Genomic DNA, 115,343 nt, shown 5'->3' with positions numbered 1-115,343 from the left:
GGTGAAGTCGACCGCACCTATGACAAGCGAGGCAAGGCCTCAGCCCAAAAGTACCTGACTGACGAAATCCTGAACAACGAGAAGCTGAGCCTTTCGAACAGCCAGCGCGCAGCGTTCTATTCGTCCGGCCTGGCGCGGCTTCAGTATCTCGACGGGGAGACAAAGGCGCAGGTGGCCGCGCATCGGAACGTCGTAAGCACGATCGTGACCGGCCTTCAAAGCAAGGTCCAGATTCCCGATGCGCAAATCGATGATGCGCTCGACACCGCGCAGAAACTCGGCGACGCTGAATCGGTGCTGAAGCTAAACGCCGCGCGAAGCATCGCTTCTCTCCGGCGCGGAACTGGACTGACCGACGAGCAGGAGGTGAAGCTGTTTGCCGGCATCGGTGGCGTGTCGGGCACGCCGCCCGCATCCGCGCCCGCGGGTGTCGACACCATCATCACCAATGCCGCAGCCAAGCACGGGGTGAGCCCGCGCTTCATGGCGAAGGTCGCGCAGATCGAGTCGCGCTTTGATCCGAACGCCTTCAATGAGGGCTCGAAGGCGACCGGACTTTTCCAGTTCATTCCCTCGACATGGCGTCAGTATGGGCCAGGGCAGAACCCTCGTGATCCGGCGGCGAACGCCGATGCGGCGGCGCGCCTAACTGTCGCCAACCGCAACCAGTTGCGCGCCTCGATCGGACGAGAGCCCACAGAGGGCGAATTGTACCTCGCGCACCAGCAGGGTGCGGGCGGCGCGGCGTCGCTGCTGAAGGAGCCGAATGCCCGGGCAGTGGATGTCGTCGGCGAGCGCGCCGTGCTCGGGAACGGAGGCACGCTAGACATGACCGCGGGCCAATTCGCCATGAAGTGGATCCGCAAATTCGATGGCGCCTCGGCGCAGGTTCCGGCTGTTACTTCACCTGGGGCGCCTTTCACGCCCCAGCAGATTGCCGCCAATCCGTATCTTGGCTCGATCTGGATCCACACTCAGGTTGCCGACCAAAAGGAGACCATCGCTGCCGCTAGTCGCGTCGCCGATGCGATCTCGTCCGGCATCGATAAGGGGATGTTGCCTGACAGCCAGACCTTTGCAGCCTTCCTCCAGATGGCAGAACAGTTTCCCGACCAGCTCGGCCGCACGCGCGATCAGTTGGTCGCCAGGGCGCGAGGCCACGATGACGCACTGATCGCGCTCGGCGAGCCGTCCACGATCGGTGCGCAACTCGTGCAGGATGCAATGGCGAAGGCGCAGGGCGCGCCGATCCTCGTCCAGCAGCGTGCCGAAGCCATGAAGGAGGCATTCGATCGCGGCGCAAAGGCTCTGCAGGAACGCCCCTGGGAGGAGGCTGCCCGCCGTGGATGGGCGAACGGGCCACTGCCTGGCCTCGACTTCTCTTCGCCCGCAGTCCTTCAGGCGGGGCTTGCCGCGCGCAGCGATGTCGCCACTTCGATCACCGCTCGTACTGGCCAGCCACAGCCGGTCCTCTCAGGCGCCGATCTTTCCGCGGTCCTGGGCGTCTGGACGAACGGGCTTCCCGGCCAGCGCGAGATGGTCGCGAGCCAGCTTGCATCCCTGCCTCCGGAGCAGTTCGGCTTGGTCATGGCCGAGACCCAGATGCGTGACGCCCTCATCGGCATGTCGCGCTCGGGCGATCCCGCAAAGATGTCCGTCGCGTTCTCGCTTATGGACGCGGAGCAGCGTCGTGACCCGGATGGATTTGGCCAGCGCTTTGGGAAGGACGTGGAGAACCGGCTCGCGGCGTGGATGGTCCGATCGCAATACATGACCTCGGAGGATCTGGCCCGGGAGGCCGCTCGCTACAACGATCCGGCCATGCAGAAGGCCCGCGATCAGCTCCGCGATGACGCCTACACCAAGGTCAAGAGCCTCTCGCCGGCCGACGTTGTCGGATACTTCGGGACAAGCTGGATTCCGTTCACGGGCCCGAGCGTGCCCGCAGTTGGACGCCAGGCGGTGCTCTTGCAGAACGAATTCCGCGAGGAGTTCGCGGCGGCCTATGCCGAAGTCGGCGACGAGAGCAAAGCCCGCGAACTCGCCGTCAGGCGGCTTGGCCGAGTCTGGGCACCTTCGGCGCTGAATGGCGGTCAACTGACCAAGTACGCGCCTGAGCTCTCTCCGGCGTACCCCTCCATCGACCGCTCACACGCCTGGCTGGCCAAGCAGCTCGATGATGATGTGCGTGCGGCCCTCGGGCGGACATCAGACTTGGGCGCCCCTCCGGATGACAAGGGCTTCCACCCTCGCACATCACCGGACCCAGCAAGGCGTAGAGAGCGGGCCTCGGATCGCTTGGCAATGACGGAAAAGCAGCGCGCGGAGGTCGATCGGATCGACGCGATGATCGCCGCGCCCCGCATGCTCGTTGCCGACGCTCGAACCGGCGCGGAGTTCACCGCCGGCAAGCCGCCGACGTATCCCGTCGTGGTCCAGGCGCCGAGCGGCATGTACGTGCCGCTCCAAGACCAGCAGGGACGACCGCTCCGCTTCGTGGGTGATCTCGACGCAGCGATGGCCGAACATCGCCAGCCCGCCTTGCAACGGCGGGCGCTGCTGGAGAGCGCTAATGCCGATCGGGCGGTAGTGAATGCACGAAACGCGAGGCGTTGGCGCCATCAGGTGGTCACCCGATAGGATTGCTCCGAGCGGGCGCCCGTACTTAGTGCAGGCGAGGCTCCGCGCCCCGCTCGACTACGACCTTCATGCTTCGCCACTCTTGGATTGATGAGAAGCTTCTAGGGTCCACTGCCGGGTCGATAACGTAAACATGCAGTTCTGTCGGCCGGCGCGCGCGGTCCTGCAAGACCATGGCCTGCCAAGGCTTTAGGCCTAAGAAACTCAGCAATTCCGTGCCAATATGATCTCGCAAGGCCATGTTCATGTCCTGTATGCAGAGACGAGCGTCACCCCAAACTCGTTAAGAGTCTCTTCCAACGGCAGAACGATCGAAAGTCGGTTCATGCCCGCCACAATAAGTCCAATCGCAACAGATCCGTCTTCAGAAACTACAAGCGAACCGCTGTCACCAGGTTCCGAGAACGTCTCTCCGTTGTCACCCTCGATGGCAACAGCTCCGGTCACATACACCTGAGCCTTAAATCTATCCGCCGAATATGGCACCATCAGGGGAGCCGACAGCGAACCGACTACCGTGCCGTGGGTCAGTCCGGTGGTCCTGCCGACCTTCTTCACCCTAGTGCCACGGTTCGGGAATGCCAACCGGCTAGGGGTATCATAAGTCGCGATCGACGAGTCCCCTTGCTGTGAGGATACCAGATCCTGCTCAAGGATTTCGAATATTGCCGCGTCGTGCTTCTGGGGTTGAACTATTTTGGGATCGCCGCTCAAGATCGGAATTGATCGAGAGTGCCGTCCGATCGCGCGTGGAACTGGATGACGTGCGTCAGCACTTGAGTCGAAGCCGGAGGGGCACAAGATTGGCATCCCGGCTTCCATGTGATTACATCCACCGGTCACATGGTTATTGGACAAGCCGTAGAGCTTTCCTTGGCCGTCTCTGACTAGGCATCCCATCGTTCCCGCACCAATGACATGAGCAGGCGATACTGAGCTACCACACGAGAGACTGCCATTGTGCACATATGCGCGCTTAGCGCTGGGTGGTTGTGTAGGAACCGGCGGAGGATTGTTCTGGACTTGGCAGGAACCAATCCAATGAACGTTCACTCCCTCTAGCCCATGCGGCAGCAGTTTTCCCTTGGTCGACGGAACCGCCCCTTTTGTGCACACGGTGACAGAGTTCGAGGCCTCATCGTGAAAAACAGCAACGACTTGCAACCTGGCAATAAGCTGATCGGCCGCTCGCTCGACGTCCGTATCTACTGACTGAGGAAATACAGACGAGAGCGACTTTCTCGCTCCAGGACCGTCGATGCCATCGTTGGCCAAATAGCCATTCTCTTCGGCCCACGTGTGAAAACGTGCGCCAACTTCAGACGCCTTTGTCATGCTGCCCCCTGCAACCCGTGCGCGAACCTGTCACATCACGTAACGGAGCTGCAAGCTAGAACCAATCGTGCATCGATTCGCTAGCGGATAGATCCTGCTTTTATGAGAGATGCGGCGTTCTCATCGTTTGAGCCGAATGCCTGGGCCGCCGCCCATCGTTTCGCTATCGCTAGGAAGGCAATGCCGGCGGTCTCCAAGGCGCGAGCTTTCTTGTCCCCGGTGTTCTTATCGCCGGCCAGTTCGCCTGAACCGAACTCCAGCCTTTGCGATCGTGGCCTTGCGATCAATCGAGGAAGACGCGCGGCATGAAGGAGCATAGCGAAGTAGTGCACATTGCATGAGCGTTTTAGCTAAGGGCCCAAACGCCCCCGTTACTCGGTCAAAAAGAAACGCGGATCCGCAGTTCTGCAACGGATTTACACAATCGACTAGAGATCCGGATCTCCGTTGCACAGCCGCGGATTTGCGTTGCACCGATACGGGCGTCGCCGCGGCTGACGCTACTCGCCCAGTCTCTGAAGCCGGACACCGGGCCCGCCGTCCACCATCTCGCCATCGGCCAGGAACACGACGCCGCCAATTTCCAACGCCCCGCGCAGGGCCTTCATCGTGGAATGTTTGGCGTCGGCGCCGTTTTCAATCCTCGTCACAGTGTTCGCGGTGACGCCGGCTTTCTCGGCTAAATCGCGCACGCCCCAGCCCAGCGCGGCCCTGGCCATCTTCATCTGAATCGGCGTCATTTGTACCCTGTCCAAATTTGAGTTGACAAACGTGGTAAATATCACCATCTGTTTGTTCAATGTACAAACTTATCGATACAGGAGCAACCCCATGCCAAAATCCAGTGATGCGGGTCGCGTGACAGCGCATGACCGATTTGCCGCCCCCTTCGAGGTGGATCTCAGGCACTTCTCTGGGCTTGAGCCCAAAATGTGCAACGCAACTCTCGCGGCGAGTCTGCTCTCCGAGGCGGCAGAAAGCGCCCTGGAAGGGGTAGACGACGAAATCGTCCGCCTATCGGAGGAGCGCGCTCAGGCGCTTCTGTTCGGGGTGTATGACTTGCATAGGCGCCTGAAGGAACTCAGGGCTGACTATTTCGGCGCTCTCAAAAAGGCTCATGCAGCGAGCCGCGAACGCGGGTGAGTCGCTAGCTAGGCCCGCTTCCCATCGTCGCGAATTGCTTCCCAAAACCTCGATTGGGAAGCTATTGGGAAGCGGGAGGGGCTCAGAATTTTTGCTAACTTGTTGATTTTGTTGGTGAGCGGGGAGGGGATCGAACCCTCGACCACATGATTAAAAGTCACGTGCTCTACCACTGAGCTACCCGCCCTCACAGGGCGCTGACATACGGACGCCCCGCCCGCCGGTCAACATCGTTCGCACACTCCCGTCATTGTTCGATGGCTTTGAGATGTGGCAGAAGCGCTCCGGAGGATCCGCATGACCGATTTGCCCACCCTGTCCGAGATCAAGGCCGCCAAGGCTCTTGTGGACACTGTCTTCCCGGGAACGCCGCAATATGCCTGGCCGCTGCTGCAGCAGCGTCACGGCTTCGAAATCGTGGTGAAGCACGAAAATCACACGCCGATCGGGGCTTTCAAGCTGCGCGGCGGCATCGTCTATCTCGACCGACTGAAGCGCGAGCGCCCGCATGTGAAGGGCGTCGTCTCGGCGACACGCGGCAATCACGGCCAGAGCATCGCGATGGCGGCAAGCGGAGTCGGGCTGCCTTCGGTGATCGTCGTGCCGCTCGGCAATGCTGTGGAAAAGAACGCCGCCATGAAGGCGCTCGGAGCCGAGCTGATCGAAACCGGCCGGGATTTCGACGAGGCCCGGGCCGCGGCTCAGCAAATCGCCCGCGAGCGCAGCTATGAGATGGTGCCGTCCTTCCATCGCGATCTCGTCTGCGGTGTCGCAACCTATGCGCTCGAGCTTTTCACTGCGCGGCCGAATCTGACGCGCGTCTATGTCGGGATCGGACTCGGCTCCGGCATCTGCGGCCTGATTGCCGCGCGCGATGCGCTCGGCCTCAAGACCGAGATCATCGGCGTCGTCTCGGAGATCGCCGATTCCTACGCCCGCTCGGTCGAGGCGAAACAGGTGGTCGCGGTCGAGGATGCTCCGAGCTTTGCTGACGGCATTGCGGTCCGGGTGCCCGATGCCGGTGCGCTCACGATCATCCTGAAGGGCGCGGCGCGGATCGTGCGCGTCAGCGAAGATGCGATCGCCGAGGCGATCCGGAGCTATTATCTCGACACCCATAATCTCGCGGAAGGGGCCGGGGCTGCGCCGCTGGCGGCAGCAGCAGCCGAGTTCGAACTCAACCAGGGCGCCTCGGTTGGCGTCGTCCTTGGGGGCGGCAATATCGACATGCCGGTCTTCCGCAAGGTTCTTGCCGGGGAAACCCCTCGCATTGGCTAGTTCGAAAGCTGCCGACGCAGCGGGTTGGAAGTGCTGGTCGCTGGCATTTCTCAGCGCGGCGCTCGCCCTGGTCCTGCTTGTCTTCGGCTTCATCGCGGTGATGGATCCGTTCGGTTCGCGCCTTGCCACCGGACAGGCGGCGCGCCCGCTGATGGATCTCAACCAGCGCTACATGTACCCGCAGCTCGTCCGCTCGGGCGCGTTCGATTCTGCCATCTTCGGGACATCGACGATGCGGCTGCTCGACCCTGCGGTCCTGTCGCAAGGCCTCGATGTCCGCATGGCCAATCTCGCCATGAACGCTGCCACCCCTTGGGAGCAGGTCCAGATGGCGGAGTTGTTCGCGCGCAAAACGGCTACGCCCAAGGCTGTAATCTGGGGCATCGACACGACATGGTGCGATCCCGATGCGACCGAACCAGGTAAACGCCTGACGCCGCGCCCATTTCCGCCCTGGCTCTATGACGACGCCCGCTGGAATGACTGGCCGAAGCTGATCAACCTGACCACGCTGGAAATCGCGGGCCGCCTTCTGGCGCATAGGCTCGGATATCTGCCTGAGCGGATCCGCCGCGACGGCTACGAAGTGTTCACGCCACCAGAACAGACGTATGATCTGGCGCGGGCTCGCTCTCACTTGTTCCACGACTTTGGCGGCGTTGCTCCAGACCTGGCTCCGATCGTGCCGGCGACGAAGGTGGACGCGACGGAACGGGAAAGCTGGCGCTTTCCCGCGCTGGGCTGGCTCGACACGGCCCTGGCAGCACTTCCGGGGCAGACGAAAAAGCTGATCGTTCTTCCGCCGGCTCATCTCACGGCACTGCCGCGTGAGGGCTCGGCAGGCTGGCAGCGCTACGCCGCCTGCAAGGAGGCGCTCCGAACCCTCGCCGCGCGGCGCGGCGCCGTCATCGCCGATTTCGCTCATCGCTCGATGGTCACGCAGCAGGATAGCAATTACTGGGATCCGCTGCATTTCCGGCTGCCGATCGCGCGGCGTGTCGAGGCTGACCTGACTGCGATCGCGCGCGACGCCCAGGTGAGTTCGGACGGCTTCGTGCAGGTCTCCCGGCCCTGATCGTTAACCCGGCATAAACCACGCAAGGCTAGCCTGCCGGCATGGTCGTCCGCCGTGGTCTCAGATCCTTTTTCATCACGCTCGCGCTCTATCTCGTATCGAGTGGAGCGGTCGGCTACTTCATGTTCCATGCCCAGCATGGCTCGCGCGGGCTCGAGGCCCGCGGCGGCCTGCAGGAATCGCTGCGGGTCATGGAGGATGAGCTCAAGGAGCTCACCACCGAGCGCAAGAGCTGGGAGCAACGCCTCGCCCTGATGCGCGACGAAGCCGTCGATCGCGATCTGCTGGAAGAGCGTGCGCGCGCGTCGCTCGGCCGGATCCATCGGAACGATGTCATCATCATGGGGCGCTGAGGAGCGGGAAAAGCCGCAGAATAGTTCCGGTTACATCGATTAACTGAATTCCAGTTAATACATGAAATCTTAGAAATATCAGCGACATAACTCATGCTGCATTGCGAGATACCTCCCTCGCCAAGGGGTATGTGATCCTCTACAACCAAGGTCGAATGATCTTGGAGGATCGCCGATGGCCGTTGCCGCGCGCAAGACGAAAGCTCCCGCTCAAGCCAAAACCGCGACCAAGGGCGCGGCAAAGGCCAGTTCAGCCAAGACAACTGCGGAGAAGGGGGCGGCCAAAGCGTTGAGCAACATGCCCGCCTTCACAAGGGAAGAAGACCTTCACGCCTATTACGAGATGCTGCTGATCCGCCGCTTCGAGGAGAAGGCCGGGCAGATGTACGGCATGGGCCTGATCGGTGGCTTCTGCCACCTCTATATCGGCCAGGAAGCCGTCGTCATCGGCATGCAGATGGCCTCGAAGGACGGCGATCAGGTCATCACCGGCTATCGCGATCACGGTCACATGCTTGCGACCGGAATGGAATCACGCGGCGTGATGGCCGAGCTGACCGGGCGCCGCGGAGGCTACTCCAAGGGCAAGGGCGGCTCGATGCACATGTTCTCCCGCGAGAAGAACTTCTACGGCGGGCACGGCATCGTCGGCGCGCAGGTATCGCTCGGTGCAGGCCTCGGTTTCGCCAACTGGTACCGGGAGGACGGCCGGGTCTCGATGACCTATTTCGGCGACGGCGCGGCCAATCAGGGCCAGGTCTATGAAAGCTTCAACATGGCCCAGCTCTGGAAGCTGCCGGTCGTGTTCGTGATCGAGAACAACCGCTACGCCATGGGCACTTCAGTCAACCGCGCTTCGGCGCAGACCGATTTCTCCAAGCGCGGCCTGTCCTTCTCCATTCCCGGCGAGCAGGTCGACGGCATGGATGTCCGCGCCGTGCGCGCTGCCGGCGAGCGTGCCATCGCGCATGCCCGCTCGGGCAAGGGTCCCTACATTCTCGAGATGCAGACCTATCGCTATCGCGGTCACTCGATGTCTGATCCGGCAAAGTACCGCTCCAAGGACGAAGTCCAGCGGATGCGCGAGGAGCATGATCCGATCGAGCAGGTGAGGGGGCGCCTCACCCGCGATTTCAAGATCGCCGAAGACGAGCTCAAGGCGATCGACGCCAAGATCCGCGAGATCGTCAACGACGCGGCCGAATTCGCAACGCATGATCCGGAGCCCGATGTCTCGGAGCTCTTCACCGATATTACGCTGGAGCACGCCCGGGCCTGAGGCCCGGACCGCGCCTAAGTCTCTGCCGGCCTTGCCGGCATCTCCTGATCCCGCGTCCTTTCAAATTCCGGGTGTGTTCATGCCGATTGATATCCTTATGCCCGCGCTTTCGCCCACCATGGAGGAGGGCAAGCTCGCCAAATGGCTCAAGGCCGAGGGGGATGCCATCAAGGCAGGCGACATCCTGGCCGAGATCGAAACCGACAAGGCGACCATGGAAGTCGAAGCGGTCGACGAAGGCATCCTTGCCAAGATCCTGGTTGCCGACGGCACCGAGAACGTCGCGGTCAATACGCCGATCGGCGTGATCGCAGCCGATGGTGAGGATGTGAAGGCGGCAGCCTCAGGCGGCGCCAAGCCGGCGGCGGTTGCCGAGAAGCCGGCCGAGCCCGAGGCCAAGGCGGAGAAGGCCTCGGCCGAAGCGCCTGCGGCCGCCGCCACGCCGAGCGTACCTGCTCAGGCGAAGTCCTATGACGCGTCGAGCGAGTTCCCCGCGGGTGCGGAGGTCGTCACCATGACGGTCCGCGAGGCGCTGCGCGATGCCATGGCTGAGGAGATGCGTCGGGATGGCGATGTCTTCGTCATGGGCGAAGAGGTCGCCGAGTATCAGGGCGCCTACAAGGTCACGCAGGGCCTGCTCCAGGAATTCGGCCCCAAGCGCGTCATCGACACCCCGATCACCGAGCACGGCTTCGCCGGTATCGGCGTTGGTGCGGCGCTGACCGGCCTGAGGCCGATCGTCGAGTTCATGACCTTCAATTTCGCCATGCAGGCGATCGACCAGATCATCAACTCGGCGGCCAAGACGCTCTACATGTCCGGCGGCCAGATGGGCTGCCCGATCGTCTTCCGCGGACCCAACGGTGCTGCCGCCCGCGTCGCCGCCCAGCACAGCCATGACTACGCCGCCTGGTACTCGAATGTGCCCGGCCTCAAGGTGGTGATGCCTTACAGCGCCTCGGACGCGAAGGGCTTGCTGAAGAGCGCGATCCGCGATCCGAACCCGATCATCTTCCTTGAGAACGAGATTCTCTACGGGCGTACCTTCGAGGTTCCGAAGGGCGACGACTTCCTGATCCCGATCGGCAAGGCCAAGGTCGTGCGTCCGGGCACGGATGTCACCATCGTCTCCTTCGGCATCGGCATGACCTATGCGCTCGGCGCCGCCGAAGCCCTGGCCAAGGAAGGCATCGAGGCCGAAGTCATCGACCTGCGCACCATCCGGCCGATGGATATCGAGACGGTCATTGCCTCCGTGCAGAAGACCAACCGCTGCGTCGCAGTCGAGGAAGGCTTCCCGCAGTCCGGCGTCACCGCCGAAATCGGCATGCGCATCATGGAAGCGGCCTTCGATTATCTCGACGCGCCGGTCGCCCGCGTCACCGGCAAGGACGTGCCGATGCCGTATGCGCATAATCTCGAGAAGCTCGCCCTGCCGAATGTCGGCGAGGTCATCGCGGCGGCGAAGGCCGTCTGCTACAGGGCCTGATGCCGTGGCGCTGACCGTCCCTGCCATGATCGCAGCGGTCGGCCTCGCAGCTGCCGGGGCCTCTGGAGCGGTCGCGTATTTCAAACCTCGGGAGCGGCTTCGGCCGCGCCCGCTGGCTCCGCCGCATCTAGCGGGCGCCCGCCTGCGCCTGCACCGCCTCGATCTCTGCGCCTACCTGCTGGCGGCGGGCGGCGTGCTGACGCTGATCCCGGAGGCAGTCCAGACCTTCGCTCCCGAGCTGATGTTCGGGAGGACGCTGGCCGGCACCGCCCTGGAACATCTCGACTATATCGCCTTCGTTTTCGTGTCCCTCAGCTTCGGCATGGGCCTGACACGCCGCCTGCTGCTCATCCAATTGGAAAAAGCGAGCCTCCAGCCATGCCCGTAAACATCCTGATGCCCGCTCTCTCGCCGACCATGGAGAAGGGCAATCTCGCCAAGTGGCTCAAGAAGGAAGGAGACGCCATCAAGTCCGGCGACATCCTTGCCGAGATCGAGACCGACAAGGCGACGATGGAGGTCGAAGCCGTCGACGAGGGCATCCTGGCCAAGATCGTGGTGCCGGAAGGCACGGCCGATGTCGCGGTCAACGAAATCATCGGCGTGATCGCCGGCGAGGGCGAGGACGCCAAGAGCGTATCGGCCCCCAGCACCGCGCCCGCCAAGAGCGAGACTGCGCCGAAGGTCGAGGCCAAGGCAGCAGCGGCAGCTCCCGCAGCTGCCCCGGTTGTGGCTGGGCAGCCCGCTGCGCATGCTGCCGACGGCAGCCGCCCCTTCGCCTCTCCGCTGGCGCGTCGCCTCGCCAGGGATGCCGGGCTCGATCTTGCAAAGGTCCAGGGCTCGGGCCCGCACGGACGGATCGTCGAGCGCGATATCGAGACGGCGAAGGCCGGCGGCGCCGCCAAGGCCGCGCCGGCAGCCGCTCCTGCGGCAGCCACGCCCAAGCCGGCGGCTGCCCCGCTCGCGGCCGGCCCCTCCGACGAGGCGGTCAAGAAGCTGTTCGAGCCAGGCTCCTATGAGGAGATTCCGCATGACGGCATGCGCAAGACCATCGCGCGCCGCCTGACCGAAGCGAAGCAGACGATCCCGCATTTCTACGTGACGGTCGATTGTGAGCTCGACGCGCTGCTGAAGCTGCGCGCAGAACTCAATGCTGCGGCACCCGAGAAGGACGGCAAGCCGGCTTACAAGCTTTCGGTCAACGACATGGTGATCAAGGCTCTCGCCCTGGCGCTGCGCGCCGTGCCGGATGCCAATGTCAGCTGGACCGACGGTGCCATGCTCAAGCACAAGCATGCCGATGTCGGCGTCGCGGTATCGATCCCGGGCGGCCTGATTACGCCGATCATCCGCGACGCCTGCCACAAGCCGCTGAGCCAGATCTCGAACGAGATGAAGGACATGGCGGCGCGTGCCAAGACCCGCAAGCTCAAGCCCGAGGAATACCAGGGCGGCACGTCGGCGGTCTCCAATCTCGGCATGTTCGGCGTCAAGGATTTCGCCGCGGTGATCAACCCGCCGCATGCGACGATCCTTGCGGTCGGCGCCGGTGAGCAGCGCGCCGTGGTCAAGAACGGTGCGCTGGCGATTGCGACCATCATGTCGGTGACGCTCTCGACCGACCACCGCGCGGTCGATGGCGCGCTCGGGGCGGAACTGCTGCAGGCCTTCAAAGGCTATGTGGAGAAGCCGATGGCGATGCTGGTGTGATGGGCGTTTAGACGTCGCAAGAGTCGGATTGGCCTGCACGACGATCGGTTGAGGGGACAAATGGGCGCAAGCCACAGAGACAGGCGGTTGGGAAGGTATTCGCTGATCGCCTCAGTTCTTCCCCTGTTGCTTACTGCCTGTCAGACCCCTCATTCGGCAGCGACCTCGCCAGCGAAAGAGGTCAACGCGAGCCATCCGCCTGTGGTTGAGTTCGGACCAGCGGTCGCGCGCGAATATCGCAGGCCGAGGGCACTGTTCGCGGCGCGGCCCGTGCTGACCCAAGCGGACTACACCTCGCGCAACACGCAACCCAAGGCAGCCTCGGGAACGGCAGCGTTCCCCCGAGCCTATGCCGCCCCGGAGGTGATCGCGTCGTTCTTCGCCGACAGAACGATCGTTAGCCATAGCCCTCAGCACGGCACTCAGGTCGAGTATATCGCACCAAACGGCACGACCTTTCTTTGGTATCCCGGAAACGATGTGATCCTGCGCGGGACCTTCAACGTGCTTTGGGAAAACGCCTCGGCTGAGATCGACGATCCTCAGGAAGGGCGTTACCGCGGCCAGATCAACCTCAACTATGTCTGCTTCCGCTATGCTGCGAATTCCTACAATCCCGTGACGGGGCATCGCGGTAGCGGGTTTGAATGCGGCAGCTACGCGAAACAGCGTGAAGCATTGAGGGAGACCCGCAAGGGCGACGTCTTTGGCCTCGCCGCGCGCACCAAGGCCCCATTCCTGCTTGGGCGGGAGCCACAATCCATCGCTGCCTTGCAGAAGCTGGGGGCAGCGAAACAGCAATGATAGCCGATCGAGCTTGGCGTCTGCACCGCGCGGCGCGACGGGTTTCGATTTAGAACAAGGGTTAGGGACATGTCCGACTACGACGTCATCATCATCGGCTCCGGCCCCGGCGGTTACATCGCAGCGATCCGCTCGGCGCAGCTTGGCTTCAAGACGGCGATCGTCGAGCGCGAACACCTTGCCGGCATCTGCTCGAACTGGGGCTGCATCCCGACCAAGGCCTTGCTGCGCTCGGCCGAGATTCTGCATTACGGCCAGCATGCCAAGGACTATGGGCTGACGCTCGAGGGCTCCTTCAAGGCCGATCTTGCCGCCATCGTTCAACGCTCGCGCGGCATCGCCGCCCGCATGAACAATGGCGTCCAGTTCCTGATGAAGAAGAACAAGGTCGACGTCATCTGGGGCGAGGCCAAGCTGACCAAGCCCGGCACGATCGTGGTCGGCAAGACGGCGAAGCCTGCGATGCAGCCGCAGGTTCCACCGCCGAAGAATGCCAAGGGCGAGGGCAGCTACACCGCCGACCACATCATTGTCGCGACGGGCGCACGCCCGCGTGCTCTTCCCGGTCTCGAGCCGGATGGCAAGCTGATCTGGACCTATTTCGAGGCGATGGTCCCGCAGAAGATGCCGAAATCGCTGCTGGTGATGGGCTCGGGCGCGATCGGTATCGAGTTCGCCTCATTCTACCGCACCATGGGCGTCGAGGTGACGGTGGTCGAGGTGCTGCCGCATGTCGTGCCGGTCGAGGATGCCGAGATCGGCGCCTTCGCCCGCAAGGCCTTCGAGAAGCAGGGCATGAAGATCATCACCAGCGCCAAGGTGACCAAGGTCGAGAAATCGGCGGATTCGATCACGGCCCATATCGAGGACGACAAGGGCGCCAAGCAGACGATTCAAGCCGATCGCATGATCTCCGCCGTCGGCGTCGTTGCCAATGTCGAGAATCTCGGTCTGGAAACGCTCGGGGTGAAGACCGATCGCGGCTTCATCGCCATCGACGAGTTCTGCCGGACCAATGTGAAGGGCATCTACGCGATCGGCGACGTCGCGGGGCCGCCGATGCTGGCGCATAAGGCCGAGCACGAGGCAGTGATCTGCGTCGAGGCGATCAAGGGCCTTCATCCGCACCCGATGGACAAGAACATGATCCCGGGCTGCACCTATTGCCACCCGCAGATCGCCAGCGTCGGCCTGACCGAGGCCAAGGCCAAGGCGGCAGGGCACGAGCTCAAGGTCGGCCGGTTCAACTTCGTTGCCAACGGCAAGGCGGTCGCGCTCGGCGAGGATAGCGGCCTGGTCAAGACGATCTTCGATGCCAAGACCGGCAAGCTGCTCGGCGCGCATATGGTCGGGGCGGAAGTGACCGAGCTGATCCAGGGCTTCGTCGTCGCCATGAACCTCGAGACGACCGAGGAAGAGCTGATGCACACCATCTTCCCGCACCCGACGCTGTCGGAGACGATGAAGGAAAGCGTGCTCGACGCCTATGGGAAGGTGCTGAACGCGTAGAGATGCTGAACCGGGCGCCCTCCGCGCCAAGTTCCGTGATGGCAGACTGACACACGAGAGCTGGAGACCACCATGGATCTGCGTTCGATTATCGTCGCCATCATCATCGGTCTCGTCGCCGGCTGGCTCGCCAGTATCGTCGTCGGTGGTGGTGGGCTTGTCCGCTACATCATCACCGGCCTGATCGGCGCCTTCGTCGGCAGCTTTCTGCTCTCGGCGATTGGCGTGAATCTCGGCATCGGCAACCCGCTGGTCTCGCAGATCATCACGGCGACGATCGGCGCCATCGTCGTGGTGCTGCTGGCGCGTCTGATCGCCTGACATTTCCCGGTCTGGAAACTCGCGCTGTGCGAGGGCATATCCCAGCGATGACGACACGCCCGCGCACGCGCAAATCCCGTGGTCACGACCGCGTCATCCCCGATGACAAGGTCGAGGTCCTGCCTCCTGGTCGCGGCCTGCCATTGGATTGGCGGGCGCTCGCGCCGACGATCCTGCTCGGGACCGTGACGGGCTTCGTCGCCAGCCTCGTGGTGGGCGGTGGCGGGCTGATCCGTCACGCCGTTGTCGGAGTGCTCGGCATGCTGGTCGGGCAGGGGCTGGTGCGGATCACCGGCTGGCGGGTGCGGACCGGACACGCCTTTCTCGACGAGGCGGCAATGGCGGTGCTCGGCGCGATCCTCGTGGTGCTGCTGGCCAGGTTCATCGCATGACGACCGGTGCAGGCCGTCCCCGGCCTGTCCGACGGATTCATCCTGCAGGCTGACGAAAGGGACGACGGATCATGGATAGCCCCATCTACGCCGCACTCGGCACGCCCGGCTACGGCTTCTTCGCGACACTGCTGATCGGCCTGCTCGCCGGCTGGATCGCGGAGCGCATCACGTCGTCCGATCACGGCCTCTTCACCAACATGCTGGTGGGCGTGGCAGGCTCCTTCGTCGGCAGCCGCCTGGCCGAGCTGCTCGACATCCCGATCCACGGCTTCCCTCGCACCCTGGTCGCGGCCATCGCGGGCGCCTGCGTGGTGATCGTGATCTGGAACGCGTTGCGGAAACCTGCAGCCTGACGCGACCTCCGGTCAGGTTGCCGCCGGGCCTGATGCAGATTAGCTAGAGCAAATTGGCGCCTCTTGCAGGCGCCGGGTGACTGGAAACGACATGGCTCTCGTTCTCGATCTTCTGAACCGCGACCCGCGGCCCAATGTCGGCAATCCCAAGGCGGATGCCAAACCTGCGGCCGAGTTGCGCCATCCCGAGAAGCAGAAGCGCCCGGAGAATCCCGTCCTTCGCAAGCCGGACTGGATCAGGGTGAAGGCGCCCGGCTCACCGAAATGGGCAGAAACGCAGAAGATCGTGAAGGAGAACAAGCTCGTCACGGTCTGCGAAGAAGCGGGCTGCCCGAATATCGGCGAGTGCTGGGAAAAGAAGCACGCCACCTTCATGATCATGGGTGACACCTGCACGCGGGCCTGCGCCTTCTGCAACGTCAAGACAGGCGTGCCCCAGCCGCTCGACCAGGAGGAGCCGCGCAAGGTCGCCGAAGCCGTGGCCAAGCTCGGCCTCGAGCATGTCGTCATCACCTCGGTCGACCGCGATGATCTCGATGACGGTGGTGCGGAGCATTTCGCCCGCGTGATCCGCGCGATCCGCGAGGCTTCGCCCGGCACGACGATCGAAATCCTGACGCCGGATTTCCTGCGCAAGCCCGGCGCGCTCGAAGTGGTGGTCGCGGCCAAGCCGGACGTGTTCAACCACAATCTCGAAACGGTGCCCGGCAAGTACCTGAAGGTGCGCCCCGGCGCGCGCTACTTCCATTCGCTGCGCCTGCTGCAGCGTGTGAAGGAACTCGACCCCACCATCTTCACCAAGTCCGGCATCATGGTCGGTCTCGGCGAGGAGCGGAACGAGATCCTTCAGCTGATGGACGACCTGCGCTCGGCCGACGTCGATTTCATGACCATCGGCCAATACCTCGCGCCCTCGCGCAAACATCACGCGGTGATCCGCTTCGTCACGCCCGACGAATTCAAGGGTTTCGAGGCGATCGCCTATGTGAAGGGCTTCCTGATGGTGTCCTCGACGCCGCTGACGCGGTCCTCGCATCACGCGGGTGAGGATTTCGCGCGGTTGAGGGACGCCCGCGCAGCCAAGCTCGGCGGTTGAGCGCGTAGCATCTCATGCCGATGTTCAACAGCACCCGCCGGGTGAAGCACTCGCCGGAGCGGATGTTCGCGCTCGTGGCGGATGTCGAGAAATACCCCCAGTTCCTGCCGCTTTGCGAAGGCTTGGTGGTACGACGCCGGACGCCGCGCGAAGGCGGCGGCGAGGTGCTGATGGCCGACATGACGGTCGGCTACAAGGCGATCCGCGAGACCTTCACCAGTCGCGTCACGCTTGATCCTGCCAACCTGAAGATCCTTGTCGAGTATGTCGACGGCCCGTTCCGACATCTCGAGAACCGCTGGAGCTTCAAGGCGATGGACGGAGGCTGCGAGATCGCCTTCTTCATCTCCTATGAGTTCGCCAGCCGCATGCTCGGCCTGCTGATGGGTACGATGTTCGACAAGGCCTTTCGCAAGTTCGCCGAGGCTTTCGAGAGGCGGGCCGACCTGGTCTATGGCCGTGCCCGGACCACGGTCACCGATGGCTCAGCGCCGCCTGCTTGAGCATCTCGAGCGCCTCGATGACCGAGAGGCGGCGGATTTCGTCTCTCCCCTGATCGCCGAAGCGCTTTTCCCGATGCGTGGTCAACGCGGTTGACGCGCAGCCGAAATGGACGAGCCCGACGGGTTTGGCGGCGCTGCCTCCGCCCGGCCCGGCAACGCCGGTGACCGCGACGGAGAGATCGGCCTTGAGCACCGCGCGGCCGCCCTCCGCCATGGCGCGGGCAACCGGCTCGCTGACCGCACCGTAGCTGTCGATCAGCGTCGCACTCACGCCTGCCAATGCAGTCTTGGCGGCGTTCGAATAGGTCACCAGCCCGCCATTGACGACGTCCGACGAGCCCGGGATTGCGGTCAGTGCGCCCGAGACGAGCCCACCTGTGCAGGACTCGACCGTCGCGACGCTCAGTCCACGATCACGGCAGATCGTCAGAACGTCGATGGCCAGTGCGGTGATCTCGGAATCGAACATGGTGGTTGCCCCTACTCGTCGTTGGGCAGGCGCAGCGTGGCTGTTGCCAAGGCCGCCAGCCCTTCGCCGCGACCGGTAAAGCCCATGCGTTCCGATGTCGTCGCCTTGAGCCCAACCTGGTCAAGCCGCACACCCGTGACTTCGGCGATCCGCGCCCGAATCTGCTCGCGATAGGGGCCGACCTTCGGTGCCTCGCAAACGATGCTGAGATCGAGATGGTCGATCACGCCGCCGCGCCCGCTGACGCGCTCGGCGGCAAATGCGAGAAAGCGGTCGGATGAGGCCCCGCGCCATTGCGGATCGCTCGGCGGGAAATGCGTGCCGATATCGCCATCCGCCAGCGCCCCGAGAATGGCATCGGTCAAGGCGTGCAACGCAACGTCGCCGTCGGAATGGGCTCGCACACCGCGCGAGTGCGGAATGCGGACACCACCGAGCCAGACATGATCGCCATCGGTGAAGGCGTGGACATCATAGCCGGTACCGACCCGGGTGGTCAGCTGCCTGCGGAGCCTCTCTTCCGCCAGCACAAAATCCTCGGGATGCGTCAGCTTCACGTTCATGGCCTCTCCAGGGAAGGTCGTGACCGCATGGCCCGCCCATTCGATCAGGGCGGCATCGTCGGTGAGACCGGTGACAGCTGCGGCAGCTGCCGCCTCATGGGCTGCCAGCAACGAGCGGAAGGCAAAGGCCTGGGGCGTCTGCACGCTGACGAGCTGGTCGCGCGGCGGTGTCTCGATGATCTGTCCCTTGCCGTCCACACGCTTGATCGTGTCGGTGACCGGCAGGGCAGGGATAGAAGCCGAACCGCTCTGCGCGGCTTCGATTGCGCGCTCGATCAAGTTTCGGGACGCGAACGGTCTGGCTGCATCATGGACCAGCACGGTTCCCTCGAATCCTGATGCTGCCAATGCCCGCAGGCCAAGTCGCACCGAGTCCTGCCGGATCGCGCCCCCCGTGACCGGGCCGAGCAGCTTGCCGGACGAGAAGCCTGCGACAGCATCGGCATAGCAGGCCTCATCACCGGTCCCGATGACGACCACGACATGGGATATTGCCCGCTCAGCCAGCAATGGAAGCAGGGTTCGCCGCAGGACTGGCAGGCCGGCGAGAAGGCGATATTGCTTTGGCAAGTCTCCGCCGGCACGCAGGCCGCGCCCCGCCGCAACGACGAGGGCCGCCACCGACGGAAGACTTGTCACTGTTTCGGACGACACGGCAAGGCTCCAGCTAGAGCCCGGTTGATAGTCGCCGGTTATGCAATCGCCAAGTGCGGCGCGAAGCGCTGCGACCATCCGTTCCGGGCTGCGTCGATATTGCATTGCAGCATTGGTTCGAAATCCCTTGCGCTGATGCAGCAATGTCCAATAAATAGCCACAATGGATATTGCCTCAAAATCGGGCGACGAACTCTCCGGCATTGCCGGGGTTGCGATCGCCTCCCGAGCCTTTCTGGCGCCGATGTCGGGCGTCACCGACGTCGTGATGCGTCGCATCGCTGCGCGATTCGGTGCGGGGCTCGTCGTCTCAGAAATGGTCGCATCCGACGAATTCGTGCGCGGCAGCGAAGAGGCCCGGTTGCGCGCCGAGGGGGCAGGGGTCTTCCCGCATGTCGTCCAGCTTGCCGGCTGCGATCCGCACTGGCTCGGAGAGGCTGCCCGGCTGGCCGAAGCAACCGGGGCGCAGATCGTCGACATCAATATGGGCTGCCCCGCCAAGCGCGTGACGGGCGGCTGGGCCGGTTCGGCGCTGATGCGCGATCTCGACCATGCGCTTTCGCTTGTCGAGGCGGCGGTCAGTTCCGTGAACATTCCGGTGACGGTGAAAATGCGGCTCGGCTGGGATGACGCGTCCCGCAACGCGCCCGAGCTGGCGCACCGCGCCATATCCGCCGGCGCCGCGATGATCACGGTCCATGGCCGCACGCGGCAGCAATTCTACAAGGGTGTCGCCGACTGGCGCGCGATTCAGGCCGTGCGCGAAACCGGTGATTTCCCGCTCGTTGCCAATGGCGACATTCATGGCGTCGCCGATGCCGAGGCATGCCTTGAGCGCTCGGGCGCGAATTTCGTCATGGTCGGACGCGCGGCTCTGGGGCGGCCCTGGCTTGTCGGCGCGGTGGGCGACGCACTCGCCGGACGCCAGGTGACGGAGTTGAGCGCAGCACAGAAGCATGCGGTCGCGCAGGAACACTACGAGGGCCTGCTGGCCCTGCTCGGCCGCGAGCAGGGCGTGCGTCATGCCCGTAAGCATCTGGCCGCCTATGCCGATGAGGCGGTCGCAACCGGCTGCGCCCCCGACCCCGAACAACGTCGCGCGCTCTTGACCACGGATGATCCTCATCAGGCCCTGCGCGCGCTGGCTGCCTTGTTTTCCACTGAATGCAGCCGCGAGGCAGCCTGAGCGAGGACGATTGCGTATGGCGATGGCGTTTGCCGACGAGGTTGGCGATGAGCGGGATCTGACCTTGCTCGATATGGTGGAAATGCAGGCGCTGAATGTCCTGCCCATGCCGGTGCTCGTCATCGGCGAAGGGCACGGCATTCTTTACGCCAACACGGCGGCTGAAGACTTCTTCCAGTCGAGCGTGGTCGTGCTCAAGCGCCAGCGTCTCGACGATGTGATCGCCTTTGGCTCCCCCGTGCTGTCCCTGGTGGAGGATGTGCAGCGGCGCGGCGCCAGCGTCACCGAGTACCGGCTGGATCTGGGCTCGCCCCGGATCGGCATCGAGCGCATCGTCGATGTTTTTGCCTCGCCCTTGCCCAATCAGAGCGAAGCCGTCGTGCTGATGCTGCAAGAACGAACAATTGCCGAAAAAATGGACAGACAGCTGACGCATCGAGGAGCAGCCCGCTCCATCACCGCGCTCGGCGCGATGCTCGCACACGAGATCAAGAACCCGCTCTCCGGCATTCGTGGTGCGGCGCAGCTTCTTGAAGCCTCGGTGCCTGACAGCGATCGGATGCTGACCCAGCTGATCTGCGACGAGGCCGACCGGATCGTGAAGCTTGTCGAGCGTGTCGAGCTGTTTGGCGATGAACGCCCGAGTGAGCGCGGGCCGGTCAATGTCCATGACGTGCTGGACCATGTGAAACGGCTGGCCCAATCGGGCTTTGCCAGGCACATCCGCTTCAACGAGGTTTACGACCCTTCACTGCCGCCGGTCGCCGGCAACCGAGATCAGCTGGTCCAGGTTCTGCTGAACCTGATGAAGAATGCGGCGGAAGCCATTGGTGAACATGCGATTGATGGCGAGATCACACTGACCACGGCCTATCGCCCCGGCATCCGCATGCAGCATGCCGGCTCGGCAAGCCGGATCGCACTACCGCTGGAGATCGGCATCCGCGACAACGGCCCCGGCGTGCCTCACGACCTGCTGCCGCATCTGTTCGATCCCTTCGTCACCACCAAGGCTCAGGGCAGTGGCCTTGGACTTGCACTCGTAGCGAAGGTGATCGGCGACCACGGCGGAATCGTCGAATGCGAGTCTGTGCCGCGGCGCACGACATTCCGGATTCTTCTGCCCCTGCATGAAGCGCGTCCCACACGGAGCGCTTGAGGTTCACAGGATAATTGAATGCCCACCGGTAACATTCTTATCGCCGACGACGACGCCGCGATCCGCACGGTGCTCAACCAGGCCCTCGCGCGGGCCGGGTACGAGGTCCGGACGACAGGACAGGCGGCGACACTCTGGACCTGGGCAGCGCAAGGGCTGGGCGATCTCATCATCACCGACGTGGTGATGCCCGACGGGAACGCCTTCGATCTGCTGCCGCGCATCAAGCGGGTGAGACCCGACCTGCCGATCATCGTGATGAGCGCGCAGAACACCTTCATGACCGCGATCAAGGCGTCCGAGCGCGGCGCTTATGAATATCTGCCGAAGCCCTTCGATCTGAAGGAACTCGTCGCGATCGTCGGGAGAGCCCTCTCGCGGCCGCGCGGCGATGGCGGACGTGCCAATGCCGCGGCCGAACCCGATGACATTCCGCTGATCGGCCGTTCGCCCGCCATGCAGGACGTCTACCGGGCGCTCGCGAGGCTGATGCCGATCGATCTCACCGTGATGATCAACGGCGAGTCCGGCACAGGCAAGGAGTTGGTTGCCCGCGCGCTCCACGATTACGGCAAGCGCCGCAACGGTCCCTTCGTCGCCATCAACATGGCCGCCATTCCGAAGGACCTGATCGAATCCGAACTGTTCGGCCATGAGAAGGGCGCCTTCACCGGCGCACTCACCCGCTCTTCCGGCCGCTTCGAGCAAGCCGAGGGCGGCACGCTCTTCCTCGACGAAATCGGTGACATGCCGATGGAGGCCCAGACGCGGCTCCTGCGAGTGCTGCAGCAGGGCGAATACACGACGGTCGGTGGACGCACGCCGATCAGGACGAATGTCCGGATCGTGGCGGCGACCAACAAGGATTTGCGTATCTCGATCGCGCAGGGACTGTTCCGCGAGGATCTGTTCTTCCGGCTCAACGTCGTGCCGATCAGGCTGCCGCCGCTGCGCGAGCGGGTCGAAGACATTCCGGATCTCGTTCGGCACTTCTTCTCGCTGGTCGAGAAGGAAGGGTTGCCGCGCAAGCAGATCGATTCGGAAGCGATGGACGTGATGCGGCGCTATCGCTGGCCGGGCAATGTCCGCGAACTGGAAAATCTCGTCCGGCGCCTCGCTGCCCTCTATCCACAGGAGACGATCACCGCACCGATCGTAGAGGCCGAACTGCAGCCGGCCTCCGCAACCTCGAGCTTCGCCCATAGCTCGGGGCCGGAGCGGGCGGAGACCTTGTCCGGTTCGGTCGAGCGTCATCTCGGTCAGTATTTCGGAGGGTTCGGCGACAATATCCCGCCACCCGGCCTCTATCACCGTATCTTGCGCGAGGTCGAACCGCCATTGATCGCCGCTGCGCTTGCCGCAACCCGCGGCAACCAGATCCGCGCAGCCGAGCTGCTCGGGCTCAATCGCAACACCCTGCGCAAGAAGATTCGGGAACTCGACATGCAGGTGGTCCGCTCGCCACGCTGAGCCTTTGTAAGGCGGGGCAGCGGTTTCCTGCCTTTCATATGTCATATTTTGACAACACCGTTGCGGCGGCGCATCAGTGCGCCGAGCCGGGCACCCTTGCGTCCGGCTTTCGCGGAGTTGTTGAGACAGAGTGACCGCCTCCATCAGCGATATCAGGATCACGCCGCGTGGCGAGGATACGCCGCGACGCGTCTCGGGCTGGCTCGGGGCCCTCGTCGTCGTGTTCGCGCTCGTCTCGGCACTGGTGACGTTCCTCGTCCTGTCCGGCGCGACTCCCATCGTGCCGGTGCACGAGGTCGTCATCGGCGTCTTCGTGCTCAACGGCTTCCTGATCCTGCTGCTGCTGATCATCGTCGCATTCGAGACGGCGGTGCTGATCCGGGCAAGGCGTGCCGGGGCTGCGGCCGCCGGGTTGCATGTCCGCATCGTCGGCCTGTTCAGCATCATTGCCGCCTTGCCGGCGGTGCTCGTGGCGGTGATCGCGACCGTTACCATCGAACGCGGCCTCGAGCCCTGGTTCTCGGATCGGATGCGCGATGCCATCTTCAAATCGGTAGAGGTCGCCGACGCCTATGCGGCGGGCCAGTGCCAGTCGCTCGGCCGCGAAATCCGTGTGCTGGCGGACGATCTGACGCGGGCGAAACCTGCCTTCGATGCCGACCGCAAATGGTTCGAGAACTTCCTGACAGCCCGTGCCACGGCGCTCGGCGTGCCGGTCGCCACGATCATGCGCCCGCCGGCGACGGTGCTTGTCAGGGCGAATATCGATGTGCTGCGCGATGCGCCAAAACCCGATGAAGCCGCGTTCGAGGATGCGCAATCCTCGCCCGAGCCGATCTGTGTGCTGCCCTCGACCGGGCGCATCTTCGGCGCGCTGGTCAAGCTGCCGACCTACGACAACGCTTTCCTCTATGTCGCCCGTGAGGTGAACCCGCTCGCCGTCGAGTTTCCGGCCGTCGCCCGTGGCGCCGCCGTCGAGTATCTCTCGATCGATGCACGCCGGAAGGGCGTGCAGATCGCCTTTGCCTCGATGTATGCCCTGATCGCCGTCATCCTGCTGCTTTCGGCGATCTGGATCGGACTCAGTTTCGCCAACGGGCTCGTGGCGCCGATCCGACGCATGATCCACGCGACCGACCAGGTCTCCAGCGGCAATTTCTATGTCCAGGTCCCGATACGACGATCGGAGGGCGACCTTGCCCATCTCGGTGAAACCTTCAACAAGATGACGGCGGAGCTGCGCCGGCAGCGCGACGGGCTGGTCACGGCCAGCGAAGTTATCGATCGACGACGGCGCTTCACCGAAACGGTCCTGTCGGGTGTATCCTCCGGCGTGCTCGGCCTCGATGCCGACGGCCACATCACCATCATGAACCGCTCTGCGGAGATCCTGCTTGGCGCCGGCGGCCGTTTGCTGGGCGAGCCGATCGGTCAGGTCGCCCCCGAAATCGCAGGATTCGTTGCCGAAGCGCTGCATAATCGGCAGAGACAAAGCTCCGGTCAGATTGCGATCACGCGTGCCGGCCATGACCGCATGGTCAATGTCCGCGCCGTGCGTGAAGGCGAGGGAGCTGGCGCAGGTCTTGTCGTGACGCTGGATGACATAACCGATCTGGTCTCGGCGCAGCGCACGGCGGCTTGGGCCGACGTCGCACGGCGCATTGCCCATGAAATCAAGAATCCGCTGACACCAATCCAGCTCTCGGCCGAGCGCATCCGGCGCAAGTTCGGGCGCGTGATCGTCGACGACAAGGAGATCTTCGAGCAATGCACGGCGACGATCGTGCGCCAAGTCGAGGATATCCGGCGCATGGTCGACGAGTTCTCCTCCTTTGCGCGCATGCCGAAGCCCTCGTTGGAGCGTGAGGACATCGTCGAGACGGTGCGCCAGATCGTCTTCCTGATGCGTGTCGGCAATCCGGAGCTGACGCTGTCGGAGGATCTGCCGGCGGAGCCTGTTCTGGCGCAGTTCGACCGCCGGCTGATGTCCCAGGCGCTCACGAATGTCATCAAGAACGCCACCGAAGCGATCGAAGCCTTGCCGATGGACCAACGCGGCCCCGGCAGGATCGATGTCTCTTTCCAGCGTCGCGACGATGGCTTGATCATCATCGACGTCATCGATAACGGCAAAGGCCTGCCCATCGATCAGCGCCAGAAGCTGCTAGAACCCTATATGACGACACGCGAGGGCGGCACCGGGCTCGGTCTCGCGATCGTCGGCAAGATCCTCGAGGACCATGGCGGGGGCATCGAACTGCTCGACCGACCGGACGTCCATGAAGGCGGACGCGGCGCGCGCGTCAGGCTCTGGTTCCCCCAAGCCGGGCCGGAGCAGCAACCCGATGATGCCGAAGCCGGTGGCAAGCCCGCCGATATCGCCATGAACAAGCAGAACGGAACTCAGGAATGAGCGCTGACATTCTGGTCGTAGACGACGAAGTCGACATCCGGGAACTGGTTTCCGGCCTGCTCGAGGACGAGGGCTACCGCACGCGCAAGGCGGGATCGGCGGACGAGGCTCTGGCGGCGATCGCGGCCCGCCGGCCGAACCTGGTCTTTCTCGACATCTGGCTGCAGGGCAGCCGGCTCGACGGCTTGCAGGTGCTCGACCTGATCAAGGAGAGTCATCCGGACCTTGCGGTGGTGATGATCTCCGGTCACGGCAACATCGAGACCGCGGTGTCCGCCATCAAGAGCGGTGCCTATGACTTCATCGAGAAGCCGTTCAAGGCCGACCGGCTGATCCTGGTCGCCGAGCGCGCGCTCGAAGCGTCGCGACTGCGGCGCGAAGTGCGCGAACTGAAGACGCGCTCGGTGCAGGCAAGCCGGATCGTCGGCAAGTCGACCGTCGTCAACCAGTTGCGCCAGACCATCGACCGCGTCGCGCCCACCAATGCGCGCGTGTTGATCACCGGCGAGCCCGGATGCGGCAAGGAGCTGGCCGCCCGGACCCTGCACGAGGCCTCCAGCCGGTCGACCGGCCCCTTCATCGTCATCAACGCAGCGACGATCACGCCGGAAACGATGGAGGAGGAGCTCTTTGGCGTCGAGGGCGGGGAGGGCCGTTCCCGCCGGGTCGGGGCGCTCGAGGAAGCTCACGGCGGTTCGCTCTATATCGACGAAATCGGCGACATGCCGCGAGAGACGCAGAACCGTATCCTGCGCGTTCTCGTCGATCAGAATTTTCAGCGCGTCGGCGGCGCGACGCGCGTCCATGTCGATGTCCGCATCATTTCATCGACCAGCCGCGATCTCGCCCAGTTGATCGCCGACGGGCGCTTCCGCGAGGATCTCTATCATCGGCTGAGCGTGGTGCCGGTGCGCGTGCCGTCACTCTCCGAGCGGCGCGAGGACGTGCCAGAACTGATCGAGTTCTTCATGGACCAGATCTCGGTCGCGACCGGCCTGCCGAAGCGCAGAATCGGCGGCGACGCGATGGCGGTTCTGCAGTCGCATGAATGGCCTGGTAACGTCCGCGAACTGCGCAACAATGTCGAACGGCTGATGATTCTGACCAAGGGGGATCCGAGCGCCGACATCACCATCGAGATGCTGCCCGCCGAGGTGGGCGCCATGGTCCCGACGACGCCGTCGGGGTCTGGCGGCGAACGCTTGATGAGCCTGCCACTGCGCGATGCGCGCGAGATTTTCGAGCGCGAGTATCTGATCGCACAGATCGCTCGCTTCTCCGGAAATATCTCACGCACGGCCGAATTTATCGGCATGGAGCGCTCAGCCCTGCACCGCAAGCTGAAGTCGCTCGGGGTCGGCTGACGGAGAGGCAGGCGCGATCTGCATGTGCGCCTGCGTCGAACGCAGGACTATCTGCTGCGCATGCCTGTCGAACCACTTGCATTGCAGCATATGCACGCGGTCTAATGACCTTATCGGTGTTCCGAAATGCCCCGGCGCTCGGCCGGACGCTGAACGGAACGAATTGGATCGCCAACGCAACCCGAAGCGCGATCCCAACAACAGGGGCTGAACATGGCCGCAGAGCGGGCTCAAAACCTTCAGGACACCTTCCTCAACCACGTCCGCAAGCAGAAAATTCCGCTGACGATTTTCCTCGTCAACGGCGTGAAGCTGCAGGGCGTCGTCACCTGGTTCGACAATTTCTGCGTGCTGCTCCGTCGCGACGGACATTCGCAGCTCGTCTACAAGCATGCCATCTCGACCATTATGCCCGGCCATCCGGTTCAGCTCTTCGAGCCTGAGGAAACGGACAAGGCCTGAGGCCGTGGCAGGGCGCTCGGGCACGGACGACGTACCGGCCGGGATGAAGCCGCTCGACGAGATCGAGCGCGACATCGCGGCCAATACCCGTGCCTTCGTCATCGGCCCTTACCTGCAGCGCCGCGGCGCGGCGGCGGATGCGAATCAACGCTCCTTCGCCGCGCGGCTGGACGAGGCGGTGGGACTTGCGGCTGCGATCGATCTTTTCGTAGTGGAGCCCATCTCTGCGCTGCTGACGGCGCTGAGACCGGCGACCTATCTCGGCAAGGGCAAGGTCGAAGAGATCGCCGAGCGCATCACCAACGAGGAGATCGGCCTCGTCGTGATGGATTGCGCGCTGTCGCCGGTGCAACAGCGCAATCTTGAAAAGGCCTGGGGCTGCAAGGTCATCGACCGAACCGGCCTGATCCTTGAGATCTTCGGACGGCGCGCCCGCACCAAGGAGGGCGCGCTGCAGGTCGAACTCGCCCACCTCAATTACCAGAAGAGCCGCCTGGTGCGGTCCTGGACCCACCTGGAACGCCAGCGTGGCGGCTTCGGCTTCCTTGGCGGTCCCGGCGAGACGCAGATCGAGGCCGACCGGCGCGTCATCCAGGAGCGGATGACCAAGATCGAGCGCGATCTCGATACAGTGAAACGTACTCGCTCACTGCATCGTGCCAGCCGGAAACGCGTGCCTTACCCGGTTGTTGCGCTGGTTGGCTACACCAACGCTGGAAAGTCGACGCTGTTCAATCGACTGACCTCGGCCGACGTCCTGGCCCAGGACATGCTGTTTGCGACGCTCGACCCGACCGCGCGCGCAATCAAGCTGCCGCATGGTGCCCGCATCATGCTCTCAGACACCGTCGGGTTCATCTCGGACCTGCCGACCCAGCTCATCGCGGCCTTCCGGGCCACGCTTGAGGATGCGATCGAAGCCGATGTGCTGCTGCATGTGCGTGACCTCGCTCATGACGATACGCAGGCCCAGGCTGCCGATGTGCAGGCCATCCTGAGGGACCTCGGGATCGATCCCGATGATGGACAGCGGGTCGTCGAGGTCTGGAACAAGGCCGACCTGCTTGTCGGAGACGAGCACGACCGGCAGCTTGCGCTGGCAGAGCTCAGGCCGGTTGCGTCACGTCCCGTCCTGGTTTCAGCTTTGACGGGCGAAGGCGTTGACCGCCTGACCGACGCGATCGAAACCCGCATCGCGCGCAGCCGGCCGGTCTACCGGCTCACGCTCGAGCCCGGCGACGGCAAGTCGCTTGCCTGGCTGCACACCAATGGCGAGGTCCTCAGCCGCGAGGATGCGGAGGACGGCGCCCTCGCCTTGACCGTGCGGCTCCCGCCCGAGCGGGAAGGGGCGTTTGGGGCGCGTTTTCCCCAGGCAGAACGCCAAGGTTAGACTACCGGACCGGATATCACATCGGGTCCGGTGACCTGACCTTCCGTGTTTGCATCGGCTTTCCCGAAAACCGCAATCTACCTCTCGGGCCGACGCTCTAGCCAGCGCCGGCCTTCGCCTTTTCCATGCGCTTTACCGCCTGCCAGAGCGCTTCCAGTTCGTCGAGCGTCGCATCCTTCACGTCCCGGCCCTCGGTGGCAAGGGCGTCTTCGATCCCCCGGAACCGGCGTTCGAACTTGGTGTTGGCCGCGTTGAGGCACCCTTCGGGGTCGGCATCGACATGACGCGCCAGATTGGCGACGACGAAGAGCAGGTCTCCGATCTCCTCCCGGATGGCCTCCTTGCTGCCGCCGGCAAGGGCCTCCTCGATCTCCGCCGTTTCCTCGCGGATCTTGTCCAGAACGAGCCTGGCATCGTTCCAGTCGAATCCGACGGTCGAGGCCTTGGCCTGGAGCTTCCAGGCGCGGGTGAGAGCGGGCAATGTATGGGGAACGCCGGCGAGAACGCCCCTGTCCTCGCTGGCCTCGGGCAGCCCGGCAGCGCGGTGGGCTGCGGCCTTGTCGGCCTTCTCCTGCGCCTTGATGCGGTGCCAGAGCGCCTTGACCTCGGCCGGCGAGAGGTCTCGCGCATCGCCGAAGACATGCGGGTGGCGGCGGATCAGCTTGCTGGTGATCGCCTCGACCACATCGGGAAAGGAGAAGGAGCCCTCTTCCTCGGCCATGCGCGAATGGAAGACCACCTGCAGCAGCAGATCCCCGAGTTCGTCCTTGAGATCGATCTTGTCACCGCGCGCGATCGCGTCGGCGACCTCATAGGCCTCCTCGACCGTGTAAGGGGCGATCGAAGCAAAGCCCTGCTCCAGATCCCAGGGGCAGCCGGTGCCGGGCGCCCTTAGCGCCGCCATGATCTCGATCAGCCGGGCAATATCGCGAGAGGGCTTCAACGCTGCAATTCTCCGGAGGTTGAGCTACCGTCCTCCCATGATTCAAGTCACCCCGTCCATTACCCTCGACGAGAGCGAGCTCGAGGAAAGTTTCGTGCGCTCCTCCGGGCCAGGAGGGCAGCATGTCAACAAGGTATCGAGCGCGGTCCAGTTGAAATTCGATGCGCGCCGATCTCCGTCCCTGCCGAATGATGTGGCGATCCGGCTGATGAAGATCGCGGGCAGCAGGCTGACGCAGGACGGAGTCATCGTCATCGTCGCCCAGGCGCAGAGGAGCCAGAAGCGCAATCGTGAGGAGGCGTTGGAGCGCCTGCTGGACATGATCCGCGAGGCCGCGGTCCGCCCCGAGACACGCCGGCCGACCAAGCCGACAAAGGCATCGAAGGAGCGCCGCCTGCAAAGCAAGGACCGGCGTTCATCGATCAAGTCGGCACGATCGAAACCTGGTCTGGACTAGAATGAGCGGTGCCAATGGGGCCGGCGCCCCGCGCAGCGCCAGTCCGCGCAAACCGCCACGGCGGATCAGTGCCGATTATCTGCAGCGTGCGGCGATGCATTACCTCGAACGCTACTCGGCCCCAGCCGGGCAGTTGCACCGGGTCCTCCAGCGCAAGGTGATGATGAGCTGCCGCCACCATGGCGACGAACCCCGATCCTTCGCCGCACTCATCGATGAAACGGTAGCGCGCTGCGTTGCGGCAGGGCTGGTCGATGACAAGCGCTTTGCGGAAGGACGGGCGGCAACCTTGCGCCGAAAGGGACAGTCCGCTCGCGCCGTTGCCGCGCGACTTGCGGCCAAAGGCGTCGGACGCGAGCTGGTCGCGGAGGTGAGCCGCGCCACCGAGGATGAGGAACTGGCTGCGGCGCGGATCGCCGCCCGACGCAAGCGGCTTGGGCCCTGGAGCCGCAGGGACCGTGCCGAGAACCGCCAGAAGGATCTCGCGGCGCTCGCCCGGGCTGGCTTTACGATGACAATCGCCCGCGCCGTGATCGACGGCGCGGGCGACGAAGGCTGAACGCCATTTCCGGGAAGGCCGCCTCAGTCGAGCTTGATCTTGGCGTCGTCGACGACCTTGCCCCAGCGCGCCACTTCAGCTGTGACGAACTTGCCGAAATCGGCCCCGTAGATCGCAGGAATCGTGGAGCCGTTCTTCTTCCAGGCCTCGGTGATCATCGGAGCCTTCAGCGCCTTCTCGATCTCGCCGCGCATGCGCGTCACTATGTCGTCCGGCGTGTTCTTCGGCGCCCAGATGGCGTACCAGGTCGCGACCTCGTAACCGTCAAGGCCGGCCTCCTTGGCGGTCGGAACGTCGGGAATGGCATCCGAGCGCGCCGGGGCGGCGACCGCCAGGGCACGCAGCGCACCGCTTTGCACCTGTGCGGCCGAGGAGCCAAGCCCGTCGAACATCACATCGACCTGGCCAGCGACCAGATCCTGCATTGCCGGTCCGGCGCCGCGGTAGGGAACATGGGTCAGGTTGGTCTTGGTGACGAGCTTGAAGAGCTCACCTGCAAGATGGTGTGTCGTGCCGTTTCCGGCTGATGCGTAGTTGAGTTTGTCGGGATTTTTCCTGGCGTAGTCGATCAGCTCGGCCAGCGTCTTGGCCTGGACCTTGCCCGGATGGACGACGACGACCTGGGGCGGCTGGGCGATGACGCCGACCGGAACAAAATCGGTCTGGATATTGTAGTCGAGCTTCGGATAGAGCGCAGGCGCAATCGCATGATGCGCGGCTCCGACAAAGAAGGTGTAGCCGTCCGGAGCCATCCGCGCCGCTGCCGAAGCGCCCACGGTGCCGCCGGCGCCACCACGATTGTCGATGATGATGCGCTGCCCGAGCTGCTGCTCGAGCTGGGCGGCGATCGGCCTGGCAAAGGCATCGGTGCCGCCGCCGGCCGGGAATGGCACGATGAAGGTGATGGGTTTCTGCGGCCAGGCCTGGGCCTGCGCCGGAGCAGTGGCCGCCACGCCGAAACCCGCGGATACCGCAAGCGCGATGAGCCAGCTAGACTTGATCATGAATGCTCGTCCTCCCTGAAACGAAACCAGGCTCTTGATGGCCATTGACGCGATGCCATTGCGGCATTCTGTATGCATCTAAATGGATTAGGGCATCGGCCGCAGCAAATGACAAGCAAGCCATTTGGCCGATGCGAAGCCCGCAATTGCGATTGCGCCGATGCCGGAGACAGACGCTTTTCATGAGCCGCCTCGACAGTTTTATCCGCCGCCTCGAAGCCCAGCGCCGCATCCTCGACTGGGCGGCAGAGTCCGTCACCAACCGCAATGGGCTCGTGCTCGAGCTTGGCCTCGGCAATGGCCGCACATACGATCATCTGCGCGAAATCCTGCCGAAGCGGGAGATCTATGCCTTCGACCGTGAGGCCATGGCCAATCCGCGTTCGATGCCTGCGGAGAGCGCGCTGGTGCTCGGCGACATGGCAAAGACGCTACCGGACTTCGTGGAGCGCCATGGCCGCAGTGCCGCGCTGATCCATGTCGACGCCACAACAGGTGTGCCGGAACGCGACCGTATCCATCTGGCCTGGTTGCCGGAGCATGTTGCCGCACTCGCGCAGGACGATGCACTCATCATCAGCGGCTCCGATCTCGAGCATCCTGCGCTGGTTGCCGTTTCGCTCCCCGATGGTATCCCGGAAGGGCGCTACTTCGCCTATCGCCGCGCGGCTCCGTAAAGCGGGCGCTTGCAAGCCTGAGCTTATCTTATGGCCGAGGCGGGACCTGTCTGAGGAGACGATATGACCGGAGGCATCCACCACCTCACGCTGATCACCCGCGATGCGCAGGCCAATGTCGATTTCTATGTCGGCTTCCTCGGCCTGCGCCTCGTCAAGCAGACCGGCGGCTACGAGGATGCGGAGCAACTCCACCTGTTCTACGGCGACCGCCTGGGTTCGCCTGGCTCGCTGGTCACCTTTCTCGTCTGGCAGGACGGCTCGCCAGGTCGGGTCGGACATGGGCAGGTGAGCGAGATCGCGCTGGCCGTGCCACCGGCGAGCATCGGCTTCTGGCTGACGCGGGCACTGACGCAGCGCGTGCCCACTGAGGGACCGAAGCAGGAATTCGGCGAGCCCGTCTTGCGTTTGCGCGACCCCGACGGGGTGATCGTGAAGCTCGTGGGTACGGATATGGCGGCCGCGGCGCCATGGCAGGCGCCCGGAATCGCACCCGAGGATGCGATCCGCCGGGTTCGCGGCGCAACCATCCTGTCTGAAACGCGGGAGGAAACGGCCGCCTTCGTCGCACGCTTCGGCTACCGGCCAGCTGCGGCCACGACCGCTGTTCAGCGCATGGTGTCCGATAGTGGCGACGTCATCGATATCCGCGATGCCGGCGGGTTCTGGCCCGGAGCTCCAGGCACGGGCATCGCGGACCATGTCGCCTTCCGGGCGAGGGACGAGGCCGCAGTGAAGGCCATCGAAAGTTCTCTGGCACGCCTCAATTCCTCGGTCACCACGCTTCACGACAGAAAATACTTCACCTCTCTCTATGTCCGCGAACCCGGCGGCACCCTGATAGAACTGGCGAGCGACGGCCCGGGATTTACGGTCGACGAGCCCGAGGACAGGCTTGGAACCAGCCTGATGGTTCCTCCATCCGATGGCAGCCGGGCTTCCGAGATCCGTGTCGTGCTGCCGCAATTCTCCCTGCCGGGAGAACCGCGCATGACCTATCGCGATCTGCCCTTCGTGCACCGTTTCCATGTGCCCGCGACGACGGACGGCAGCACTCTCGTGCTGCTCCATGGCACCGGCGGCAACGAGGCGGATCTGATGCCGCTGGCGCACCGGATCGCGCCGGAAGCGACCTTGCTCGGCGTGCGTGGACGCAGCACGGAGGAGGGCACAGCACGCTGGTTTCGCCGATCGTCGCCGACCGAATTCGACCAGGCCGATATTCGTGCCGAGGCCGCCGCCTTCGCGGCCTTCGTCGCGAGTGCGACAAAGGGTTACGGGCTGGATCCGGCACGCACGACTTATCTCGGCTATTCCAACGGCGCGAACTTCCTTGCCGCGATGATGCAGATCCATCCCGGCCTGATCCGCCGGGCCATCCTGCTGCGCGCGATGAACGTGCTCGAACTGCCGCAGGAGACCGATCTTGCGGGGGCGGATATCCTGATCCTGGCCGGGGCTTCCGATCCCTTTGGTGTGCATGCAGCGGAGCTGGAAGCGCGGCTGAGGCAAGCCGGCGCCCAGGTCGAGGCGCAAGTGATCCCAGCTGGACATGAGCTATCGGAGGCCGATGCGGCCGCTGCCAAGGTCTGGCTGGCGGCACGCTGAAGATCCTCGGCAAGAGCTGAATGAATTGCAGGCAAACCCTTCCGTGGGCGCGGCCCATGGCTTAAAGGCGCGGGACCTCCCTGAAATTTGGTCCCGTAGAAGCATGATTCGTCTCGAGAACATCGGCAAGCAGAACGGCAAGCAGATTGTCTTCATCGAGGCATCCGCAGCGCTCCAGAAGGGGGAGAAGGTCGGCCTTGTCGGCCCCAACGGCGCCGGCAAGACAACGCTCTTCCGCATGATCACGGGGCAGGAGGCGCCCGACGAGGGTCTCGTGGCCGTCGATCGCGGCGTGACCATTGGCTATTTCAGCCAGGACGTCGGCGACATGTCCGGCCGCAGCGCCGTCTCCGAGGTCATGGACGGGGCGGGCCCGGTCAGCGCCGTTGCGACCGAGCTGAAGGAGCTCGAGACCGCCATGGCCGATCCCGCCCGCGCGGACGAGATGGACGAGATCATCACGCGCTATGGCGAGGTCCAGGGGCGGTTCGAGGAGCTCGACGGCTACGCCATGGATGGGCGGGCGCGCGAGGTGCTCGCCGGCCTCGGATTCAGCCAGGAGATGATGGACGGCGATGTCGGTGCTCTCTCCGGAGGCTGGAAGATGCGCGTCGCGCTGGCCAGGATCCTGCTCATGCGCCCTGACGCCATGCTGCTCGACGAGCCGAGCAACCATCTCGACCTGGAGAGCCTGATCTGGCTCGAGGACTTCCTGAAGGGCTATGATGGCGCACTGCTCATGACTTCGCATGACCGGGAGTTCATGAACCGGATCGTCGACAAGATCGTCGAGATCGATGGCGGGGCGCTGACGACGTATTCGGGCGATTACGAGTTCTACCAGCAGCAGCGCGCGCTCAGCGAGAAGCAGCAGCAGGCCCAGTTCGAGCGCCAGCAGGCGATGCTTGCCAAGGAGATCAACTTCATCGAGCGCTTCAAGGCACGCGCCTCGCATGCCGCGCAGGTTCAAAGCCGCGTGAAGAAACTGGAGAAGATCGACAGGGTCGAGCCTCCCAAGCGCCGCCAGACAGTCCAGTTCGAATTCCTGCCAGCACCGCGCTCCGGCGAGGATGTGGTCACCCTGAAGAACGTGCACAAGCGCTACGGCAGCCGCAGCATCTATGACGGGCTCGATTTCCAGGTGCGCCGCAAGGAGCGCTGGTGCGTGATGGGCATCAACGGCGCCGGCAAATCGACGCTGTTGAAGCTGGTGACAGGGGCCACCGAGCCGGACGACGGCACGGTCGCGCTGGGCGGCACCATCAAGCTGGGTTACTTCGCCCAGCACGCCATGGAGGTGCTGAACGGTGACGCCACCGTGTTCCAGTCGCTCGAAGACTCGTTTCCCCAGGCGGGGCAGGGCTCGCTGCGAGCACTGGCCGGCTGTTTCGGCTTTTCCGGCGACGATGTCGAGAAGCGGTGCAGGGTGTTGTCCGGTGGCGAGAAGGCCCGGCTGGTGATGGCGAAGATGCTCTACGATCCGCCGAACTTCCTGGTGCTGGACGAGCCCACCAACCACCTGGATATCGCGACGAAGGAGATGCTCATCACGGCCTTGGCGCAATACGAGGGGACCATGCTGTTCGTCTCGCACGACCGCCATTTCCTCGCCGCACTGTCCAACCGCGTTCTCGAACTGACCCCCGAGGGCGTTCACACCTATGGTGGCGGCTATACGGAATACGTCGCGCGCACGGGCCAGGAGGCTCCCGGCCTGCGGAGCTGAGCTGACAGCGGAGCTCCCTGGCCATCGCTCGCCGAGCATTCGGCTCGGCTCTCGTCGGGCTCACGGCGGGGCGCGATCGGGCCTACAATTCCAGGCTGCCATCGGAGCGAGGCATCGCACGATCCACGAAGCCGCTTCGAGCGCAGCCTCTATACTCCAATCAGAAACCACGCCGCCGATGCCGCCTACCATCGACACCATGCTCACGACGCGGCGCCCCTTCGTGCTGCTGGAGGATCGGCTCGCGGCGGCCGCGTCGGCCCAACTCTACTGTGATCCGGTCGAGGTCGTTCGATGCGACCATACCGAGGAGATCTCGTCTGCGCTCGGTCGAATCGAAGATGGCCTGTCCCGGGGGCTGCATGCCGCCGGCTTCCTGAGCTACGAGCTGGGATACGCCTTCGAGCCACGCCTCGTCGCGTCGATGCCACAGGCGAGGGCGCTCCCCCTGCTGTGGTTCGGGCTGTTTCCGGCGCCGTTGCAGCTTCCTGCAGCGCAGCTGGATCAGACGTTTGGAGCACTGGGGCCCCCGCCGTCGCTCGGCGCTGTTCGTCCGCAGCTCGATGCGCCTGCGCACGCGGCCAAGATCCAGCGTGTGCTGGACTATCTTCACGCCGGCGACGCCTACCAGATCAACCTGACCTTTCCGATCGACTTTCGCTACGACGGCGATCCCCTCGCGCTCTATGCCGCCTTGCGGTCGAGCCAGCCCGTGGCGCATGGCGGTATCGTCGCCATCGACGATGCGAGCATCCTGTCGGTTTCGCCGGAGCTCTTTCTTGAGGTCGAGTCGGGGCGGGCGACGACGCGCCCGATGAAGGGAACAGCACCGCGGCGCGACGGACCGGCAGCGGAGCGCGCCGCTATGGAAGAGTTGCAGGCCGACCCCAAGCAACGCGCCGAGAACCTGATGATCGTCGACCTGCTGCGCAACGATCTCGGACGGATCAGCGCCATGGGGTCGGTCGAAGTGCCAAGCCTCTTCCAGGTCGAGACCTATCCGACATTTCACACGCTGACGTCGACGGTGACATCCAGGTTGCGTCCCGGCCTCTCGCTCGAAGACCTGCTGCGGGCTGTCTTCCCCTGCGGCTCGATCACAGGCGCGCCGAAGCTGCGTGCGATGGAGATCATCCGCGAACTTGAGGACGGGGCGCGCGATCTCTATACCGGTTCGATCGGGCAGATCTCGCCCAATGGCGATCTTCGCTTCAATGTCGCGATCCGTACAGCAACGATCCTTCCGGGCGGTGCCGGCCGCTATGGCGTTGGCGGCGGCATCGTCACGGATTCGCGTGCTGCGGACGAGTATTCCGAATGCCTGCTCAAGGCCCGTGTCCTGACCGACCTGGCTGTTGATTACGGGCTTATTGAAACGATGGGCTGGTCGCATGAGACCGGTTTTGCACAGCTGCACCTGCATCTCGACCGCCTGGACCGTTCGGCAAAGGCGCTCGGCTTCCGCTTCGACCGCGACGAGGCGGAAACGCGTCTTGCTGCTCTGGTCGAGACCTTTGCGCCGCAAGGGCTGCGCCGAATCCGCCTCGAACTCCATCGCAACGGCGTGCTCGATATCGCCGCACCAGTGCTCGCTGCCGAGCCGGACCGGCCTCTCGAGGTCGTCCTCGCCGCCGCAAGGGCCGACGAAGGCGACCCATTCCTGCGGTACAAAACAACGCGCCGTCGTATCTACGAGACCGCATTTGCGGCAGCCGTCGATTGCGGGGCCGATGAAGCCGTCTTCCAGAACCGCGCAGGCTTTGTCACCGAAGCAACGCGCAGCAACATCTTCGTCGAGCGGGACGGAATCCTGCTCACACCGCCCCTGTCCGATGGTCTCTTGCCGGGCGTGCTGCGCCAGACCCTGATCGAGAGCGGACGGGCCGTTGAGCGGCAACTGCGCCCGGGAGATCTCGCTCGGGCCGGGCACTGGTTCCTGGGCAATAGCCTGCGCGGCTTGAGGCCCGCTCGATTGATGAGCTGAAGCCTGCGCGGCTAGCCAGCGAGTGAGCGGGCAGTCAGGACGAAGACGGGGACATTTCCCGGGTAGGGAGAAGCGGGGAGCAGGTGCTGCCAGCATCTGACCCCGGAGAACCCAGCTTGCGCGAGCAGGTCCTGTGCTGCGGCTTCCGTCAAGCCATCATGCAGGGGTAGGCGTGCGGCAAGCTCCTCTGGATAGGTGGAACGATATTCAGGAGCCACCGACCACAACCCGTCGGACACGAGCACGAGACCGCCCGGCCGCAGAATGCGGTGGGCCTGCAGCAACCCTTCAATGGGGCGCTCGAGCGTCCAGAGGACATTGCGGAGCGTGACGATATCGGCCGACGCATCGGTAATCTCGGCCGCTTCGATCGTGGCGTCCTGAAACGCAATGCCGAGGCCGGCTTGCCGAGCCGCCGCACGGGCGACCGCCAGCATGTTCGCAGACCCGTCGCAGGCGCGGACGCGATGCCCCAGCGACGCGGCGAGGAGGGCGCAAGCGCCCGTCCCGGTCCCGAGATCGACAACGTCCTTGGGGCCATCCGCCTGGAAGGCGGCCTCAAGCACGGCCCGCCAGAGCTCGCTCTGGGCGACATGGGAGGCAGCACCATCAAATTTGGGGGCACGGGCGTTCCAGTAGTCGGTGACGCCGGCCCCAACGCTTCGCTGCATCGTCATGGCTTTCCCGCCTCAAAAGGGTTCGATCAGATACTCGATATGCCTTCGGCCCGATGCGGCGCGGCGGATGGAGACCGCGACACCGAAGACATGCTGGATCAGCGCTTCGGTCATCACGGTTTCCGGCGTCCCGGCATCGACCAGCTTGCCCTCATGCAGCACGGCGATCTCGTCGCAGAAAAGCGATGCCAGGTTGAGATCATGCAAGGCCATGATGCAGGTGATACCCAGGCGCCTGATCAGGGTCAGGATCGAGAGTTGGTGCTGGATATCGAGATGGTTGGTCGGCTCGTCGAGGATAAGTTCACTCGGCATTTGCGCGAGTGCGCGCGCGATGTGGACGCGCTGGCGCTCTCCGCCCGATAGCGTATGCCAGAACTGGTCATGTCGATCGGCCATATCGACGCGTGCCAGCGCGGCCTCGACCGCGTCTTCGTCGGCCGCTGTCCAGGACGCGAGTGCGCCGCGATGCGGGGTCCGTCCGAGTCTGACGACGTCGCACACAGAGAGCTGGATTTCAGTCGTCGCCTGCTGCTCGACAAAGGCCAGGCGCCGGGCGAGGTCGTGCCGCGACAAGGTGCCGATCTCGCGGTCGTCCAGCGTCACCACGCCGCTTGCGACCTTGCGCAGGCGGCACAGCAGCCTCAACAGGCTCGACTTTCCCGAACCGTTGGGGCCGATGAGACCGAGGATCTTTCCCGGTTCGGCGTGCAGCGTCACGCCGTCCACGATCACGCGCCCTCCGGCGCTCCAACGGACGTCGCGCGCGGCCAGCGTCATGCCGGTCGCCTCGCGCGATAGAGTATGAAGGCGAAAGCCGGGGCGCCGAACAGCGCCGTCACGACGCCGATCGGCAGAATCTGCTGCGGCACCAGCGTCCGCGACAGGATGTCGGCAAGAATCATGAAGATTGCACCGATGATCAGGCATGCCGGGAGCAGCCGGGCATGGGCTGGGCCCGTCAGGAAGCGCGCGGCGTGGGGTATGACGAGACCGACGAACCCGATCGTGCCGACGATACTGACCATGGTCGCTGTCATCACAGCCGTCGTCACGAACAGCACGATGCGCACGCGGGTCACCGCCACGCCCAACGCGGCCGCGGCATCCGCGCCGAAGGCGAACGCATCGAGCGCCTTCGTATGAAAGATGCAGACAGCGAAGCCCGCGAAGGCCACTGGCGTAGCGAGCCAGACATCGGGCCAGCGCACCCCCCCGAAATTACCGAGAAGCCAGAACATCACGCCGCGGGCCTGTTCGGCACTGGCCAGCGTGGTGACGATCGTCGCGGTCGCCGCATTGAACAGCTGCGATCCGGCGACGCCTGCGAGGATCACGCGGTCGGTCGCGCCACCGGCCCCTGCGGCGAGCAAGGCAACGATGACGAGCGCAGCAATGGCGCCGAGGAAGGCACCGCCAGATATGCTGAGCGCAGCACCGCCGAAGCCCAGGATCATCACCGCGACCGCACCCGTCGAGGCTCCGGCCGAGATACCGAGGATATAGGGCTCTGCGAGCGGATTGCGCAGCAGCGCCTGCAGGATTGCGCCCGAAAGCGCGAGCGCTCCTCCGCAGAGGGCCGCCACCACAGCCCGGCTCAACCGGTAGTCGAAGATGACGCCCTGCTGGATCGCGCTCACGGGGTAGTCGAGATCGAACAACCCGTTGCCCAGGGCCCTGAAGACCGTGGCAAGCGGGATCGACATTTCGCCGATTGTCACGGCGAGCGCGATCGCGAGTATCATCACGACGAAGGCGAGGATCGCTACTGCGCCCCTCGCCAACCAGTTGGGCCGAACCACTCCATGGCTCACTTGGTGAGGCCGAAGCTCTTGATGCCGTTGGCCAGCGCCTCGATGCCGTCGATCGTATCAAGCCCGGCCCTGGTCGCGCCGACATCCATGATCACGATCCGCTGCTGCCGGCTGGCGTCGAGCTTGCTCGCAACCGCGTCGGTCTTGAGGAAGTCGAGCTTGAGATTGATGTCATCTGCTGGGAAACGCCGGCGATCCATCTTGACCACGACGATGACGGCAGGGTTGGCGGAAGCGACGGTCTCCCAACCAACCAGCGGCCATTCCTCGTTGGTGGTGATGACGTTCCGGGCGCCGAGCTTCGACAGGATATAGGCAGGCACGCCATTCTTGCCGGCCAGGAAGGCGTCGCCCTTGATGTCCTTGCTGGAGAACCAGACCACGACGGGGACATCCTGCGGCTTGATACCGGCCACAGAAGCGACCGCCTTGTCCTCGCGGGCCTTCAATTCGGCGACCAGCGCCTCGGCGCGATCGGAGACGTCGAAGATCTGCCCGAACTCGCGAATATTGCGGTAGACGAGATCCATCGTGAACATCTGCGTGCGGACGCCGTCGCCCGGCCCGGAATTGTCCTTTCCGACGCAGTCGGTGGGCGAGACATAGGTCGGCACCTTCAGCTTCGCAAACTGGTCGCGCTTGCCGACGATGCCGTTGGGGCCGATATGCCATTCGAACATCGCAGTCACGAGGTCGGGTTCCTGGGCGACGACGGCCTCGAAACTCGGATCGTTGTCGGCAAGCCGCTTCACCTTGGCGTTGACCGCCTCATAGGGCTTCGCGACAGGGCTGAACCACACGGCTGTGCCCACGACCTTGTCGCCGAGCCCGAGCGCGTAGAGGATCTCGGTCTGCGTCTGTCCGACCGCCACGACGCGCTTTGGCGCCTGGTTGAACGTTATCGTCTCCCGGCAATTCTCCAGCGTCAGCGGATACTGCGTCGGCGCGGCCAAGGCCGCTCCGGACATCGACATGCCGATGGCTGCGACGAACGAAAGGCAAGAAAGGCGTGCGGCGCTGCGCATTGAAGTCTCCGATAGCGTCGAGCGGCGGCATGCGTCGCGAGGCTCGGGGGCCTCGCACGGCCGATCCTGTAATGCAACAATATTACAATTTTGATAGACTGCTCGACGAGTCTGCGTCAAGCGCTCTGCCGCGGCTGCGACCGCGTGGTTCGGCATCATGGACATGGAATTCATCGCTCCCCGAGATGACGAGCCGGGAGCTTGAGCGGATCGGTTCGGGGGTGCGGGTCTACGACCTGCCGCCGACGCAAATCCCCCCGGACACCCCGCCCGAAAGACGCTTCTGCGATCAGGGCAGGTCTCCTGGCTCGCGGGTCAGCGCTGGCTTCGCCCGGCCTTCCCGGCGTGAGAGCGCCAGTGGACGTTGGGAGAAGAGCTCGCCGCTTACAGTTGCGGGGGCAGCCTCGGATTCGGCGCAGGGCGCCTCACCGAATTCCCTCTTAGCTTCGGGCCTGGACCCGAGGAACCTTGATCGCGGCCGACCATAGAGGGGCCCAAGGCGGCGTCAAGCCGCAGGCACCGACCACACCGCCTGCTGATGGAGCCCTGCAGCGAGACGGCTCCATCCTTCTCGGCTCACTCCCAGCTCAGGGCGCCGCCGTTCTGGTATTCGATGACGCGGGTCTCGAAGAAGTTCTTCTCCTTCTTCAGGTCCATCGCCTCGCTCATCCAGGGGAACGGGTTTTCCGTTTCCGCGAAGACCGGCGCGAGGCCGAGCTGCGCGCAACGGCGGTTGGCGATGAAATGCATGTACTGCTCGCAGAGCGCAGCATTCAGGCCGAGGAAGCCGCGCGGCATGGTGTCCCGGCCATAGGCGGCCTCGAGTTCGGCAGCGTCGCGGATCATGCCGCGCAGCTCGTCCTGGAAGGCCTTGGTCCAGAGATGCGGGTTCTCGATCTTGATCTGGTTGATCACGTCGATGCCGAAATTCAGGTGAATGCTCTCGTCGCGCAGGATGTACTGGTACTGCTCGGCGATGCCGACCATCTTGTTGCGTCGGCCGAGCGACAGGATCTGGGCGAAGCCGGTATAGAACCACATGCCCTCGAAGATCACGTAGAAGGCGACGAGGTCGCGCAGGAAGGCCTGATCGGCCTCGGGCGTGCCGGTCTCGAAATCGGGATCGTCGAGATGCTGGGTGTGCTTCAGGGCCCAGGCCGCTTTGTCGGTGATCGAGGGCACCTCGCGATACATGTTGAAGAGTTCGCCCTCGTCGAGGCCGAGACTCTCGACGATGTACTGGAAGGTGTGGGTGTGCACCGCCTCCTCGAAAGCCTGGCGCAGCAGGTACTGCCGGCATTCCGGATTGGTGAGATGACGGTAGATCGCGAGCACGATGTTGTTGGCGACGAGGCTTTCCGAGGCCGCGAAGAAGCCGAGATTGCGCTTGATCGTGCGGCGCTCGTCCTCGGTCAGCCCGTCCTTCGACTTCCACAGAGCGATATCGGCCTGCATCGAGACCTCTGTCGGCATCCAGTGATTGTTGCAGCCGGCGAGGTATTTCTCCCAGGCCCATTTGTACTTGAGCGGCAGGAGCTGGTTCACATCGGCGCGGCAGTTGATCATCCGCTTCTCGTCGACGCTGACGCGGCCGCCGGAGCGATCGATCTCGCCGAGGCCGGTGGCATCGGCAGAGGTTCCGCCGGGCGCGGCCGGATTGAGATCGAGGGCGGTGGCAGGCTTGCTGTCTGACCAGTCGAGCATGATGAATATCCAATCGGGTCTGAATGTCATGGCCGGGTCTGCCCCGGCCGTCCGTATCGTTCGCTATCGGGCAGGGCCGGGCATCCATCGCGAAGGCGAGCGTGGATGCCGCCGCTGCCTCACTGGCAGGCTTCGCAGGTCGGATCGTCGATCGAGCAGGCGTTCGGCACGGCCATGCCATTGTCGAGCGGGATGTCGACGAGGATCGGCTTGGACGCGACGGGGACCGTTGCCGACACCGCGTTGAGCTTGCCGTCAGTGCCCTTCAGCGTCGACTTCTCGACATGGGTCGCCGAGAGCGCGCGCAGGTAATAGGTCGTCTTCAGGCCGAGCCGCCAGGCGAGGCGATAGGCCTCGTCGAGCTTCCTGCCGGAAGGCTGCGCCATGTAGAGATTGAGCGACTGGCCCTGGTCGATCCATTTCTGACGGCGTGCGGCGGCGCGGATCAGCCAGCTTGTCTCGATCTCGAAGGAGGTTGCGTAGAGCGCCTTGAGATCGTCGGGGACGCGGTCGATCTGACTGACCTTTCCGTCGTAGTATTTCAGGTCCGAGACCATGACCTCGTCCCAGAGATCGCGCGCCTTGAGATCGCGGACGAGGTCGGCATTCACGACCGTGAAGTCGCCCGACATGTTCGCCTTGACGTAGAGCTGGCTATAGGACGGCTCGATCGACTGCGAGACACCGACGATGTTGGAGATCGTTGCGGTAGGGGCGATCGCCATGCAGTTCGAGTTGCGCATGCCGGTGGTCTTCACCCGCTCGCGCAGGCTGTCCCAGTCCAGCGTCGTCGAACGATCGAGCTCGACATCGCCGTCGCGGGCCTCCGAGAGGATGTCGAGCGAGTCGATCGGCAGGATGCCCTTCGACCAGAGCGAGCCTTCGAAGCTCGGGTAGCGACCGCGCTCGGCGGCAAGATCGACCGAGGCCGAGATCGCAAACCAGCTGATCGCCTCCATCGAGGTGTCGGCGAAGGCTACGGCACCCTCGGACGCCGCGGGCAGGCGCAAGGTCTGCAGCGCATCCTGGAAGCCCATGATGCCGAGGCCGACCGGGCGGTGGCGCAGGTTCGAGCGGCGTGCCTCGGGGATCGTGTAGAAATTGATGTCGATGACGTTGTCGAGCATCCGCATCGCGGTCGCGACCGTCTTGCCGAGCCTGGCCCGGTCGAGCCCGCCCGCCGTCACATGGGCTGCCAGGTTGATCGAGCCCAGATTGCAGACGGCGACCTCGTCGGCCGAGGTGTTCAGCGTGATCTCGGTGCACAGGTTCGAGGAATGCACCACGCCGGCATGCTGCTGCGGCGAGCGCAGGTTGCAGGCATCCTTGAAGGTCATCCAGGGATGGCCGGTTTCGAACAGCATGGTCAGCATCTTGCGCCAGAGATCGAGCGCGTTGAGGCGCTTGAACACCTTGATCTCGCCGCGCTCGGCCTTGGCTTCACAGGCCTCATAGGCCGCCTTGAACGGCTTGCCGTAGAGATCGTGAAGGTCGGGCGTCTCGTCGGGCGAGAACAGCGTCCACTGGCCTCCGGCGGCGACGCGCTGCATGAACAGGTCGGGGATCCAGTTCGCCGTGTTCATGTCATGGGTACGGCGGCGGTCGTCGCCGGTGTTCTTGCGCAGATCGAGGAACTCCTCGATGTCGACATGCCAGGTTTCGAGATAGGCGCAGACCGCGCCCTTGCGCTTGCCACCCTGGTTGACGGCGATCGCGGTGTCGTTGGCGACCTTCAGGAACGGCACGATGCCCTGGCTCTCGCCATTGGTGCCCTTGATATGAGCGCTAAGGCCACGCACAGGCGTCCAGTCATTGCCCAGCCCGCCGGAATATTTGGCCAGCAGGGCGTTGTCCTTCACCGCTTTGAAGATGCCGTCGAGATCGTCCGGCACCGTGGTCAGGAAGCAGGAGGAGAGCTGCGGCCTGAGGGTTCCTGCGTTGAACAGGGTCGGCGTCGAGGCCATGAAGTCGAAGGAGGAGAGCAGGTCGTAGAAGGCGATCGCCCGGGCCTCGCGGTCGATCTCGCGGATCGCCAAACCCATCGCGACACGCATGAAGAAGGCCTGCGGCAGCTCGAAGCGATTGCCTCGGACATGCAGGAAATAGCGGTCATAGAGCGTCTGGAAGCCGAGATAATCGAACTGGAGGTCGCGCTCCGGCTTGAGCGCAGCCGCAAGGCGGGCGAGATCGAAGCGTCCAAGCTCGGGATCGAGCAGCTCGTTGGCGATGCCGGTCTTCACATAGGCGTGGAGATAGTCGCCGTAACGTACTGACATTTCTGCCTGAGTCGCCTGTTCCGGACGACCGGAGACGAAGCTCAGCGCCTCGCGGCGGAGCTTGTCGAGCAGGAGGCGAGCCGAGACCTTGGAATAGTTCGGCTCGGTCTCGACCAGGGTGCGCGCAGCCAGGATCGGCGCCTGCGCCAGCTCATCCTGACTGATGCCGTCATAGAGGTTGCGCTGCGCTTCGCTCAGCACGGCTTCAGCCGAGACGCCGTCGAGCCCGGCGCAGGCTTCGCGAATGACCGTGGCGAGGCGAGCCCCATCGAGCGGCACGAGCGCGCCGTCGGCTGCCTTCATGCGCAGCACCGGCGCGGAGGCGACCACAGGCTTCGCTTCCGCCTTGGCGCGGGCCCGTTCCTGGGCTCGTTCCTCGCGGTAGAGCACATAGGCGCGGGCGACCTTGTGGTGTTCGCTGCGCATCAGCGCGAGTTCGACCTGATCCTGCACATCCTCGATATGGAAGGTACGGCCGGCATCGGCGCGCCGCGTCAGCCCGGCGACGATCTGCTGGGTCAACTCCGCGACGATGTCGTGGATTCGGCGCGAGGCAGCGGCGCTGCTGCCCTCGACCGCCAGAAAGGCCTTGGTCAGAGCGACGCTGATCTTGGAGGCGTCGAACGGGGTGACGCTGCCGTTGCGGCGGATCACCTGGTAGCCCGGTTCCGCGGTCGATCGCGCATCGCTGCCTTGCGATGCGATCGGGCTGAACGTCTCAGGGCGGATGGTATCGGTCGCGAGGGACATCGGCTTTCAAACCCCAATCTGTAGGGGGCAAAGGCCAGGCGGAGTCGCAACGGAGAATGTCGCAGCGACGAGCGCCCGCAGACATGACCAAGCGATCCACCGGGACACCCCGCCCGAGGACGATTCTGCTGTCGCGGCAGGTCTCCTGGCTCGCGGGTCATCGCTCTTGTCCCGTCTTCCCAAGGCCTGGCGGCCTCAGTGACTGATAGTCTGGACAAGTACTCGCCGCTGACAGTTGCGGGGGCAGCGCCGGTTTCGCACCGGCTTCCCTCTTAGCTCTCGATCTTGCGACTCGAGAGACCGTGACCACCATATCTAGTGGCTATCGCGACAATTCTGTCAACAGCTTGCCACGGCCTATTCGTTGGCCTGTGAAGAGCGGGGAGTGGTCGAACTATGCGGCGATCGGCCTCGAGGGCGTCATGGCGCAGCTGCTCGCGCTGTCGCCCCACGTGCTATGGCTGCCGAACGGTGGGCCATCTGAGCCCCGACATGGAGGCCGAATGCGCAAGATCCTGATCATCGGAATTGGTGCCGGCAATCCCGACTATGTCACGGTCCAGGCGATCAACGCCCTCAACCAGGCCGACGTCTTCTTCATTCCCGACAAGGGGACAGACAAGGCCGAGCTCGGACGGCTGCGGAAGGACATCTGCGAGCGCTTCATCGAAGGATCGGATTATCGCCTGGTTCCGGTGCCGATCCCGGAGCGTGCCCCCGCCGGAACGAATTACCGTGGCAGCGTCGACGAGTGGCATGCGCGTATTGCCCATGACTACGAGGGCCTGTTCACGGAAGAACTCGGGGACGGTGAATGCGGAGCCTTCCTCGTCTGGGGTGATCCGACGCTCTATGACAGCACGCTGCGGATCGTCGAGCATATTCGCGCCAGGGGCTTCGCTCTCGAATACGATGTGATCCCGGGCATCAGCAGCGTGCAGGCCCTTGCGGCGCGACACCGGGTCGCCCTCAACCGGATTGGCGAGCCCGTGCTGATCACCACGGGACGCAAACTCGCGGAAGGCTTTCCCAATAACCTCGATAGAGTGGTCGTCATGCTCGACGGGGACCAGGCCTTCAAGAGTGTCGCGGGTGAAGATCTCGATATCTATTGGGGCGCCTATCTCGGCACCAAGGACGAGATTCTGATCGCCGGAAAGCTCTCGGAGGTGATGGGCGATATCGAGCGCATCCGGCGCGAAGCGCGAGAGGAAAAGGGCTGGATCATGGATACCTATCTGCTTCGGAGACGCGACGAGGACTGAACGGCGCAATGCGCGCATGACGACAAAAGGGTCCTTATGTCTTCGATTGGCCCCCGTCGGGTGGATTGCTCCATCGTGTCACTGTCGCGGTTCGCCGGGTTGTTTGCCCGGAGCGAAGAAGGAGAGCCATTGCGCCGGACCACCCGATGGCCGATCTCAGCCGTCGAGAGCGCGGCGGATGGTATCGCGGCCGCGCTGGCTGCCGGATCAGCCCGAGTTGGTCCTGGCTCAGACGTCGACGAACCGCTTTCGCGGGGCTGGCGCCTTGCAATTCGCGAGGCCGCTTTGTAGGCGTTCAAGATAGCCAGAGATCGGCACTTCGCGGGGTCTTCGTCTTTGGAATCATTCTGAAATACGGCGCCTATGACCGCCGATCTGCGCTCTTTCCGCCTGGAATGGAAAGGTCGCCAATGCGGCGGACATGGACGGGATGCACTCTCGCGACAGGCTGATATCGGATTGGACGAGGCTGCTCGCGCTGCCTGTTCTGCTCTGCCTTGGCGCCTGCTCGGTCGGCCCCGACTACGTCGCGCCGACGCAGGATCTGCCCACCCAATGGAATGGCGCCGCTTCGGCTGCGCGGCCTCCCGCTCGGTCGGAGTGGTGGCGGCAATTCAAGGATCCTGTGCTGGATGGGCTCGTGACCGAAGCGGTTGCAGGCAATCTCGATGTCGCCCAGGCGAAGGCGCGGATTCGCGAAGCGCGAGCGAGCCGGGTCCAGGCGATCGCGCCGCTGTTTCCTCAGGTCAATGGTTCAGCATCGGCAACGCGTTCGCGTTACGCCACAAGCTCCGATTCAGGGGGCGGCAACGGCATGAGCAACAGCTTCCGCGCGGGCTTCGACACCTCCTGGGAGCTCGACATCTTCGGCGGGCGCGACCGCGCCGTCGAAGCCGCGACCTATGGCGTCGATGCCGCCGACGATGATCTCGACGGAGTACTGCTGACGCTCATTGGGGATGTCGCTTCGGCTGTCATCGAGGCGCGCGGCTACCAGGCGCGCATTGTGCTTGCCAAGCGGACGGTCGAAACCCAGCGGGCGACCGAGGCACTGACGCGGGTCCGCTTCCAGGCCGGCGATGTCTCGGCGGTCGATACGGCGAGGGCGGTGGCGCAGGTCGCGAGCACCGAGGCGCAGATTCCGGCCCTTGAAACCGCGCTGTCGCAGACCCAGCACCGTATCGCGGTGCTGGTTGGCCGCCCGCCATCCGCCATGGGCTCGCGCTTGACCGGCGCTGCGAAGGTGCCGGCGACGCCCGCGCCACCGCAAGCCGGCGTCCCGGCGGACGTGCTGCGCAACCGGCCGGATGTCCGGCGGGCCGAGCGCAGTCTCGCCCAGGCAACGGCACGGATCGGCCAGGCCGAGGCGGTTCGCTACCCTTCCGTGAGCCTGACCGGCAATATCTCGACCTCGGCGCTGAAGCTCGGCGACCTCGCGAAGAACAGCGCGATCGGCTGGTCGATCGGCCCATCGCTGAGCGTGCCGATCTTCAATGGGGGCGAACTCGCGGCCGCGGTCGATGTGGCGCGCGCCCGGCGCGACCAGTCGGATGCGGCGCTTCGGCTCGCTGTGCTGAGCGCCCTGCAGGATGTCGAGGACGCACTGGTTGGATTGCGGCAGGAGCGACTGCGGCTGGCCAGCCTGTCGACGGCGGCTGCGGCTTCCGGTCAGGCGGCGCAGCTGTCCCAGGCGCTCTACCAGTCGGGCGGCGCCAGCTTCCTCGACGTGCTCGATGCGCAGCGCTCGCAGTATAGCTCCGAGGATTCGCGGATTCAGAGCCAGATCGCGCTGGCGACCCGGTTCATCGCCCTCAACAAGGCGCTTGGCGGTGGCTGGCTCCGGCCAGTCGACGTGTCCCGCCCGCGCGTCGAGGATCCGCCGCAGGGGCCCCGCCTGCGTGCTGTCTCCCTGGAGGTCCCAAGCCCATGACGTCGCGCCGTGCCTTGATGCTGCTGCTTGTCCTGGGCATGCTGGGGGCGGGTGGCTATGCCCTGCGCTCGCAGCAGGCGCCGCAGCCGGCCGCGATTCAACTGCCGACGGTCGCCGCCACGATGGGCGATGTCGAAGAGGTCGTGCTGGCCAGCGGCGCGCTGGAGCCGATCCGGCAGGTGAGCGTCGGCGCGCAGGTCTCCGGCCGGCTGATCTCGCTCAAGGTGGCCCTGGGCCAGAACGTGAGCGAGGGCGACCTGATCGCCGAGATCGATGGCGTCACCCAGCAGAATGAACTGCGCTCGGCCGAGGCCGAGCTCGCCGTGCTGCAGGCGCAGCGCGAGGAGCGCCTCGCCAGCCTCGCCTATGCCGAATCCGTGCTTGCCCGTCAGAAGCAGATGCTCGGCCAGAACGCGGTCTCCCGCGACAATTACGAATCGGCCGAGATGACGGTGCGCACGACCCGCGCCCAGATTGCGGCGCTCGACGCCCAGATCATTTCCGGCGGCGTCAAGGTCGAGACCGCCCGCGCCAAGCTCGGCTATACCCGCATCACAGCTCCGGCGGCGGGCACCGCACTGGCCATCGTGACGCAGGAAGGCCAGACGGTGAACGCGGCGCAATCCGCGCCGACCATCATCGTGCTTGGCGACGTGTCGACCATGACGGTCAAGGCCAAGATCTCGGAAGCAGACGTGCTCAGGGTCAAGGCCGGCCAAGAGGCCCTGTTCAGCGTTCTCGGCGCGCCCGATCGGCGCTTCCCTGGCAGGATCGCCTTTGTCGAACCGGCGCCTGATACGCTGAAGACGCAGAATACGAGCAGCGCCTCGGCCTCTTCGGGCACGAACGCCTCCTCGACCTCCTCGGCGATCTACTACAACGCGCTGTTCGAGGTGCCCAACTCCGACGGAAGGCTGCTGACCTCGATGACGGTCCAGGTAACGGTGGTCGTCGGGCGGGTGCAGGGCGTCGTCACCGTGCCGTCCACGGCGATCAGGCGCCGGGGCGGAGAGCCCTGGCTCGATGTCGTCGGTGACGATGGCAAGCCCGCGCCGCGCAAAGTCACGGTTGGGCTCGACAACAAGATCGTCGCGGAAATCTCTTCCGGGCTGAAAGCGGGCGAGCGTGTCGTCATCGCACACACGGGCTCCCCCGCAGCGGCCCGCCGCATGCGTGGCCCGCTCGGGTTCTGACCGCATGGGCGTGCCGCTGATCAGGCTGAGCGGGGTCCGGCGCGATTTCGGCGCAGGCGAAGCGGCGATTGCGGCGCTCGACGGGGCCGAGTTGACCATCGAGGCCGGCGAGATGGTTGCGATCGTCGGACCGTCGGGCTCGGGCAAATCCACCCTGATGAACATCATCGGCTGCCTCGACCGGCCGACCGGCGGTGTCTACGAGATCGACGGCCGCCCGACGCGCGATCTCGGGCCGGACGAATTGGCACGGCTGCGGCGCGAGTATTTCGGCTTCGTCTTCCAGCGCTATCATCTGCTGTCGGAACTGACCGCACTCGCCAATGTCGAGGTGCCGGCGATCTACGCAGGGGTTGCCGCCGAGCCGCGGCGCAATCGGGCAGCCGCCTTGCTCGACCGGCTCGGCCTCGGTACCCGCAAGACCCATCGCCCGGCCGAGATGTCGGGCGGCCAGCAGCAGCGGGTTTCGATCGCGCGGGCCCTGATGAACGGGGCCCGCGTCATCCTTGCCGACGAGCCGACCGGCGCACTCGACCGCAAGAGCGGCGAGGAGATGCTGACCCTGCTCGAGGAACTCGGCCGCGAGGGCCACACGATCATTCTTGTCACTCATGACATGAACGTCGCGGCCCGAGCCGACCGCATCATCGAGCTTAGCGACGGCCGGATCATCTCCGATCGGAGGACCCGCCCGGCGCTCGTTTCCACGGCGAACCCGGTGCTGGACGTGCCGCGGGGGGGCTCGTGGCGGGCCGCGTTCGGCCGGCTGCGCGAGGCCTTCGGCATGGCCATCCTGTCGATGCGCGCCCATAAGCTGCGCTCCGCGCTGACCATGCTCGGCATCGTCATCGGCATCGCCTCTGTCGTCAGCGTGGTGGCGCTGGGGGAGGGCTCGCGCCAGCAGGTTCTCGCCAATATCGCCGGGCTCGGCACCAACACGCTCGAGATCTATCCCGGAGCCACCATCGGCGACCGCCGCTCGGGCCAGATCAAGACCCTGACGGTCGCCGATGCCCATATCCTCGCGAGCCAGCCCTATGCCGAAGGCGTCACACCGACCGTGTCGACGAATGCCACGCTGCGTTTCGGCTCCGCCGAGGCATCGGGATTGGTCATGGGCGTCGGCGAGCAGTATTTCGCGGTCACGGGCGGCGTCTTGGCCCAGGGCCGGCTCTTCGACGCGGTCGACGTCCGACGCCTCTCGCAGGATGTGGTTATCGACGAGAACACGGTCAGTGCCCTGTTCGCGCGGACCGGCCAGGACCCGATCGGCAGCGTCATCCTGATCGGCTCCGTCCCTGCCCGCGTGATCGGAGTGATGCGGCCCCAGCAGAGCGGCTTCGGCGCCAGCCTGAACCCTCAGGTCTACCTGCCCTACACCACCGTCCAGGGCCGTTTCCTCGGGGATCTCTCGCTGCGCAGCATCATCCTGCGCGTCAATGACGACACACCGATGGAGTCGGCGCAGAGCGCCGTCACCGAGCTGTTGACGCATCGCCACCGCGCCGAGGATTTCTTTATCCGGAACAATGACGCAATCCGTCAGGCGATCACCAGCAACAACGCGACCTTCGCGCTGCTGATCGCCTCGATCGCCGTGATCTCCCTGCTCGTCGGCGGCATCGGCGTGATGAATATCATGCTGGTCTCGGTGATCGAGCGCACCGGCGAGATCGGCCTGCGCATGGCCGTGGGCGCGCGCCGCGGCGACATCCTCCAGCAGTTCCTGATCGAGGCCTCTCTGGTCTGCTTCATCGGGGGCGTGCTCGGTATCGCTCTGGCGCTCTCCATCGGCTGGGGATTCGCGCTCTCCGGCTCGCCGGTTCGCTTCATCTACTCGGCCGAGGCCTTCGCCGCAGCGATTGCCTGCTCGACGCTGATCGGTGTCGGCTTCGGCTTCCTGCCGGCGCGCAATGCCGCGGGCCTGGACCCGGTCGAGGCCCTGGCCCGAGGCGCCTGAGGCTCTTACTGGAAGCCTGCGGCCTGCAACGCGAACAGCTCGGCGTAGCGCCCGTGCAGCGCGATGAGCTCCTCATGGCTGCCGCTTTCGAGGATGGCGCCGTTCTCCAGCACGAGGATGCGGTCGGCCATCCGGACGGTGGCGAAGCGATGCGAGATCAGCAATGCGGTCTTCGCCTCGCTCAGATTGCGGAAGCGTTCGAAGATCTCCGCTTCGGCGCGGGCATCCAGCGCAGCGGTCGGCTCATCGAGAACCAGGATGGTTGCGTCGCGAAAATAGGCTCTGGCAATCGCGATCTTCTGCCATTCGCCCCCGGAGAGATCGAGCCCCCGCGCAAAGACGCGGCCCAGCATCTGCTCGTAGCCCTCCGGCAGCGTCTCGATCAGCGGATGGGCGAGGCTCTTCTGCGCGGCGTCGATGACCCGCGGCCGATCGCTGAGGCAGCCGACGCGCCCAATGCCGATATTCTCTGCGGCGGTCATGTGATAGCGCACGAAATCCTGGAAAATGGCGCCGATCTGGTGCTGCAGGTCGGCGATGTCGATATCGCGGATGTCGATGCCGTCAACGAGGATGCGGCCCTCGTCCGGCTCGTAGAGTCTGGTCAGCAGTTTGACGATCGTGGTCTTGCCGGCGCCGTTTTCACCGACGAGGGCGAGTGTCTCGCCGACGGGAATGGAGAAACTGAGATCGCGCAGCGCCCAGGCATCCTTGCCGGGATAACGGAATCCGACCTTGTCGAAGACGATACCCTGCCGCATCGGCACCGGAAATGGTCGTGGGCTCGACGGGGCGACCATCGTCGAGCGGAGGTCCATGAACGAGAAGAAATCGTCGAGATACTGGGTCTGCGACGTGATCTGGGTCAGGCCGAGGATCAGCCGCTCGAACAGGCCGTTCAGCCGCAGCAACGAGCCGGCGAGAAAGGTGAGATCGCCGATGCCGAGTTCACCCTTCAGGGCGCGCCAGGCGATGACGGCATAGGCAGCGTAATAAGCCAACGAGGCGATTGCCCCAAACAGACTGCCCCAGAGCGTGCGCCGAGCCGCGAGATCGCGATTGCCACGATGGACCTTGTCGGCGAGTTCGGCAAAGCGGCCCGCCAGGTAGGCGCCGAGCCCGAACAGCTTCATCTCCTTGGCGGATTCGGCCGCTGAACCGACGATCTGGATGTAATCCATTTGCCGGCGCTCGGACGTGACCGAGACGTTCAGCCCATAACCCTTTGCATTGAAATGCGCTTCACCGGCGAGCGTCGGCAGGAGTGCGAGCAACAGCAGAATGATCAGCAGGGGCGCATAGGAGAACAGGCCGATGACAAACAGGATGAGCGTGACGAAATCCTGAGCCTGGCTCAGCAGGGAGGTCAGCAGCTGGTTACTCGTGAAGCGCTGGGTGCGGGCCCGTTGCAGCCTGTCCTGCGCAGAGCTGGTCTCGATGTCGCGCAGATCCAGGCTCGCAACCTGCTTGATGAGCGCCACGCCGAGCGCATTATCATGCCGCTCGGTCAGGACCCTCTCCACGAAGGCTCCGATGCGCGCGAGCGCGTTTGCGGTGGCGACGAGCAGGAATTCGAGCACAAGCCAGCCGGCGACCGCGCTCAGGCGCCCGCTGTCCACCCAGTCCGCCAGCGTCGGTCCAGGAGCTGGCGAGGCGGTCTGGAGCATGATCTCGTCGACGATCAGCTTGCCAATGAAGAGCACGAGCGGCGGCTGAGCCGCGCGCAGCAGGCGCAAGACGATGATCGTGGCCGACAGCGCGGGACTCGTCTGCCAGAACGAGCGCAGCAGCCGCGGCAGCAGGGCCAAGGTCCGGAAACGCTGGCGCAGCGCTGGCCCAGCCGAGAACGAGGCGGCGGTCATCTGACGATCTCTGATGGAGCCGCAACGATCGGACCGCAGCAGCAAGGATGGCAGCTTGGGGACATACTAAGCCTCTGCAAGCTCGCCGCGGCGCTCGTCAGAGGCTCCGGCACAAGAGCCGTCGCGTCTCGACAGGTGGATTGCGCGATAGTCGTCCAGGCCCAAGGGCGGCCGGTGCGCGATCAGGATGAAAGTCGCCAGCGGCAAGTCCTGGCGCAAGGTCGCGAGCAGATCGCGTTCGGCTGCCGGGTCGAGCGCACTGGTCGCCTCGTCGAGCACGATCCAGTCCGGCTTCTGGAGATGGATGCGGGCAAGAGCCAGGCGCTGGCGCTCGCCGCCGGACAGGCCGCGGCGCGCGTCGTTCCAGGTCGGCTCGTCGATTTCCCACAACTGGGCCATGCCGACGGCCCCCAGGGCTCGCTCATAGTCCTCGGCCCGATGGGTCTCAGGGGAGGCGGGATAGGCCAATGCTCCCCGCAGCCCGCCGAGGGGCAGGTAGGGCTGCTGCGGCAGGAAGACCATTTTGGCATCCGGCCGTTCGATTTGCCCCGCGCCATGCCGCCACAACCCGGCAAGGGCCTTCACCAGGGCACTCTTGCCATGCCCGGAGGGCGCTGAAATCCAATACGTCCCGCCTGCTTCAAGCCTGATCTCGGGGAGGGGCTCGAGGGCGCGGCCGTCGGGGACGCGAAGGGCGACATCCTGCAGCAGGATCCGGTTCTTCTGTCCCGTGACGAGCGCTGGCCGCGGCGCGTCCACATTGTCCTCGGCAGCCCCAAGGAAATGACTCAGGCGGCTGGCCGATGCCGCGAGTTCGGCAAGATCGCGATAGGAAAAGATGAACCAGGAAAGCGTGGTCACGACGTTCTGGAAGGCCGAGCCGATCTGCATCAAACCGCCGAAGGTGACGCGCCCGGCCAGGAAGGCCGGCAACGCCAGGAAGAGCGGGATGCGCAGGACCGTCTGCATATAGGGCCTGGTGAAGCAGCCGAGGATCAACTCGCGATTGGCGAGGCCGCGCCAATTCTGGATGATCGCGCCGAAGCGGTCCGCGAGCAGGCGCCGTTCGGCCGCCTCGCCATTCGCCAGAGCGACGGCCTCGACATGCTCGCGCAGCCGCGTCAGTGCGAAGCGGAAATCGGCCTCGCGGCGCTGCTGCTCGAAGGCGAGGGATTTCAATGGCTTGCCGAGCCAATGCGTCAGGCCGCTCGAGATCGCGACGTAGAGCGGCGCAGCCCAGACCATGTAGCGCGGGATCTCGACCGCGACGCCTCCAACCGTGAAGGCGAGGGCAAAGGTCGAGAGCGACCACAGGATCGCGAAGAAGGAGACCAGCGCGACGATGTTGGTGATGAGCTCGATCGCCTCGCCGGTGAGCTTGTCGACAAAGATGCGGCAGTCTTCGGCGATGCGCTGGTCCGGGTTGTCGAGGCCGTTATCCGTGCGGTCGCGCAGATGCCAATAGGCCTTGTTGGAGAGCCAGCGGTCGAGCGCGGCTTCGGTCAGCGAGCGACGCCAGCGGATCTGAAGCATCTTGCGCAGGTAGCTGCCACTCAGGAACAGGCTCACGCTGATGGCGATCAGCCCGAAGAACACCGCGATCTGGCGCAGTGTCGCATCGACATCGAGCTTCTGCAGCGCGTTGTAGAAATCCGCCGTCCAGGCGATCAGGCGGACAGAAACCTGGACCCCGGCCAAGCCGAGCCCGAGCACGAGCGCGAAATAGACCAATCCGGCCCGCCCGCCCGGCCCGCTGATGCAGAGCCGGGTCAACAGCGCGATCTGCGAGATGATCCTGGTCACGAAGAGGCCCTGGGCGAACTGCGTCGCGGCGAGGGCGGCTCCGGCGTGTCGAGCCTGAAGATCGCGTCGCCAATGCCCTTCAGGCTTTCCTGGTCATGGCAGGCACGGTCGGTCGGCAGCAGCACAGCCAGATCATCGATGCCGAGATCGCGGAGCTGATAGGGCGTGCCATGGCCGTATTCGAGATGGCCGCGCCCGATGATACCGATGACGAGCGGGTTGTCTTGTGCCTTTGCCAGATGATCGGCGATGCCGCAGGCGAAGGCGCGATCCCAGGTCTGCTGGGCTCGAATGAAGCGATCGAAGCGGTCCGGCTCCATGGCGCGTGGGCGATCTGGCCCGGCGAAACCGCTCATGATTCCGGCGAGATAGCGCCGGTACCCCTCCGTCGCGGGGGCAGCCGGCGTCACGCCATCGCGCTCTTCGATGGGAATCGCATCCCAACCGACCTGGCCGACACGCGTGACCAGCGGCCGATGGCAGTTGAGCGCGAGCATCGGCACGCGCTGCTGTCGGCAGAAATGGAAGAGCGGCAGGTAGAGCTCGGGATCGAAACCCCAGACCTGTGCCCATTCCGACCGCTCCAGGAAGGTCGCGGTGTCCATCTCGCCCTCGACCCAGGCGTCGAGCACCGGCTGGAGCCGACGTGGGAACATCTCGAAACCGACCGCCATCTGCGGCCGCAGCGTATGCAGGAACGCCGTGACATGGAGCTGCCAGCGATGGATCTCAGCGATGTCATGACTCTCGCCGAGCAGCACGACGCGCTTCTGCGCCATCGTCCGCATCAGATCGTACTGGGCAATGGCCTCGCCGGTCTCGGGCAAGAGCCAGGTCGCGCGCCGATGAGCCAGGGACACGGATCCGGCGGTGAGGGAGGGCTCAGCCATGGGGATTGCCGAGCGGAACGCCGTCGAAGGCCGCGGCCGGGCCGCGCAGCACGAGGCCGAACGGCTGGCCGTCGGAATCATGCGCTGCAAGCTCGACCTCCGAGCCGGCGACCTGCCGCAGCCAGCTTGCGACCGCACCAGCGCGCAAGTGAAGGTGGAAGTCGCCCTGCATGATGTTGACGAAGCCCATGGCCGGCTTCGGCTCTGGCAGCGCACCTCCCCAATGCTGGGCCAGGCCCGGTTTCGTGAAATCGATCGAGATCGGCACGCCATTGCGCAGGATCGCGGCGAAGGTCGCGGCACCGAGATCATCCTCGGGCACATCAGGCGATCCGCCGCCGGCAGCGCTCTCGCGCTCGACCGGCTCCAGGGCCTCACCGGCGCCGAATGGGGCAAGCGCCTTGTCGAAGAGCTCCAACCCGTCGAGCCCGATCAGGCTGAACAACACCTCGCCGGCGGCGTCCTGGCACTCGAGCCTGGGCAGCACCCGGTCGCGCATCTTGCTGGTGCGGTCCGCGACCAGCCGGGTCACGACCGCAAGATCGAGCGTGCTGTCGTGGAACTCGCCTGCGAGGCGCGCCCTGGTCCCGTCGATCGAGACGGTGCCGACCACGCCCATGCGCTCATGCGTCGCGCCGCCGGAGCGTGCGCTCAGCATGATGCGGCCCATGGCGGGCAGGCTTGCCAGGATTTCGGCCGAGGGTTGCTTCAGCAGTTCGCGGGGATGTGTGGTGCTTGTCATAAGGGGCTCCAAGGAAAGGATGCGACGCTCCGGGGTCTCGCTCGGAGCGTCGCGTGACCAACCGCGCTTGTCACAGCCGCGGCCCGTCAATCGGGTGGCGCTAGGTCCGCTGCGTCTCAGAACTCGACCGAGGCTGCGAGCTTGAAGGTGCGGCCAGCCGCGGTCTGCAGTTCGAGCGGGTTGGTCGCGGCGACTGCGGCCGAAGCCGGAACCTTGTCGAAATTATAGACGTTCGAGAAATAGCGGCGGTCGAAGATGTTCTGCACGCCGCCGCGGACGGTGATGTACGAGGTCGGCTTCCAGTTCAGGAAGGCATCGAACACGGTGTAGCCCGCCGGCTTGAAGATGGTCGGCGCGCTGGCGCGGGTGACGCCCGCCCCGAAGGTTCCGATGACCTCGGCCTCCAGCCCATATTCGGGCATCAGGTATTTCAGTCCGGCGACAGCAGTAAACGGGGTGATCGAGTTATACGGCGTGGTCAATGCGCCAGCATCGGCTTTTTGCGTGCCGTATTGGTAGCTCAACGCGACATTGGCGAGCCAGCGCTCGTGGAATTTCCACTCGGCCGATGCCTCGATACCGGAAATCTTGACGCTCGAGAGGTTGCGATAGGTCAGATCGGTCGAACCGAGGATCGGCGCGAAGTTCTGAATGAAGTCCTTGTAATCGGCGTGGAAGACGCCGACCGAGAACCAGCCATTGTCGAAGCGGCCGCGGATGCCGGCTTCGTAGGACGTGACGCTCTCGGGCTTGAGATCCGGGTTCGGGATCAGGTTCTGGGTGCCCATCGGCAGCGACGTATAGAGCTGCTGCGCGGTCGGCATCTTGAAGCCCTGGGCGTAGCGGGCATAGAGCGAATAGGTCTCGTCGAGCTTGAAGATCGTGCCGACCTGCGGGATCAGCTTATGCGAGTCGATCTCGCGCGGAGCCTTGCCCGGCACGATGACGTAGCCTGGCCCAATGCTCGGGTCGATCTTGTAATTGGCGTAACGGACGCCCGGCGTGATCGTCCAGCGACCGTTCAGCAATTCGATTTCGTCCTGCAGATAGAAATCGTAGCGCGTCGTCGTCGCGTTGGCGAAGTTGAAGCCGCCTGCAATCGTCGTGGTGGTGACGCCGGTCGACATGTTCCGGACGTCGTCGCGACGCTCATAATCGGTCTTGGTGACGTCGCCCTGGAACCCGTAGGTCAGCCTGTGGAAGCTCGAGCCGAGCGCGAAGCTCGACTTGGCCTGGATGTCGAGCTGGGAGAATTGTTCGGAATAGTCGAGGAAGCCGCGGGTGAAACGCTGCTGGTTGTTGGTCTGCGTCTGGTAGCGATTATTGGTGACCTCACGCTTCTGTGGCGAGAACGATGCCTGCCAGCGGATCGAGTCGAGGAAGCTCGTGCCGACATCCCATTGATGCTCGAAGGCGATGCGCTGGCGTGACTTCACTTCATCTCGGATATAGGGTCCGTTGCGGAGACCAGACGCCAAGACATTGTAGTCCCAGAGCTGATTTACCTTTGAGCTGTTGTTGAAATACTCTCCGGTCAGCTTGAACGTATGGTCTGTCGTCGGCGAGAAGACGATCTTGCCGAAGGCGTTCCAAACCGTGCTGTCGAGCGGGTTCAGCGTGTCGCAGCCGAGATAGCGCAGGCTCGGCACGGGGCAGCCCCAGCGGCCGCCATCGGCCCGGGCACGGCTGAGTTTGGCCTCCTCCGCCGTCTTCTGGCTCAGGCCGACAATGGCCTCGAGGGCAGGGGTGAGCCTGAAGGCCGCAATGCCGGTCTTGGTGAAGGAGCGGTCGAAACTGTCATACCCGGCATCGAGACGTACGGCATACGGCTTGTCCTTGCCTTTCAGCAGGTCCTGGGGATCGAGCGTACGATAGGCGACGATGCCGCCCAGAGCATCGGCGCCCCAGAGCACGGAGCCCGGGCCACGCACGATCTCGACGCTCTTCAGGAAGGGCATCTCGACAAAGTTGCGATTGCCATCAGTGATGCGCTCGATCACACGCGATCCATCGACCTGCATCTGGACGCGGTTGCCGCCGACCCCCCGGATCGTGAAGCCATCGAGGTTGCCGAACGGGTCGGTGCCGCTGGTGAGGCGGTTGACGCTGACGCCCGGCTGGTAGCGGACGAGGTCCTGCATGTCGCGCGTCATGCGCTCGTCGAGTTCCTGCCGTGAGATAACGTTCACGACGCCGGGAACATCGAGAACCTGCTTTTCACCGCGTGTCGCCGTGACCGTAATCTGGTCGAGCGTGAACGCCGGTGACGCACTGCCGCCATCTGCGATCGCTTGAGAGTAACAAATCGTGCTTTGAAGGATTGTAAAAAGGAAAGCGGCTGAAAAATATAGTTTTGATTTTTTCTTCATTGGAAGGCCCCAGTCCATTTGCGGGTGGATGTAGTCCGCTGGTACTAGGATTCGCAATTGTAAATTTGACACAGTGTTTTCTGATGTAATTTTGTAGCGTGAAGTACATTTGAAATCTATAATAGATATAGATTCTAATTATTCTACTTTAGCAATTGCGCGGGAACTGCTTGCCCCGCATCGCCTGCGCGCGACCACGGAACATCCCGCCGTCGGGAGCAGCGTCAGTCGGCGCAGATAGCGACATGGAGACATAAAGATGTCTTTATATTCCCATTGACTGCGGCGAGCATTTGGACCTAGGTTGGGGTGTCGTGGTTCTCCGGGTCTGTTTGCCCGGAGCTAAGAGGGAAGCCGGTGCGTCGAGGTCGCTATTGACCTGGGCAAGGCCGGCGCTGCCCCCGCAACTGTAAGCGGTGAGCCGCTGTCCAAGATGTGTCACTGAGGCCGGCAAGGTCTCGGGAAGGCCGGACAGCAGCGATGACCCGTGAGCCAGGAGACCTGCCTCGACGAACTGAACGTCCTCGGGCGGGGTGTCCCGGTGGAGCGCTTTGCGATTGCGCAGGCTCTTCGCCGGCGGAATCCTGGACGCGTCCGCTTTGGCCTTTGCTCCCAACTTCTGGGGTAAGCCTATGTCATCTTCACTTCCTGTCGCGACCCTTGGGACGCCGCGCATTGGTCCGCGCCGCGAACTCAAACTCGCTCTCGAAAGCTATTGGTCGGGCAAGTCGACCGAAAGGGACCTGCTCGACACCGCCGCCGCATTGCGCGCCGCCAACTGGGCCCGCCAGAAGGCACGCGGTGTCACCGTCATCCCGTCGAACGACTTTTCGTTCTACGATCAGGTGCTGGACACCAGCGTGATGGTCGGCGCGATTCCCGAGATCTATGGCTGGAAGGGTGGTCCGGTCGGGCTGGCGACCTATTTCGCCATGGCGCGAGGTGCGCAAAGCGAGACCGAGCCGCACACCTCCTGCGGCCATGCCCACCACGACCACGAGCATTCCCACGGCGCCCCGGCGCAGGAAATGACCAAGTGGTTCGACACCAACTACCACTACATGGTGCCGGAATTCGCGACCGGACAGCGCTTCGCACTGTCCTCGCTCAAGGCGGTCGACGAGTATCGTGAGGCCAAGTCACTCGGCTACGACACCCGCCCCGTTCTGCTTGGGCCGGTCACCTATCTGAAGCTCGGCAAGAGCAAGGACGCCAGCCTCGATCCGCTCTCGCTGCTCGGCGAGTTGCTGCCGGTCTATATCGATGTGCTGCGCCGCCTTTCCGCCAATGGTGCCGAATGGGTCCAGATCGACGAGCCTTGTCTGGTGCTCGATCTCGACGAGGCCGCCCGCGACGCCCTGCGCCGGACCTATGCCACCATCGCCCATGCCCTGCCGCAGCTGAAGATCATGCTGACGACCTATTTCGGTGGTCTCGGCGACAATCTCGACACGGCGGTCACGCTGCCTGTCGCAGGCCTTCATCTCGACCTCGTGCGCGCTCCCGCGCAGCTCGAGGAGGTGCTGACCAAGGCGCCGCGCGGGCTCGTGCTGTCGCTCGGCATGATCGATGGCCGCAACATCTGGCGGGCCAACCTGCCGGCGCTGCTCGACCGGCTCGAGCCGGTTGTCGCCAGGCGCGGCACCGACCATGTCCAGATCGCGCCCTCCTGCTCGCTGCTGCACACGCCGATCGATCTCGATCTCGAAACCGATCTCGATTCCGACCTGAAGAGCTGGCTCGCCTTCTCCGTGCAGAAGATGGGCGAACTCTCGGTGCTGGGCAAAGCCCTGGCGGGTGGCCGCGACAGCGTCGGGGATGCCCTGGACGCTTCGGCGGCCGCAGCGGCGGCCCGAAAGGCCTCGCCGAAAGTCCACGATGCCGCAGTGGCTGCGCGTGTCGCGGCGGTGACGCCCAGCATGACGGACCGCAAGAGCCCCTTCGCAGCCCGAGCGAAATTGCAGCGCGAACGCTTCAACCTGCCAGCCTTCCCGACGACAACGATCGGCTCCTTTCCGCAGACCGCCGAGGTCCGCAAGGCCCGCTCGGCTCATGCCAAGGGCCTGATCAGCGATGCCGACTATGAGCAATTCCTGCGTGAGGAGACGGAGCGCACGGTGCGCTGGCAGGAGGAGATTGGCCTCGACGTGCTCGTCCATGGCGAGTTCGAGCGCAACGACATGGTGCAGTATTTTGGCGAGCAGCTCGCCGGCTTCGCCTTCACCAAACATGGCTGGGTCCAGAGCTACGGCTCGCGCTGTGTGCGGCCGCCGATCCTGTTCGGCGACGTCTCGCGGCCGCAGCCGATGACGGTCGGCTGGTGGACCTATTCGCAGTCGCTGACGATGAGGCCGATGAAGGGCATGCTGACCGGGCCCGTTACGATCCTGAACTGGTCTTTCATCCGCGACGACATCCCGCGCAGTGCCTCCTGCCGCCAGATCGCGCTGGCGATCCGCGACGAGGTCATCGATTTGGAGAAGGCAGGTGCCGCGATGATCCAGATCGACGAGGCGGCGCTGCGCGAGGGGCTGCCGCTGCGCAAGAGCGAGTGGAAGGGCTATCTGGACTGGGCGGTGGGCAGCTTCAGGCTCTGTGCCTCGGGCGTCACCGACGCAACCCAGGTGCACACCCATATGTGCTACTCGGAGTTCAACGACATCATCGACGCGATCGCCGCGATGGACGCCGATGTGATCTCGATCGAGACCTCGCGGTCGAAGATGGAATTGCTCGACGCCTTCAAGACCTATCGCTACCCCAACGAGATCGGTCCCGGCGTCTATGACATCCACTCGCCGCGGGTGCCCGAGGTGGGCGAGATGACGAGCCTGATGAAGCTCGCTCGCCTCCAGCTCGCAGACGAACAGCTCTGGATCAACCCCGATTGCGGCCTGAAGACCCGCAAATGGGAGGAGGTCAGGCCTGCTCTCGTCAATATGGTTGAAGCCGCGCGGCACGTCCGGGCAGCCGCTCGCTGAGCGCCTGAGGCTCGTCGCGGCGGCGCAGGATGCCGCCGCGACGTCGCCGTCAAGCCGGCATCGCCTCTCGAAGCTTCTTGGCGGGGCGGGGATCTCTGCACGGGGGGACCGAGGGGACTGCGCATGCAGCTCCATGCCGTACTGTCTTGCGTGAGGTGCCCGACGCTCGTTTGCGCCTTGGCAATTGACGCGGCCAACAGCAGTGCTATCCAAACGTCAGGAGGGCAGCCCTTGTCCGCGTGGCGCCAGAGAGCAGAATCGAGCCGTTGGGTCGCGGTCGCCGTGGCCTATCTGCTCGTGCTCCAGATGGTCCTGACAGGGCTCGCGTCGGGTGCCAATGCTGCGAGCATCGCTCTCGATCGCACTCTGGCCATAACGTTTTGCTCGCCGGGGGCTTCTTCGCCGGGTGACACGACCGACCGCGGCACGGCGCAGCATGATCTGATGAGCGGCTGCGCGCTCGGTTGCTCTCATCCCGCCCACGCGGATGTGCCGTCAGCAATCGACTATCTGCCAGTTGTCTACCGGATCGTCGACCTGAACGCCTTCATCCGGCATCTCGACGCGCCTCACGGCTTTGTCGCCGGCCGATCGCCCGCCAATCCCCGCGCACCGCCGGTCTGAGACCTGAGCAAGCCGCCATGCGTTCGCGCATGTAGGGCCGCTCTGTTGCGCGACCTCGGCTTCAAGGCCGATTTGCCCGCCATCCCCAGCAGATGCGCACCAGATTCTGATCCGAGCATTCGGCGCGATGTCTGCCCGGCACGCAAATGAAGCGCGGGGGCTCGCGCCTGCGATGCCTCGGCTCACCATGCCAACGGTTCCTTTGCCGATCGCAATCTGACCGGGGCCGCATGTCGGGATCGCCATCACCGGCCGGCACTCACCGTCCGATGACCACACTCAACGGCATCGAGCGTCATGGGCTCTCACGAGCCCGTCGCAGAACCGCCCTCACAGACCAAGGATTACGCCATGAAGACCCATCTCCTTGCAGCGATGTTCGTCACTCTGGGAACAACCGGTGCGCTCGCTCATATTACCCTCGAAACGCAGCAGGCTCCGGTCGGCTCGACCTACAAGGCCGTGTTGCGCGTGCCCCATGGTTGCAAGGGCGCGGCAACAACGAAGGTCCGCGTCCGGATTCCCGAGGGCGTGATCGCGGTCAAGCCGATGCCCAAGCCCGGCTGGACACTGGAAACGGTGAAGGGCCCCTATGGCAAGGCTTTCGACTACTACGGCACACCGACTTCGGAAGGCGTGAAGGAAGTGGTCTGGAGCGGCGGCAGGCTGCTTGACGAGCACTATGACGAGTTCGTGCTGCGCGGTTATCTGACCTCCGACCTCAAGGCCGACACCGTCCTCTACGTACCGGTCGTCCAGGAGTGCGAGGGCGGCACAGTCGAACGCTGGATCGAGATCCCGACTGAGGGCAAGAGCGCGGACGACTACAAGTATCCGGCTCCCGGTCTGAAGCTCACCCCGAAAAAGTAAACCGCGCAAGTGGCCGGGCTTCGCGCCCGGCTGCTGGGAGTTGCCATGCGCTGGCCCCTTCGCCTCGCCTTCGTCCTGACCTGCGCCTTGGCTGTCGCCACGGCAATAACCGGACGCGCCTTCGCTCATGCCGCGCTGATCGCCGCCTCGCCGGCGGACGGCGCGGTCGTGACCAACGCCCCTGCGGTGTTGACACTGAGCTTCAGTGAACCGGTGTCGCCGCTCATCCTGAAGCTGATCGGACCAGACAGCGCGTCCCGCACACTCGATCGGTTCGTGCTGAAGGACAGGACGCTGATGATCGAAGCGCCCGCCGAACTGTCAGCCGGAACGCATGTTCTGAGCTGGCGCGTCATTTCCGAGGATGGGCACCCGGTTGGTGGGGCGGTGGTCTTCTCAGTCGGTGCGCCCAGCGGCCAGTCGCCAACTCCTGAGACACGGACTGATCCTGCTGTGCGGGCTACCCTATGGCTGGGAAAGGTAGGGCTCTATCTGGGCTTGCTCATGGGGCTCGGCGGGGCAGCCTTTGCGACCTGGGTTGGTCCCTTGCCTCGCGATGCCCGGCGACCGCTCGGATTGTTCATCCTGCTCGGATCTGCCGCCTTGCCGCTGGCACTCGCCGCGCAAGGGCTCGATATCCTGGATCGCTCGCTCGGCAGCCTGGGCGAAGCGGACGTCTGGAGCGCCGCGGCCGCCAGCAGCTTTGGCCGCACGGCGCTGGCTGCAGCCGTCGCATTTCTGCTCGGAATGGCCTCCCTGGCGGTACGCGGCCGCATGGGGCCGGTCTTCGCTGGAGCAGCCCTCCTGACTGTAGGGGTGGCGCTCGCCGCGAGTGGCCATGCCAGCGCGGCCAGCCCGCAGTGGTTGATGCGGAGTGCAGTCTTTGTTCACGCCGTCAGCGTCTCCGCCTGGGCAGGAGCCTTGGTGCCTCTGTTCTTCGCTCTGCGGGAGCCCGACGCAATTGCCGTGCTGCGCCAGTTCTCGCGTTGGATACCTGTCGTTGTTGGCTTGACCCTGCTCAGCGGTGGCATCCTGGCGGTGGTTCAGCTCGAACAGCCAGGCACACTGATCTCGACCGGCTATGGCTGGGTTCTGCTGATCAAGCTCGCCTGGGTTGCAATCCTGCTGGGCCTGGCCGCCATCAACCGCTACCGCCTCACGCCCCATGTCCGGTCTCGAACGGGCATCGCCGCCAAGACGATGCGGCGCATGATCGCGGCCGAAACCTTGCTGGTGTTCCTTGTCCTTGGCACCGTTGCGACCTGGCGCTTCACGCCGCCGCCGCGGGCACTTCTCGATGCGGGAGCGCCGCCTGCATCGATCCACATTCACACGGCCAAGGCGATGGCGGACATCCGCATCTCGCCTGGACGTGCGGGGCCGGCCTCCATTTCGATTTCACTGCTCGACGGAGAGTTTGGACCGCTCACGGTCAAGGAGGTTCGCTGCGTGATGTCGAACCCGTCGGCCGGGGTCGAACCGATCGAGCGTCAGGCCGTCCGGTCGAGCGACGGCGCCTGGCATGTCGACAGCCTCGTCATTCCCATCGGTGGTCGGTGGACCATCGAACTCGAAATCCTGGTCTCCGATTTCGAGATGATCCGCCTCGGTGAGACCGTGGAGATCAAGCCATGACGAATGACATGACGCGCCGGGACCTGACAGCACTGGCCGCGACAGGGGCGCTCTCGGGCTTGTTCGGACATGTGCGCGCGGCCGAGGCACAACCTGCGGCAACGGGTGCCGCGCCGATGCGCGTCGCGATGCTTGTCCACCCGGATATGGTTCTGCTCGATCTCGTCGGTCCGCTGACGGTGTTCTCGCTTCTGCAGGCTGAAACTCATCTGGTCTGGAAGGGCAGGGCAGCCGTCACCAGCGATGTGAAACTGCCGGTTGCGCCAACGGCGACATTCTCCGAATGCCCCCGCGATCTCGACGTCCTGTTCGTCCCCGGCGGGTTGAAGGGCAGTGTCGCCTTGATGGGGGATAGCGAGGTGCTGGGCTTCCTCGCCGAACGCGGCGCGCAAGCTCGTTATGTCACAAGCGTCTGCACCGGCTCTCTGCTGCTCGGAGCCGCGGGACTGTTGAAGGGCTATCGGGCGACCTCGCACTGGTATGTCCGGGATCTGCTGCCTGTGATGGGCGCAAAGCTCCAGACTGATCGCGTCGTGATTGATCGCAACCGGATGACTGGCGGAGGTGTGACGGCCGGACTGGATTTCGGATTGACGCTCGCTGCTGCGCTCGTGGGTGAGGAAACCGCACGCCGCATCCAGCTCGTCCTTGAATACGACCCGCAACCGCCCTTCGATTCAGGCGCGCCTGAGCGTGCGGACAAGACGAATATCCAAGATGTCCTCGCGCGCCGGTCACCGCTGATTGCAATGGCGAAGGCACAGGCCGAACAGGCGAGGTCACGCCTCGCGCTCTGAAGCACCGGCGCGAATTCCATGATCGAGGACGAACCGCTTGCGTCACGTCCCCGGCAACAAGCGCACCACATCATCGGACCGGACATCGTGTCTGGTCCGATGATCTAACCTTGTGTTTGCATCGCCTTTCCCGAAAGCCGCAATCTACATTTCGGGCCAATGCTTTAGGTCCGCGATATGCGAGCGGGATGGGTGAATATCTCGAAGCCGTCGCCGCGTGCGATCCCGATCAGCGTCATTCCGGCATCGGCTGCCGTCCGTATGGCCAGCGCCGAGGGAGCGGAGACGGCAGCGAGAATTGGTAGTCGAGCGATGGCAGCTTTCTGAACCATCTCGACCGAGATGCGGCTGGTGAGGACACCGATGCCGGTCTCGGCCTCGCGCTTCTGGCGGGCGAGTGCCCCGACCAGCTTGTCGAGGGCATTGTGCCTGCCCACGTCTTCGCGCAGGACAGCAAGGCCTTGGTGGCGCTCCCAGAGAGCGGCAGCATGCACTGCGTGCGTCTGACGATTCAGCGTTTGCTGGCCCGAGATCGATTGAACCGCCATCATGATCTCCTCAGGAGAGAAATTCAGGCCGAGCGGAACCGAATCCAGAGGCCGTATCGCCTCGGAGAGCTGCTCGATGCCGCACAAGCCGCAGCCGGTCGGTCCTGCCAGATAGCGACGGCGATGCTGGAGCTTCTCCGCAGGCGCATCAGCGAGCCAGATTTGCAACTCGATGCCGATCTCCTGCTCGATGATCGCAAGCGAGTGGATTTCATCCAGCGAGGTGATGATACCTTCGGTCAGGCTGAACCCGATCGCGAAATCCTCGAGATCATCGGGTGTCGCCATCATCACGGCGTAAGATGATCCGTTATAGGTGATCGCGATCGCAGATTCTTCCGGCACGGCGCGGCTGCTCGGAGCAAGGCCGCCATTTCGCCAGACCGTCGATTCTACCCGGAGGTGGCTCTCCATATCGATCGTCCTGCTGCGCCGACCGGAGATCGGACCGTCGCCTGCGAAAAATGGCACAGACCCACTGCCGTTGCGAGCGCCGCTGAGGAGGCATGGCGCGCTTCGTCCGAACAAGACGGAGAAGCGCGGGTGGGCTCGGCGCCCCAATGAAGCGCAGCGAGCGCTGGTCTGTATGTGACAGCGAAGCCGGAGCTCTCGTGGCACGGGCGCCTTCCAATCCGGACAGACCCTGGGTGCGCACTCATCATGTGCCGCGGCGAAAGTCGAAATTGACCTTGCTGGAGCATCTGGGACAAGATGAGGCGTGGTTACGGTCACGGCTCCCGAGTTTCGGGGCGCTCATCGACTGAATGCCGGACAAGGGCGCTCCTGGCGGGTGCTGTTGATCGCCTCGTCGCTGGTGCTCGCCAGCACGTCGAGCTTGGCCGAAGAGCTCAAGCCTTGGTTTGCCGAAACCACCCCAACACTCGTTCTCGACCGCCTCGACGGCGCTCGTATCGATCTGGCGGAGCTGCCCGGCGGTCCCGTGATCGTCCATTTCTTCGCGACATGGTGCGCCCCCTGCATCGAGGAGATGGCCTCGCTGAACGCACTCGCGGCTCAGCAGCCGGTCCAGCTCACGATCCTCGCCGTCGATGTCGGCGAGGTCGACGCCCGGGTCAGGACCTTCTTCCGCGAGCGCCCGGTTTCATTCCCCATCCTGCTGGACCGCGACCGCAGCGCGATGAAGGCCTGGCATGTTGAGGGATTGCCGACGAGCTTCGTGCTCGATCGCGACCTGAGCCCGGCCTTCAAGGCCGAAGGGCCGCTCGATTGGACGGGCCCGGCCGTCATCCCCGTGCTGACGCGACTGTCGCAGCGCAAGAACGGGACGCCGGCGGAACAGACGATCGATGGAAGCCAGAGCAGGGAGGAGATCCGATGATTACGCGTCGTGACATGCTGAAAACCGGTGCCGTGGTCGCAGCTGCGGGGTTTGTGGCTCCGCACCACGTCCTCGCCCAGGACGCTGTCTTTGCGCCTACGCCCGGTGCCTGGCGCAATTTCGAGGTGCTGACCCGGCTCGAATTGCCGGCGAAGGGCAGGGCACAGGTCTGGATTCCGCTGCCGTCAGTGCAGGAGGGCGAATGGATCAGGTTGGGTAAAAACGCCTGGCAGAGTAACGCTGCCTCGGCGGAGGTCGTCAGTGATCCCAAATATGGCGCGCAGTTGCTGCATGTTGTCTTCAAGGATGGGGAGGCAGCGCCCATTATCGAGATTCGCAGCAGCTTTTCGCTGCGCGACCGGGCCGCAGATCTCGGCGCAAGATCCCAGGCGCCAATGCTGAGCGCGGCCGAGCGCAGGCTTTATCTCGAGGCGACCGAGTTGATGCCCACCGACGGCATCGTCAAGGAGACTGCCGAGAAGGCGATTGCCGGCAAGGCGAGCGACCTCGACAAGGCCCGGGCGATCTACGAATGGGTTGTCGTGAACACGTTCCGTGACGCGAAGACACGCGGTTGCGGTACCGGCGACGTCGCCTCGATGCTGCGCACCGGCAATCTTGGCGGCAAATGCGCCGATCTGAACGCACTCTATGTCGCGCTGGTACGTGCCGCGGGCATCCCGGCCCGCGACATCTACGGTATTCGCGTCGCGCCTTCGAAGTTCGGCTATGCTAGCCTCGGTGCCGGTTCCGCGACCATCACCAAGGCGCAGCATTGCCGAGCCGAGGTCTGGCTCGATGGCTATGGTTGGGTCGCAACCGATCCCGCCGATGTGCGCAAGGTCGTCCTGGAGGAGCCGCCAGGGAACAATGCAATCGACACGCCCAAGGTGGTGGCCGCGCGAAAGACGCTGTTCGGCGCCTGGGAGGGCAACTGGCTCGGCTACAACATGGCTCATGACCTGGAATTGCCGGGCTCGCGCCACAAGGTGGCATTCCTGATGTATCCGCAGGCCGAAATCGCTGGCGCGTTGCTCGACTGTCTCGATGCCGACACGTTCAAGTACACGATCAAGTCGGCCGAGATCACGGCTTAGTCGGCGAGGCGAATGGGGCGCTGCTCTTCTGGAGACTGGACCATGAGCGACACGATCGACCTTGACACTCCCGCTCCCCCCCGCCTGACCAGCCTGGCACATGGCGGCGGCTGTGGCTGCAAGCTGGCGCCCTCGGTCCTGCAGCAACTGCTTGCGGACCACCCTGCGGCAGGGCCTTACCGTCAGCTTCTCGTCGGCACGGAGACCGGCGACGATGCGGCGGTCTGGCAGATCGACGATGAGACCTGCGTCGTCGCGACGACGGATTTCTTCATGCCGATGGTCGACGATCCGCATGATTTCGGCCGGATCGCGGCGACCAATGCGATCTCGGATGTCTATGCCATGGGCGGCAAGCCGATCATGGCCTTGGCAATCCTCGGCATGCCCCTCGACAAGCTGCCGATCGAGACGACGCGCGAGATCCTGAAGGGCGGCGCCTCGATCTGCGCCCAGGCCGGCATTCCGGTCGCGGGCGGGCACTCCATCGATGCACCCGAGCCGATCTACGGACTTGCAGTGATCGGCCTGTTGAAGCTGCCGAACCTGCGCAGGAACAGCGGTGCGCGGCCGGGCGATGCGCTGATCCTGACCAAGGCATTGGGCGTAGGGATCTATTCGGCGGCCTTCAAGAAGGAGTTGCTGCCAAAGGCCGCCTATGACGAGATGATCGCCTCGACCACCCTGCTCAACCGCGTCGGCGCCGAACTGGCAGGGGATGGCGACGTCCATGCGATCACCGACGTCACCGGCTTCGGCATTCTCGGGCACGGGCTGGAGATGGCGCGCGGCTCGGGCGCGACCTTGCGGCTCCGCTTGGCTGAATTGCCCTTCCTCTCGCAGGCCGAGCAACTGGCACGCGACGGGCGCGTGACCGGTGCTTCGCACCGCAACTGGGCGAGCTATGGCGAGGGCGTCGCGCTACCGGCCGGACTGCCGGACTGGCAGCGCCATTTGCTCACCGATCCGCAGACCTCGGGCGGCCTCCTGGTCTCCTGTGCAGCAGGGAGGGCAGACGAGATTCTGTCCATGGTGAAGGCGGCAGGATATCCCTCCGCCCGCATCGTCGGAACAGTCGAGGCCGGCCCTGCGCGGGTGATCGTCAGCTAGATCATCGGACCGGATCTCGCATCCGCTCCGATGATCTGACCTTCCGCGTTTGCATCGGCCTTCCCGCAAACCGCAATTCGGGCCGTTTCCCTAGGTTTCGTCGACCCGCATCCGGCGCCCCCAGACGTCGAAAAGCTCGCCGTGGTTCAGGACCAGCCGGTCGCGCTCCAATCCGTCTTCCAGCGAGCGCAAACGCGTGCGGGCGAGCGCGTCGTCGAGTGGGCCGCCCTTCTCTGCGCGGGTCGGAAAAAACGCGACGGCATCCCAGCTCACGCCGGCGCTGCGAAACATCAGGATGATGTCGCCCCAGTCGATCTCGTCGCCGATGACATGGACATAGGTGGAGCGCAGAGGCTCGACCTTCGGCTCGGCAATGCGGACCAGCACGATCAACGCCGTGAACGGACCCTTTCGGAACGCTTTGGCGAGCCAGGCGTCGAAATCGGTACCCAGCCCTTTAGAAGTCGACACGCGGGGTCTCCGGCATATAGCGCTCGAACAGAGCATAGAACTCCGTGCCGGTCTCCTCCCGGTACCAGTCCTCGAAGGCGAGCAGGGCGGCCTGCGAACCCCGACCGGGCGGCCCCTCGCTTGCGCTCATCTCGTCCTGTATCGCCTCGAAGACCGGCATCAGCCTGTCGAGGACGAGCGCCTGCCGCGGACCGATCTCGTCCCAGCCGAGCCCACTGGCGACGATGAACCTGGCGCGCGCAGTCGCCTTGTCGGGATCCTCTGCCTCGGCGATGGCTTTGGTCGAGCTGCGCATCAGGTTGAGCCTGCGGAAGGCGTTGGCGCGTTCCCGGGCGAGCACCTCGATCCGCGTGGCCGCCTCGCGACGATACGCGTCCTCGGCCCGCCGGGCAGCTTCAGCCGCTTCCTCGAAGACCGCGATCAGGTTGAGGTCCGGCGCGTCTGTGTCTTCGGTCATGGCGCCTCAGTGAGCTGGCGGAAGAGAATGGGAGTCGAACCCACCAGAGACCGTCTGACGGCCCCTCCCGAATTTGAAGTCCGGACGCCCCACCGGGGACGCTTCTCCTCCATTCGACGCATCAACCGTCAGCGGACCGAACAGGTCGAGCCGCTGACGGTTGATGCGCCTGAGATCGCCGCGGCGGATGGTGACGCCATGGCGATCGAAGAATTCAAGGATCTGGATCGCGACCTTGCGGCCGTTATCGAGCCTGTCGCGAAACTGCGCGGCGTTGAACCCGGCCGGGTCGCGTGCCGCGAGGTCTGCCGCGACGCCGACCATTTCGGAGACCGTATCGCGCAGGAAGAAGTGGTCAAGTGCGAGCTCGTGGACGTCGCCGCGACGCCCGGCAAGGCGGAACAGGCGGCGGATATCCTCCTCGCGGCAACCGAGGATCTGGGCGACGTCGCGTACGCGGGGCGGGCGGAAGCGCTCGCCGCTGCCGATCAACGGCGCGACGCGTGCCCAGAGCGCCTCATCCTGCGGTGTCAGCCTGACTTCGTGCTCGGGCCGCCTGATCCAGGAACCGATGACGACGAGTTCACCAGCATGCGCCAGCCGGGTCAGCGCCGTGCGGAAGACGGCGGCAGGCAAGCGCGGCGTCACGGCCAATCGCAGCCTTTCCAGCCCCATTCCCGGCTGGTCGGGGTGGTCGGCGTGATAGGCTTTCAATATCTCGATCACCGAGCCGGAGAGGTTCTTCCAGCTCTGCGGGAGCATGACCGAAGCACCGATTGGCACAAGGCCGAGCCTGACCGCCAGTGCCTCGGACTGCCCGGGCCCGAGCGCGCGGTCACGCGCGAAGGCCTCCAGCTCGGCATGATAGGGTGGCTCGTCGAGCAGCCTTGCCAGCGCCTCCGCATCGTCGGTCTCGGCTAGGGCGAACAGCTGGGCCTGCCTCTCCGGGCTTCGGCGCCGACGCTCCGGCGCGCGCAAGTCGAGGAAGCGGCCACCGCCGATCGTCCGTGAGGCGCTGGTGTCGCGCAGCACGAAGCGATCAAGCGTGGCGGCCGCGATCGGGCTGTCGAGCACGAGCTGTACCAGCGCCGTCGCGCCGGGCGCGATCTCGCCGCCAAGCAGGACGATGCGGGCGCCCACCTCGGTCGCCGCATGGTGCAGCCGCACCGGTTGCCACATCGCCAGCGGCTTCTTCTCGGATGCGACGATTGTGAGTTCGGCGTCGATCCGCGTGGCCGGAGCATGCAGATGCGAAGCGACAATCATATCGCCACGATGGATCGCGTCTTTTGAGATCTCCGACCCGGCGAGATTGAGAGCACAGCGATCGCCGGCCGTACCTCGCTCAGTGGGGAGGTTCTGGGCGTGGATCGAGCGCACGCGTGCCGGGATGCCTGAAGGGGAGACAATGATGCTGTCGCCGACCGCGACTGCTCCGGAGAGGACCGTACCGGAAACGACCGTGCCGGCGCCGGAGAGTGTGAAGCAGCGATCCACGGCCAGGCGGAAGGCGCCATCGCCACGGCGCATATGCGAGGATTGGGCTCGTTCGCTCAGCAGCGCGGCAAGCTCGGCGATACCCGACCCGGTCACGGTCGAGACCGGCAGGATCGGTGCGTCAGGGAATGGCGTATCAGCAAGCAGCATACCGATCTCGCTGTGCAACGCGGCGAGGCGCGCCGCTTCGACGAGGTCGGATTTGGTGATCGCGACGACGGCTTGGCCAATGCCGAGCAAGCGGGCAATGTCGACATGCTCGCGCGTCTGCGGCATCACCCCGTCATCGGCCGCCACGACGAGCAGCAGCAGATCGATGCCGGAGGCGCCGGCCAGCATCGTGTGCACGAATTTCTCGTGACCAGGCACATCGATGAACCCGACGATCCGGCCATCCCGCTGCGGCCAAAAGGCAAAGCCGAGCGTGATGGTGATGCCACGCTCCTTCTCCTCCTTGAGACGATCGGTATCGACGCCGGTGAGGTGTTTCACCAGCGAGGTCTTGCCATGATCGATATGGCCCGCCGTGCCGATGATCATGGCGCGGCCTCATCGGGCGCGACGGCCGCGCGCGCTGCCTTGATGAAGGGGGCGGCGAGCAGGCTGCCGCAGCGCTCGGCGTCCAGCAGAAGGCCGAGAGCGCGGGCAGCATCTTTCGTGACGCCTTGGCCGAGCAGTGTCGCGGCGCCGAGCATGGCCTTCGCGTCGGCGTCGCCGGCTTCGGCGCCGCGCTGCCACCACTGCGCCGCCAGCACCGGATTCCGCTCTACGCCGAGCGCCTCGTGATGCATCATCCCGAGCCGGGTCATGCTGGCAGCGATCCCGGCCCCGGCCGCGGCTTCCGCCCAGCGCAGGGCGTCGGGCAGGTCGGCCGCACTGCCGCTCTCCAGGAGCATCCAGGCGAGCATGTCCTGCGCCGGCGCATCACCCTGTTCGGCCGCGAGCCGGTAGAGCCGGGACGCCTCGGCGTCGCTTTGTGCGACGCCGTCGCCCTTGAAATGCAGGGCAGCGAGATTGCGCTCGCCGACCGGATCGCCGCTTTCGGCCGAGAGCGAGAGCCAGCGCAGCGCGAGCGCCGGATCGGGCTCGACGCCCAGTCCCTCGGCGAAGCAGGCGCCGATATTGTTCTGGGCGCGCGCCAGGCCGGCATGAGCGAGCGGACCCCAGATGGCCAGAGCCGCACCGTAATCTCCACGCTCGACCGCCGCCGCGGCGGCAGCCATCGCCGTAGTGGTGTCGGCCGGCGGCGACCGGTCGCGACGGAGGAGGCGGTCAAGCAAGGGCATCGCCGGCCTCGGGATTCAACAAGGGCAATTGGCCGATGAAGGCGTCCTCGTCCTCCAGGCAGCGCAGGTCGAAGACCAGCGCGCCTTGAGCGATGCGCCCGATCACGGGCAGGGGCAGGGCGCGAAAGGCGGCGGCGAGTTTGTCCAGTGCCGCGCCGGAGGCCTTGCCGGATGGCTTCATCGTGATGCCGGCACTCGGCAGCGTTTCGAGCGGCAGCGCGCCTGAGCCGATCTGGCTGGAGCAATCGGCGATTTCGACGATCCAGCCGGAGCCAAGAACGTCGGCGACTTGCGGCTGCACGCGCTCGGCCAGGATGCGCAGTGCGGCTACAGGGCGCGTGAACAAGCGCAGCGTCGGCAGCCTGTCGGCCAGCCGGTCGGGGTTGCGGTAGAGCTTCAACGTGGCTTCAAGCGCAGCAAGGCGCAGTTTGTCGAGGCGCAGGGCGCGCTTGAGCGGGTTCTTCGCGAGCTGGGCCACCAGTTCCTTGCGGCCAGCGATGAAGCCGGCCTGCGGCCCGCCGAGCAGCTTGTCGCCCGAGAAGGTGACGAGGTCCGCGCCGCCCTTCAGTGCATCCTGCACCGTCTTCTCATGGCGCAGCCCCCAGCGCGCGAGGTCGATCAGCGTGCCGGAGCCGAGATCATCGACGAAGGGGAGGTCATGCTGATGCGCCAGCGCCGCGAGCTCTGCGGGCTCAACGGCAGCGGTGAAACCCTGCACCATGTAATTCGATGTATGGACCTTCATGATCAGCCCCGTCGCGGAGCCGATTGCCTCGGCATAATCGCGCAGATGCGTCCGGTTGGTCGTGCCGACCTCGCGCAGGATCGCGCCGGCACGCGCCATGATGTCGGGCATGCGGAAGGCGCCGCCGATCTCGATCAGCTCGCCGCGCGAGACGATGGCCTCGCGGTCCCGGGCGAAGGTGTTGAGCACGAGCAGCACGGCCGAGGCGTTGTTGTTGACGAGCAGCGCGTCCTCGGCCCCCGTCAGTTCGCGGACGAGGTCGCGGACATGCGCGTCGCGCTCGCCGCGCTTGCCGGCCTCGATGTCGTATTCGAGGTTGGTCGGGGAGCGCATCGCCGTGATGACGGCGTCGATCGCCTCCTCCGCCAGCAGGGCGCGGCCGAGATTGGTGTGCAGCACCGTGCCGGTGAGGTTGATGACCGGTCGTTGCGACGGCCGCTCCTGTTCCTCCAGGCAAGCCAACGCGCGCTCGGCGATCGCCTTGACGGGGGCAGGGTGGGGCGGTTCAGTTTGCCGCATCCGCTCCAGAACCTGACGGACAGCCTGTGTGGTCGCCGGTCGGCCGTGGCGTGCAAGGGCGAGCTCGCAATGCGGACTGCGCAGCACCTCATCCACCGATGGCGGGCGGAAGCGTTCGGGTCGGTTCATCAGGCTCCCTCCGGGAGACGCATGATCAGTAGCCGAGCAGGAAAGGGTTTACGCCAGCACGGCGCCATCCTGCTTCCGAGACCAGAAGGTCGAGGCCGAGGCTCGCGACATCGTCGGCCACTGGCTCCAACTCCGCATCCTTCCGTTGGTTCAGGATCTTCAGGTAGGTCCGGCACTCGTCGCAGGTCTCTGCCTTGATCGTGTCAGCGATCCCTTCGATGGCCTGATAGGCGATGCCCTTGGTCGAGCCGCAGGAGACGCATTTCACCCGGACGTGGTTCCACTGCGTTGCGCAAAGCGAGCACTGGACATAGCGAACACCTTCGATGTTCGCCGTGGCCATGACCGCGCTGGCGACAGGCGGGCCGCCGCAGCACGGGCAGACGCCGTCGGCGACGGGCTGGGGCAGGGTGGCGTCGAGCAGCGCAGCGCGCAGAGCTCCAACGACTTGCAGGGCCGCAGCCGCGAAGATGTGTTCGGCGGCAGTCTCTGCAGGCACGGCGTCGTCGAGCACGGCTGCGAACATGGTGCCGCGGGCGGCGCTGTCCGCTTCCTTCGCCCGGTTCAACGCGGCGCGAGCAAGCTCCGGCATGATGACGTCTTCGAGCAGAACGAGAAGCCCTGCGAAACAAGTGGACGTCGCCTCGTCCAAGGCCAACTCCGTACGCGGCAGCAGAGGCATCGCGTTGGCCGCTCGGCTCCGTTGTTCGGCGAGGGAGGGCATCGAGGGCGGAGCGATCACGCCCGCCAACTGCTCCTGGGCGGTTGAGAGCGCCGCAAGGAAGGTCAGATAGGGCTGGAGCTGGTGCCCCGGTGCCAGGGCTGCGAAGCGCATGGCGCGCAGCCCGAACATCAAGCGTGGGTCTGGAAGCCGGACGAAGGGGGGCTTGTCGCGTTCGGCGATGCCGACATCTTCAAAGGTCGCAAAATCCTGGCTGTCACTCATCAAGTATCAACCTCACGAACCGCACGGGCCACGTCGAGGCGGAGCAGCCGAAGCTGCCCCGCGAAATTCTATTCCGCCGGACCTATGCCATGACGGCGCGGGGGCACCTGCCGCTCGTCGATGACGCCCTTGCGGGCCTCGCGCCGGAGCCAGAGCCGATGATGCCGGAAGGCCCAGCCCCCCGTCACCTTGCCCTCCGTCATCGCGTTGATCGTGCCGCGCACATAGAAGCCGGCATAGATATGGACGATGACGACCAGCAGCATCGCGATTGCCGCGAGTGCATGCACGATATGGGCGAAGCGCTGCTGTTCGATGGTGAAGCTGGTTCCGAAATACTCGTACCAGATCATCAGACCTGTCCCGAACAGGACGAGGATCATCAGCGTCATCAGCCAGAAGACGAGCTTTTGCGCTCCGTTATACTTGCCGATTTCGGGGAGATTCTCCTCGCGCCCGGCCATCACATCGCCGATATGGCGCATCCATTCTGTATCGACACGGGTCCAGAAATTGTAGCGGACCATCTGGACGAACAGGATGGCAAAGCTCAGCAGCAGCACCACGCCGATCCAGGGATGCAGCATCCGTGTATTCGAGCCTCCACCGAAGAAGCTCGACAGGAAGAACAGCGACGGGTGAAACAGGGCGGCCCCGCTGAGCGCAAGCAGGATCAGGGAGATCGCCGTCACCCAGTGATTGACGCGCACGCGGCCGGGGTAGCGGTCGACGGTCGTGCGCTCCTCCTCACGCCTCACGGCCACGGGCTGCCTCCTCGTCGATCAGATGCTCGGCCTCGCGATCTTCCGCACGGCTGACATCGTTGCGTCTTGCGACGGTCGCATGGACGAAGGCGAACATGGCGGCGAAACCCACGACAGCCATGCCGGTATATTTGGTCAGTCCCTTCCAGAGCTCAACGACCTGGCTGATCCTGGGGTTCTGCGGAAGGTTGGCGTAGAGCTGCGGCCTGTCGGCATGGTGCAGCACGTACATCACATGCGTGCCGCCGACGCCCGGCGGATCGTAGATGCCGGCATTCTTGAAGCCGCGCGACTTCAGGTCGGTGATCCGGCCCTCGGCATAGTTCAGCATCGCGGCCTTGGTGCCGAAGACGATCGCGCCGGTGGGGCAGGCCTTGGCGCAGGCCGGCGCCTGGCCAACCGAGACCCGGTCGGAACAGAGCGTGCACTTATAGGCCTTGTGATCGGTCTGGCTGATGCGCGGGATGTTGAAGGGGCAACCCTTCACGCAATAGCCGCAGCCAATGCAGTTCTCGGAGACGAAGTCGACGATACCGTTATTGTACTGGACGATGGCGCCGGGGGCGGGGCAGGCCTTGAGGCAGCCCGGATCGGCGCAATGCATGCAACCATCCTTGCGGATCAGCCATTCCAGATTGCCGCTTTCCGCATTCTCCCATTCGGTGAAACGCATCAGCGTCCAGGTATTCGGCGTCAGATCGTGCGGGTTGTCATAGACGCCGATGTTGAAGCCGACCTCCTCGCGCAGGTTGTTCCATTCAAGACATGCCGCCTGGCATGCCTTGCAGCCGATGCATTTCGAGACGTCGATAAGCTTCGCGACCTCGAAATCATGCCGAACATCCGGCGGCCTGAAGGTCGTGGCCGAGATGCGGGCGAAGTCCTGACTCTGCAATCCTGCCATCGCCGCCTCCTCAGCTCGTGACCGGCCCGTTGCTCGGCTCGACATTCACCAGGAACGCCTTGAACTCGGGCGTCTCGATGTTGGCGTCGCCGACGAACGGAGTGAGGCTGTTGGGGCCGAAACCCTTCCTTGCCGCACCGGTGAAGCCCCAATGGAGCGGGATGCCGACGATATGGACCGTCTTGCCGTCGCAAATCATCGGCTTGATGCGCTTGGTCACCACGGCTTTCGCATGCACGGAACCACGGTTGGACGAGACCTTCACCCAGCTGCCGGGCTGGATGTTCTTCTCCGCGGCCAGTTGTTCGCTGATCTCGACGAAGAACTCCGGCTGCAGCACCGCATTGACCCAGACATGCTTGGTCCAGAAGTGGAAGTGCTCGGTCAGGCGGTAGGATGTTGCCGCATAAGGGAACTTGTCCGAAGTGCCGAGCGCCGCCAGATCGTCCTTGAAGATGCGAGCGGCGGGGTTGCCGCGGATCTTGGGCGCCATGACATTGGTGACCGGGCTTTCGAACGGCTCGTAATGGGCCGGGAAGGGGCCGTCTTTCATCATGCCCCGCGAGAACAGCCGCGCGGTGCCCTCAGGGTTCATGATGAAGGGGCCGACATCCCGCGGCTTGGCGGCCGGCGCGATGTCCGGCACGTCGAACCCGGTCCAAGTGCTGCCATTCCACTCGATCAGCCTGCGCTTGGGATCCCACGGCTTTCCGTCGATATCGGCGGAGGCGCGGTTGTAGAGGATGCGCCTGTTGGCCGGCCAGGCGAACGCCCAGTTGGCATAGGCGCCGGTATTGCCGGGGTCACTCGTATCCCGGCGGGCCATCATGTTGCCCCGCTCGGTCCAGGAGCCAGAGTAGATCCAGCAGCCGCACGCCGTCGATCCGTCATCGCGCAGCTGCCCGAACGTATCGACCAACTTGCCCTTCTCCAGCACGATCTTGCTCGGATCGACCGGGTCGGTGACGGTCGAGACGACGTAGCCGTTCATCTCCTTCGCCAGCTCGTCCGGCATCGGATCGTCCGGTATCCGATAGGGCCAGTGCAGGTTGAGGATCGGATCAGGAAAGGCGCCGCCTTCCTTCTGGTAGAGCGCCCGCAAGCGGAGATGGAGCTGCCCCATGATCCAGGTGTCGCTCTTGGCCTCGCCGGGAGGTTCGGCTCCCGGCCAGTGCCATTGCAGCCAGCGGCCGGAGTTGACGAGCGAGCCCTCATCTTCTGCGAAGCAGGTCGTCGGCAGCTCGAACACCTCGGTCTGGATGGCCTCGGGCTTGACGTCGTTGAAGACGCCCTCGTCCTTCCAGAAACGCGATGTCTCCGTCTGCAACGGGTCCATCACGACGAGGAATTTCAGCTTGGAGAGCGAAGCCGTGACCTTGCCCCGATTGGGGAAGGACAGCAGCGGATTGAAGCCCTGGCAGAAATAACCGTTCACCTTCCCCTGGTTCATCAGTTCGAAGGTGCGCAGCACGTCGTAGCCCGGCACGTCGAGCTTCGGCAGCCATTGATAGGCGAAATCGTTCTCCGGGGTCGCCGCATTGCCCCACATCGACTTCAGGAAGCTCACCATGAACTTCTTGTAGTTCTGCCAGTAACTCATCTGGTTGGGGCGCAGCGGCTTGAAGCCGCGCGTGCTCATATAGGTCGTGAAATCGACCTCCTTGTCCGTCGGCAGGGTCAGATAGCCGGGGATCAGGTTCGACATCAGGCCGATATCGGTCAGGCCCTGGATGTTGGAGTGGCCGCGCAGCGCATTCATGCCGCCGCCACGCATGCCGATATTGCCGAGCAGCAGCTGCAGCATCGCCATCGAGCGGATGTTCTGCGAGCCCTTGGAGTGCTGGGTCCAGCCGAGCGCATACATCGACGTCATGACCTTGTCGCGCGCCGACGTCTCCGAGATCATCTTGCAGATCGTCAGGAACTTGTCCTTCGGCGTTCCGCAGATGCGTTCAACCATCTCCGGCGTGTAGGCCGCGATGTGGGTCTTCAGGAGCTGGTAGACGCTTCGCGGATGCTGCAGCGTCTCGTCGATCTGCACGTAACCGTCCGGACCGAGCTCGTATTCCCAGCTTGAGCGGTCGTAATCGCGCTTGGCTTCGTCGTAACCGGTGAACAGACCCTCCTGATAACCAAAGCCTTCCTTCACGAGGTACGGCGCGTTGGTGAAGGCGCGCACATAGTCGTGCTGGATCGTGTCGTTATCGATGCAGTACTTCATCACCCCCAGGAGGAAGGCGATATCCGTGCCCTGCCGGATCGGCGCATAGAAATCAGCGACGGACGCCGAGCGCGTGAAACGTGGATCGACGACGATCAGCTTCGCGCCCCGCTGGGCTTTCGCTTCAGTGACCCATTTGAAGCCGCAAGGATGCGCCTCGGCGGCATTGCCGCCCATGATGACGACGAGATCGGTGTTCTTGATGTCCGTCCAGGAGTTCGTCATCGCACCGCGACCGAATGTTGGGGCCAGACTGGCCACCGTCGGTCCGTGTCAAACGCGCGCCTGGTTGTCGAACGCCAGCATCCCGGTGCTTCGCACCACCTTGTAGGTCATGAAGGCGGTTTCGTTGGTCGTCGCCGAGGCCGCCAGGAACCCGGTGGACAGCCAGCGATTGACCGTCACACCATCCTGATTGGTGGCGATGAAATTCTTGTCGCGGTCGTCCTTCATCAGCCGCGCTATGCGGTCGAGCGCCTCCGCCCAGCTGATGCGCTTGAAGTCACGTTGGCCGGGGCCGCGATATTGCGGGAATTTCGTGCGCGTCTCGGCATGGACGAAATCGAGCAGGGCCGAGCCCTTGGGGCAGAGGGTACCGCGGTTCGTCGGATGATCCGGATCACCCTCGATATGGATGATCGCCGAATGGGCGTTTTTCGATCTATCGCCCAGGCCGTACATGATGACGCCGCAGGCGACAGAGCAATAGGGACAGGTATTTCGCGTCTCGGTGGTTTGCGCCAGCTTGAAGGGGCGCACGGCCTGAGCCAGCGCCTGCTCCGACTCCCCGAACCCCAGCGCAGCTATGGCTGTTCCAGCCAGTCCCGTTCCTGCGCCTCTCAAAAACTGGCGGCGCGATAGCTCTTGAAGCATCCGGACCTCCCAGAAGGCGACATATTCGCCCTTGTTCTCTTTGGAATAGTGAAACTCTGGACCGGCGGCGTCAAGATGACTTTCCGGAAACTGGCGGCCGCGTGCGTATGCCGCTGCGGCACTATTTCGTCGTCTTGTAGATTATATCCATCGCATATTTGGAGTATCGACCGATATTTTGCGCCGATCCTGATCGAATGATATCAACAATATGCAGATATATTAACAAATCGATTGATGACGCTACGTATGACAGCGAGTAACGACTGATAATGTCTACAGCCTGGAGCGCCAAGAACGAAGCCCTGCCTAAATATTGGTCGCATTGCTCGATTATCGTCCGATTTCTACAAATGTTCGGATAGCCTCGCGATCGCGTTGTCGGGCGACTGCGTCAATCTGCCGGCCCGGGAACCGCGCCTGCATTTGCGACACGGATCGTCGGCTGTCCTACGTAAGGGACCGGGTTTGCCGCAAAACGAATCATGTCGAGGAGAAATCTGCCGTGTGGAAGCATGGCGTTGGGGCCTGGATATCGCAGCGGTGCTCCAACCAGCTTGCAAGAGCGTTGCCATCGCCCTGAGATGTCGCGCCGTGCCTGCGGGTTCGGGCTACCCGCAAGGCGCTTTGCCGTCGGATTGGAGATAGGATTTCAATTCAGCCGGGGTGGAGCTGAACAGGCCAGTGAAATCCTTCTGAGTGACGAATCCGGCTCGCGACAAGAGGCGGATCTGTTCGGCGAGCGGCTCCGGCACGAAGGCAGACGGTTGATAGCCCGAGGTAACGTCATTGCCGCGGCCTCTGTCGGCACTATCGACAGCGACGATCATTCGACCCATCTCGCTTTCGCGGACATTCTTTACCATGGAAATGTGTTCCCGCCGCGCGCGAACGAATTCGCTTAGCCGTGCGACCAAGCGGTTGCGGTATTGGTCGTCGCAAAATCGGTTCTTGTAGATGCGCATCGTGCACGCCAGGAATTCCGCGCCTTTCTCTGGTCCCAGGAATGTCTGCCCGCGTTTTTCCGCGTAGGCTGCGGCATCTCTGCTCGTGGGCTTCATGCAGCGTTCGTGCAGTTCGCTGTCGATCGCACTGAAGCCATCGGCAGTTTGCTGCATCTCAAACGTCATCATCCAGGACTGGCCGACGATGAACGGCACCGATCCTTGCTTGTTGTAGGACCGCGCAACCGCAACGGGATCGGAACCGAAGCCCGCAACAACGGCCGGAGCAGTCGGGGGTGGGGGGCTGGAGCTGCGCCCCAGCAAGAAATAGGCGCCAGAAAAGCTCACGAGAATGGCGACCACGCCGATTGCAATGTCGGCCAGGCCTATGCCAGGACCGCCGCTCCCGCCCTGGGGACCGCGAGAGCTTGCCTCAGCGCCACCGCCTTTTGCATCGGTGGTCGGAGGCTTCCTCTTACCGAACGACATGGTCTCGATCCCGCTACACTCGTGTTGTCTTATCGGGCAGATGCCGGCGTCCTATCGTGGGCAGACGCTGGTTGCGCCGTACCCGTCCGGATCAATGCGAGTATCCGCCTTCACGCTTCGTTGGCCGATCTCGATCCGGCGTGCGTTCGTGGTCGACCAGACGCGCAAATTCTCTCTGGAGATGCCGAAATAGCGCTGCCATCTGTCCAGCGCCGCGCAGACCAGTCGCTGCCGGGGTCTATCCGTTTGGAAACGGGAATAGTCTCCCGGGCTTGCCACGTCCCCGGCCCCAAAGGCACCGACGCGAAACCCTGCGAGCAGTCCATCCCTGGCTCCGGCGAGATCAAACGCAAACGGTCCTTCGACGCCAATCTTCGCCCGCTGGCTCGGGAGTGCCCCGCTGATCTGCAATAGAGCCGGCCTGTCGGCGATGAGGACGACGGCAGACGCGCCAATGTTGGACAGGTCCAGGGCAATGGCCTGCGGGTCCGATTTGCCGGGGAGCTTGGCCTGCGCCTCAGAGGTCACTGCGGTCGTTTCGGCCGCACTGACGGCGTGGAAGACGACATGCACCATGTCCGTATTCCTGGCCTCGGCAGATTGTGCAGTCATGCCCTCGAGGCGCTGGAAGAGCCGTTTCAGTGCCTCGGCATCGTCACCGGAGACGACGCCGCTCGCGCGTTGCGCGGATTCGATTTTTGTCAGCAGGGGATCGAATGACGGGGTCGCGCGCCAGAGATGAAAATTCACGGATACGAAGATGCTCGCTGCGGTCACGATCGGCAGCACCAGGACAAGAATGAGCAAGGCGTTGGCGACGCGCTCAGCCCGCGTCGCAACCGCGCCGCCGGCCTCCTGCAGAGCGGGGTCTTGTTGCTGCTTCCTTCCGAATGACATCGTCCGTTGCCTCAGCCGTCCAAACGGGCAGGAGGATACTGCCTGCCGCGTTCCTTACGCTGGGTTAAGCGACCCAGGGTAGAACAGGAAATGGCGCCACGAAATTGAGGGGAGGGCCACGGCGTGGCCTGATGACGTCCTCACTCAGCCGCAACAGCCTGATCTGCCGGCTTGTCCTCGAGCGCGGCCGTCATCGCGTCATCGACCTTTTCCAGCCAGATGAATTCGAGCCTCTTGCGGGCATCCTCCGGGATGTCCTCGAAATCGCGGCGGTTGCGGGCTGGCAGCATGACGCGGGTGAGCCCGGCTGCTGCAGCCGCGACGACCTTCTCCTTGATGCCTCCAACCGGCAGAACCAGCCCGCGCAAGCTGATCTCTCCCGTCATGGCGGTGTCGCTTCGCACAGTACGGCGGGTCAGGAGCGAAACCAGCGCGGTGAACATGGCAACCCCGGCGCTTGGCCCATCCTTGGGCGTAGCGCCGGCGGGGACGTGAATATGGATATCGCTCTCGGCGAACATGGCGGGGTCGATGCCCAGTGATGAAGCACGGTTCTTGACCACACTGAGGGCGGCCTGGGCGCTTTCGCGCATCACGTCGCCAAGCTGGCCGGTCAGGATCAGGTTGCCCCTTCCGGGAATGCGGGTCGCCTCGATGAAGAGGATGTCGCCACCAACCGGCGTCCAGGCCAGCCCGGTGGCAACGCCGGGTACGCTTGTGCGCATGGCGACCTCGTTCTCGAAACGGGGCGGACCGAGGATCGTCGCCAGATCATCGGCCCCGATGCGAACCTGCGTGGCGCTGCCTTCGGCAATCTGCACCGCCGCGTGGCGCAGCGCGCGGCCGATCTCCCGTTCGAGACCGCGTACTCCGGCTTCGCGGGTGTAGTCATGGATGATCCGCCGCAGCGACACGTCGTCGATCTCGACCTGCTCAGGCGCGAGACCGTTGGCCTCGAACTGCCGCCGCAGAAGATAACGCCGTGCGATCTGGAGCTTCTCGCTTTCGGTGTATCCGGAGAGGCTGATGATCTCCATGCGATCGAGCAGCGGCCCGGGGATCGTGTCGAGCATGTTGGCGGTGGTGAGGAACACGACGCGGGAGAGATCGAACGGGACGCCGAGATAGTTATCACGGAAGGTCGCGTTCTGCTCCGGGTCCAGCACTTCCAGCATGGCGGCGGAGGGATCGCCCTGGATGCCTCGGCCCATCTTGTCGATCTCGTCGAGCATCATCACGCAATTGCGCGCCTTGGCCTTGCGGATCGCCTGGATGATGTTGCCGGGCAGGGCGCCGATATAGGTTCGGCGATGGCCCCGGATTTCGGCCTCGTCATGGACGCCGCCCAGGCTCACACGCGAAAACGGGCGCCCCATGGCTCGCGCGATCGACTGACCGAGCGAGGTCTTGCCGACACCGGGCGGGCCGACGAAACACAGGATCGGCGCCTTGCCTCCCGGAGCGAGCTTCCGCACTGCGAGGTATTCGATGATGCGGCGCTTGATCTTGTCGAGCCCGAAATGATCCTCGTCGAGAATCTGGCGGGCGGCAGCCAGATCGATCGGTTTCTCCTCGGGGAGGGCCCAGGGCAGCTCGATCAGCCAGTCGAGATAGGTGCGAACCATGCCCGCCTCGGCCGCAGCCTCCGGCATGCGCTCGTAGCGGCGCAATTCCTTGCGCGCGACCTCTTCCGCTTCCGGCGTCATCCCGGCCCTCGCGATCGCTTCGGTGAGCTCGGCGACCTCCGGCCCTCTGCCGTCCGTCTCACCCAGCTGGCGCTGGATCGCTGCCATCTGCTCGCGCAGGATCGCTTCGCGTTGGCGCGCATCGAGCGATTCCTTGGTCTGGCGGCCGATTTCCTGGGTCAGCCGCAAAACTTCGATCCGCCGGGCCAGGAAATGCGAGATCCTGTCCATGCGCTTGGTGATGTCGATGGTCTCGAGGAGCTCCTGCTTCTCGTCGACCGTGATATCCAGATAGGCGGCGACGAGATCGGCCAGGGCCGTGGGCGAAACGGCCGATTGAACGGCCGCAAGCAGTTCCTGCGGCACCTGCGGGAGGAGTTGCAGCGCCTCGAGCGCCTGTTGACGCAGATGGAGTGTATGAGCCTCGATCTCCGGTGTGAGGAGATCGGGCTGCTCGATCCGCAACACACGCGCCGCGAAGAAGGGGTTCTCGACCACAAACTCGACCAGGCTGAAGCGTTGCTCCCCTTGCAGGACAAGGTGATGGCTGCCGTCCGGCGTGTTGATATAGCGGAGGATATTGGCGACCGTTCCCACCCGGTGCAGGTCCGCAGGCGCCGGATTCTCGATCTCGGAGTCGCGCTGCATCAGAATGCCGACCGGTCGCTCTTCGCGAAGCGCCTGCTGGGCCGCAAGGACCGAACGATCTCGTCCGATCGTGATCGGGAATACCGTTCCGGGGAAGAGAACCATGTCGCGGACCGGAACGATGATCAGGGCATCGGAAGGCACGGTCGAAGGCGCCGTGGGATGAGCGACCGATGCCGCCGGCTGTTCGGTTTCCTGCTCTCGATCCTCGCTCGGCATGAATCCCTCCCAGGCACCTGTTCGCGAACGGCTCTCGACTTCAAATCGATTTCTGCAGGCTGAGCACCAGGCAGCCATTCGCGTCGCTGCGCGTCACGGCCGCGTAGCGTCCTGGGGGCAGATGGACGCGGCGCTCGAAATGGCCCTGGGGAATCTCAAGCCGATGGATAGCCGCGGTGCGGAGCTCCGAGGGCAGGGTGCGGCGCCCCACCACGACGAGTTCGCCGTCTTCGATGGCGATTTCGACCTGGTCGGTGCACACTCCCGGCAAGGCGACCAGGATCAGGACCTCAGTCTCGAGCTCGAGTACGTCGACCGGTGGGACCCAGGACACCTGTTGGGCCGCCTGGCGTGGCTGGAAGAACTGTCGGTGCAGATGCTCGGCCCGCGTCAGCATCGCGATCGCTTCCGACCACATCCAGCTCTGATGATCGTCACGCCTCATGTCCGCAGCTCCACTTAAGGTGCTTTCAGCATTCTAGAGCCTAGCCACGCATCATGGCCAGATTGGGCATAAGCTTGCGTCCTGAGCAACAGATACGGCGTGGCAGAACAGGGCGCCACAGCGTGACGGAACATAGCGCGCAGGCTGAACCTTGCGACCTCAGGAGCGATCCTCGCTGCAGGAATCCTTCGGCCACTCGTATGAAGTCGAAAGAGGCTCGCCCAAGCTCACCCGGCACAGCCGAGCGCGCTTCGCTAAGATAAAAAACAAACAAAACCAGGTATTTACGGGAATATTCTCACCACTGACTTTCAAGTTGTGAGCGGCTGCATCTCGCGCAGTCACGGCATCGCGGTCCTGCCTTCGAGCCACTACAACGCGCAGCCCGCGCGCAATGAGTTCGCCCGCCTGTCGAAGTTCCAGGCGTTTCTCGAGGCGCTGCAAACCTGGAAATACCATCCGAGGCGCAGCCTTCGCTGAAGCAGCCCACAATGATGGTTCAGGGAGACCGATCGGGTTTTCGGATTCCCGAGCATCCATGCGCATGAGGCGGATGGTTTCCGGATCCACCACTCGTTCCTGCACCACACTGGTGCTGTCAGGACCGGCCGGGCCACGAGAACATCTCTCGGCAGCGCATCGGGGTTGCAGCGGCCAATCGTCCGTCCATGCCAGCAGCAGGGCAGCTTACGCCGCAATGCGACGGCTCAAGCGCTTGTCGCCGTCGGTATGAACTCCGTCAGTCTCGGATCCGAAGGAGGGCTCGATCGGTGCTCCGAAGGGCGCGCCTTTGTCAGAACCCGATAGACAAGTCTCTGTCTGTGCTCGTTAGACATGTCACTCGCGCCGGCTTTCCAGCGGAGCTCAAGCAGCGCGGCGGAGCTGGTCAGGGTTGCACAGCCGCGCTGCGGCGCTGCTACAAGCAGCCGATCGGGCAGGGCGCGACGCCCAAACCGAAGGGCAGGGAAGCCCGTTGCGGAATCCGGTCGCCCTTTCCGATCGCTAACGCACCTTGGCGTATACGAAGCAGTCTCGCGGTTCGTTCAAAATATTGGGCGAGAGCAGCCGTCGTTGGAGAAGCCCCTCGCGTATCATTCCAACTTTCTCCATTACGCGGGCGGAGCCGACGTTTTCGACGTCGCAGAACGCTTCCACCCGAAAAATGCCTGGATAACAAAGCGCATGCTGAACCTCCCATGACAGCACCTCGGTCATGCAGCCACGCCCCCAAGCACTGCGCTGCAAGACGTAACCGTACGAGAGCCTGCAGAAACCCTCGCATCGATCATGCCCATGATTTCGGAAGAACTATTCTTTGGGGTGATGACCGAGGCAAAACGCTTTCCTGCATCCCAGTCGGCTCGGCTGACCTCAATATTTGCGCGAGTTTGATCTGGGGATGTAGCGGGTCGCCACGTCAGAAATCGTGTAACGTCTGAGTCAGAAGCGTAAGAATGGAATATACCATCAGCATCGGAAGATCGAACACGCCTCACTTCGTATCGCTCAGTATGGAATATCTCCGGGACTTCGTAGTGCTCGGTCATAATAGCCTATCTTTCGCGGTCGAAATCACACGCTACCTCCGACCTTTGAGAAGCGCAAAATTTCACGAGGCGTTATGCAAGCTTCACCTTCGACCCATCTAGGACATTGCCGATCCTTCCGGCTGCTTCGCTCCGCTAGCCCGCCTTGAAGATGCTCTTGCCCTGACCCTGGCGTCGCGGCGCTCGGCCGCTGGGTGACATGTTGAGCTTCTTCTGGCGCTCGGCAATGTAGGCCAACGTCGCACCTAACCGCTTGTTCTCGACGATCGCGGCCTGATCGACCTGCTGAACCTTGTCGAATGTCCGATAGGGCAGGTCGAGGCCCTGGTGCCGGATCGCAAACCGACCGTCCGGATAGTCGTAAATCGTGACACGCTGACGGGCGAGGGGGCGTGTCACCGGCGTTGGCTCGAGGATGAATAGCATCTTGTCATATTGCAGCGTCAGGCTCTGCGAAACCGTTCGCTCCTCCTTCCAGGCGAAGGCCTCGTCAATATCGTCGTTCTCAACGAGCGGGCGGTGCAGATCCTTGTCGTTGAAGGGAGCCTTGGCGAAGCGGCGATTGAAGTCCTCCATGAAGCCCGGCAGGAAAGCGTTGCCGGCCTCGATCGAGGAGATTCCTTCGAGCCGCAGTTCCTTCACCAGCCGGTCCTGCAGCGTGCCATTGGCGCGCTCGACCCGGCCTTTGGCCTGCGGGACATTGGCGCAGATGATGTCGATGTTGAGCTGATCCAGCGCCCGGCCGAACTGGGTCATGCCGTTGCCGCCGGTCGCGCCGACCTTGTTGACCCGAAACGTCGCGTGCTTGTCAGAATAGAAGGCAACCGGCTTGCCGTAGCGCTGGAGATAGGATCGGTTGCTCGGCTTGCCTCGCTTCTTGGAGGCCAGCGCCGCCGGGCCACCATCGTGATAGGCCCGCAAGAGCCGAAAGACCTGGCGTGAGGTCACGCCCAGGAGCTGCGCCGCTTCGCCCGTTCGAATCCGCTCCGCCAGCAGATCCTTCAGCACATGAACCCGATCGATCTCCGTTCGGCTCATCAACAGCACCGTCATCGCCCGCAACTCCCCAGCCGCAACGCCGAGGAAAAACTGACACGTCTAATGAGGAGGAGCGCGACCTTTCTAACGGGGTTTGCGGATTCCAGCCGAAGTGCGACAGGCTGGGTTCGAGGCTAGGCGATCATCCGGTCTCCCGTAAACCCACGGCGAAGATCTCGGCCGGCGTGCGGTAGCCCAGACACTTGCGCGGCGTGGTGTTGAGTTGGTGACAGATCTCGCGCAGGCGACGGTCGCGCACTCCTACCAAGTCGGTGCTGCGCGGCAGATGGCGCCGCAGTCGCCGGTTGGTATTCTCGACTGAGCCCTTCTGCCAAGGAGCGCTCGGATCGCAGAACCAGGTCTCGGCGCCAAGCCCGTCCTTCAGCCGGCGCCAGGCTGTGAACTCAGTGCCACGATCGAAGGTGAAGCTCTGGCGTGCCCCGGCTGGAAGCGGCGCCAGCGCCTCGATGATCTGCTCCATCAACGGAGTCGACTGGCGGTCCGGATTCCTCATCAGCAGCGTGTAGCGGCTGGTTCGCTCGACCAGCGAGGTGACGTTCATCTTGCCAAATTCCCGCCGAAAGATCAGCAAATCGCCCTCCCAATGCCCGAATTCCTGCCGTGCACCGATCCGGGCAGGGCGATTGGCAATGCTGTTTTGCAGCGGAATCGACACGCCGCGCGGCTTGCGAGCCCCGCGCCGCCGGCGAGCCCGGCGCTGTTCAGGCAGGTACTGAGGTAGTCCCAGGTTCCTGCCTTCGGCGCTGTAGGCGAACTGGTAGATCGTCTCGCAACAGACCCGGACCGAACTCAGTCCATCGCGCTTCAGGCGGCCCGCGATCTGCTCTGGTGACCAGCCATGTTTCATCCGATCGACGATGCTGTGTCGCAAGGCAGAATGGCGCAGCAGCTTGCGCTGCCGCTGCCGCCGATCCCTGGCCAGGTCCTGTGCCGTGACCGGGAAATACCCGTCATAGGTCTTGTGCTCCGGGTCGACCCAGGCGTTGCGCCTCAGCTCCCGAAAGATCGTCGAGCGGTGCCGGCCGAGCTCGCGTGCGATCGCGTCGACCGACAGCTTCTTGGCATGCAGCCGGTAAATCCGGCGGCGCTCATCCAGATCCAGATGCAGGTAGGCGCAGGCCATTCGTAACACTCCAGGCGTAACTCACTGATTTCTCTCATGAGTCGCACTTGGAAATGGAATCCACCGTTCTACAGCCTTGATTCGCATAAGACATATTATGGAACTCCCATGCGGTTTCATGCCTGTTGCGTTTTCACCCAAACCGCCTGCTACCGCGACGTGGAGAGCTCGGTAAATTGCGGTTGCGGGTGTTGCATTCTGGGATATCGATTACGGCTCAGACGTCGGCGACTTCTCTATGCCTATCAGTTTGCTTTCACAGTCACTTCCACCGGCGCTGGCCGGACTGGCGAGCGTCGGAGCGTTCGGACTTCCGCGCTATTGGTCGACTATCTGGAGTGACGAGCTGAAGGCATCCTGGGAGCCTTCGACGCGTCGCAAGCATCTCGCCGCTACATGCGCCATCTCTTCCAGCGTCGAGAGAATGTCCTCCCGCTCCTCGGTTTCGATCACGCTGCCCGCACGTTCATCTGCTTCGTTGAACCACTCGACGCACGCCTTCAGCACGGCTCGGACGTCCCCCCTTCTCGGCTTGGACCCGAGTTCCCTCAGCGCGCTGCAAGCCTCGTGAATGGCGGCGCGAGCCCGGATGGTGAAGTCGGCCGACGGGAATGGCGGCGAGGGAGACCATCGCTCAAATGGCGTCTCCGCAAGCCCGCGGCGACGAAGGCCAGCGCCCCTTGCAGGAAAGTGAGACAGGCCCAGGCGATGGCGCGGCTGAAGATCATGCCGCCAGCCTAGACCCAAAGCATGGTCCAGCGGAAATCTGTCCGCGCCATGCCGGACAAACCGCAAGGTGATGCAGAGCCGGAAACGATCCGGAAACTCCGAAGATCCAGGTGACGAATCCCGGGCTCCTGCCTGGTGGCTCCCGGGATTGGCGCCGCGCTCAGGCGCTTACGCCCACCACTTCTCGCCAACCGTGAAGCGGCCAGCCGCGTCCTCGATGACCTGGCCGAGCGAGAACAGCGTCTCCTCGTCGAAGGGGCGGCCGATCAGCTGCAGGCCAAGCGGCAGGCCCTGCGCATCCTGTCCGGCGGGCACCGCGATGCCCGGCAGGCCGGCCATGTTCACCGTGACCGTGAAGACGTCGTTGAGATACATCTCGACTGGATCAGACGAGCCCTTCTCGCCGATGCCGAAGGCCGCCGAGGGCGTCGCCGGCGTCAGCACGGCGTCGATTCCGTCGGCATAGGCCAACTCGAAATCGCGCTTGATCAGCGTGCGGACCTTCTGGGCCTTGAGATAATAGGCGTCGTAATAGCCGGCCGAGAGCACATAGGTGCCGATCATGATGCGGCGCTTGACCTCGGCGCCAAAGCCTTCGGCGCGGGTCTTCTCATACATCTCGACGATGTCGCGGCCCGGCACGCGCAGGCCGTAGCGCACGCCGTCATAGCGGGCGAGGTTGGAGGAGGCTTCCGCCGGCGCGACGATGTAATAGGCGGGCAGAGCGTATTTCGTGTGGGGCAGCGAGATGTTGACGATCTCGGCACCGGCTGCCTTCAGCCAGGCGATGCCCTGCTGCCAGAGAGCCTCGATCTCGGGCGACATGCCGTCGAGCCGGTATTCCTTGGGAATGCCGATCTTCATGCCCTTCACCGAGCGGCCGACCGCGGCCTCGTAGTCCGGCACGGCGAGGTTCGCGGAGGTCGTGTCCTTGGCATCGTACCCGGCCATCGAGCGCAGCATCACGGCGCTGTCGCGCACCGTCTTGCCGATCGGACCGGCCTGGTCGAGCGAGGAAGCGAAAGCGACCGTGCCCCAGCGTGAGCAGCGGCCATAGGTCGGCTTGATGCCGACTGTCCCGGTGAAGGCCGCCGGCTGGCGGATCGAGCCGCCGGTATCCGTCGCGGTGGCGGCCAGGCAGAGACCGGCGGCGACGGCGGCGGCCGAGCCGCCCGACGAGCCGCCCGGAACCAGATGGTTGCCCTCGATTGCGCCGGAGCCACCTGCTCCGACATTCGAGCCGCTGCGGCGCCAGGGATTGACTACATTGCCGAAGGCGCTGGTCTCGTTCGACGAGCCCATGGCGAACTCGTCATTGTTGAGCTTGCCGAGCATCACCGCGCCGTCGCGCCAGAGCTGGCTCGTCACGGTCGATTCATAGGCCGGCACGAACTCGCCAAGGATCTTCGAGCAGGCGGTGGTGCGCACGCCCTCGGTGGCGAAGAGGTCCTTGATGCCGAGCGGCAGGCCTTCGAGCGGGCCGCCCTCGCCCTTCGCCAGCCTGGCATCGGAGGCCGCGGCCTGCTTCAGCGCATGTTCCGGCGTCTCCAGCACGAAGGCGTTGAGCGCGCGGGCCTTCTCGATGGCGGCGATATGCGCCTTGGCGAGGTCAGTCGCGGAGAAGGTCTTTGCCTTGAGGCCGTCGCGGGCCTCGGTCAGCGTCAGGCGGGTCAGGTCGGTCACGTCAGTGGTTTCCGGCAAATTGAACTGGGAGGAGCCCGCGGAGCGCGCCTGGCACTTCCGGGGAGATAGAACGGGCGGATCAGCGCCTATTCGACCACCTTCGGCACCATGAAGAAATTGTCCTCGGAGACCGGCGCATTGGCGACGATCCGATCGGCGATCTCGCCATCCGTGACGACATCCTGGCGCTGCGTCATCGCCATCGGCGTGACCGATGTCATCGGCTCGACGCCGCTGACGTCGACCTCGTCCAACTGCTCGACGAAGCCGAGAATGGCGTTGAGCTCGCCTTGCAGCTTGGGCAGATCGGCCTCGGGCACGGCAATGCGCGCCAGATGCGCGACGCGCTTCACGGTGGCGAGATCGACCGACATGGCAGGCTCCTGAAACTGTGGCTGAACAAGCCGAAACTGATTTGCCCGCGCTATAGCGCGTCGGCGGCAAAAGGATAAGTCAATACTGACGGGTCGTCGGAATCCCGGCCAGAACGCCGGGATCCATCGTCATGGACCGAAGCTGGATGGAGACGGGAATAGCGCGCTTCGTTGCTTATCCCGGATGACGCGGCCTTGCGTCAGATCTCGACCGCCTCGCCCTTCCCGGGCACGAGGGCCCGAACATCGCTGCCCTTCAACGCCGCGACGAACTCGTCGGCATTCTGGGCGATGATCGGGAAGGAGCCGTAATGGCAGGGGATCGCGACCTTCGGCTTGACGAAGCGGGTCATGGCCAGCGCCGCGGTCTTCGCGCCCATGGTGAAGCGGTCGCCGATCGGGCAGATGCAGATGTCGACGGCATTCAGTTCGCTGATCAGCGCCATGCCCGGGAAGATGTCGGTGTCGCCCATATGCCAGAGCGTCTTCTCGCCCGGGGCCTTGATGACCACGCCATTGGCGCTGCCAAGCGGGAAAGCGACACCGGCCTCGACCAGGCCGGCCGAGTGATCTGCCCTGACCAGGGTGGTCTGGAAGGAGCCGAGATCGACCGTGCCGCCGGTATTCATCGGCTCGAACTTCTTCAGCCCCTTCGAGGCGAGGTACATGCACAGGTCGAAATTGGTGACGACGGTCGCGTGATTGGCCTCGGCGATGGCAAGCGCGTCGCCGATATGGTCGCCATGGCCATGGGTGATCACGATATGGCTGACGCCCTTCGATGCCTCGGCGGCATTACCCTCGAAGGCCGGATTGCCGGTGAAGAACGGATCGATCAACAGCGAAGCGCCGGGGAGATCGAGGCGGAAGGCCGAATGGCCGAACCAGGTGAGCTTCATGGCGGAACCCCTTAGGCTGACGGGCAAGACAGCCTATCTAGGCCGGCAACGCGCGCCGTCCAAGTCGACTTTGCATCGGGCGACGTGCACGCTGCCACGCCTGGACCAAATGGAACCCTCGACATGACCGACGCCGCAACCCTTTCCCGCCGCATTGCCCAGGGCCGTGGCGACGAGCCGGCCGATCTCGTCATTCGCGGCGCCAGGCTGTTCGATCTCGTCACCGGCGCCCTGGTCGAGACCGATATCGCGCTCTGCGGCGGAACGATCGTCGGCACCTATGGCCGCTATGAGGGGATCGAGAGCTTCGATGCCCGGGGGCTGATCGCGGTGCCGGGCTTCATCGACACGCATCTTCATGTCGAATCGTCGCTGGTGACGCCATTCGAGTTCGAGCGCTGCGTGCTGCCGCACGGGGTCACGACCGCGATCTGCGACCCGCACGAGATCGCCAATGTCCTTGGCGTCGAGGGGATCAGCTATTTCCTGCGCTGCGCCGAGGCGATGCGCATGGATTTGCGCGTGCAGCTCTCGAGCTGTGTGCCGGCGACGCATCTGGAAACGGCAGGGGCCCGACTGGAGGCGGGCGACCTGACGCCGCTGATGGACCATCCCAAGGTGATCGGGCTCGCCGAGTTCATGAACTTCCCAGGCGTGCTTCACCGCGATCCCGGCTGCCTCGCCAAGCTCGAAGCCTTCTCGCACCGGCATATCGACGGCCACGCCCCGCTGGTCCGTGGAATGGACCTGAACGGCTACCTCTCGGCCGGCATCCGCACCGATCATGAAACGACCACGGCCGAGGAGGCGCGCGAAAAACTCGCCAAGGGCATGGCGATCCTGATCCGCGAGGGCTCGGTGTCAAAGGACCTGCATGCCCTGATCCCGCTGATCACCCGCGACGCCTCCCCCTTCCTCGCGTTCTGCACAGATGATCGCAACCCGCTCGACATCGCCGAGGAAGGCCATCTCGACCACATGATCCGCACTGCGATCGCCGCCGGGGCGGATGTGCTTGCGACCTATCGCGTCGCGACGCTCTCGGCTGCACGGAATTTCGGCCTGTTCGATCGCGGCTTCATCGGCCCCGGCAAGCGCGCCGACATCGTGCTCGTGGATGATCTCGCGACCTGCCAGGTGAAGTCTGTCTTTGCGGGAGGCCGGCTCGTCGAGGGTGCCCTCTTCGCGGATCGCAAGCCCATTCCGCCGGTCGGCCTCGGCAGTGTCCGGTGCCGCAGACTGGAGCCGGGAGATTTCAAGGTCGCGGCCCGGTCCGGCGACACCCCCGTCATCGGCGTCGTGCCGGGCCGCATCATCACCGAGCGGCTGGCGATGTCCCTGCCCGCCCGGGATGGAGAGGCCCTGCCCGACCTCACGCAGGACGCGGTCAAGGTCACGGTGATTGAACGGCATGGCAAGACGAACGGCATCGCGACCGGCTTCGTCCACGGCTTTGGCATGAAACACGGCGCCATCGCCTCTTCCGTCGGCCATGACAGCCATAATCTCTGCGTCGTCGGCGTCGACGAAGCCTCGATGGCGGCTGCCGCCAACCGGCTGATCGAGATCGGCGGCGGGTTCGCCGTCGCGGATGGTGGCGTGGTCAAGGCGGAGCTGGCGCTGCCGGTCGCCGGCCTGATGAGCGACCAGCCTTTCGAGGTCGTGCGGCACGGCCTGGAGGGCTTGCGAACGGAAGCGAGGGCGCTCGGCGTCGTGCTGGCCGAGCCGTTCCTGCAGGTCGCCTTCCTGACCTTGCCGGTGATCCCGCATCTGAAGATCACCGACAAGGGGCTGGTCGATGTCGACCGGTTCGACTTCGTCTGAGATCTAGCTTCACGGCATCGGCCCGCAGAGTGGATTGCGGACTTCAGGCCGATGCCGACACAGAAAGTCGGATCATCGGACCGGATGCGAGCCGGTTCGTTGATATAGACTTTTGTCTTTGCATCGGCTTTCCCGAAAACCGCAATCCACTCTGCGGGCCGATGCTTTAGGCGGAGAGGATTTCCTCAGGGATCAGAATCCCTTCAGCGCGGGCCTTCGCACGCAGATTCAAGCGCCTCGTCCCCGGCAGGCGCGTGCCTGGCTGGTCCTCTATCGCGTGGGCCAGCAGCTTCATGCGTTCGGCGAACCAATTGCCGCCCATGCTGGCGGGATCGATCGCGAGGATGAGCTGGCCGGTATCGGGTGGACCGCCCTTGTCGTCGATGAAGGAGGACGCCTGGAAGGCGAAATGCGTGCCGACCAGTGCCGCGGCGAGGATCTCCACCATCATCGCCAAGGTCGCGCCCTTGGCGTCGCCGAGCGGCACCATGGTGCCGGCAATCGCGGCGGCCGGGTCGGTTGTCGGCTTGCCATCCGCATCGAGCGCCCAGCCTTCGGGGATGGGCTCGCCCTTCTGTCTGGCGGCGACGATCGGCCCGCGCGCGACCTTGCTCAGCGCCATGTCGATGACGACCGGCTCGCGCCCGGCGAGCGGTGCGGCAAAGGCAATGGGATTGGTGCCGAAGACCGGCTTCGAGCCGCCCCAGGGCGCCATCGCGCCCGGCGTATTGGCGAAGAGCAAGGCGACGAGCCCCTGCTCGGCCAGGCGCTCGACATGCAGTCCCGCAGCGCCGCAATGGTTCGAGCGCCTGATCGGTGCCGCGACGACGCCCTGGGCGCGTGCGAGTTCGGGCAGCTCGCTGACCGCAAGATCGATCGCGGGATAGGCAAAGCCATGGGCGGCGTCGATGGCGAGCACGCCGGGCTTCGGTCGCCGGGCGATCGGCACGGCCTGGCCATCGATCTTTCCCGATTTCAGCATGGCCAGATAGGTCGGCACACGCGAAAGGCCGTGGCCCTTCAAGCCGTCGGCCTCGGCCATCACCAAGGCCCAGGCAACGGAGGCGGCATTGGCCGCTGAAGTCCCCGCAGCGGCGAACAGCGCCGCAATTCTGACTTCGGCCTCCTCCAGAGAAAGGCGGGTCATGTCCGCCCCTCCAGCGCGGCGATGACGCGCTCCGCGACGAGGCCGGAAACGCGCCCGTTCGATTCGACGGTATTGCCGGCGATATGCGGCGTCAGGATCAGGTTCGGCGTGCCGGCGAAGAGCTTGGCGCCGCCGCGCAGCGGCTCCTCCTCGAAGACGTCGAGCGCCGCACCGGCGAGCCTGCCGCTCTTCAGGGCCTCGACCAGCGCGGCCTCGTCCATGACTCCGCCACGCGAGGCGTTGATCAGGATCGCGTCCGGCTTCATGCGCGCGAAGGACGCGCTTCCGATTAGCCCCTTGGTCTCCGAGGTCAGCGGCAGATGCAGGCTGATTACATCCGAGGTCGCAAGCAGGGCATCGAGCTCCAGCCGCTCGACATTGCTCCAGACCGGATCACCGGCTGGAACATAGGGGTCGTAGGCGGCGATGCTCATCCCGAGCAAGCGGGCATGCGCCGCAGCGTCACGCGCGATGGCGCCAAAGCCGACGAGCCCCATGCGCTTGCCGGCGATCTCGCGGCCGATCAGCTTTGTCTTTGGAAATTCGCCAGCCAGCATGGCTGCATTGGCGAAATAGGCGCCGCGCAACAGGGTCATCGCCGTGCCGATGACATATTCGACGACCGAGAGGCTGTTCGCCCCGGTCGCCGGGAAAACCTTGATGCCGCGGCCGGCGCAGGCTTCCATGTCGATATTGTCGAGGCCGACGCCAAGCCGGCCGATGACCGTCAAATTCTTCGCGCCTGCCAGCAACGCCCCTCTCACCTGCGTCTGGTTGCGGACGATGAGGGCCGGGATGTCGGCGACCAGCCGGGCGAGTTCGTCCGGCTTGCCGAAGAGTTCAGGGTCGTGATGAACCGCGTAGCGGGCGCTGAGGCTTGCGACCGCCGCCTCATCCATGAATTCGGTGATGACGATATCGGTCATGGCTCTCCCGCCTTGCGTGGCTGCTCAACCCAATGCTGTCAGGCCGCCGAGGACGAGCCCGAGAATGACGAGGCTGGTCCCGGTGACGACGACAAGATGCCGCCAGCCCAGCCGCACCATCGAGCCGATCGAGGTGCCGAGCCCGAGCGCGGCGATCGCGATCAGAAGCCCCCAGCGCGAGGCCTCCAGCAAGGCCGCGCGCACCGGCTCATAGAATCCGGCCAGCGTGGGCTGCGTCGCAAACGCGCTGTTGACCAGGCAAAGCGCCAGGAAGACGAAGGCGAAAACCGGGACCGGCACCTTGGCATCACTGGGATGGCCGCCTTCGCGCGCCATCCACCAGCCGACGAGCAGCACCGCGGGCAGCAGCAGGAAGACGCGGAACAGCTTGACGATGACGGCAGCATTGGCAGCATCGTCGGAAACAGACTGGCCGGCGCCGACGACCTGCGCGACGTCGTGAATCGAGGCCCCCAGCATGACGCCGGTTTGGGTCGGGCTCAGGCCGAGCCAGACGCAGATCAGCGGGTAGGCCAGCATCGCGATCGTCGCGAGCGCATTCATGGCGATGACCGTGAAGGCGACATCGGCGGCCTTGCCGCGATAATCCGGAAGCACGCTCGCCGTCGCCAGCGCCGCAGAGGCGCCGCAAACCGCGGTCGCAACCCCGGCAAGCGCGCCAAAACCGTGTTCGCGCCCGAGCAGGCGGGCCAGCCAGAAGCCGGAGATGACTGTCACGATCATCGAGAACACGACCAGCAAAGCGGTCGACAGGCCGAGCGCGATGATGTCGCCGAGCGCGATGCGCAGGCCGAGCAGCGCTATAGCCCAGCGCAGCATCTTCTTGACGCAGAAGACCATGCCAGCCTGGAACCGAACGGTATTCGCCAGCGGATGCAAGGCCATGCCGATCAGCAGGGCGATGACAACTGCAGGGATGCCGATCTTGCCGCCGAGCCAGGTCTTCAGGACCGGCTCAGCCAGGACCGACGCAATGGCAACAGCGGTCGAGAGCACGATCCCGTCGAGAAGGGGGCGCCAGGCGCTCAGCGGAGAGGATGAGGCGACGGACAAGAACTCTGCTCCGGCTTGCTCTGCCGGTCTTCGGCAGGTGGAGGGCGGGCGGCATAGCGCCCGCCCGCCGGTTTAGTGTCCGGTCAGGCCGAGCGATAGAGCTTGGTCATCGAAAACTCGCGATGCCCCAGTGCTTCGGCCGCGGTCATACGCCCATTGGCGGTGCGCACGATATTCTGGATGAGCGCATCGCCGGCCTGCGAAATCGTCAGGTCGCGGCGCAGGATGCCGGAGACGTCGACATCGATATGCTCCGGCATGGTGCGCATCGTCTTGGGATTGCCGGTGATCTTGATGACCGGGACGATCGGATTGCCGATGACGTTGCCCTGCCCCGTCGGGAATGTGTGCACGACATAGCCGCCGGCCGCCATCAGGGTCACGCATTCCGCCGCGGCCGAGGAGGTGTCCATGTAGTAGAGGCCGGGGCCCTTGGCCGGCGCTTCCGCCGGCTCGAGGATGTCGATGAACTTGCACTCCCGGCCGATCTTCTCGAGATTGCCGAGCGCCTTTTCCTCGATCGTGGTCAGGCCGCCGGCGATGTTGCCCTTGGTCGGCTGGCTGTCGGAGAGGTCGTCGGTCTTGTGGGCCTCGATCACGTCGTCCTGGTAGGCCTTCCACATCTTGTACCAGCGCTCGCCGACCTCCGGTGTCGCGGCGCGGGCCTTGCAGAGATGCTCCGCACCGGTGATCTCGGAGGTCTCGCCGAAGACGCCATAGACGCCGCGCGGAATCCATTTGTCGTACATGTTGCCGACGGTCGGGCAGGAGGAGAGCCCGGTCGTGGTGTCGGATTCACCGCATTTGGTCGAGACCCAGAGCTCCTCGATGCCGCATTTCTCGCGCTGCAGCTCGGTCGCCCACTGCACGAACTCCTTGGCGACATAGGACGCCTTGGCGATCGTGGCGATGTCGCCATGGCCCTCGATGCCGAAGCCGACGACCGGCTTGCCGGTCTTGGCGATGCCGTCAACGACCCGCTTGGTCCAGCCGTCCTCGATGCCGATGACGATGACGGCGGCTACATTGGGGTTGGATCCCGTGCCGATCAGGGTGCGGAAATGGACCTCGAGATCCTCGCCGAACTGCAGGCGGCCATAGGCATGCGGAATCGCGAGCGTGCCCTTGATATTATTGGCGACCGCCTCGCAGGCGGCATTGGAGAGGTCGTCGAGCGGCAGCAGCAGGACGTGGTTGCGCACGCCGACGCGGCCATTCTCCCGGCGCCAGCCATGGAACGAATCGAGACTGCGGCCGGTCGGGCGCTCCACCATCGGCGCCTTGAACTCGGGCGCTTCGATCTTGCGGCCCTTGATGCGTCCGAGCTTGCCCTTCACGAGATCGAAATTGGCGACGATCGACATGGCGTTTCCTTCGTTTTCTTGACGGGCTCGACCCTGGCGGGAGCCCCGGAACAGGTCAGGCGGCGAACGTGCCGATCACCAGCGCTTGGTCTTGGCGTTGTGCACGTGGAGATGCTCGCCCTTGCCGATATCGGCGACGGCCTTGCCGATGTCCTGGCCGTATTTCCAGATCGTGTCGCCCTTCTTGATGTCCTTGAGCGCGACCTTGTGGCCGATCGGGATGTCCATCTTCGCGGCCAGGCGAAAATCCGAATTGTCGTGGGTGACGACGCAGAGCATGTCCGTCCCGGCCTTCAGGCCCTCGACGACGACGACACCGACGGTGTCCTTCTGCTCATGCACCAGGAGATGGGGCTTGCTCATGTAACGCCTCCTTCAAGCTTGCGAAGGTTCGCTCTGGCCCGTGCGAAAATCGGGCTCGACCTGCGCTCGGTAAAGTCTTATATAAGACATATGAGTGTGCACAAGCTCGAAAATGCAGAGCGGCGCGGCGCGGTCGACACGGCTGAGCCGCTGGGCTTTCGGCCGCTCTATCGCCAGGTGAAGGCGATCCTCGTTCGCCGGCTCGTCGATGGCGTCTGGGCGCCGGGCGAAGGTCTGCCGAGCGAAGGGCAACTCGCTGCCGAGATCGGCGTCAGCCAGGGCACGGTGCGCAAGGCGCTGGACGAACTGGCTTCCGAAAATCTCGTCGTTCGCCGACAGGGGCGCGGCACCTTCGTGGCCGAGCACGACGAGCGCCGCATCCTGTTCCAGTTCTTCAAGCTGGTGCCCGACCATGGCGAGCGGCGCTTTCCCGACAGCGCCGTGCTGAGCATCGCGACCGGACTGGCTGACGCAGCCGAGCAAGCTGCGCTGGATCTCGACGACAAGGCGCCGGTCATTCGCATCCGCCGGATGCGCTCGCTCGATGCGGCGCCGCTGATCGTCGAGACGCTGACCCTGCCGCAACATCTGTTCCCGGGGCTGGAGCATGGACCGGTGCCCAACAATCTCTACAGCCTGTTCGCGGCCCGCTACGGCGTGACGATCGCGAATGCGCGCGAGAAGCTGAAGGCCGTCGCCCTGTCCCCGGTGGATGCAGCTGCGCTCGGTGTCGAAGCCGGCCGGCCCGCCTTGCAGATCGACCGCGTGGCTCTGGCGCTTGACGGCATGCCCGTCGAACGACGCCTCAGCCTCTGTCTGACCGAGGAGGCTCATTACCTTTCCGACCTGCGCTGAGGCGCGGGCGGCATACCCGTTCCATACCAAGCCGCCGGAGAGCGGTTCGTCACGACCGGAGGAAATGAATGATTGCCAAGACGACGAGACGCCTCGCACTCGCGGGGTTGCTGGCGCTAGGACTTGCCTCGCCCGCGGCGGCGCAGGGATTTCCAACCAAGCCACTGACATTGATCGTGCCCTTTGCGGCGGGCGGACCGAGCGACGTGATCGCGCGGTTGCTTGCCGACCATATGGGTCGCACGCTCGGCCAGCAGGTGGTGGTCGAGAACATCGCCGGTGCCGGCGGCACGGCCGGCGCCAAGCGCCTCGCCGCATCCGACGCCGACGGCCACACTCTGCTGATCCACCATCTCGCGCTCGCGGCCGCGCCTTCGCTCTACAACAATCTCGGATACGACACGCAGACCGCTTTCGCGCCCGTCGGGCTGGTGAATACCGGGCCCATGGTCGTGGCCGGCAAGCTCGCATTGCCGCCGGTGGACGCCAAGGCGTTCTTCCCCTTCGCCAAGCTGCAGGCCGACAAGCTGACCATCGCCCATGCCGGGATCGGCTCGAACGCCCATCTCTGCGCGGTCCTGCTCTCGCAGGCGCTCGGCGCGAAGTTCACACAGGTTGCCTATCGCGGCACAGGTCCTGCGATGAACGATCTCGTCGCCGGGCAGGTCGACGTGCTCTGCGACCAGTCGACCACCGCGGTGCCGCAGGTCCAGGGCGACAAGGTCCGTGCCTATGCGGTGACCTCGACCGAGCGCCTCGGCGTGCTGCCGAACACGCCGACCGCGCGCGAGGCCGGCACCGATCTGGAGATGACGATCTGGCACGGGCTCTACGCGCCGAAGGCAACTCCGGCAGCGGCGCTCGACAAGCTGAACGGCGCGCTGAAGGCCGCTCTCAAGGACCCCGTCGTCCTGGAGCGCTTCAAATCGGTCGGCACCAGCGCCTTTCCTGAAGCTGAATGGAGCCGCGACGCCCATGCCAAGCGCTTTGGCAGCGAGATCAGCAAATGGGCGACCTCACTCAAGGCCGCCGGCGTGACCCCGCAGAACGTGAACTAGACGCCATCCCCCACGCGCCGCTCGCCAGTACGGGCGGCGCGTGCTACCCGGCCCTGATGTCAGCCAATCTGGTTCCTCTCGAAACCTTCCTGAATCTGCCCGATCACGCGCGGCTGCTCGGCCTCGACCTCGGCACCAAGACGATCGGCCTCGCGCTGTCCGATGTGGAGCGCCAGATCGCAACGCCGCTGGAGACGATCAAGCGGGTCAAATTCGGGCTCGACGCAGCAGCCCTGCTGAAGATCGCCGCGAAATTCGACGTCGCAGGGCTGGTCATCGGCCTGCCGCTCAACATGGATGGCACGGAAGGGCCGCGCGTCCAGTCGACACGGGCCTTCGTCCGCAACCTCGCCCCCCTCACCGCCTTGCCGATCGCATTCTGGGATGAGCGCATGTCGACGCTGGCCGTGACGCGCACCTTGCTCTCGGCGGACGCCTCGAGAGCCAAGCGCGCCGAGGTGGTCGACAAGATGGCTGCGGCCTACATCCTGCAAGGTGCGCTCGATCGCCTGATGCGCATGGAGCCCCCGGACACCGACGAGGCCTGACATGCGAACGCCGCCACGGTTTCCCGCGACGGCGCCTCTATCCTGACATTGCCGGGCGGCGGGTTACGGAATGACGTAGCCGCGCTTGATCGCCTTCTTCTGCGCCTCTCGGTGGTTCTTGATCGCGCGCTTCTGATCCTCGAGGCTCATACCTGCCATCGGATTGTTGTTGCGCGGCCCGCGATCATAGCCGCCGCCATCATAGGAGCCGCGCCGGTCGTCGTAGCGTGGGCCGCGCCGGTCGTCATAGCGTGGGCCGCGATCGTAGCCGCGGTCATACCCGCGATCAGGGCCACGCCCGTAACGCGGGCCGGGCTCGTAATAAGGATCGCGGTTACTGCCGCCATAGTACTGCGCCGAGGCGGGAGCCGCCCACAGCACTGCCGACGCCGCAAGTCCAAGGCCGACCAGCAGGGCCTTGCTGTAAACGCTCATTCTCGTCCTCCATGACCGCGCACAAAGCCGGTCCGCCTCAAAACTCAAATCCCGGGCCGACGATCAGTTGCCGCCGCGCGCCGGATCGGTGGTTCCGTTACGGGAACCACCATAGGGGCCACGCTCTGAATAATAGTTACCGGGGCCGTAGTACCCGCCATGGTAGCGCGGGCGCTGATAGACAACCACGGGCTCCTCATAGACATAGGCGGGCTGGTAGCCGTAACTCGGCTGATAGTAGCTCGGCTGGTAGCCGTATCCCCCGTAGGCGTAGCCATCATCGTAGTAGTAGGTCCCGGAATAGGCCGGCCGGTTGGCTGCGATGGCAGCCGCGCCGAGAAGACCAACACCAACGGCGCCTGCGATGGCAACGTTACGGTTGCAACAGCCCCAGCCCCGTCCACGATAGTAGCTGTATCCGGCGCCGGCCTTGTCGAGGCGGCTGGCGTCGACGCCGGCGCGGGGCTCGCTGGCCGCCGCCGGCAGGACGAATCCAGCGGCCGAGACCGAGCCGGCGGTCAAAGCCACGATGGCGGATTTCCTGAGAGAAGACACTGTCACATCTCCTGCGATTCACGCGCCTGAACCTGGATCTCATGATCAGGCATCATGCTTGAATGCGGCCTGAACCAATCACGGCGGGATTGCGGCGGATGCAACTCGGACTGCGCGGGACGCGCGCTTGTTCGGGGCCGGCTGCCGTGAGAGGGGTTACGAAACGCCTCCGATGACAGTTTTCCCTCCATCAACGTCAGCTTTGGCAGATTGTTCCGGCGCTCGGATTCGCGCTGCCGGCGCCAAATGCCGTCGCAGCCAGGTCCCGATATGAACCCGATCATCAACAGCCTGGTGGCGATCTTCCTGGTGCTCGCGACCGGCTGGGCCCTGAAGGCTCGCGGTTTCGTCTCCCCCAGCCACTGGGTCGGGGTCGAACGGCTGACCTATCAGGTGCTGTTCCCGGCCGTCGTCATTCACACCCTGGCCGTTGCGGATCTGAGCCAGTTGCCGGTGCTGGCGATGGGGCTGACCCTGGTCACCGCGATTCTCGGCGTATCGACCGTCCTCCTGATCGTTCGCCCCCTGCTTTCGCGTGTCGGGATCAACGGCCCGGCCTTCACCTCGGTCCTGCAGGGCTCGGTGCGCTGGAACACCTTCGTCGCGCTGGCCCTGGCGGCCGGGCTGCACGGCCGCGAGGGGGCAACCTTGATGGCGATCGCGGTGGCCTCGATGATCCCGCTGCTGAACGTGCTCTGCGTCCTCGTCCTGGCGCGCTTTGCCGTCGGGCGCCCGATGAGCGCGGCGGAGACGGCGCGCTCGATCGCGGTGAATCCCTTCATCTGGTCGTCCGCTGTCGGACTTCTGCTCAACCAGATGCAATGGATGTTGCCCGCGGCCCTCACGACCTATGTCGATATCCTCGGCCGGGCGGCGCTGGGTGTCGGGCTGCTCGTGGTCGGCGCCGGGCTCGAGATCCATCGCTTGAAACAACCGCGACTCGCCCATGGCCTTGCCATCGGGCTCAAGCTCGTCGTGATGCCGCTCGTCGCCTGGATGTTGGCGCGGCAGTTCGGCGTCACCGGCACCGCACTGACGATCACGGTGGTCGCGGCTGCGGTACCGACGGCTACCGCGGCCTATTTTCTCGCACGCGACATGGGGGGCGACGCCCCGTTGATGGCCGAGATCACCACGATGCAGACCCTTCTGGCGCTCGTGACATTGCCCGTGGCGGTCCTGCTTCTGGGATGATTCCAGGCGCGCGTCAGACCCGCGCGCCAATGCACGCAGAAATTGAATTCGTTATTCCGTTAGGTCATTCTACGCATTGAGATCGCGTCGCTGCACGACCGCAGCGCCGCATCGTTCAAGGGCAAGCTGCCATGACTGCGCGAGGGCCGAGGCCAGGCCGCAAGACCAGAAATCCTCCCCATACGCCATTCGAGTCCGCTTCGTTCTCGACCACTCCCGTGAGCCTGGAGAGCTCCGCCGCGCAGCAACTCGGGGTTGCCGAGTACATCGAGAGCATCTGTGTGGAATTGCGCATGATGGCCCGGGCGGCCAAGCTCGAAACGCTGGTCTACTTCCTCGACATGGCCCGGATCGAGGCCACGATCCAGATCGAGAGCCACGGAACGCTCGGCAAGCCATCCGACTGAGGACGTTCTACGACCGAGGAAGCCCTCCGACTGACGGCCGATTCCGCGAGGTTTGATGACCGGGCGGGCCGTCCCGAGGCGCTCAGGGCATGACGCGCGAAAGCGCGCCGCCGGGATGGCGCAGAATCGCGCCGTCGAGTTCCAGCTCAATCAGCAGCCGGCCGACATCGCGGGCGGACCGGCCGCTGGCCCGGATCAGATCGTCCAGGGAAACGGGAGCTGCTCCAAGCAGGGCCAGGACGCGCGCGCGGATCTCATCGCCTCCCCCTTCTCCTTCCGCTTCGCCTGCCGCTTCCGACGGTGGTGCGAGATCGGAGCCGGCGATGGCAGGGGGCAGAACGGTCCTCGGCGCCGGGGAGATTTCCGGCAGATCGAGTTCGTCCCAGAGGTATTCTGATCCCTGATCAGCCCTTCTGGCCGATCTTGCCCTCGCTGCGGTCCAGCAGCCTTGCAATGTTCTCGCGATGCATGAACCAGAGCAGCACGGTCAGAACGGCCATCAGCGCGGCCATGCGCGGCTCGTTCGCCCAGAACCAGAGCAGCAGCGGCGTCAGCAGGCTGGCGAGCAGCGCAGCAAGCGATGAATAGCGGCTGAGATAGGCGACGCTGAGCCAGATTGCCGCGAAGGTCACTGCGATCGGCCATTTCAACCCGATCAGAATGCCGAGATAGGTGGCGACGCCCTTGCCGCCCTTGAAGCGCAGCCAGACCGGGAAGAGATGCCCGAGAAAGGCGCCGAGCCCGGCGAGGAGCGCGGCGTCCTTGCCGCCGATCAGATAAAGCCCGACGAGCACGGCCGCCGTGCCCTTGAGCATGTCGCCCACCAGGGTCAGCGCCGCCAGCTTCTTGTTGCCGGTGCGCAGGACATTGGTGGCGCCGATATTGCCCGAGCCGATGCTGCGAAGATCAGGTCCGCCGCTGAGGCGCGTCAAAACGACACCGAAAGGGATCGAGCCCAGCAGATAACCGATGGCCACGGCAGCCAGTGCCGAAGACCCGGGCAGGCCCAAACTCATCATCTCAGGCATTCCGCCCCCGCTTCCCCAGGCCATCGCGGCAAGAGCTTAGACTGCGTCCGCCTCGTAGACCACTCGTCCGGCAACGAAGGTTGTGCGTACCAACCCATCGAGCCGCGCCTCGTCGAAGGGTGAATTCTTGGCCCGCGATTTCAGCTTGCGCTTGTCGACGACATAGGGCGCGTCGGGATCGAGCAGGATCAGATCGGCTGGAGCCCCGACGGAGAGACGCCCGCACGACAATCCAAGCAGAGCGGCCGGGCGCGTCGAAAGCGCCGCCAGCAGCGTCGGCAGATCGGTCTGCCCTGCATGGACCATGCGCAGCGCCGCCGACAGCATCGTCTCGATGCCGAGCGCGCCATTGGCGGCCTCGGCGAAGGGCTGGCGCTTGGTCTCGACATCCTGCGGGTCATGGTCGGAGACGACGACATCGATCACGCCCTCGGCCAGCGCGGCCACCATGGCGAGCCGCTCGTCCTCATGGCGCAGTGGCGGCGAGACCTTGCAGAAGGTGCGGTAGTCGCCGACGTCGTTCTCGTTCAGCGTCAGATTGTTGATCGAGATGCCGCAGGTGATCCGCACGCCATCGGCCTTGGCCCGGCGCACGAGTTCGACGGACTCGGCGCAGGAGATCATCGCGGCGTGGTAGCGCGCGCCGGTGGCCCGCGCGAGGCGGATGTCCCGCTCGAGCATGACGGTCTCGGCTTCGAGCGGAATGCCCGGCAGGCCCTTGCGGCTGGCGAACTCACCCTCGTTCATCACGCCGGCGCCGCGCAGGTCCGGATCCTCGAGATGGTTCATCAGCAGCGCATCGAAATCGCGGCCGTAGATCATGGCGCGGCGCATGACCTGCGGATTGCGCACGGCCCGGGAGCCATCGGTGAAGGCGACTGCGCCTGCTTCGAGCAGCAGGCCGAACTCGGTGATCTCCCGGCCCTCGATCCCCTTGGTCAGGGCAGCAGCCGGCAGCACGTTGACGACCGCCTTGTCGCGGGCACGGCGCTTGATGAAATCGATAATGGCGGGATCGTCGATCGGCGGATCGGTATCCGGCCTGCAGACGACCGTGGTGACCCCGCCGGCCGCGGCGGCCTGCGAGCCCGTGCCGAGCGTTTCGCGGAACTCCGCTCCCGGCTCACCGAGAAAGGCGCGCAGATCGACCAGCCCCGGCGCGACGATCAGGCCGCCGGCGTCGACCCGCTGCACGCCCTCGCCCGTCGCCGGAGCGGCGCCCCAGGCGATCTCCGCAATCGCACCATCGCGCAGCAGAAGCGCACCCGGCCCCTGCCGGCCCGATGCAGGATCGACCAGTTGGGCGTTGACGATCGCAAGCTCGCGCATTTCGGACATGATCTCGCTCGGTCTCGCCTTCAGTGTTGTGTTCCAACCGGCCGGGGAATGGCTCGGCCGCGCTCAGCCATTGGGCAGATGCTGGGCCAGCGCATCCAGAACCGCCATGCGGACGGCGACCCCCATCTCGACCTGCTCGCGAATCAAGGACTGAGCGCCGTCGGCGACTTCCGAGGAAATCTCGACGCCGCGATTCATCGGGCCGGGATGCATTACGAGCGCGTCCGGGCTGGCCAGCGCGAGCTTGTCGCGGTCAAGGCCGAAATAGCGGAAATACTCCTTCGGCGACGGCACGAAGGCGCCGTGCATGCGCTCGAGCTGGAGACGCAGCATCATCACGATATCAGCCCCTTCCAGTCCCTTCTTCATGTCGGTGAAGACGGAGACGCCCATACGCTCGATGCCAACCGGAAGCAGGGTCGAGGGGGCGATCAGGCGGACCTTTGCGCCAAGCGCATTGAGCAGGATGATGTTGGAGCGGGCGACCCGCGAATGCACGATGTCGCCGCAGATCGCGACGGTCAGCCCGGCGATCCGGCCCTTGTTGCGGCGGATCGTCAGCGCATCGAGCAGGGCCTGGGTCGGGTGTTCATGCGCACCGTCGCCGGCATTGACGACAGAGCAGTCGACCTTGCGGGCGAGCAGGTTGACCGCACCGGCGGCGTGATGGCGCACCACCAGAATATCGGGGCGCATCGCGTTCAGGGTCGCGGCGGTGTCGATCAGCGTCTCGCCCTTCTTCACCGAAGAGGATGCTACCGACATGTTCATCACGTCGGCGCCGAGGCGCTTGCCGGCAAGCTCGAAGGAGGCCTGCGTGCGCGTCGAGGGCTCGAAGAAGAGATTGATCTGGGTGCGGCCGCGCAGGGTCGCCGTCTTCTTCTCGACCTGTCGCGAAAGCGCGACATAGTCCTCGGCGCGATCGAGGAGAGCCTCGATATCCAGATGCGACAGGCCCTCGATGCCGAGGAGGTGGCGGTGCGGATAGGTCGGGGCTGGCGATGTCATTTGAAGGTGGTTGTTTAGGCACAGACTCAAGACGGCGCAAGCGGCGAGATGGCCATTGTCCAGCGCTTCGTCCAAGGGCGGGCCGGAGCGACCGCGCGGGGAACGGCCGGAAAGCGACAGTTGATCGCCGCGCCACTGTTGCATTCGCGCAGCAATCCCTATTTGACAGCGCTGTCGTGCTGAACCACTTTCGCGCGCAATTCCGAACCTGACCCCGGGCGCCCAGCGCCAAGCCAGGCCGGACCGGCACGATGCGTGCTGGCCCTGCCCCTTTGTCATGAGACTTTAGCTGCCATGAAGCTCCTCGTCGTCGAGTCGCCGGCCAAGGCCAAGACGATCAACAAGTACCTGGGTTCCGATTACGAGGTCATCGCCTCGTTCGGGCATATTCGCGACTTGCCCGCGAAGGACGGCTCGGTTGATCCCGAAGACGACTTCAAGATGCTCTGGGAAATCGAGGGGCGCGGCGCCAAGCAGGTCGCGGAGATCGCCAAGGCGGCCAAGGGTGCCGAGAAGATCATTCTCGCAACCGACCCGGATCGCGAGGGCGAGGCGATTTCCTGGCACGTGCTGGAAGCGCTGAACCAGAAGCGCGCCATCAAGGGCATTCCGGTCGAGCGCGTCACCTTCAACGCCGTGACCAAGGATGCGGTGCAGAAGGCCCTCGCCAACCCGCGCCAGATCGATCAGGCCTTGGTCGACGCCTATCTGGCGCGCCGCGCGCTGGACTATCTCGTCGGCTTCACCCTGTCTCCGGTGCTTTGGCGCAAGCTGCCCGGTGCCCGCTCGGCCGGGCGCGTCCAGTCGGTGGCCCTGCGCCTCGTCTGCGAGCGCGAACGCGAAATCGAAGCCTTCAGGGCCCGGGAATACTGGTCGCTGGTTGCGACGCTCGCGACCGATACCGGCGCGACCTTCGAGGCTCGCCTGGTCGGAGCCGACGGCAAGAAGATCACCCGGCTCGACATCGGCACCGGAGCGGAGGCCGAAGCCTTCAAGGCGGCGCTGGAGACAGCTCTCTTCAACGTGGCGCAGGTCGAGGCCAAGCCGGTCAAGCGCCACCCCTACCCGCCCTTCCAGACTTCGACGCTGCAGCAGGAAGCCTCGCGCAAGCTTGGCATGGCACCCGCCCGCACCATGCAGGTTGCGCAGCGGCTCTATGAAGGCGTCGACATCGGCGGCGAGACCGTCGGTCTCATCACCTATATGCGAACCGATGGCGTCGACATGGACGGCAGTGCCATCACGGCTGCCCGCAGCGTCATCGGCAAGGAGTTTGGTACGGCCTATGTGCCGAGCGCGCCCCGCAAATACACGGTCAAGGCCAAGAACGCGCAGGAAGCCCACGAGGCCATCCGCCCGACCGATCTCGGCCGGCTGCCAGCGATGGTCGTGCGCCATCTCGAGCCCGAACAGGCCAAACTCTACGAGTTGATCTGGAAGCGCACCATCGCGAGCCAGATGGAATCGGCTTCGCTGGAGCGCACGACGGTGGACGTCGCCGCCAAGGTCGGTTCGCGTCATCTGGAGCTGCGTGCCACCGGTCAGGTCGTGCTCTTCGACGGCTTCCTGACGCTCTATCAGGAGAGCCGCGACGACGAAGAGGATGAGGACAGCAAGAAGCTGCCGCCGATGAAGGCGGGTGACGGGCTGGAAAAGCGCGCCATCGCCGCCGATCAGCACTTCACCGAGCCGCCGCCGCGCTTCTCCGAGGCGAGCCTGGTCAAGCGCATGGAAGAGCTCGGCATCGGCCGGCCCTCGACCTATGCGGCGACGCTGGCCACGCTGCGCGACCGCGAATATGTCCGCATCGAGAAGAAGCGGCTGGTGCCCGAGGACAAGGGCATGCTGGTCACCGCTTTCCTCGAGAGCTTCTTCGGACGCTATGTCGAGTTCGACTTCACGGCGAGCCTGGAAGAGAAGCTCGACCGTGTCTCAAATGCCGAGATCGACTGGAAGGCGCTGCTGCGCGAGTTCTGGGAAGAGTTTACCCAGGCCATCGCCGGCACCAAGGACCTGCGCGTCACCGAGGTGCTGGAAGCGCTGAACGGTGTGCTGGGAGAACATATCTTCCCAGCGCGCGGCGATGGCGGCGATCCACGCACCTGCCCGACCTGCGGCACCGGTCAGCTCTCGCTGAAGCTTGGCAAGTTCGGCGCTTTCGTCGGCTGCTCGAACTACCCGGAATGCCGCTACACCCGGCCGCTGACCGTTCCGGCCAATGACGGCGAGGCCACGGCCGAGGGTGGCCAGGGCGCGCCCGGCGTGCGGGTCCTTGGCAAGGATCCGGTCACGGATCAGGATGTGACGCTGCGTGACGGTCGTTTCGGCCCCTATGTCCAGCTCGGCGAGGGCGAGAAACCGAAGCGCCAGAGCTTGCCCAAGGGCATGAGCGCGGCTGCCGTCGATCTCGACAAGGCGCTGGCATTGCTTGCGTTGCCCAAGGAGGTCGCGAAGCATCCGGAGAGCGGCGAGCCGATCCTGGTCGGCATCGGTCGCTACGGCCCCTACGTCCAGCACGGCAAGATCTACGCCAATATCGACAAGGACGACGATGTCCTCGCGCTCGGCGGCAACCGCGCCATCGACCTTATCGTCGCCAAGGAGAGCGGCGCGGGCGGAGGACGGTTCGGTCGTGGAGCGGCGGTGCCAGGACGGGAGGTCGGCGAGCATCCTGCTGGCGGCAAGCTCGTCGTGCGCGCCGGCAAATACGGCCCCTATGTCAACTGGGGCAAGGTCAACGCGACCCTGCCCAAGGCGATGACGCAGGAGAGCCTGACGCTCGAACAGGCGGTCGAACTCGTCAACGCCAAGGCCGAAGCCGGAGGCGCGAAGGGCGGAGCGAAGGCAGCCGCCAAGACGAAGCGTCCAAGCGCGGCGAAGGCGCCAGCCAAAGCGCCGGCGAAGAAGGCTGCCGGCAAGACGGCGGCCAGCAAGACAGCAGCCAAGGCTGCGCCGAAGTCGAAGGCCAAGACCAAGGCCGACGCCGAGGGCTGACCCTCGGCGTGCTCTCGCTTCAGGGAAGAGGCTGGACAAGCTTATCGCGGCGAGGCTTCAGCCCGGCTCAATCTTCGCGCCCTATGGACATGCTCCCATAGGGCCAGCGCTGTTCTTATGCCGATAGGCTTCCCCTGCTCCAGGAAAAGCGGCCAGCCTGGGTCGGCGCAATGCAGCGACCGATTGGATTCGTTGCGCAGTGGAGGAAAAGCGGCCTCGGACGCGGGCCGCGAAGTCCGGCCTACATGCTGGCTACGACGACCAGGCGTTTGACCTCACCCCTGAGATAGGCCTGCAGGAACTTGTCGTAGTCCCTGAACGAAACGCATCCGTTCGAATCCCCTCGCGGTCCGAGGAGGTAGGTATGCGCCAACAGGCCGGCGCGTCCGTGGATGGCGCCGCTGCCGCCGACCGGGTGGAGCCGGATGGCCCGCACACCGTGGAACAGAGCCTCGCGCTCCTTCAGATCGTAGACATGCGGCGGCGTGACACCCTGCATCCTCACATGCGCGAAGCGTGGGTCGTCCATCTTGTCGCCGAGCCCAGAATGCGCCTCGAGCCGGTCGCCATTTGGCATGTACACCATGCGCGCCGAGATATCGTAGATGGCCGTCGCCTGGGCCGAGACGCCCGCCGAAGCCGGCAAGGTCGGGCTGAGCTTTCTGCCACGGCTCCTGTCGACGACGTCGTCCTCCGGCGCCGCATAGGCGAGAGCCGGCCCCGACGAGCGCTGCACCCCAAAGATCTTCTCGAAGAACGAGCGGTTATCTGCTGCCGTCGGCGCGGGCGGGACGGCGGCTGTCCGTGTTCGCCGGGTGGCCTGGCGCTCGACTACGCGCGGAGCCTCCGGATCGGCGGGAAGGCGAAGCTCGGACGGGCGCGGCACCGGAAGCGGCGTAATCTGAGCGAGCTTGGGCGCGTCCTGGGGCTGCTGCACCGGCGCAACGATCTCCGGTTCGACAGCCGGAGCCGGCAGCTCGACGGGGTCGGCAGGGAGCGCCGCGGCGGATTGGAAGCCGGCGGCCAGGGGAGAGCTCTCGCCAAGGGTGAGAGGAGCCGGCCCCAGCGAATAACCGGGATCAAGGAGCGGATCGTAGCGTCGGCTGGAAGCGACCAAGACCGGTTCCAGCATGGGGGCAAGCTCACGCACGGCAGAGACGATCGGCTGACCGTCCTTCTGTGCCCAGAAGCCGGCTGCCGCGCTCAGACCCAGGGTCGCGACGACGAAGGCAATTCGGGAGAAACGGATCCTGTGTCGGCGATTGCGCGCACGAGGGGCGAGGCCAGCAGTCGGACCGGACGAAAAACTCATGCGTCGTACTCTCGGGATACTCTGGTACTCTTCCCGCCTCCGACGCGCGCCAACACCCACCCCGCTCACGCAGACTCATCACGATGAGCCGCAAGCGGGTCAGCTTGCTGTCCCGATCTTCAGTGCTGGGAAACCCTAACTGTGTTCGATCTTGATTAAGCGCGCGCTTGGTTAATCATGAATGAAGCTGAATCATGTTTTCCAAAGTGCGACCCTTTGGCGCGTCCGACGCTCAGCCCCCTCGGCAAGCACTGCGGCAGGCCCCGTATCTAACGACGGTGAGGGAAGCTGTGGCGTTGCGCGGCTCGCTCCGTCCGGGTTGTGTTTCACGAGGCGTTAACCCTGCCCCGATACGCATTCAGCAGCACCGTCCCTTCCAAAATAGTAGCCGTAACTGTCGATGCGTAAGTTGAAACTCTATCCGCAACGTATCGACGGAAACGACGATCATTGCCCGACATCCATCCCCGGCAGCTCTGATGAGGGGGCCGCTAGGCACGTCCCTCACGGTCTGCGCGCTCAGCTGCCCGTTTCCCCGGTCATCACTCCCGTGCACCGAGCGCCAGACCCTGACGCAGCGCCCAGTCGTGTGCGCTACACAAGGACGCCGGACCATCTCCTGCGGAAGGTGTGGGGTGGGCTGGAGGCTACGACGACACCCATGGTGGACGTCGACGCGGTCGTTGAGGCCAAGGTCGAGATCGATCCATGCGATGCGATCCCGACTGCCGACGAAGACCATGTGAGTTTCGAAGAAGCCGCGCCGGAAGATGCCGCGGCGGAAGTAGCCACACCGGACGTCATGGAGATCGTTCCCGCTGAGAGCGAGGCGGATGGCGCACTCCAGCTCTACGCGAATATCTCGGACCATGCGTTCTGGGATCTTGGGTCGATCTCTGCCGAAGGCATGTCCAGCCCCGCACCTGAGGCGCCGTGGGAGGAGCCAGCGACGCCTCTGCACCGGGACTATGCCGAAGACGCTCCATCCTCAGTCGAGAGCGGGGACACTGATGTGGTCCTTGCTCTTCCGGGTAGCGACCTAGCACTGAACGTCATTCCCAGTTCCGCTCCGGCCCTGAGCTGGTCGCAAACCTATACGGTCAACCTCCAACTCGGAGGCGCTGCATGGTCCAAGAGCGACATCGCGCCCGGTGTGCAGGCGTCCGGCGAAAGCCGCTCGCATGCCGAGCCCCACGTGGCGCAAGCCGTTCTGCCTGCAGCGAAGCTGGAAAGTGAGCCTGAGCCAACCCGGAATGGCGAGGCCGACGAACCTGCCGGTGTCGATCGTCAGGCAAGACGACGCAAGGCGCTGCCTGCGCCTGCACCGATCGTGCAGACAAGCGTCTTCGAGCTGCCGCCGCTGAGCTATCTTGCCGAGCCGAAGACGCAGCCCGAGGCGGCGGTCTCGACCGAGACCCTGCAGCAGAATGCGGGATTGCTCGAAGGGGTGCTCGAGGATTTCAACATACGCGGCGAGATCGTCCAGGCCTGTCCCGGCCCGGTCGTGACGCTCTACGAGCTCGAGCCGGCGCCGGGCATCAAGTCGTCGCGGGTGATCTCGCTGGCCGACGACATCGCCCGCTCGATGAGCGCGATCTCGGCGCGTGTCGCCGTCGTCCAGGGCAAGAACGCGATCGGCATCGAACTGCCCAATGCCAAGCGCGAGACCGTCTTCCTGCGCGAGCTGCTCGCCAGCCAGGATTTCGAATCGACCAAGCACAAGCTGGC

At 64.6% G+C, this 115,343-nt stretch carries 99 protein-coding genes, 2 tRNA genes, 1 pseudogene and 3 riboswitches (1 of these 105 running past the window's edge); of the genes and pseudogenes, 49 read left to right on the top strand and 53 right to left on the bottom strand.

Features of this window, described 5'->3' with window-relative positions:
* Positions 1-2,640, top strand: the 3' portion of a protein-coding gene (locus tag AB4118_RS21465) for a transglycosylase SLT domain-containing protein (RefSeq protein ID WP_441491647.1). The gene continues 753 nt to the left of window position 1, outside the view; 2,640 of the gene's 3,393 nt are visible here — the last part of the coding sequence; the start codon falls outside the window, past its left edge; the stop codon is at positions 2,638-2,640.
* A 243-nt stretch (positions 2,641-2,883) separates the two neighbouring features.
* Here AB4118_RS21465 and AB4118_RS21460 read toward each other — a convergent pair whose 3' ends face one another.
* Complete coding sequence (locus tag AB4118_RS21460; RefSeq protein ID WP_441491646.1) at positions 2,884-3,975, bottom strand: chymotrypsin family serine protease; 1,092 nt, start codon at positions 3,973-3,975, stop codon at positions 2,884-2,886.
* A 500-nt stretch (positions 3,976-4,475) separates the two neighbouring features.
* On the bottom strand, positions 4,476-4,715 hold the full coding sequence (locus AB4118_RS21455) for a helix-turn-helix domain-containing protein (protein ID WP_441491645.1): 240 nt from the start codon (positions 4,713-4,715) through the stop codon (positions 4,476-4,478).
* A 91-nt stretch (positions 4,716-4,806) separates the two neighbouring features.
* Here AB4118_RS21455 and AB4118_RS21450 point away from each other — a divergent pair, with 91 nt between their 5' ends.
* Complete coding sequence (locus AB4118_RS21450; RefSeq protein ID WP_441491644.1) at positions 4,807-5,118, top strand: hypothetical protein; 312 nt, start codon at positions 4,807-4,809, stop codon at positions 5,116-5,118.
* Between the two features lie 112 nt (positions 5,119-5,230).
* On the opposite strand, the gene AB4118_RS21445 is transcribed toward AB4118_RS21450, so the two are convergent.
* Positions 5,231-5,305 (bottom strand) — tRNA-Lys (locus AB4118_RS21445).
* A gap of 110 nt (positions 5,306-5,415) precedes the next feature.
* On the opposite strand from AB4118_RS21445, the gene AB4118_RS21440 reads away from it, so the two are divergent.
* The 14 genes from AB4118_RS21440 to AB4118_RS21375 all read left to right on the top strand — a co-directional run bounded on the left by AB4118_RS21440 (position 5,416) and on the right by AB4118_RS21375 (position 17,283).
* Positions 5,416-6,396 (top strand): threonine dehydratase, encoded by a 981-nt coding sequence (locus AB4118_RS21440; protein WP_441491643.1) that lies wholly within the window; start codon positions 5,416-5,418, stop codon positions 6,394-6,396.
* Complete coding sequence (locus AB4118_RS21435; RefSeq protein ID WP_441491642.1) at positions 6,389-7,471, top strand: hypothetical protein; 1,083 nt, start codon at positions 6,389-6,391, stop codon at positions 7,469-7,471. Before AB4118_RS21440 ends, AB4118_RS21435 begins: the two co-directional genes overlap by 8 nt.
* A gap of 41 nt (positions 7,472-7,512) precedes the next feature.
* Complete coding sequence (locus AB4118_RS21430; protein ID WP_113512615.1) at positions 7,513-7,824, top strand: FtsB family cell division protein; 312 nt, start codon at positions 7,513-7,515, stop codon at positions 7,822-7,824.
* 298 nt (positions 7,825-8,122) lie between these two features.
* Positions 8,123-9,103 (top strand): pyruvate dehydrogenase (acetyl-transferring) E1 component subunit alpha, encoded by a 981-nt coding sequence (gene pdhA / locus AB4118_RS21425; RefSeq protein ID WP_244523678.1) that lies wholly within the window; start codon positions 8,123-8,125, stop codon positions 9,101-9,103.
* A gap of 79 nt (positions 9,104-9,182) precedes the next feature.
* Positions 9,183-10,592 carry a pyruvate dehydrogenase complex E1 component subunit beta gene (locus AB4118_RS21420; protein WP_441491641.1) on the top strand — a complete coding sequence of 470 codons (1,410 nt, stop codon included), beginning with the start codon at positions 9,183-9,185 and terminating at the stop codon, positions 10,590-10,592.
* Positions 10,593-10,596: 4 nt separating this feature from the next.
* A complete protein-coding gene (locus tag AB4118_RS21415) occupies positions 10,597-10,980 on the top strand; it encodes a hypothetical protein (protein WP_113512609.1) in 384 nt (127 codons plus the stop codon).
* On the top strand, positions 10,971-12,302 hold the full coding sequence (locus AB4118_RS21410; protein WP_441491640.1) for a pyruvate dehydrogenase complex dihydrolipoamide acetyltransferase: 1,332 nt from the start codon (positions 10,971-10,973) through the stop codon (positions 12,300-12,302). The genes AB4118_RS21415 and AB4118_RS21410 overlap by 10 nt, the downstream gene beginning before the upstream one ends.
* A gap of 60 nt (positions 12,303-12,362) precedes the next feature.
* Positions 12,363-13,106: a YqhG/Tai3 family protein gene (locus tag AB4118_RS21405; protein ID WP_441491639.1), complete on the top strand. Its 744-nt coding sequence runs from the start codon at positions 12,363-12,365 to the stop codon at positions 13,104-13,106.
* A 69-nt stretch (positions 13,107-13,175) separates the two neighbouring features.
* Complete coding sequence (gene lpdA / locus AB4118_RS21400; RefSeq protein ID WP_441491638.1) at positions 13,176-14,615, top strand: dihydrolipoyl dehydrogenase; 1,440 nt, start codon at positions 13,176-13,178, stop codon at positions 14,613-14,615.
* Positions 14,616-14,687: 72 nt separating this feature from the next.
* Entirely contained in the window at positions 14,688-14,936 is a 249-nt protein-coding gene (locus tag AB4118_RS21395) for a GlsB/YeaQ/YmgE family stress response membrane protein (protein WP_441491637.1), read from the top strand.
* A 47-nt stretch (positions 14,937-14,983) separates the two neighbouring features.
* Positions 14,984-15,328 (top strand): GlsB/YeaQ/YmgE family stress response membrane protein, encoded by a 345-nt coding sequence (locus AB4118_RS21390; protein ID WP_441491636.1) that lies wholly within the window; start codon positions 14,984-14,986, stop codon positions 15,326-15,328.
* A 71-nt stretch (positions 15,329-15,399) separates the two neighbouring features.
* Positions 15,400-15,684 carry a GlsB/YeaQ/YmgE family stress response membrane protein gene (locus AB4118_RS21385; RefSeq protein WP_069880860.1) on the top strand — a complete coding sequence of 95 codons (285 nt, stop codon included), beginning with the start codon at positions 15,400-15,402 and terminating at the stop codon, positions 15,682-15,684.
* A 91-nt stretch (positions 15,685-15,775) separates the two neighbouring features.
* Positions 15,776-16,780, top strand: a complete 1,005-nt coding sequence (gene lipA, locus AB4118_RS21380; protein WP_441491635.1) for a lipoyl synthase — start codon at positions 15,776-15,778, stop codon at positions 16,778-16,780.
* A 14-nt stretch (positions 16,781-16,794) separates the two neighbouring features.
* On the top strand, positions 16,795-17,283 hold the full coding sequence (locus AB4118_RS21375; RefSeq protein ID WP_441491634.1) for a type II toxin-antitoxin system RatA family toxin: 489 nt from the start codon (positions 16,795-16,797) through the stop codon (positions 17,281-17,283).
* Here AB4118_RS21375 and AB4118_RS21370 read toward each other — a convergent pair.
* Together AB4118_RS21370 and AB4118_RS21365 are read right to left on the bottom strand one after the other, a co-directional pair.
* Positions 17,255-17,752 carry a CinA family protein gene (locus tag AB4118_RS21370; RefSeq protein ID WP_441491633.1) on the bottom strand — a complete coding sequence of 166 codons (498 nt, stop codon included), beginning with the start codon at positions 17,750-17,752 and terminating at the stop codon, positions 17,255-17,257. The two genes, AB4118_RS21375 and AB4118_RS21370, sit on opposite strands and share 29 nt — an antisense overlap.
* A gap of 11 nt (positions 17,753-17,763) precedes the next feature.
* Positions 17,764-18,969 carry a bifunctional 2-C-methyl-D-erythritol 4-phosphate cytidylyltransferase/2-C-methyl-D-erythritol 2,4-cyclodiphosphate synthase gene (locus tag AB4118_RS21365; protein WP_441491632.1) on the bottom strand — a complete coding sequence of 402 codons (1,206 nt, stop codon included), beginning with the start codon at positions 18,967-18,969 and terminating at the stop codon, positions 17,764-17,766.
* Between the two features lie 163 nt (positions 18,970-19,132).
* Here AB4118_RS21365 and dusB point away from each other — a divergent pair, with 163 nt between their 5' ends.
* From dusB to hflX, 7 genes are all read left to right on the top strand, one after another.
* Positions 19,133-20,155, top strand: a complete 1,023-nt coding sequence (dusB, locus tag AB4118_RS21360) for a tRNA dihydrouridine synthase DusB (RefSeq protein WP_441491631.1) — start codon at positions 19,133-19,135, stop codon at positions 20,153-20,155.
* Between the two features lie 73 nt (positions 20,156-20,228).
* Positions 20,229-21,314, top strand: coding sequence for a two-component system sensor histidine kinase NtrB (locus AB4118_RS21355; RefSeq protein WP_069882745.1), 1,086 nt, complete (start codon positions 20,229-20,231; stop codon positions 21,312-21,314).
* A gap of 18 nt (positions 21,315-21,332) precedes the next feature.
* Positions 21,333-22,784 carry a nitrogen regulation protein NR(I) gene (gene ntrC / locus AB4118_RS21350; RefSeq protein ID WP_441491630.1) on the top strand — a complete coding sequence of 484 codons (1,452 nt, stop codon included), beginning with the start codon at positions 21,333-21,335 and terminating at the stop codon, positions 22,782-22,784.
* A 130-nt stretch (positions 22,785-22,914) separates the two neighbouring features.
* Positions 22,915-25,197, top strand: coding sequence for a sensor histidine kinase NtrY-like (locus AB4118_RS21345; protein WP_441491629.1), 2,283 nt, complete (start codon positions 22,915-22,917; stop codon positions 25,195-25,197).
* Positions 25,194-26,561 carry a nitrogen assimilation response regulator NtrX gene (gene ntrX, locus AB4118_RS21340; protein ID WP_441491628.1) on the top strand — a complete coding sequence of 456 codons (1,368 nt, stop codon included), beginning with the start codon at positions 25,194-25,196 and terminating at the stop codon, positions 26,559-26,561. Before AB4118_RS21345 ends, ntrX begins: the two co-directional genes overlap by 4 nt.
* Positions 26,562-26,774: 213 nt before the next feature.
* Positions 26,775-27,023, top strand: coding sequence for an RNA chaperone Hfq (gene hfq, locus AB4118_RS21335; RefSeq protein WP_069880868.1), 249 nt, complete (start codon positions 26,775-26,777; stop codon positions 27,021-27,023).
* 43 nt (positions 27,024-27,066) lie between these two features.
* Positions 27,067-28,413: a GTPase HflX gene (gene hflX / locus AB4118_RS21330; RefSeq protein WP_441491744.1), complete on the top strand. Its 1,347-nt coding sequence runs from the start codon at positions 27,067-27,069 to the stop codon at positions 28,411-28,413.
* Positions 28,414-28,510: 97 nt separating this feature from the next.
* Here hflX and mazG read toward each other — a convergent pair whose 3' ends face one another.
* Positions 28,511-29,356: a nucleoside triphosphate pyrophosphohydrolase gene (mazG, locus tag AB4118_RS21325; RefSeq protein WP_441491627.1), complete on the bottom strand. Its 846-nt coding sequence runs from the start codon at positions 29,354-29,356 to the stop codon at positions 28,511-28,513.
* A gap of 37 nt (positions 29,357-29,393) precedes the next feature.
* Between mazG and arfB the strand changes: the two genes are divergently transcribed.
* Positions 29,394-29,813 carry an alternative ribosome rescue aminoacyl-tRNA hydrolase ArfB gene (gene arfB / locus AB4118_RS21320; protein ID WP_043234302.1) on the top strand — a complete coding sequence of 140 codons (420 nt, stop codon included), beginning with the start codon at positions 29,394-29,396 and terminating at the stop codon, positions 29,811-29,813.
* A gap of 1 nt (position 29,814) precedes the next feature.
* On the top strand, positions 29,815-30,372 hold the full coding sequence (locus tag AB4118_RS21315; protein WP_441491626.1) for a regulatory protein RecX: 558 nt from the start codon (positions 29,815-29,817) through the stop codon (positions 30,370-30,372).
* 23 nt (positions 30,373-30,395) lie between these two features.
* Here the strand turns inward: AB4118_RS21315 and AB4118_RS21310 are convergent, their stop codons facing one another.
* Complete coding sequence (locus tag AB4118_RS21310) at positions 30,396-31,376, bottom strand: Bug family tripartite tricarboxylate transporter substrate binding protein (protein WP_441491625.1); 981 nt, start codon at positions 31,374-31,376, stop codon at positions 30,396-30,398.
* A 182-nt stretch (positions 31,377-31,558) separates the two neighbouring features.
* Here AB4118_RS21310 and AB4118_RS21305 point away from each other — a divergent pair, with 182 nt between their 5' ends.
* The 4 genes from AB4118_RS21305 to AB4118_RS21290 all read left to right on the top strand — a co-directional run bounded on the left by AB4118_RS21305 (position 31,559) and on the right by AB4118_RS21290 (position 37,371).
* Positions 31,559-32,053 carry a class I SAM-dependent methyltransferase gene (locus AB4118_RS21305; RefSeq protein ID WP_441491624.1) on the top strand — a complete coding sequence of 165 codons (495 nt, stop codon included), beginning with the start codon at positions 31,559-31,561 and terminating at the stop codon, positions 32,051-32,053.
* Between the two features lie 63 nt (positions 32,054-32,116).
* On the top strand, positions 32,117-33,661 hold the full coding sequence (locus tag AB4118_RS21300; protein ID WP_441491623.1) for a VOC family protein: 1,545 nt from the start codon (positions 32,117-32,119) through the stop codon (positions 33,659-33,661).
* A gap of 103 nt (positions 33,662-33,764) precedes the next feature.
* On the top strand, positions 33,765-35,387 hold the full coding sequence (locus AB4118_RS21295) for an ABC-F family ATP-binding cassette domain-containing protein (protein ID WP_441491743.1): 1,623 nt from the start codon (positions 33,765-33,767) through the stop codon (positions 35,385-35,387).
* Between the two features lie 178 nt (positions 35,388-35,565).
* Positions 35,566-37,371, top strand: coding sequence for an aminodeoxychorismate synthase component I (locus AB4118_RS21290; RefSeq protein ID WP_441491622.1), 1,806 nt, complete (start codon positions 35,566-35,568; stop codon positions 37,369-37,371).
* An 11-nt stretch (positions 37,372-37,382) separates the two neighbouring features.
* Here AB4118_RS21290 and AB4118_RS21285 read toward each other — a convergent pair whose 3' ends face one another.
* From AB4118_RS21285 to AB4118_RS21260, 6 genes are all read right to left on the bottom strand, one after another.
* Positions 37,383-38,048, bottom strand: a complete 666-nt coding sequence (locus tag AB4118_RS21285; RefSeq protein ID WP_441491621.1) for a class I SAM-dependent methyltransferase — start codon at positions 38,046-38,048, stop codon at positions 37,383-37,385.
* Between the two features lie 12 nt (positions 38,049-38,060).
* Positions 38,061-38,828, bottom strand: coding sequence for an ABC transporter ATP-binding protein (locus AB4118_RS21280; protein WP_441491620.1), 768 nt, complete (start codon positions 38,826-38,828; stop codon positions 38,061-38,063).
* Positions 38,825-39,793: a FecCD family ABC transporter permease gene (locus AB4118_RS21275; RefSeq protein ID WP_441491742.1), complete on the bottom strand. Its 969-nt coding sequence runs from the start codon at positions 39,791-39,793 to the stop codon at positions 38,825-38,827. Before AB4118_RS21275 ends, AB4118_RS21280 begins: the two co-directional genes overlap by 4 nt.
* Positions 39,794-39,858: 65 nt before the next feature.
* Positions 39,859-40,887 (bottom strand): ABC transporter substrate-binding protein, encoded by a 1,029-nt coding sequence (locus AB4118_RS21270; RefSeq protein ID WP_441491741.1) that lies wholly within the window; start codon positions 40,885-40,887, stop codon positions 39,859-39,861.
* 276 nt (positions 40,888-41,163) lie between these two features.
* Positions 41,164-41,373, bottom strand: a riboswitch (cobalamin riboswitch).
* Positions 41,374-41,463: 90 nt separating this feature from the next.
* Positions 41,464-42,591: a ribonucleotide-diphosphate reductase subunit beta gene (locus tag AB4118_RS21265; RefSeq protein ID WP_441491619.1), complete on the bottom strand. Its 1,128-nt coding sequence runs from the start codon at positions 42,589-42,591 to the stop codon at positions 41,464-41,466.
* Positions 42,592-42,710: 119 nt separating this feature from the next.
* Positions 42,711-45,617, bottom strand: a complete 2,907-nt coding sequence (locus AB4118_RS21260; protein WP_441491618.1) for a ribonucleoside-diphosphate reductase subunit alpha — start codon at positions 45,615-45,617, stop codon at positions 42,711-42,713.
* A gap of 118 nt (positions 45,618-45,735) precedes the next feature.
* Positions 45,736-45,937, bottom strand: a riboswitch (cobalamin riboswitch).
* A gap of 183 nt (positions 45,938-46,120) precedes the next feature.
* On the opposite strand from AB4118_RS21260, the gene cobF reads away from it, so the two are divergent.
* The 4 genes from cobF (at position 46,121) to AB4118_RS21240 (ending at position 51,965) form a co-directional block, all read left to right on the top strand.
* Positions 46,121-46,882: a precorrin-6A synthase (deacetylating) gene (cobF, locus tag AB4118_RS21255; RefSeq protein ID WP_441491617.1), complete on the top strand. Its 762-nt coding sequence runs from the start codon at positions 46,121-46,123 to the stop codon at positions 46,880-46,882.
* A 421-nt stretch (positions 46,883-47,303) separates the two neighbouring features.
* Entirely contained in the window at positions 47,304-48,812 is a 1,509-nt protein-coding gene (locus tag AB4118_RS21250; protein WP_441491616.1) for an efflux transporter outer membrane subunit, read from the top strand.
* A complete protein-coding gene (locus tag AB4118_RS21245; protein WP_441491615.1) occupies positions 48,809-50,005 on the top strand; it encodes an efflux RND transporter periplasmic adaptor subunit in 1,197 nt (398 codons plus the stop codon). Before AB4118_RS21250 ends, AB4118_RS21245 begins: the two co-directional genes overlap by 4 nt.
* Positions 50,006-50,009: 4 nt before the next feature.
* The gene (locus tag AB4118_RS21240) at positions 50,010-51,965 is read left to right on the top strand and encodes a MacB family efflux pump subunit (RefSeq protein ID WP_441491614.1); all 1,956 of its coding nucleotides are present in this window, start codon (positions 50,010-50,012) and stop codon (positions 51,963-51,965) included.
* Positions 51,966-51,970: 5 nt separating this feature from the next.
* Here the strand turns inward: AB4118_RS21240 and AB4118_RS21235 are convergent, their stop codons facing one another.
* The 5 genes from AB4118_RS21235 to AB4118_RS21215 form a co-directional block, all read right to left on the bottom strand.
* Positions 51,971-53,827, bottom strand: a complete 1,857-nt coding sequence (locus AB4118_RS21235) for an ABC transporter ATP-binding protein (protein ID WP_441491613.1) — start codon at positions 53,825-53,827, stop codon at positions 51,971-51,973.
* Positions 53,828-53,893: 66 nt separating this feature from the next.
* Positions 53,894-55,630 carry an ABC transporter ATP-binding protein/permease gene (locus AB4118_RS21230; RefSeq protein ID WP_441491612.1) on the bottom strand — a complete coding sequence of 579 codons (1,737 nt, stop codon included), beginning with the start codon at positions 55,628-55,630 and terminating at the stop codon, positions 53,894-53,896.
* Positions 55,627-56,520, bottom strand: coding sequence for a ChaN family lipoprotein (locus tag AB4118_RS21225; RefSeq protein ID WP_441491611.1), 894 nt, complete (start codon positions 56,518-56,520; stop codon positions 55,627-55,629). The genes AB4118_RS21230 and AB4118_RS21225 overlap by 4 nt, the downstream gene beginning before the upstream one ends.
* Positions 56,513-57,262: a hypothetical protein gene (locus tag AB4118_RS21220; RefSeq protein WP_441491610.1), complete on the bottom strand. Its 750-nt coding sequence runs from the start codon at positions 57,260-57,262 to the stop codon at positions 56,513-56,515. Before AB4118_RS21220 ends, AB4118_RS21225 begins: the two co-directional genes overlap by 8 nt.
* Before the next feature lie 116 nt (positions 57,263-57,378).
* A complete protein-coding gene (locus tag AB4118_RS21215) occupies positions 57,379-59,631 on the bottom strand; it encodes a TonB-dependent hemoglobin/transferrin/lactoferrin family receptor (protein ID WP_441491609.1) in 2,253 nt (750 codons plus the stop codon).
* Between the two features lie 298 nt (positions 59,632-59,929).
* Positions 59,930-60,154: riboswitch (cobalamin riboswitch) on the top strand.
* Positions 60,155-60,263: 109 nt separating this feature from the next.
* On the opposite strand from AB4118_RS21215, the gene metE reads away from it, so the two are divergent.
* From metE to AB4118_RS21190, 5 genes are all read left to right on the top strand, one after another.
* Positions 60,264-62,612, top strand: coding sequence for a 5-methyltetrahydropteroyltriglutamate--homocysteine S-methyltransferase (gene metE, locus AB4118_RS21210; RefSeq protein ID WP_441491608.1), 2,349 nt, complete (start codon positions 60,264-60,266; stop codon positions 62,610-62,612).
* Between the two features lie 231 nt (positions 62,613-62,843).
* Positions 62,844-63,236 (top strand): hypothetical protein, encoded by a 393-nt coding sequence (locus AB4118_RS21205; RefSeq protein WP_441491607.1) that lies wholly within the window; start codon positions 62,844-62,846, stop codon positions 63,234-63,236.
* 351 nt (positions 63,237-63,587) lie between these two features.
* The gene (locus tag AB4118_RS21200; protein ID WP_441479111.1) at positions 63,588-64,106 is read left to right on the top strand and encodes a YcnI family copper-binding membrane protein; all 519 of its coding nucleotides are present in this window, start codon (positions 63,588-63,590) and stop codon (positions 64,104-64,106) included.
* A gap of 45 nt (positions 64,107-64,151) precedes the next feature.
* Complete coding sequence (locus tag AB4118_RS21195; protein WP_441491606.1) at positions 64,152-65,741, top strand: copper resistance CopC/CopD family protein; 1,590 nt, start codon at positions 64,152-64,154, stop codon at positions 65,739-65,741.
* Positions 65,738-66,538, top strand: coding sequence for a DJ-1/PfpI family protein (locus AB4118_RS21190; protein WP_441491605.1), 801 nt, complete (start codon positions 65,738-65,740; stop codon positions 66,536-66,538). Before AB4118_RS21195 ends, AB4118_RS21190 begins: the two co-directional genes overlap by 4 nt.
* Positions 66,539-66,702: 164 nt before the next feature.
* Here AB4118_RS21190 and fdhD read toward each other — a convergent pair whose 3' ends face one another.
* Positions 66,703-67,500, bottom strand: coding sequence for a formate dehydrogenase accessory sulfurtransferase FdhD (gene fdhD, locus AB4118_RS21185; protein ID WP_441491604.1), 798 nt, complete (start codon positions 67,498-67,500; stop codon positions 66,703-66,705).
* A 304-nt stretch (positions 67,501-67,804) separates the two neighbouring features.
* On the opposite strand from fdhD, the gene AB4118_RS21180 reads away from it, so the two are divergent.
* Genes AB4118_RS21180 through selD form a run of 3 tightly spaced genes read left to right on the top strand, consistent with a single transcriptional unit; the run spans position 67,805 to position 70,632 of the window.
* Positions 67,805-68,425, top strand: a complete 621-nt coding sequence (locus AB4118_RS21180; RefSeq protein ID WP_441491603.1) for a TlpA family protein disulfide reductase — start codon at positions 67,805-67,807, stop codon at positions 68,423-68,425.
* Positions 68,422-69,522: a transglutaminase-like domain-containing protein gene (locus AB4118_RS21175; protein ID WP_441491602.1), complete on the top strand. Its 1,101-nt coding sequence runs from the start codon at positions 68,422-68,424 to the stop codon at positions 69,520-69,522. Before AB4118_RS21180 ends, AB4118_RS21175 begins: the two co-directional genes overlap by 4 nt.
* 42 nt (positions 69,523-69,564) lie before the next feature.
* Positions 69,565-70,632 carry a selenide, water dikinase SelD gene (selD, locus tag AB4118_RS21170; RefSeq protein ID WP_441491601.1) on the top strand — a complete coding sequence of 356 codons (1,068 nt, stop codon included), beginning with the start codon at positions 69,565-69,567 and terminating at the stop codon, positions 70,630-70,632.
* 90 nt (positions 70,633-70,722) lie between these two features.
* Here the strand turns inward: selD and AB4118_RS21165 are convergent, their stop codons facing one another.
* From AB4118_RS21165 to AB4118_RS21060, 22 genes and pseudogenes are all read right to left on the bottom strand, one after another.
* The gene (locus AB4118_RS21165) at positions 70,723-71,103 is read right to left on the bottom strand and encodes a hypothetical protein (RefSeq protein WP_441491600.1); all 381 of its coding nucleotides are present in this window, start codon (positions 71,101-71,103) and stop codon (positions 70,723-70,725) included.
* Positions 71,090-71,560 (bottom strand): hypothetical protein, encoded by a 471-nt coding sequence (locus AB4118_RS21160; protein WP_441491599.1) that lies wholly within the window; start codon positions 71,558-71,560, stop codon positions 71,090-71,092. Before AB4118_RS21160 ends, AB4118_RS21165 begins: the two co-directional genes overlap by 14 nt.
* A 15-nt stretch (positions 71,561-71,575) precedes the next feature.
* A tRNA-Sec gene (locus AB4118_RS21155) sits at positions 71,576-71,671 on the bottom strand.
* Between the two features lie 111 nt (positions 71,672-71,782).
* Positions 71,783-73,597: pseudogene (gene selB, locus AB4118_RS21150) on the bottom strand (selenocysteine-specific translation elongation factor); the annotation flags it as partial.
* Positions 73,594-74,343 (bottom strand): tetratricopeptide repeat protein, encoded by a 750-nt coding sequence (locus AB4118_RS21145; protein ID WP_441491598.1) that lies wholly within the window; start codon positions 74,341-74,343, stop codon positions 73,594-73,596. The pseudogene selB and the gene AB4118_RS21145, both read right to left, overlap by 4 nt.
* On the bottom strand, positions 74,330-75,736 hold the full coding sequence (gene selA / locus AB4118_RS21140; RefSeq protein ID WP_441491597.1) for an L-seryl-tRNA(Sec) selenium transferase: 1,407 nt from the start codon (positions 75,734-75,736) through the stop codon (positions 74,330-74,332). The genes AB4118_RS21145 and selA overlap by 14 nt, the downstream gene beginning before the upstream one ends.
* 25 nt (positions 75,737-75,761) lie before the next feature.
* Positions 75,762-76,682, bottom strand: a complete 921-nt coding sequence (fdhE, locus tag AB4118_RS21135; protein ID WP_441491596.1) for a formate dehydrogenase accessory protein FdhE — start codon at positions 76,680-76,682, stop codon at positions 75,762-75,764.
* A gap of 68 nt (positions 76,683-76,750) precedes the next feature.
* Positions 76,751-77,446, bottom strand: a complete 696-nt coding sequence (locus AB4118_RS21130) for a formate dehydrogenase subunit gamma (protein WP_441491595.1) — start codon at positions 77,444-77,446, stop codon at positions 76,751-76,753.
* Complete coding sequence (fdxH, locus tag AB4118_RS21125) at positions 77,430-78,350, bottom strand: formate dehydrogenase subunit beta (protein WP_441491594.1); 921 nt, start codon at positions 78,348-78,350, stop codon at positions 77,430-77,432. The genes AB4118_RS21130 and fdxH overlap by 17 nt, the downstream gene beginning before the upstream one ends.
* Before the next feature lie 10 nt (positions 78,351-78,360).
* Positions 78,361-81,444 carry a formate dehydrogenase-N subunit alpha gene (fdnG, locus tag AB4118_RS21120; protein WP_441491593.1) on the bottom strand — a complete coding sequence of 1,028 codons (3,084 nt, stop codon included), beginning with the start codon at positions 81,442-81,444 and terminating at the stop codon, positions 78,361-78,363.
* Between the two features lie 611 nt (positions 81,445-82,055).
* Positions 82,056-82,877 carry a hypothetical protein gene (locus tag AB4118_RS21115; protein ID WP_441491592.1) on the bottom strand — a complete coding sequence of 274 codons (822 nt, stop codon included), beginning with the start codon at positions 82,875-82,877 and terminating at the stop codon, positions 82,056-82,058.
* Between the two features lie 51 nt (positions 82,878-82,928).
* Entirely contained in the window at positions 82,929-83,774 is an 846-nt protein-coding gene (locus tag AB4118_RS21110; RefSeq protein ID WP_441491591.1) for a hypothetical protein, read from the bottom strand.
* A 140-nt stretch (positions 83,775-83,914) separates the two neighbouring features.
* Positions 83,915-86,326: an endopeptidase La gene (gene lon, locus AB4118_RS21105; RefSeq protein WP_441491590.1), complete on the bottom strand. Its 2,412-nt coding sequence runs from the start codon at positions 86,324-86,326 to the stop codon at positions 83,915-83,917.
* Positions 86,327-86,366: 40 nt separating this feature from the next.
* Positions 86,367-86,771, bottom strand: a complete 405-nt coding sequence (locus tag AB4118_RS21100) for an Hsp20/alpha crystallin family protein (RefSeq protein ID WP_441491589.1) — start codon at positions 86,769-86,771, stop codon at positions 86,367-86,369.
* 159 nt (positions 86,772-86,930) lie between these two features.
* Positions 86,931-87,341, bottom strand: coding sequence for a hypothetical protein (locus tag AB4118_RS21095; RefSeq protein ID WP_441491588.1), 411 nt, complete (start codon positions 87,339-87,341; stop codon positions 86,931-86,933).
* A gap of 432 nt (positions 87,342-87,773) precedes the next feature.
* Positions 87,774-88,016: a GNAT family N-acetyltransferase gene (locus tag AB4118_RS21090; protein ID WP_441491587.1), complete on the bottom strand. Its 243-nt coding sequence runs from the start codon at positions 88,014-88,016 to the stop codon at positions 87,774-87,776.
* Entirely contained in the window at positions 87,983-88,318 is a 336-nt protein-coding gene (locus AB4118_RS21085; protein WP_441491586.1) for a GNAT family N-acetyltransferase, read from the bottom strand. Before AB4118_RS21085 ends, AB4118_RS21090 begins: the two co-directional genes overlap by 34 nt.
* A gap of 135 nt (positions 88,319-88,453) precedes the next feature.
* Entirely contained in the window at positions 88,454-89,371 is a 918-nt protein-coding gene (locus AB4118_RS21080) for a helix-turn-helix domain-containing protein (protein WP_441491585.1), read from the bottom strand.
* Between the two features lie 127 nt (positions 89,372-89,498).
* Positions 89,499-90,500, bottom strand: a complete 1,002-nt coding sequence (locus tag AB4118_RS21075) for an IS30 family transposase (RefSeq protein WP_441491584.1) — start codon at positions 90,498-90,500, stop codon at positions 89,499-89,501.
* 897 nt (positions 90,501-91,397) lie between these two features.
* Positions 91,398-92,912, bottom strand: coding sequence for an Asp-tRNA(Asn)/Glu-tRNA(Gln) amidotransferase subunit GatA (gatA, locus tag AB4118_RS21070; RefSeq protein ID WP_441491583.1), 1,515 nt, complete (start codon positions 92,910-92,912; stop codon positions 91,398-91,400).
* Between the two features lie 86 nt (positions 92,913-92,998).
* A complete protein-coding gene (gene gatC / locus AB4118_RS21065) occupies positions 92,999-93,286 on the bottom strand; it encodes an Asp-tRNA(Asn)/Glu-tRNA(Gln) amidotransferase subunit GatC (protein WP_113512524.1) in 288 nt (95 codons plus the stop codon).
* A 200-nt stretch (positions 93,287-93,486) separates the two neighbouring features.
* Positions 93,487-94,185 carry a metal-dependent hydrolase gene (locus AB4118_RS21060; protein ID WP_441491582.1) on the bottom strand — a complete coding sequence of 233 codons (699 nt, stop codon included), beginning with the start codon at positions 94,183-94,185 and terminating at the stop codon, positions 93,487-93,489.
* A 123-nt stretch (positions 94,186-94,308) separates the two neighbouring features.
* Between AB4118_RS21060 and ade the strand changes: the two genes are divergently transcribed.
* Positions 94,309-96,009: an adenine deaminase gene (gene ade / locus AB4118_RS21055; protein WP_441491581.1), complete on the top strand. Its 1,701-nt coding sequence runs from the start codon at positions 94,309-94,311 to the stop codon at positions 96,007-96,009.
* 166 nt (positions 96,010-96,175) lie between these two features.
* On the opposite strand, the gene AB4118_RS21050 is transcribed toward ade, so the two are convergent.
* From AB4118_RS21050 to AB4118_RS21030, 5 genes are all read right to left on the bottom strand, one after another.
* The gene (locus AB4118_RS21050; protein ID WP_441491580.1) at positions 96,176-97,156 is read right to left on the bottom strand and encodes an Ldh family oxidoreductase; all 981 of its coding nucleotides are present in this window, start codon (positions 97,154-97,156) and stop codon (positions 96,176-96,178) included.
* A complete protein-coding gene (locus AB4118_RS21045; protein WP_441491579.1) occupies positions 97,153-98,082 on the bottom strand; it encodes a hydroxyacid dehydrogenase in 930 nt (309 codons plus the stop codon). The genes AB4118_RS21050 and AB4118_RS21045 overlap by 4 nt, the downstream gene beginning before the upstream one ends.
* A gap of 24 nt (positions 98,083-98,106) precedes the next feature.
* Entirely contained in the window at positions 98,107-99,156 is a 1,050-nt protein-coding gene (locus AB4118_RS21040) for a YeiH family protein (protein ID WP_441491578.1), read from the bottom strand.
* 83 nt (positions 99,157-99,239) lie between these two features.
* Positions 99,240-100,430 carry a UxaA family hydrolase gene (locus AB4118_RS21035; protein ID WP_441491740.1) on the bottom strand — a complete coding sequence of 397 codons (1,191 nt, stop codon included), beginning with the start codon at positions 100,428-100,430 and terminating at the stop codon, positions 99,240-99,242.
* 165 nt (positions 100,431-100,595) lie between these two features.
* Entirely contained in the window at positions 100,596-100,883 is a 288-nt protein-coding gene (locus tag AB4118_RS21030; protein ID WP_043234293.1) for a UxaA family hydrolase, read from the bottom strand.
* Between the two features lie 90 nt (positions 100,884-100,973).
* Between AB4118_RS21030 and AB4118_RS21025 the strand changes: the two genes are divergently transcribed.
* The 3 genes from AB4118_RS21025 (at position 100,974) to ruvX (ending at position 103,344) form a co-directional block, all read left to right on the top strand.
* A complete protein-coding gene (locus AB4118_RS21025) occupies positions 100,974-101,738 on the top strand; it encodes a GntR family transcriptional regulator (RefSeq protein WP_441491577.1) in 765 nt (254 codons plus the stop codon).
* Positions 101,739-101,806: 68 nt separating this feature from the next.
* Positions 101,807-102,796: a tripartite tricarboxylate transporter substrate-binding protein gene (locus AB4118_RS21020; RefSeq protein WP_441491576.1), complete on the top strand. Its 990-nt coding sequence runs from the start codon at positions 101,807-101,809 to the stop codon at positions 102,794-102,796.
* A gap of 56 nt (positions 102,797-102,852) precedes the next feature.
* Positions 102,853-103,344: a Holliday junction resolvase RuvX gene (gene ruvX, locus AB4118_RS21015; RefSeq protein WP_441491575.1), complete on the top strand. Its 492-nt coding sequence runs from the start codon at positions 102,853-102,855 to the stop codon at positions 103,342-103,344.
* 63 nt (positions 103,345-103,407) lie between these two features.
* Here ruvX and AB4118_RS21010 read toward each other — a convergent pair whose 3' ends face one another.
* Both AB4118_RS21010 and AB4118_RS21005 read right to left on the bottom strand, forming a co-directional pair.
* Entirely contained in the window at positions 103,408-103,779 is a 372-nt protein-coding gene (locus tag AB4118_RS21010; RefSeq protein ID WP_441491574.1) for a hypothetical protein, read from the bottom strand.
* A gap of 63 nt (positions 103,780-103,842) precedes the next feature.
* A complete protein-coding gene (locus AB4118_RS21005; protein ID WP_441491573.1) occupies positions 103,843-104,334 on the bottom strand; it encodes a hypothetical protein in 492 nt (163 codons plus the stop codon).
* Between the two features lie 270 nt (positions 104,335-104,604).
* On the opposite strand from AB4118_RS21005, the gene AB4118_RS21000 reads away from it, so the two are divergent.
* Positions 104,605-105,528, top strand: a complete 924-nt coding sequence (locus AB4118_RS21000) for an AEC family transporter (protein ID WP_441491572.1) — start codon at positions 104,605-104,607, stop codon at positions 105,526-105,528.
* A gap of 218 nt (positions 105,529-105,746) precedes the next feature.
* Positions 105,747-105,935 (top strand): hypothetical protein, encoded by a 189-nt coding sequence (locus AB4118_RS20995; protein ID WP_441491571.1) that lies wholly within the window; start codon positions 105,747-105,749, stop codon positions 105,933-105,935.
* An 82-nt stretch (positions 105,936-106,017) separates the two neighbouring features.
* Here the strand turns inward: AB4118_RS20995 and AB4118_RS20990 are convergent, their stop codons facing one another.
* From AB4118_RS20990 to AB4118_RS20975, 4 genes are all read right to left on the bottom strand, one after another.
* Entirely contained in the window at positions 106,018-106,389 is a 372-nt protein-coding gene (locus tag AB4118_RS20990; protein WP_441491570.1) for a DprA-like winged helix domain-containing protein, read from the bottom strand.
* Positions 106,340-106,951, bottom strand: a complete 612-nt coding sequence (gene plsY / locus AB4118_RS20985; RefSeq protein ID WP_441491739.1) for a glycerol-3-phosphate 1-O-acyltransferase PlsY — start codon at positions 106,949-106,951, stop codon at positions 106,340-106,342. Before plsY ends, AB4118_RS20990 begins: the two co-directional genes overlap by 50 nt.
* A 48-nt stretch (positions 106,952-106,999) precedes the next feature.
* Positions 107,000-108,292, bottom strand: a complete 1,293-nt coding sequence (pyrC, locus tag AB4118_RS20980) for a dihydroorotase (RefSeq protein WP_441491738.1) — start codon at positions 108,290-108,292, stop codon at positions 107,000-107,002.
* 72 nt (positions 108,293-108,364) lie between these two features.
* Positions 108,365-109,309 carry an aspartate carbamoyltransferase catalytic subunit gene (locus tag AB4118_RS20975; RefSeq protein ID WP_069880943.1) on the bottom strand — a complete coding sequence of 315 codons (945 nt, stop codon included), beginning with the start codon at positions 109,307-109,309 and terminating at the stop codon, positions 108,365-108,367.
* Between the two features lie 294 nt (positions 109,310-109,603).
* Between AB4118_RS20975 and topA the strand changes: the two genes are divergently transcribed.
* Entirely contained in the window at positions 109,604-112,303 is a 2,700-nt protein-coding gene (topA, locus tag AB4118_RS20970; protein ID WP_441491569.1) for a type I DNA topoisomerase, read from the top strand.
* 241 nt (positions 112,304-112,544) lie between these two features.
* Here the strand turns inward: topA and AB4118_RS20965 are convergent, their stop codons facing one another.
* Entirely contained in the window at positions 112,545-113,615 is a 1,071-nt protein-coding gene (locus AB4118_RS20965; protein ID WP_441491568.1) for a DUF2778 domain-containing protein, read from the bottom strand.
* 661 nt (positions 113,616-114,276) lie between these two features.
* Here AB4118_RS20965 and AB4118_RS20960 point away from each other — a divergent pair.
* Positions 114,277-115,343 (top strand): DNA translocase FtsK (locus AB4118_RS20960; protein WP_441491567.1); only part of this gene is annotated, 1,067 nt, incomplete at its 3' end.

Origin of the sequence: Allobosea sp. 2RAB26 (assembly GCF_052115465.1) — a bacterium.
Classification (GTDB): Bacteria; Pseudomonadota; Alphaproteobacteria; order Rhizobiales; family Beijerinckiaceae; genus Allobosea.
This window is presented reverse-complemented; position numbering and strand designations above follow the sequence as displayed.

Bases quoted from the DNA above. Each gene is read 5' to 3' on its own strand.
- AB4118_RS21085 (WP_441491586.1), bottom strand. From the start codon at position 88,318: ATGACCGAGCACTACGAAGTCCCGGAGATATTCCATACTGAGCGATAC.
- AB4118_RS21075 (WP_441491584.1), bottom strand. From the start codon at position 90,500: ATGGCCTGCGCCTACCTGCATCTGGATCTGGATGAGCGCCGCCGGATT.
- gatC (WP_113512524.1), bottom strand. From the start codon at position 93,286: ATGTCGGTCGATCTCGCCACCGTGAAGCGCGTCGCGCATCTGGCGCGC.
- AB4118_RS21430 (WP_113512615.1), top strand. From the start codon at position 7,513: ATGGTCGTCCGCCGTGGTCTCAGATCCTTTTTCATCACGCTCGCGCTC.
- AB4118_RS21370 (WP_441491633.1), bottom strand. From the start codon at position 17,752: ATGTTCGATTCCGAGATCACCGCACTGGCCATCGACGTTCTGACGATC.
- AB4118_RS21305 (WP_441491624.1), top strand. From the start codon at position 31,559: ATGAGCCGCCTCGACAGTTTTATCCGCCGCCTCGAAGCCCAGCGCCGC.
- ruvX (WP_441491575.1), top strand. From the start codon at position 102,853: ATGTCAGCCAATCTGGTTCCTCTCGAAACCTTCCTGAATCTGCCCGAT.
- AB4118_RS21110 (WP_441491591.1), bottom strand. From the start codon at position 83,774: ATGTCATTCGGAAGGAAGCAGCAACAAGACCCCGCTCTGCAGGAGGCC.
- pyrC (WP_441491738.1), bottom strand. From the start codon at position 108,292: ATGCGCGAGCTTGCGATCGTCAACGCCCAACTGGTCGATCCTGCATCG.
- AB4118_RS21385 (WP_069880860.1), top strand. From the start codon at position 15,400: ATGGATAGCCCCATCTACGCCGCACTCGGCACGCCCGGCTACGGCTTC.
- AB4118_RS21290 (WP_441491622.1), top strand. From the start codon at position 35,566: ATGCCGCCTACCATCGACACCATGCTCACGACGCGGCGCCCCTTCGTG.
- AB4118_RS21375 (WP_441491634.1), top strand. From the start codon at position 16,795: ATGCCGATGTTCAACAGCACCCGCCGGGTGAAGCACTCGCCGGAGCGG.
- AB4118_RS21395 (WP_441491637.1), top strand. From the start codon at position 14,688: ATGGATCTGCGTTCGATTATCGTCGCCATCATCATCGGTCTCGTCGCC.
- hflX (WP_441491744.1), top strand. From the start codon at position 27,067: ATGAAGCCGCTCGACGAGATCGAGCGCGACATCGCGGCCAATACCCGT.
- AB4118_RS21410 (WP_441491640.1), top strand. From the start codon at position 10,971: ATGCCCGTAAACATCCTGATGCCCGCTCTCTCGCCGACCATGGAGAAG.
- dusB (WP_441491631.1), top strand. From the start codon at position 19,133: ATGGATATTGCCTCAAAATCGGGCGACGAACTCTCCGGCATTGCCGGG.
- AB4118_RS21260 (WP_441491618.1), bottom strand. From the start codon at position 45,617: ATGTCCCTCGCGACCGATACCATCCGCCCTGAGACGTTCAGCCCGATC.
- AB4118_RS21225 (WP_441491611.1), bottom strand. From the start codon at position 56,520: ATGGCTGAGCCCTCCCTCACCGCCGGATCCGTGTCCCTGGCTCATCGG.
- AB4118_RS21310 (WP_441491625.1), bottom strand. From the start codon at position 31,376: ATGATCAAGTCTAGCTGGCTCATCGCGCTTGCGGTATCCGCGGGTTTC.
- selA (WP_441491597.1), bottom strand. From the start codon at position 75,736: ATGAACCGACCCGAACGCTTCCGCCCGCCATCGGTGGATGAGGTGCTG.
- fdhD (WP_441491604.1), bottom strand. From the start codon at position 67,500: ATGGAGAGCCACCTCCGGGTAGAATCGACGGTCTGGCGAAATGGCGGC.
- AB4118_RS21235 (WP_441491613.1), bottom strand. From the start codon at position 53,827: ATGACCGCCGCCTCGTTCTCGGCTGGGCCAGCGCTGCGCCAGCGTTTC.
- AB4118_RS21220 (WP_441491610.1), bottom strand. From the start codon at position 57,262: ATGACAAGCACCACACATCCCCGCGAACTGCTGAAGCAACCCTCGGCC.
- AB4118_RS21145 (WP_441491598.1), bottom strand. From the start codon at position 74,343: ATGCCCTTGCTTGACCGCCTCCTCCGTCGCGACCGGTCGCCGCCGGCC.
- AB4118_RS21265 (WP_441491619.1), bottom strand. From the start codon at position 42,591: ATGCTCGACTGGTCAGACAGCAAGCCTGCCACCGCCCTCGATCTCAAT.
- AB4118_RS21080 (WP_441491585.1), bottom strand. From the start codon at position 89,371: ATGACGGTGCTGTTGATGAGCCGAACGGAGATCGATCGGGTTCATGTG.
- AB4118_RS21215 (WP_441491609.1), bottom strand. From the start codon at position 59,631: ATGAAGAAAAAATCAAAACTATATTTTTCAGCCGCTTTCCTTTTTACA.
- ntrC (WP_441491630.1), top strand. From the start codon at position 21,333: ATGCCCACCGGTAACATTCTTATCGCCGACGACGACGCCGCGATCCGC.
- AB4118_RS21115 (WP_441491592.1), bottom strand. From the start codon at position 82,877: ATGTCGTTCGGTAAGAGGAAGCCTCCGACCACCGATGCAAAAGGCGGT.
- arfB (WP_043234302.1), top strand. From the start codon at position 29,394: ATGATTCAAGTCACCCCGTCCATTACCCTCGACGAGAGCGAGCTCGAG.
- AB4118_RS20965 (WP_441491568.1), bottom strand. From the start codon at position 113,615: ATGAGTTTTTCGTCCGGTCCGACTGCTGGCCTCGCCCCTCGTGCGCGC.
- fdhE (WP_441491596.1), bottom strand. From the start codon at position 76,682: ATGAGTGACAGCCAGGATTTTGCGACCTTTGAAGATGTCGGCATCGCC.
- AB4118_RS21440 (WP_441491643.1), top strand. From the start codon at position 5,416: ATGACCGATTTGCCCACCCTGTCCGAGATCAAGGCCGCCAAGGCTCTT.
- lpdA (WP_441491638.1), top strand. From the start codon at position 13,176: ATGTCCGACTACGACGTCATCATCATCGGCTCCGGCCCCGGCGGTTAC.
- AB4118_RS21450 (WP_441491644.1), top strand. From the start codon at position 4,807: ATGCCAAAATCCAGTGATGCGGGTCGCGTGACAGCGCATGACCGATTT.
- AB4118_RS21250 (WP_441491616.1), top strand. From the start codon at position 47,304: ATGGACGGGATGCACTCTCGCGACAGGCTGATATCGGATTGGACGAGG.
- AB4118_RS21460 (WP_441491646.1), bottom strand. From the start codon at position 3,975: ATGACAAAGGCGTCTGAAGTTGGCGCACGTTTTCACACGTGGGCCGAA.
- AB4118_RS21240 (WP_441491614.1), top strand. From the start codon at position 50,010: ATGGGCGTGCCGCTGATCAGGCTGAGCGGGGTCCGGCGCGATTTCGGC.
- AB4118_RS21285 (WP_441491621.1), bottom strand. From the start codon at position 38,048: ATGACGATGCAGCGAAGCGTTGGGGCCGGCGTCACCGACTACTGGAAC.
- AB4118_RS21200 (WP_441479111.1), top strand. From the start codon at position 63,588: ATGAAGACCCATCTCCTTGCAGCGATGTTCGTCACTCTGGGAACAACC.
- AB4118_RS20975 (WP_069880943.1), bottom strand. From the start codon at position 109,309: ATGACATCGCCAGCCCCGACCTATCCGCACCGCCACCTCCTCGGCATC.
- AB4118_RS21025 (WP_441491577.1), top strand. From the start codon at position 100,974: ATGAGTGTGCACAAGCTCGAAAATGCAGAGCGGCGCGGCGCGGTCGAC.
- topA (WP_441491569.1), top strand. From the start codon at position 109,604: ATGAAGCTCCTCGTCGTCGAGTCGCCGGCCAAGGCCAAGACGATCAAC.
- AB4118_RS21020 (WP_441491576.1), top strand. From the start codon at position 101,807: ATGATTGCCAAGACGACGAGACGCCTCGCACTCGCGGGGTTGCTGGCG.
- AB4118_RS21000 (WP_441491572.1), top strand. From the start codon at position 104,605: ATGAACCCGATCATCAACAGCCTGGTGGCGATCTTCCTGGTGCTCGCG.
- AB4118_RS21195 (WP_441491606.1), top strand. From the start codon at position 64,152: ATGCGCTGGCCCCTTCGCCTCGCCTTCGTCCTGACCTGCGCCTTGGCT.
- AB4118_RS21190 (WP_441491605.1), top strand. From the start codon at position 65,738: ATGACGAATGACATGACGCGCCGGGACCTGACAGCACTGGCCGCGACA.
- AB4118_RS21045 (WP_441491579.1), bottom strand. From the start codon at position 98,082: ATGACCGATATCGTCATCACCGAATTCATGGATGAGGCGGCGGTCGCA.
- AB4118_RS21245 (WP_441491615.1), top strand. From the start codon at position 48,809: ATGACGTCGCGCCGTGCCTTGATGCTGCTGCTTGTCCTGGGCATGCTG.
- AB4118_RS21275 (WP_441491742.1), bottom strand. From the start codon at position 39,793: ATGATACTCGCGATCGCGCTCGCCGTGACAATCGGCGAAATGTCGATC.
- AB4118_RS21295 (WP_441491743.1), top strand. From the start codon at position 33,765: ATGATTCGTCTCGAGAACATCGGCAAGCAGAACGGCAAGCAGATTGTC.
- plsY (WP_441491739.1), bottom strand. From the start codon at position 106,951: ATGAGTTTGGGCCTGCCCGGGTCTTCGGCACTGGCTGCCGTGGCCATC.
- AB4118_RS21160 (WP_441491599.1), bottom strand. From the start codon at position 71,560: ATGACCGAAGACACAGACGCGCCGGACCTCAACCTGATCGCGGTCTTC.
- AB4118_RS21010 (WP_441491574.1), bottom strand. From the start codon at position 103,779: ATGAGCGTTTACAGCAAGGCCCTGCTGGTCGGCCTTGGACTTGCGGCG.
- AB4118_RS21405 (WP_441491639.1), top strand. From the start codon at position 12,363: ATGGGCGCAAGCCACAGAGACAGGCGGTTGGGAAGGTATTCGCTGATC.
- cobF (WP_441491617.1), top strand. From the start codon at position 46,121: ATGCGCAAGATCCTGATCATCGGAATTGGTGCCGGCAATCCCGACTAT.
- lon (WP_441491590.1), bottom strand. From the start codon at position 86,326: ATGCCGAGCGAGGATCGAGAGCAGGAAACCGAACAGCCGGCGGCATCG.
- fdxH (WP_441491594.1), bottom strand. From the start codon at position 78,350: ATGGCAGGATTGCAGAGTCAGGACTTCGCCCGCATCTCGGCCACGACC.
- AB4118_RS21035 (WP_441491740.1), bottom strand. From the start codon at position 100,430: ATGGTGGAGCGCCCGACCGGCCGCAGTCTCGATTCGTTCCATGGCTGG.
- AB4118_RS21060 (WP_441491582.1), bottom strand. From the start codon at position 94,185: ATGAAGCTCACCTGGTTCGGCCATTCGGCCTTCCGCCTCGATCTCCCC.
- AB4118_RS21100 (WP_441491589.1), bottom strand. From the start codon at position 86,771: ATGAGGCGTGACGATCATCAGAGCTGGATGTGGTCGGAAGCGATCGCG.
- pdhA (WP_244523678.1), top strand. From the start codon at position 8,123: ATGCCCGCCTTCACAAGGGAAGAAGACCTTCACGCCTATTACGAGATG.
- ntrX (WP_441491628.1), top strand. From the start codon at position 25,194: ATGAGCGCTGACATTCTGGTCGTAGACGACGAAGTCGACATCCGGGAA.
- metE (WP_441491608.1), top strand. From the start codon at position 60,264: ATGTCATCTTCACTTCCTGTCGCGACCCTTGGGACGCCGCGCATTGGT.
- lipA (WP_441491635.1), top strand. From the start codon at position 15,776: ATGGCTCTCGTTCTCGATCTTCTGAACCGCGACCCGCGGCCCAATGTC.
- hfq (WP_069880868.1), top strand. From the start codon at position 26,775: ATGGCCGCAGAGCGGGCTCAAAACCTTCAGGACACCTTCCTCAACCAC.
- ade (WP_441491581.1), top strand. From the start codon at position 94,309: ATGACCGACGCCGCAACCCTTTCCCGCCGCATTGCCCAGGGCCGTGGC.
- AB4118_RS21050 (WP_441491580.1), bottom strand. From the start codon at position 97,156: ATGACCCGCCTTTCTCTGGAGGAGGCCGAAGTCAGAATTGCGGCGCTG.
- AB4118_RS21175 (WP_441491602.1), top strand. From the start codon at position 68,422: ATGATTACGCGTCGTGACATGCTGAAAACCGGTGCCGTGGTCGCAGCT.
- AB4118_RS21390 (WP_441491636.1), top strand. From the start codon at position 14,984: ATGACGACACGCCCGCGCACGCGCAAATCCCGTGGTCACGACCGCGTC.
- AB4118_RS21270 (WP_441491741.1), bottom strand. From the start codon at position 40,887: ATGCGCAGCGCCGCACGCCTTTCTTGCCTTTCGTTCGTCGCAGCCATC.
- selD (WP_441491601.1), top strand. From the start codon at position 69,565: ATGAGCGACACGATCGACCTTGACACTCCCGCTCCCCCCCGCCTGACC.
- AB4118_RS21280 (WP_441491620.1), bottom strand. From the start codon at position 38,828: ATGACGCTGGCCGCGCGCGACGTCCGTTGGAGCGCCGGAGGGCGCGTG.
- AB4118_RS21355 (WP_069882745.1), top strand. From the start codon at position 20,229: ATGGTGGAAATGCAGGCGCTGAATGTCCTGCCCATGCCGGTGCTCGTC.
- AB4118_RS21300 (WP_441491623.1), top strand. From the start codon at position 32,117: ATGACCGGAGGCATCCACCACCTCACGCTGATCACCCGCGATGCGCAG.
- AB4118_RS21455 (WP_441491645.1), bottom strand. From the start codon at position 4,715: ATGACGCCGATTCAGATGAAGATGGCCAGGGCCGCGCTGGGCTGGGGC.
- AB4118_RS21420 (WP_441491641.1), top strand. From the start codon at position 9,183: ATGCCGATTGATATCCTTATGCCCGCGCTTTCGCCCACCATGGAGGAG.
- AB4118_RS21315 (WP_441491626.1), top strand. From the start codon at position 29,815: ATGAGCGGTGCCAATGGGGCCGGCGCCCCGCGCAGCGCCAGTCCGCGC.
- AB4118_RS21030 (WP_043234293.1), bottom strand. From the start codon at position 100,883: ATGAGCAAGCCCCATCTCCTGGTGCATGAGCAGAAGGACACCGTCGGT.